The 112877-nt window shown below is 65.1% G+C and carries 107 protein-coding genes and 1 tRNA gene (2 of these 108 running past the window's edge); 58 read left to right on the top strand and 50 right to left on the bottom strand.

Annotated elements, in window-relative coordinates:
• Both NX780_RS02320 and NX780_RS02315 read left to right on the top strand, forming a co-directional pair.
• Positions 1-313, top strand: partial view of a sulfate/molybdate ABC transporter ATP-binding protein gene (locus NX780_RS02320; RefSeq protein ID WP_258826255.1) — the final stretch only. 761 nt of this gene lie to the left of the window's left edge; only the last 313 of its 1074 coding nucleotides appear in the window; its start codon lies off the left edge, out of view; its stop codon occupies positions 311-313.
• Complete coding sequence (locus tag NX780_RS02315; protein WP_258826254.1) at positions 310-1239, top strand: CysB family HTH-type transcriptional regulator; 930 nt, start codon at positions 310-312, stop codon at positions 1237-1239. The genes NX780_RS02320 and NX780_RS02315 overlap by 4 nt, the downstream gene beginning before the upstream one ends.
• A gap of 9 nt (positions 1240-1248) precedes the next feature.
• Here NX780_RS02315 and NX780_RS02310 read toward each other — a convergent pair whose 3' ends face one another.
• The 5 genes from NX780_RS02310 to NX780_RS02290 all read right to left on the bottom strand — a co-directional run bounded on the left by NX780_RS02310 (position 1249) and on the right by NX780_RS02290 (position 5610).
• A complete protein-coding gene (locus tag NX780_RS02310; protein ID WP_258826253.1) occupies positions 1249-2295 on the bottom strand; it encodes an aldo/keto reductase in 1047 nt (348 codons plus the stop codon).
• Positions 2296-2314: 19 nt separating this feature from the next.
• On the bottom strand, positions 2315-3352 hold the full coding sequence (locus tag NX780_RS02305; protein ID WP_258826252.1) for a quinone-dependent dihydroorotate dehydrogenase: 1038 nt from the start codon (positions 3350-3352) through the stop codon (positions 2315-2317).
• A 149-nt stretch (positions 3353-3501) separates the two neighbouring features.
• Complete coding sequence (locus NX780_RS02300) at positions 3502-4230, bottom strand: arginyltransferase (protein WP_258826251.1); 729 nt, start codon at positions 4228-4230, stop codon at positions 3502-3504.
• Positions 4231-4290: 60 nt separating this feature from the next.
• Positions 4291-5013: a leucyl/phenylalanyl-tRNA--protein transferase gene (gene aat / locus NX780_RS02295; RefSeq protein WP_258826250.1), complete on the bottom strand. Its 723-nt coding sequence runs from the start codon at positions 5011-5013 to the stop codon at positions 4291-4293.
• Between the two features lie 15 nt (positions 5014-5028).
• Complete coding sequence (locus tag NX780_RS02290; protein WP_258826249.1) at positions 5029-5610, bottom strand: NUDIX hydrolase; 582 nt, start codon at positions 5608-5610, stop codon at positions 5029-5031.
• A gap of 183 nt (positions 5611-5793) precedes the next feature.
• Here NX780_RS02290 and NX780_RS02285 point away from each other — a divergent pair.
• Positions 5794-5870: transfer RNA gene (locus NX780_RS02285), tRNA-Met, on the top strand.
• Positions 5871-6150: 280 nt separating this feature from the next.
• Positions 6151-6564, top strand: coding sequence for a T6SS immunity protein Tdi1 domain-containing protein (locus NX780_RS02280; protein ID WP_258826248.1), 414 nt, complete (start codon positions 6151-6153; stop codon positions 6562-6564).
• Between the two features lie 18 nt (positions 6565-6582).
• Here NX780_RS02280 and NX780_RS02275 read toward each other — a convergent pair whose 3' ends face one another.
• Positions 6583-7029, bottom strand: coding sequence for a winged helix-turn-helix transcriptional regulator (locus NX780_RS02275; RefSeq protein WP_258826247.1), 447 nt, complete (start codon positions 7027-7029; stop codon positions 6583-6585).
• 98 nt (positions 7030-7127) lie between these two features.
• Between NX780_RS02275 and NX780_RS02270 the strand changes: the two genes are divergently transcribed.
• Positions 7128-8357 carry an MFS transporter gene (locus NX780_RS02270; RefSeq protein WP_370663571.1) on the top strand — a complete coding sequence of 410 codons (1230 nt, stop codon included), beginning with the start codon at positions 7128-7130 and terminating at the stop codon, positions 8355-8357.
• Here NX780_RS02270 and NX780_RS02265 read toward each other — a convergent pair.
• Entirely contained in the window at positions 8352-9341 is a 990-nt protein-coding gene (locus NX780_RS02265) for a zinc-dependent alcohol dehydrogenase family protein (protein WP_258826245.1), read from the bottom strand. The two genes, NX780_RS02270 and NX780_RS02265, sit on opposite strands and share 6 nt — an antisense overlap.
• Before the next feature lie 98 nt (positions 9342-9439).
• On the opposite strand from NX780_RS02265, the gene NX780_RS02260 reads away from it, so the two are divergent.
• Positions 9440-10339: a LysR family transcriptional regulator gene (locus NX780_RS02260; protein ID WP_258826244.1), complete on the top strand. Its 900-nt coding sequence runs from the start codon at positions 9440-9442 to the stop codon at positions 10337-10339.
• A 33-nt stretch (positions 10340-10372) separates the two neighbouring features.
• Here NX780_RS02260 and NX780_RS02255 read toward each other — a convergent pair whose 3' ends face one another.
• The 17 genes from NX780_RS02255 to NX780_RS02175 all read right to left on the bottom strand — a co-directional run bounded on the left by NX780_RS02255 (position 10373) and on the right by NX780_RS02175 (position 30947).
• Positions 10373-11260 (bottom strand): DNA-3-methyladenine glycosylase family protein, encoded by an 888-nt coding sequence (locus tag NX780_RS02255; protein WP_258826243.1) that lies wholly within the window; start codon positions 11258-11260, stop codon positions 10373-10375.
• Positions 11260-12168 carry a DMT family transporter gene (locus NX780_RS02250; RefSeq protein ID WP_258826242.1) on the bottom strand — a complete coding sequence of 303 codons (909 nt, stop codon included), beginning with the start codon at positions 12166-12168 and terminating at the stop codon, positions 11260-11262. Before NX780_RS02250 ends, NX780_RS02255 begins: the two co-directional genes overlap by 1 nt.
• 107 nt (positions 12169-12275) lie before the next feature.
• Positions 12276-13292 (bottom strand): XdhC family protein, encoded by a 1017-nt coding sequence (locus NX780_RS02245; protein WP_258826241.1) that lies wholly within the window; start codon positions 13290-13292, stop codon positions 12276-12278.
• A gap of 202 nt (positions 13293-13494) precedes the next feature.
• Positions 13495-14586: a M48 family metallopeptidase gene (locus tag NX780_RS02240; RefSeq protein WP_258826240.1), complete on the bottom strand. Its 1092-nt coding sequence runs from the start codon at positions 14584-14586 to the stop codon at positions 13495-13497.
• A 20-nt stretch (positions 14587-14606) separates the two neighbouring features.
• Positions 14607-15056: a dUTP diphosphatase gene (gene dut / locus NX780_RS02235; protein WP_258826239.1), complete on the bottom strand. Its 450-nt coding sequence runs from the start codon at positions 15054-15056 to the stop codon at positions 14607-14609.
• An 8-nt stretch (positions 15057-15064) separates the two neighbouring features.
• Entirely contained in the window at positions 15065-16285 is a 1221-nt protein-coding gene (gene coaBC / locus NX780_RS02230; RefSeq protein WP_258826238.1) for a bifunctional phosphopantothenoylcysteine decarboxylase/phosphopantothenate--cysteine ligase CoaBC, read from the bottom strand.
• Between the two features lie 22 nt (positions 16286-16307).
• The gene (gene lspA / locus NX780_RS02225) at positions 16308-16838 is read right to left on the bottom strand and encodes a signal peptidase II (protein ID WP_258826237.1); all 531 of its coding nucleotides are present in this window, start codon (positions 16836-16838) and stop codon (positions 16308-16310) included.
• Between the two features lie 68 nt (positions 16839-16906).
• Positions 16907-19798: an isoleucine--tRNA ligase gene (gene ileS / locus NX780_RS02220; protein WP_258826236.1), complete on the bottom strand. Its 2892-nt coding sequence runs from the start codon at positions 19796-19798 to the stop codon at positions 16907-16909.
• A 91-nt stretch (positions 19799-19889) separates the two neighbouring features.
• Entirely contained in the window at positions 19890-20861 is a 972-nt protein-coding gene (locus NX780_RS02215; protein ID WP_258826235.1) for a bifunctional riboflavin kinase/FAD synthetase, read from the bottom strand.
• 337 nt (positions 20862-21198) lie between these two features.
• Entirely contained in the window at positions 21199-22425 is a 1227-nt protein-coding gene (locus NX780_RS02210) for a tetratricopeptide repeat protein (protein ID WP_258826234.1), read from the bottom strand.
• 68 nt (positions 22426-22493) lie between these two features.
• Complete coding sequence (locus NX780_RS02205; protein WP_258826233.1) at positions 22494-22928, bottom strand: ExbD/TolR family protein; 435 nt, start codon at positions 22926-22928, stop codon at positions 22494-22496.
• Between the two features lie 81 nt (positions 22929-23009).
• Positions 23010-23438 (bottom strand): ExbD/TolR family protein, encoded by a 429-nt coding sequence (locus tag NX780_RS02200; protein WP_258826232.1) that lies wholly within the window; start codon positions 23436-23438, stop codon positions 23010-23012.
• Between the two features lie 2 nt (positions 23439-23440).
• Positions 23441-24373 carry a MotA/TolQ/ExbB proton channel family protein gene (locus NX780_RS02195; RefSeq protein WP_258826231.1) on the bottom strand — a complete coding sequence of 311 codons (933 nt, stop codon included), beginning with the start codon at positions 24371-24373 and terminating at the stop codon, positions 23441-23443.
• An 86-nt stretch (positions 24374-24459) separates the two neighbouring features.
• Positions 24460-25119, bottom strand: coding sequence for an energy transducer TonB (locus NX780_RS02190; RefSeq protein WP_258826230.1), 660 nt, complete (start codon positions 25117-25119; stop codon positions 24460-24462).
• An 830-nt stretch (positions 25120-25949) separates the two neighbouring features.
• A complete protein-coding gene (locus NX780_RS02185) occupies positions 25950-27473 on the bottom strand; it encodes a SpoVR family protein (protein ID WP_258826229.1) in 1524 nt (507 codons plus the stop codon).
• A gap of 27 nt (positions 27474-27500) precedes the next feature.
• Complete coding sequence (locus NX780_RS02180; RefSeq protein ID WP_258826228.1) at positions 27501-28772, bottom strand: YeaH/YhbH family protein; 1272 nt, start codon at positions 28770-28772, stop codon at positions 27501-27503.
• A gap of 252 nt (positions 28773-29024) precedes the next feature.
• Positions 29025-30947 (bottom strand): PrkA family serine protein kinase, encoded by a 1923-nt coding sequence (locus NX780_RS02175; RefSeq protein WP_258826227.1) that lies wholly within the window; start codon positions 30945-30947, stop codon positions 29025-29027.
• Positions 30948-31581: 634 nt separating this feature from the next.
• On the opposite strand from NX780_RS02175, the gene NX780_RS02170 reads away from it, so the two are divergent.
• Both NX780_RS02170 and NX780_RS02165 read left to right on the top strand, forming a co-directional pair.
• Positions 31582-32595: an adenosine deaminase gene (locus NX780_RS02170; RefSeq protein WP_258826226.1), complete on the top strand. Its 1014-nt coding sequence runs from the start codon at positions 31582-31584 to the stop codon at positions 32593-32595.
• A gap of 9 nt (positions 32596-32604) precedes the next feature.
• Positions 32605-35148 (top strand): ABC transporter permease, encoded by a 2544-nt coding sequence (locus tag NX780_RS02165; protein WP_258826225.1) that lies wholly within the window; start codon positions 32605-32607, stop codon positions 35146-35148.
• A gap of 13 nt (positions 35149-35161) precedes the next feature.
• Here the strand turns inward: NX780_RS02165 and NX780_RS02160 are convergent, their stop codons facing one another.
• Positions 35162-36580, bottom strand: a complete 1419-nt coding sequence (locus tag NX780_RS02160) for an FAD-binding oxidoreductase (RefSeq protein ID WP_258826224.1) — start codon at positions 36578-36580, stop codon at positions 35162-35164.
• A gap of 165 nt (positions 36581-36745) precedes the next feature.
• Here NX780_RS02160 and NX780_RS02155 point away from each other — a divergent pair, with 165 nt between their 5' ends.
• A complete protein-coding gene (locus tag NX780_RS02155) occupies positions 36746-37150 on the top strand; it encodes a group II truncated hemoglobin (RefSeq protein WP_258826223.1) in 405 nt (134 codons plus the stop codon).
• Positions 37151-37153: 3 nt separating this feature from the next.
• On the top strand, positions 37154-38473 hold the full coding sequence (locus tag NX780_RS02150) for a DNA recombination protein RmuC (protein WP_258826222.1): 1320 nt from the start codon (positions 37154-37156) through the stop codon (positions 38471-38473).
• Positions 38474-38501: 28 nt separating this feature from the next.
• Here the strand turns inward: NX780_RS02150 and NX780_RS02145 are convergent, their stop codons facing one another.
• The 5 genes from NX780_RS02145 to NX780_RS02125 form a co-directional block, all read right to left on the bottom strand.
• The gene (locus NX780_RS02145; protein ID WP_258826221.1) at positions 38502-39050 is read right to left on the bottom strand and encodes a demethoxyubiquinone hydroxylase family protein; all 549 of its coding nucleotides are present in this window, start codon (positions 39048-39050) and stop codon (positions 38502-38504) included.
• A gap of 25 nt (positions 39051-39075) precedes the next feature.
• On the bottom strand, positions 39076-40947 hold the full coding sequence (gene moeA, locus NX780_RS02140; protein ID WP_258826220.1) for a molybdopterin molybdotransferase MoeA: 1872 nt from the start codon (positions 40945-40947) through the stop codon (positions 39076-39078).
• Positions 40948-40951: 4 nt separating this feature from the next.
• Positions 40952-42061, bottom strand: coding sequence for a GTP 3',8-cyclase MoaA (moaA, locus tag NX780_RS02135; RefSeq protein WP_307732578.1), 1110 nt, complete (start codon positions 42059-42061; stop codon positions 40952-40954).
• Positions 42054-43364: a chromate efflux transporter gene (gene chrA, locus NX780_RS02130; RefSeq protein WP_258826219.1), complete on the bottom strand. Its 1311-nt coding sequence runs from the start codon at positions 43362-43364 to the stop codon at positions 42054-42056. Before chrA ends, moaA begins: the two co-directional genes overlap by 8 nt.
• Positions 43365-43460: 96 nt before the next feature.
• Positions 43461-46463 carry an Rne/Rng family ribonuclease gene (locus NX780_RS02125; protein WP_258826218.1) on the bottom strand — a complete coding sequence of 1001 codons (3003 nt, stop codon included), beginning with the start codon at positions 46461-46463 and terminating at the stop codon, positions 43461-43463.
• Between the two features lie 728 nt (positions 46464-47191).
• On the opposite strand from NX780_RS02125, the gene NX780_RS02120 reads away from it, so the two are divergent.
• The 4 genes from NX780_RS02120 (at position 47192) to NX780_RS02105 (ending at position 50383) form a co-directional block, all read left to right on the top strand.
• Positions 47192-48169 carry an RluA family pseudouridine synthase gene (locus NX780_RS02120; RefSeq protein WP_258826217.1) on the top strand — a complete coding sequence of 326 codons (978 nt, stop codon included), beginning with the start codon at positions 47192-47194 and terminating at the stop codon, positions 48167-48169.
• A gap of 119 nt (positions 48170-48288) precedes the next feature.
• Positions 48289-48948, top strand: a complete 660-nt coding sequence (locus NX780_RS02115; RefSeq protein WP_258826216.1) for an HAD-IA family hydrolase — start codon at positions 48289-48291, stop codon at positions 48946-48948.
• A 2-nt stretch (positions 48949-48950) separates the two neighbouring features.
• Positions 48951-49340: a Rieske (2Fe-2S) protein gene (locus tag NX780_RS02110; protein ID WP_258826215.1), complete on the top strand. Its 390-nt coding sequence runs from the start codon at positions 48951-48953 to the stop codon at positions 49338-49340.
• 14 nt (positions 49341-49354) lie between these two features.
• The gene (locus tag NX780_RS02105; protein WP_370663570.1) at positions 49355-50383 is read left to right on the top strand and encodes a S49 family peptidase; all 1029 of its coding nucleotides are present in this window, start codon (positions 49355-49357) and stop codon (positions 50381-50383) included.
• Positions 50384-50574: 191 nt separating this feature from the next.
• Here the strand turns inward: NX780_RS02105 and NX780_RS02100 are convergent, their stop codons facing one another.
• Positions 50575-50898 carry a hypothetical protein gene (locus NX780_RS02100; protein WP_258826214.1) on the bottom strand — a complete coding sequence of 108 codons (324 nt, stop codon included), beginning with the start codon at positions 50896-50898 and terminating at the stop codon, positions 50575-50577.
• Positions 50899-51123: 225 nt separating this feature from the next.
• On the opposite strand from NX780_RS02100, the gene NX780_RS02095 reads away from it, so the two are divergent.
• The 3 genes from NX780_RS02095 to NX780_RS02085 all read left to right on the top strand — a co-directional run bounded on the left by NX780_RS02095 (position 51124) and on the right by NX780_RS02085 (position 54235).
• Positions 51124-51837 carry a pseudouridine synthase gene (locus NX780_RS02095; protein WP_258826213.1) on the top strand — a complete coding sequence of 238 codons (714 nt, stop codon included), beginning with the start codon at positions 51124-51126 and terminating at the stop codon, positions 51835-51837.
• A 260-nt stretch (positions 51838-52097) separates the two neighbouring features.
• The gene (locus NX780_RS02090) at positions 52098-53195 is read left to right on the top strand and encodes a phospholipase A (RefSeq protein ID WP_258826212.1); all 1098 of its coding nucleotides are present in this window, start codon (positions 52098-52100) and stop codon (positions 53193-53195) included.
• 53 nt (positions 53196-53248) lie between these two features.
• A complete protein-coding gene (locus tag NX780_RS02085; RefSeq protein ID WP_258826211.1) occupies positions 53249-54235 on the top strand; it encodes a fumarylacetoacetate hydrolase family protein in 987 nt (328 codons plus the stop codon).
• A 60-nt stretch (positions 54236-54295) separates the two neighbouring features.
• On the opposite strand, the gene NX780_RS02080 is transcribed toward NX780_RS02085, so the two are convergent.
• On the bottom strand, positions 54296-55507 hold the full coding sequence (locus tag NX780_RS02080) for a hypothetical protein (protein ID WP_258826210.1): 1212 nt from the start codon (positions 55505-55507) through the stop codon (positions 54296-54298).
• A gap of 243 nt (positions 55508-55750) precedes the next feature.
• Here NX780_RS02080 and NX780_RS02075 point away from each other — a divergent pair, with 243 nt between their 5' ends.
• From NX780_RS02075 to NX780_RS02040, 8 genes are all read left to right on the top strand, one after another.
• A complete protein-coding gene (locus tag NX780_RS02075) occupies positions 55751-56902 on the top strand; it encodes an MraY family glycosyltransferase (protein WP_258826209.1) in 1152 nt (383 codons plus the stop codon).
• Positions 56903-56950: 48 nt separating this feature from the next.
• On the top strand, positions 56951-58009 hold the full coding sequence (gene rfbB, locus NX780_RS02070; protein WP_258826208.1) for a dTDP-glucose 4,6-dehydratase: 1059 nt from the start codon (positions 56951-56953) through the stop codon (positions 58007-58009).
• A gap of 2 nt (positions 58010-58011) precedes the next feature.
• The gene (rfbD, locus tag NX780_RS02065; protein WP_258826207.1) at positions 58012-58923 is read left to right on the top strand and encodes a dTDP-4-dehydrorhamnose reductase; all 912 of its coding nucleotides are present in this window, start codon (positions 58012-58014) and stop codon (positions 58921-58923) included.
• On the top strand, positions 58920-59813 hold the full coding sequence (gene rfbA, locus NX780_RS02060; protein ID WP_258826206.1) for a glucose-1-phosphate thymidylyltransferase RfbA: 894 nt from the start codon (positions 58920-58922) through the stop codon (positions 59811-59813). Before rfbD ends, rfbA begins: the two co-directional genes overlap by 4 nt.
• Positions 59810-60355: a dTDP-4-dehydrorhamnose 3,5-epimerase gene (gene rfbC / locus NX780_RS02055; RefSeq protein ID WP_258826205.1), complete on the top strand. Its 546-nt coding sequence runs from the start codon at positions 59810-59812 to the stop codon at positions 60353-60355. The genes rfbA and rfbC overlap by 4 nt, the downstream gene beginning before the upstream one ends.
• An 18-nt stretch (positions 60356-60373) precedes the next feature.
• Positions 60374-60697 carry a hypothetical protein gene (locus NX780_RS02050; protein WP_258826204.1) on the top strand — a complete coding sequence of 108 codons (324 nt, stop codon included), beginning with the start codon at positions 60374-60376 and terminating at the stop codon, positions 60695-60697.
• A gap of 68 nt (positions 60698-60765) precedes the next feature.
• Complete coding sequence (locus NX780_RS02045; RefSeq protein ID WP_258826203.1) at positions 60766-61311, top strand: hypothetical protein; 546 nt, start codon at positions 60766-60768, stop codon at positions 61309-61311.
• 29 nt (positions 61312-61340) lie between these two features.
• Positions 61341-61703, top strand: a complete 363-nt coding sequence (locus NX780_RS02040) for a hypothetical protein (protein WP_258826202.1) — start codon at positions 61341-61343, stop codon at positions 61701-61703.
• Position 61704: 1 nt separating this feature from the next.
• Here the strand turns inward: NX780_RS02040 and fabF are convergent, their stop codons facing one another.
• A complete protein-coding gene (fabF, locus tag NX780_RS02035; protein ID WP_258826201.1) occupies positions 61705-62973 on the bottom strand; it encodes a beta-ketoacyl-ACP synthase II in 1269 nt (422 codons plus the stop codon).
• A 154-nt stretch (positions 62974-63127) separates the two neighbouring features.
• On the opposite strand from fabF, the gene NX780_RS02030 reads away from it, so the two are divergent.
• The 3 genes from NX780_RS02030 (at position 63128) to NX780_RS02020 (ending at position 67051) form a co-directional block, all read left to right on the top strand.
• Positions 63128-64159 (top strand): AraC family transcriptional regulator, encoded by a 1032-nt coding sequence (locus NX780_RS02030; protein WP_258826200.1) that lies wholly within the window; start codon positions 63128-63130, stop codon positions 64157-64159.
• A gap of 118 nt (positions 64160-64277) precedes the next feature.
• Positions 64278-65138, top strand: coding sequence for an endonuclease/exonuclease/phosphatase family protein (locus tag NX780_RS02025; RefSeq protein WP_258826199.1), 861 nt, complete (start codon positions 64278-64280; stop codon positions 65136-65138).
• A gap of 98 nt (positions 65139-65236) precedes the next feature.
• The gene (locus NX780_RS02020) at positions 65237-67051 is read left to right on the top strand and encodes an ABC transporter ATP-binding protein/permease (protein WP_258826198.1); all 1815 of its coding nucleotides are present in this window, start codon (positions 65237-65239) and stop codon (positions 67049-67051) included.
• Positions 67052-67144: 93 nt separating this feature from the next.
• Here NX780_RS02020 and NX780_RS02015 read toward each other — a convergent pair whose 3' ends face one another.
• Positions 67145-68191, bottom strand: a complete 1047-nt coding sequence (locus tag NX780_RS02015) for a glycoside hydrolase family 43 protein (protein ID WP_258826197.1) — start codon at positions 68189-68191, stop codon at positions 67145-67147.
• A 237-nt stretch (positions 68192-68428) separates the two neighbouring features.
• On the opposite strand from NX780_RS02015, the gene NX780_RS02010 reads away from it, so the two are divergent.
• From NX780_RS02010 to flhA, 3 genes are all read left to right on the top strand, one after another.
• Entirely contained in the window at positions 68429-68761 is a 333-nt protein-coding gene (locus tag NX780_RS02010) for a DUF805 domain-containing protein (protein WP_258826196.1), read from the top strand.
• A gap of 174 nt (positions 68762-68935) precedes the next feature.
• Positions 68936-70111: a flagellar biosynthesis protein FlhB gene (gene flhB / locus NX780_RS02005; protein WP_258826195.1), complete on the top strand. Its 1176-nt coding sequence runs from the start codon at positions 68936-68938 to the stop codon at positions 70109-70111.
• Entirely contained in the window at positions 70111-72246 is a 2136-nt protein-coding gene (flhA, locus tag NX780_RS02000; RefSeq protein WP_258826194.1) for a flagellar biosynthesis protein FlhA, read from the top strand. The genes flhB and flhA overlap by 1 nt, the downstream gene beginning before the upstream one ends.
• A gap of 308 nt (positions 72247-72554) precedes the next feature.
• On the opposite strand, the gene NX780_RS01995 is transcribed toward flhA, so the two are convergent.
• Entirely contained in the window at positions 72555-73013 is a 459-nt protein-coding gene (locus NX780_RS01995; protein WP_258826193.1) for a DUF2778 domain-containing protein, read from the bottom strand.
• A 242-nt stretch (positions 73014-73255) separates the two neighbouring features.
• Between NX780_RS01995 and flhF the strand changes: the two genes are divergently transcribed.
• The 6 genes from flhF (at position 73256) to NX780_RS01965 (ending at position 78431) form a co-directional block, all read left to right on the top strand.
• The gene (gene flhF, locus NX780_RS01990) at positions 73256-74710 is read left to right on the top strand and encodes a flagellar biosynthesis GTPase FlhF (RefSeq protein WP_258826192.1); all 1455 of its coding nucleotides are present in this window, start codon (positions 73256-73258) and stop codon (positions 74708-74710) included.
• Positions 74703-75488, top strand: a complete 786-nt coding sequence (locus NX780_RS01985; RefSeq protein WP_258826191.1) for a MinD/ParA family ATP-binding protein — start codon at positions 74703-74705, stop codon at positions 75486-75488. Before flhF ends, NX780_RS01985 begins: the two co-directional genes overlap by 8 nt.
• A 172-nt stretch (positions 75489-75660) precedes the next feature.
• A complete protein-coding gene (locus tag NX780_RS01980; protein ID WP_258826190.1) occupies positions 75661-76392 on the top strand; it encodes an RNA polymerase sigma factor FliA in 732 nt (243 codons plus the stop codon).
• Positions 76374-77117 (top strand): flagellar motor protein, encoded by a 744-nt coding sequence (locus NX780_RS01975; protein ID WP_258826189.1) that lies wholly within the window; start codon positions 76374-76376, stop codon positions 77115-77117. Before NX780_RS01980 ends, NX780_RS01975 begins: the two co-directional genes overlap by 19 nt.
• A 7-nt stretch (positions 77118-77124) precedes the next feature.
• Positions 77125-77877, top strand: a complete 753-nt coding sequence (gene motD / locus NX780_RS01970; protein ID WP_258826188.1) for a flagellar motor protein MotD — start codon at positions 77125-77127, stop codon at positions 77875-77877.
• 53 nt (positions 77878-77930) lie between these two features.
• Positions 77931-78431, top strand: a complete 501-nt coding sequence (locus NX780_RS01965) for a hypothetical protein (protein WP_258826187.1) — start codon at positions 77931-77933, stop codon at positions 78429-78431.
• 110 nt (positions 78432-78541) lie between these two features.
• On the opposite strand, the gene NX780_RS01960 is transcribed toward NX780_RS01965, so the two are convergent.
• The 3 genes from NX780_RS01960 to NX780_RS01950 form a co-directional block, all read right to left on the bottom strand.
• Positions 78542-79078, bottom strand: coding sequence for a PEP-CTERM sorting domain-containing protein (locus tag NX780_RS01960; RefSeq protein WP_258826186.1), 537 nt, complete (start codon positions 79076-79078; stop codon positions 78542-78544).
• A gap of 278 nt (positions 79079-79356) precedes the next feature.
• Entirely contained in the window at positions 79357-80487 is a 1131-nt protein-coding gene (locus NX780_RS01955) for a M35 family metalloendopeptidase (RefSeq protein WP_258826185.1), read from the bottom strand.
• A gap of 217 nt (positions 80488-80704) precedes the next feature.
• Positions 80705-81748 (bottom strand): M35 family metalloendopeptidase, encoded by a 1044-nt coding sequence (locus NX780_RS01950; protein WP_258826184.1) that lies wholly within the window; start codon positions 81746-81748, stop codon positions 80705-80707.
• Between the two features lie 228 nt (positions 81749-81976).
• On the opposite strand from NX780_RS01950, the gene NX780_RS01945 reads away from it, so the two are divergent.
• The 5 genes from NX780_RS01945 to NX780_RS01925 all read left to right on the top strand — a co-directional run bounded on the left by NX780_RS01945 (position 81977) and on the right by NX780_RS01925 (position 87119).
• Positions 81977-84604, top strand: coding sequence for an EAL domain-containing protein (locus NX780_RS01945; RefSeq protein ID WP_258826183.1), 2628 nt, complete (start codon positions 81977-81979; stop codon positions 84602-84604).
• Positions 84605-84649: 45 nt separating this feature from the next.
• Positions 84650-84820, top strand: a complete 171-nt coding sequence (locus tag NX780_RS01940; RefSeq protein WP_258826182.1) for a hypothetical protein — start codon at positions 84650-84652, stop codon at positions 84818-84820.
• Between the two features lie 251 nt (positions 84821-85071).
• Positions 85072-85230 (top strand): hypothetical protein, encoded by a 159-nt coding sequence (locus NX780_RS01935; protein WP_258826181.1) that lies wholly within the window; start codon positions 85072-85074, stop codon positions 85228-85230.
• Between the two features lie 156 nt (positions 85231-85386).
• On the top strand, positions 85387-85818 hold the full coding sequence (locus NX780_RS01930) for a DUF2231 domain-containing protein (RefSeq protein WP_258826180.1): 432 nt from the start codon (positions 85387-85389) through the stop codon (positions 85816-85818).
• 41 nt (positions 85819-85859) lie between these two features.
• A complete protein-coding gene (locus NX780_RS01925) occupies positions 85860-87119 on the top strand; it encodes a PQQ-dependent sugar dehydrogenase (protein WP_258826390.1) in 1260 nt (419 codons plus the stop codon).
• Between the two features lie 9 nt (positions 87120-87128).
• On the opposite strand, the gene NX780_RS01920 is transcribed toward NX780_RS01925, so the two are convergent.
• The 4 genes from NX780_RS01920 to NX780_RS01905 all read right to left on the bottom strand — a co-directional run bounded on the left by NX780_RS01920 (position 87129) and on the right by NX780_RS01905 (position 92491).
• Positions 87129-87500 carry a cupin domain-containing protein gene (locus NX780_RS01920; RefSeq protein WP_258826179.1) on the bottom strand — a complete coding sequence of 124 codons (372 nt, stop codon included), beginning with the start codon at positions 87498-87500 and terminating at the stop codon, positions 87129-87131.
• Positions 87501-87714: 214 nt separating this feature from the next.
• On the bottom strand, positions 87715-91269 hold the full coding sequence (locus NX780_RS01915) for a pectinesterase family protein (RefSeq protein WP_258826178.1): 3555 nt from the start codon (positions 91267-91269) through the stop codon (positions 87715-87717).
• A 30-nt stretch (positions 91270-91299) separates the two neighbouring features.
• Complete coding sequence (locus tag NX780_RS01910) at positions 91300-91887, bottom strand: PEP-CTERM sorting domain-containing protein (RefSeq protein WP_258826177.1); 588 nt, start codon at positions 91885-91887, stop codon at positions 91300-91302.
• Positions 91888-92116: 229 nt separating this feature from the next.
• Positions 92117-92491 carry a GFA family protein gene (locus tag NX780_RS01905; RefSeq protein WP_307732574.1) on the bottom strand — a complete coding sequence of 125 codons (375 nt, stop codon included), beginning with the start codon at positions 92489-92491 and terminating at the stop codon, positions 92117-92119.
• Positions 92492-92614: 123 nt separating this feature from the next.
• Here NX780_RS01905 and NX780_RS01900 point away from each other — a divergent pair, with 123 nt between their 5' ends.
• The 4 genes from NX780_RS01900 to NX780_RS01885 are packed head-to-tail and all read left to right on the top strand — an operon-like array spanning position 92615 to position 94535.
• Positions 92615-92755, top strand: a complete 141-nt coding sequence (locus NX780_RS01900) for a hypothetical protein (protein ID WP_258826176.1) — start codon at positions 92615-92617, stop codon at positions 92753-92755.
• A gap of 42 nt (positions 92756-92797) precedes the next feature.
• A complete protein-coding gene (locus NX780_RS01895) occupies positions 92798-93382 on the top strand; it encodes a helix-turn-helix domain-containing protein (protein ID WP_258826175.1) in 585 nt (194 codons plus the stop codon).
• A complete protein-coding gene (locus NX780_RS01890) occupies positions 93379-93915 on the top strand; it encodes a GNAT family N-acetyltransferase (protein ID WP_258826174.1) in 537 nt (178 codons plus the stop codon). Before NX780_RS01895 ends, NX780_RS01890 begins: the two co-directional genes overlap by 4 nt.
• Complete coding sequence (locus NX780_RS01885; protein ID WP_258826173.1) at positions 93912-94535, top strand: GNAT family N-acetyltransferase; 624 nt, start codon at positions 93912-93914, stop codon at positions 94533-94535. Before NX780_RS01890 ends, NX780_RS01885 begins: the two co-directional genes overlap by 4 nt.
• Here NX780_RS01885 and NX780_RS01880 read toward each other — a convergent pair.
• The 3 genes from NX780_RS01880 to flgA all read right to left on the bottom strand — a co-directional run bounded on the left by NX780_RS01880 (position 94532) and on the right by flgA (position 96136).
• Complete coding sequence (locus tag NX780_RS01880; protein ID WP_258826172.1) at positions 94532-95002, bottom strand: flagella synthesis protein FlgN; 471 nt, start codon at positions 95000-95002, stop codon at positions 94532-94534. The genes NX780_RS01885 and NX780_RS01880 overlap by 4 nt on opposite strands.
• A 6-nt stretch (positions 95003-95008) precedes the next feature.
• Entirely contained in the window at positions 95009-95323 is a 315-nt protein-coding gene (gene flgM / locus NX780_RS01875) for a flagellar biosynthesis anti-sigma factor FlgM (protein ID WP_258826171.1), read from the bottom strand.
• Between the two features lie 114 nt (positions 95324-95437).
• Positions 95438-96136, bottom strand: coding sequence for a flagellar basal body P-ring formation chaperone FlgA (gene flgA, locus NX780_RS01870; RefSeq protein WP_258826170.1), 699 nt, complete (start codon positions 96134-96136; stop codon positions 95438-95440).
• Between the two features lie 161 nt (positions 96137-96297).
• Between flgA and flgB the strand changes: the two genes are divergently transcribed.
• The 12 genes from flgB (at position 96298) to NX780_RS01810 (ending at position 110322) form a co-directional block, all read left to right on the top strand.
• On the top strand, positions 96298-96714 hold the full coding sequence (gene flgB / locus NX780_RS01865; RefSeq protein WP_258826169.1) for a flagellar basal body rod protein FlgB: 417 nt from the start codon (positions 96298-96300) through the stop codon (positions 96712-96714).
• 13 nt (positions 96715-96727) lie between these two features.
• Entirely contained in the window at positions 96728-97129 is a 402-nt protein-coding gene (gene flgC / locus NX780_RS01860) for a flagellar basal body rod protein FlgC (RefSeq protein WP_258826168.1), read from the top strand.
• Positions 97130-97147: 18 nt separating this feature from the next.
• Entirely contained in the window at positions 97148-97858 is a 711-nt protein-coding gene (locus NX780_RS01855; protein ID WP_258826167.1) for a flagellar hook assembly protein FlgD, read from the top strand.
• Positions 97859-97899: 41 nt separating this feature from the next.
• Positions 97900-99435, top strand: a complete 1536-nt coding sequence (locus NX780_RS01850) for a flagellar hook protein FlgE (RefSeq protein WP_258826166.1) — start codon at positions 97900-97902, stop codon at positions 99433-99435.
• 76 nt (positions 99436-99511) lie between these two features.
• On the top strand, positions 99512-100252 hold the full coding sequence (gene flgF, locus NX780_RS01845; RefSeq protein WP_258826165.1) for a flagellar basal-body rod protein FlgF: 741 nt from the start codon (positions 99512-99514) through the stop codon (positions 100250-100252).
• 64 nt (positions 100253-100316) lie between these two features.
• Positions 100317-101099, top strand: a complete 783-nt coding sequence (flgG, locus tag NX780_RS01840; protein ID WP_258826164.1) for a flagellar basal-body rod protein FlgG — start codon at positions 100317-100319, stop codon at positions 101097-101099.
• 11 nt (positions 101100-101110) lie between these two features.
• A complete protein-coding gene (locus NX780_RS01835; RefSeq protein WP_258826163.1) occupies positions 101111-101761 on the top strand; it encodes a flagellar basal body L-ring protein FlgH in 651 nt (216 codons plus the stop codon).
• A gap of 9 nt (positions 101762-101770) precedes the next feature.
• The gene (locus NX780_RS01830) at positions 101771-102877 is read left to right on the top strand and encodes a flagellar basal body P-ring protein FlgI (RefSeq protein ID WP_258826162.1); all 1107 of its coding nucleotides are present in this window, start codon (positions 101771-101773) and stop codon (positions 102875-102877) included.
• 18 nt (positions 102878-102895) lie between these two features.
• A complete protein-coding gene (gene flgJ, locus NX780_RS01825; RefSeq protein WP_258826161.1) occupies positions 102896-103855 on the top strand; it encodes a flagellar assembly peptidoglycan hydrolase FlgJ in 960 nt (319 codons plus the stop codon).
• A gap of 70 nt (positions 103856-103925) precedes the next feature.
• Positions 103926-105884, top strand: coding sequence for a flagellar hook-associated protein FlgK (flgK, locus tag NX780_RS01820; protein ID WP_258826160.1), 1959 nt, complete (start codon positions 103926-103928; stop codon positions 105882-105884).
• Between the two features lie 21 nt (positions 105885-105905).
• A complete protein-coding gene (flgL, locus tag NX780_RS01815; RefSeq protein WP_258826159.1) occupies positions 105906-107129 on the top strand; it encodes a flagellar hook-associated protein FlgL in 1224 nt (407 codons plus the stop codon).
• A gap of 436 nt (positions 107130-107565) precedes the next feature.
• Positions 107566-110322, top strand: a complete 2757-nt coding sequence (locus NX780_RS01810) for a TonB-dependent receptor plug domain-containing protein (RefSeq protein ID WP_258826158.1) — start codon at positions 107566-107568, stop codon at positions 110320-110322.
• Positions 110323-110375: 53 nt separating this feature from the next.
• On the opposite strand, the gene NX780_RS01805 is transcribed toward NX780_RS01810, so the two are convergent.
• The 5 genes in view from NX780_RS01805 to fliO are tightly spaced (at most 43 nt apart) and all read right to left on the bottom strand, a layout consistent with a single transcriptional unit that may run on beyond the window.
• Positions 110376-110756, bottom strand: a complete 381-nt coding sequence (locus NX780_RS01805) for a YfeK family protein (protein WP_258826157.1) — start codon at positions 110754-110756, stop codon at positions 110376-110378.
• A gap of 43 nt (positions 110757-110799) precedes the next feature.
• Complete coding sequence (gene fliR, locus NX780_RS01800) at positions 110800-111633, bottom strand: flagellar biosynthetic protein FliR (RefSeq protein WP_258826156.1); 834 nt, start codon at positions 111631-111633, stop codon at positions 110800-110802.
• Positions 111634-111646: 13 nt separating this feature from the next.
• Positions 111647-111916, bottom strand: a complete 270-nt coding sequence (gene fliQ / locus NX780_RS01795) for a flagellar biosynthesis protein FliQ (protein ID WP_258826155.1) — start codon at positions 111914-111916, stop codon at positions 111647-111649.
• A gap of 10 nt (positions 111917-111926) precedes the next feature.
• Positions 111927-112676, bottom strand: a complete 750-nt coding sequence (gene fliP / locus NX780_RS01790; RefSeq protein ID WP_258826154.1) for a flagellar type III secretion system pore protein FliP — start codon at positions 112674-112676, stop codon at positions 111927-111929.
• Positions 112666-112877: the final stretch of a flagellar biosynthetic protein FliO gene (gene fliO / locus NX780_RS25305; RefSeq protein WP_258826153.1), read on the bottom strand. 424 nt of this gene lie beyond the right edge of the window; the window shows 212 of its 636 coding nt (coding positions 425-636); its start codon lies off the right edge, out of view; the stop codon is at positions 112666-112668. Before fliO ends, fliP begins: the two co-directional genes overlap by 11 nt.

Below are 112877 nucleotides of genomic sequence, written 5' to 3'. Positions count from 1 at the left end.
CGGCGACGTGCAGTTCAAGGCGCCCGAACATTCCGGCGTGCGCAACGGCCAGGGCATCGGCTACGTGCGTCCGCACGACCTCGACGTCGAGCGCTACACACCAGGTGCGGAAGGCGTCGTCGCCAAGCTGCGCCGCGCCCATGCGATCGGTCCGCTGGCCCAGCTCGACCTGGAGCGCGCCGACAACCAGCAGCTGATCGAGGCGGTGATGCCGAGCGAACTGTTCGCCCGCCATGGTTTCGTCGAGGGCGACACCCTGGTCGTCAAGCCGCGCCGGATCGAGGTCTTCGTGGATGCGGGAGAGGGAATATGAATTTTCAGCAGCTGCGCTCCGTGCGCGAAGCGGCACGGCGCGACTTCAACCTGACCGAGGTGGCCAATGCGCTGTTCACCTCGCAGCCGGGCGTCTCGCGCCAGATCCGCGAGCTCGAGGACGAGCTCGGGGTCGTGATCTTCGAGCGCAACGGCAAGCGCCTGACCGGCCTGACGCCGCCGGGCAAGGGCATCCTCAAGATCGTCGAGCGCCTGCTGGTCGAGGCCGAGAACCTGCAGCAGGCCAGCGCCGAATTCGCGGCCCAGGACAGCGGCACCCTGACGGTGGCCGTCACCCACACCCAGGCCCGCTATGCGCTGCCGCAGGTGGTGCAATCGTTCCGCAACGCCTACCCCGAGGTGCGCATCGCCCTGCAGCAGAGCGCACCGGAACACATCGCGGAGTGGGTCCTGTCGGGCAAGGCCGATATCGGCATCGCCACCGAGGGCCTGTCGGCCTTCCCGGACCTGGTTTCCTTCCCCTGCTATCGCTGGAGCCACCTGGTGGTCGCGCCCGAAGGCCACCCGATCATGTCGAGCGGCACCCCGCTGCGCCTGGAAGACCTGGCCGAGTACCCGCTCATCACCTATGACGTCGGCTTCACGGGCCGCAGCCACATCGACGCCGCCTTCCGCGAAGCCGGCCTGGCGCCGGACATCGTGCTGACCGCGATGGATTCGGACGTCATCAAGCAGTACGTGGCGCTGGGGATGGGCGTGGGGATCGTGGCCTCGATGGCCTTCGACCATGGCCGCGACAAGGGAATGCGGGCGATCGAGGCCTCGCACCTGTTCGCCCCGAACGTGACGCGCCTCGCGGTGCGCAAGGGGTCCTACCTGCGGGCCTATGCCTACCACTTCATCGAGCGCTTCGCCCAGGGCTACACGCGCTCGGATATCGAGAAGGCCTTGCAGGCGGTGGAGTAAGCTCCGCCTCTACTGGCCGGGGTTGGTGTATTTCGCGTGAATCGCATCGATGCCGGCCATGACCTCACTTGAGAGTGCGATGTCGGCCGCATCGATGTTTTCCTTCAGCTGCTCCAGGTTCGTGGCCCCGATGATGGTCGAGCCCACGAACCAGCGCGAGTAGCACCACGCCAGCGCCATCTGCGCCGGGCTCATTCCATTTTCCCGCGCCAGCGCCGCATATTCCGCAGTGGCCGCCAGCACGCTCGGGCGCACATAGCGTGGACTCCAGTTCTGCGGGAAGATCGTCAGCCGCCCGCGCGCCTGCGGATTGTCCAGGTACTTTGCCGTGAGCTGCCCGAAGGCGAGGGGGCTGTAGGCCAGCAGGCTCACGCCTTCGCGGTAGCAGGCCTCGTCCATCAGGCTCGTTTCAAAAGCCCGGGCCGTCAGGTTGTACAGGTTCTGCACCGTAGCGATGCGCGGCAGGCCGTGCATCTCCGCCTGCTTGATGTACTCGCACACGCCCCAGGCGCTTTCGTTCGACACGCCGACGTAGCGGATGGTCCCGGTCTGCACCATCTCGCTGAGCGCACCCAGGGTTTCCTCGATCGGCACCGCCGGGCGCTCGGCCTGCGGATTGAAGCTGTTGGCGCCGAAGATCGGCAGGTTGCGGCTCGGCCAGTGGATCTGGTAGAGGTCGATGTAGTCGGTGTGCAGGCGGCGCAGGCTGTCCTCGACGGCGGCGCGGACATTGGTCGCATCGAGGCAGTGGTTGGCGCCGCGGATCCAGGGCATGTTCACGTTCGGGCCGGCGATCTTGGTGGCCAGGATCACGTCGCGGCGCCGCCCGGTCTTCTTGAGCCAGCTGCCGATGAAGCGCTCGGTCGAGCCCTGCGTCTCGGCGCGCGCCATCACCGGGTACATCTCGGCGGTGTCGATGAAGTTGATGCCGCGCTCGACAGCGTAGTCGAGCTGGCTGTGCGCCTCCGCTTCCGTATTCTGCTCGCCGAAGGTCATGGTGCCGAGGCAGACCTTCGACACCACCAGATCGGTCAATCCAAGCTGCTTGCGTTCCATGCGCATCCTCCTGCCGCCATTATCGGCGCAAGGCCGCGGCGCAGTCGCGCACCAGGGCCGGGCCGGCGTAGATGAAGCCCGTGTAGAGCTGCACCAGCTGGGCGCCGGCCTCGATCTTGGCGCGCGCATCCTCGCCGCGCATGATGCCGCCTACGCCGATGATCGGCAGCGCGTCGCCCAGCTCCGCCTTGAGCAGGCGGATCACCGTGTTCGACAGCTCGAACACCGGCGCGCCCGACAGGCCGCCCGCTTCCTCGCCATGCTCCATGCCCTGCACGGCAGTGCGGCTGAGCGTGGTGTTGGTGGCGATCACGCCGTCGATCTTGTGGCGCAGCAGGGCGCCGGCGATATTGCGCACCTGGTCGCCGTCGATGTCCGGGGCGATCTTCAGCGCCACCGGCACGTAGCGCTTGTGCTGGTCCGCGAGGCGCAGCTGCTCTTGCTTGAGTTGCGACAGCAGGGCGTCAAGCTCCGATTCGCCCTGCAGCTGGCGCAGGTTCTTGGTATTCGGCGAGGAGATGTTGACGGTGACGTAGCTCGCGTAGGGATAGACCTTGCGCAGGCAAGCCAGGTAATCGTCGGCCGCGCGCTCGATCGGGGTGTCGGCATTCTTGCCGATGTTCAGGCCGAGCACGCCCTGCTTGTCCTGGTAGAAGCGCGAGGCCTGCACATTGGCCACGAAGGCGTCGACGCCGCCGTTGTTGAAACCCATGCGGTTGATGATGCCCTGGGCCTGCGGGAGGCGGAAGATGCGCGGTTTCGGGTTGCCGCCTTGCGGACGCGGGGTCACGGTGCCGATCTCGATCGAGCCGAAGCCGAGCGAAGCCAGGCCGTCGATGTAGGCGCCATCCTTGTCCAGGCCGGCGGCCAGGCCGACCGGGTTCGGGAAGGTGATGCCCATGACGGTGCGCGGGTCCGGCGCCGGTTTCGGGGCCAGGCCAGTCAGGCCGAGCGCGGCGGCGCGGCGCAGCATCGGCAGGGCGAGATTGTGGGCTTTCTCGGCGTCGAGCGAGAACAGGATCGGGCGGGCGAGGGAGTACAGTAGCTTGTCGGACATGGGGGACTCATAAGAATGACTCCCGCCATTTTACGAGCATGCGAAAAATTCCTCCATGGCGGCGTTGCATCGTCTCGCCGTACTAGCGTACTGTCTTCGACGATGCGCCTTGCCATGAAGGCTTTTTCACATGCTCTGAAAGCCGGTTCTCAGCGTTCCAGCACGCCCCAGCGGCCGCCGATGCGCGCTTCCAGCGGACGGAAGTTGATCTTGTAGGCCATCTTCGGACTCTGCTCGATCCAGTATCCCAGATAGACGTACTGGAGGCCCAGTTCGCGCGCCTGGTTCACCTGCCACATCACGTTGTAGGTGCCGAAGGAGGCGCCCTCGACGTCCGGGTCGAAGAAGGTGTAGACCGAGGACAGGCCGTCCGACAGCACGTCGATGATGGAGACCATGCGCAAGGTACCGTCGGGCTCGCGGAACTCGACCAGGCGGGTGTTCACGCGGCTCTGCAGCAGGAACTGGGCGTACTGGTCGCGGCTGTCCTGGTCCATGCCGCCGCCGACGTGGCGGGTGGTCTGGTAGCGCAGGTAGAGGGCGTAGTGTTCGTCCGAGAAAGCAAGGTTGGCCACCATGGCGACGAGGTTGCCGTGGCGCTTCCAGGCGCGGCGCTGGGTGCGGTTGGGCGTGAAGTCCTCGCATTTGACGCGCACCGGGATGCAGGCCTGGCAGCCGTCGCAGTAGGGGCGGTAGGTGAAGATGCCGCTGCGGCGAAAGCCATTGCGCACCAGTTCGGAATACACGTCGGCATTGATGAGGTGCGAGGGCGTCGCCACCTGCGAGCGGGCCTGGCGTGCGTCGAGGTAGCTGCACGGGTAGGGCGCGGTGGTATAGAACTGCAGCGTGGCGAAGGGCAGGTCATTAAGGTGCGTCATGCAAAGAGCTCTCGAGACGACGTGATGGACCTATTTTAGCGAAATCGTACCTTCGCACTGTTAGCCGTTCAACGGTGGCGCGACTTCCCAGCGGGTGATGGCGGGCTCGCGGATGGCTTCCCGCAGGTGGGCAAGAAAAGCGCTGCGCGGGATCGGGGCGGCTCCCAGCGATGCCAGGTGGCCGGTCTCCTGCTGGCAGTCGATCATCCTGACGCCATTCCGGCGCAGGAAGGACACCAGGTAGGCCAGCGCCACCTTGGATGCGTCCGTCGCGCGCGCGAACATCGATTCGCCATAGAACATGCGGCCGATGCAGACGCCATAGGCGCCGCCGACCAGTTCGCCGTCCAGCCAGACCTCGGCCGAGTGGGCATAGCCCATGGCGAAGAGGCCCGTGTAGCCGTCGATGATGTCTTCCGAGATCCAGGTGCCGGGGCCGTCCTTGCGCGGCGCGGCGCAGGCGCGCATCACCTGTTCAAAAGCGCTGTCGAAGCGGACGTCCCATGGGCCGCCCTCGATCCTGCTGCGCTCGACCTTGCGCAGCGTCTTCTTGAGGCTGTCGCTGACCTTGAAGCGGCTGGTCTCCAGCACCATGCGCGGGTCGGTGCTCCACCAGAGGATGGGCTGGCCTTCGGAAAACCAGGGGAAGATGCCGTTCTGGTAGGCGAGCAGCAGGCGCTGCGGCGAGAGGTCGGCGCCGGCGGCGAGCAGGCCCGGCGCATCCATCGTCAGCGCTTCGGACACGTCGGGGAAGGGCGACGTCGGCTCGAGCCAGGGGATCATGCGGCCCTCGCTGGATCAGTCGGGTTCGCGCGGCGCCTGCATCGTGCGCACGATGTCACGGCTGTGGAAACCATAGCTGCCGCCTTCGCGCACTTTGACGCGGTCCTGGAAAAAGAGTTCCAGCGTGGTGCGCACGGTTGGAAAGGCGAGCTCGTCCCAAGGAATCTTGTCCTGCGTGTAGAGCGCGACTTCCAGGCTTTCCTCGCCCGGGGCGAAGTCCAGGTCGCGCAGGCGCGCGAGGTAGAACAGGTGGACCTGGTGCACGTGGGCGACGTTCAGCAGGGTGAAGAGATTGCCCAGTTCGACATTGGCGCCGGCTTCCTCCTCGGTCTCGCGCACCGCCGCCTGCTCGGTGGTTTCTTCGTTCTCCATGAAGCCTGCCGGCAAGGTCCAGTATCCGTAGCGCGGTTCGATCGCGCGCTTGCACAGCAGCACCTGCAGCTTGCCGTCCTGTTCCCAGACGGGAATCGAACCGATCACCAGCTTCGGATTCTGGTAATGGATGGTGTGGCAGTGCGGGCAGACGTAGCGCGGCCGGTTGTCGCCTTCGGGAATCGCCAGGGCGACGGGATGGGCGCACTCGGAACAGAATTTCATAGGTCAGCGGCAGGTTGAGATTGTGCTTACTTTACACTGAATCGGCCGCACCATGCCGTTGGCACGGCGTGGTCCCCGTGCCGCGTCCTGTTATTGATGAGCCATGTTGTGCTGCAATCGCACACCAGGAGAGCATTGCATTTGCCTAATGCACTGGTTCGGCGTATAATTCATTCCATCAGACGCGGGGTGGAGCAGTCTGGCAGCTCGTCGGGCTCATAACCCGAAGGTCACAGGTTCAAATCCTGTCCCCGCAACCAAATTCGAAGCCGTTGATGTCGATGACATCAGCGGCTTTTTCATTCCCCCCATATTTCTTGCAAACCCGGGTGTCAGGTCTGACATCTGGACACGAGCACAGCAGTGGTGTGTTGTTACGGTTGAGCTTGTGTCCGAATGTCAGACCTGACCCCAAGGGGTTTTTGCGACGCAGCGCAAGCCTGATGCGTCTGCCTGAAATCTTGCTTCCCTAGTCTGGTCCAACACGCGAGGGCCGGCGCGTGGGCTTTCCTTGCCGCCGGCAGTGCAAAGGGACAAGACATGATCAACGTAGACGACATCAACGAGGCTTGGGGCTGGTCCGGTTTGAACGCGGTCGAAGTCCTCGGGGCCAATGCATTCGGCAATCTCATCATCCGTGACGACGAAGGCCGCTTCTGGCGCCTGCGTCCGCAAGACCTGTGCTGCGAGCCGGTGGCCAACAGCCGGGATGCCTTCGACGCGCTGGCCTACAACCAGGATTTCCTGAACGACTGGTATATGCCGGAAGTCGTGAAGCTGGCCGAGCTGACGCTGGGCCCGCTCACGGATGATCGCAAGTATTGCCTCAAGATTCCGAGTGCGCTGGGTGGGCATTACGGCCGCGATAATCTTGCTACGGTGCCCTTGCCTGAGCTGATAAGGTTTTCAGGCGAGGGGGCGCAACAGTTCGACGACCTGCCGAGGTGGAATTGATGATCGCCCGGTATGCCTTCAGGGCAGTTTGCGCACCCTGGTGTCGTGAGGCATGAGAACGCTGCCATCCTGGCGCCTGGGCAGCATCGCGGCGACCGGCTTTCCGCTTGCCGTCTCGATGAGTTCAGAGTGCGCTTCACCCGGCGAGAACAGTTGCCGCTCACCCCACTGACGCAATGCCAATACAAGGGGAAACAGGTCGTTCCCGGCCTCCGTCAGGACGTATTCCTGATAAGCGCTGCCTTCCCTGGATGCCTGGCAGGCAAGGATGCCCGCGTCGACCAGCTTGCGCAGCCGGTCCGACAGGATGTTTTTGGCTACGCCGAGGCTGCGCTGGAAATCGCTGAACCGGCGCACGCCGTCAAAGGCGTCGCGCACGATCAGCAGTGACCAGCGGTCACCGATGAGGCTGGTCGCCCGGGCTACCGGACAGGGTTCATTGCTGGTGGGTGCCGGCTTCGTCATCGGGTGCTCGATATGGGGGAAGATTGTGGTTGCATTTTAAAACCAGCTCACCTATCCCTCAACTGGTTTCAATTTGAAACCAGTTGAGGGAGGAGTGCATGCGGTCCGCCAGTCCAGTCGATTTGCCCGGCAAAGCCGATATTCCGCCAGCCTTGTCGCGCGGCGCCACCTTCCTGTTTGCGCTCGCGGCGGGGATGAGCGTTGCAAACGTCTACTATGCCCAGGCCTTGCTCGACCGCCTGGCCTCGGACTTCTCGATCTCCCATGCCGCAATCGGCGGTGTGCTGACGGCCACCCAGCTCGGTTGCGCCCTGGCGCTCCTGCTGCTGGTGCCGCTGGGGGACCTGGTCGAACGCCGCAAGCTCATGCTGGTGCAGATGGTGCTGCTGGTCGGGGCCCTGGTGCTCGTGGGTGTCGCACAATCGGCCGCCATGCTGATGGCGGCCATGCTCCTGACTGGACTGCTCGGCACGGCCATGACACAGGGCCTGATCGCGTATGCCGCCAGCGCGTCGGCGCCAGGCGAGCGCGGACAGGCGGTCGGCGCCACCCAGGGAGGGGTCTTCCTCGGTCTGCTCCTGGCCCGCGTGGTAGCGGGCACGATCTCGGATGTGTCCGGCTGGCGCAGCGTCTACCTCTGCTCCGCGGCAGCGATGATCCTGCTCGCATTCCCGATAGCGAAGCGCCTGCCGCGGCTTCCTCTTGCCCAGCCCTACATGCCTTACCCAAGCCTGCTGGCGTCGATGTTCGTGCTCTTGCGCCGGCACCGCACACTCCAGATCCGCGGCACCCTTGCCTTGCTGATGTTTGCCGCATTCAATGTTTTCTGGAGTGCCCTGGTCCTGGTTCTCAGCGCACCTCCCTACCGGTATTCCCATTCCATGATCGGCGCCTTCGGCCTGGTCGGCGCCCTGGGGGCCCTGGTGGCGACGGATGCAGGGCGCCTCGCCGACCGGGGGCTCGAGCGGCAGACCAGCCTGCTGGCCTTGCTGCTGCTCCTGCTGGCCTGGCTGCCGCTGTCGATGATGACGCTGTCGCTCTGGATGCTGGTCGCCGGCATCGTGCTGCTCGACGCGGGAGGGCAGGCCATCCATGTGACGAACCAGGGCATGATCTTCCGTTCCAACCCGGATGCCCATGGCCGCCTTGTCGGCGCCTACATGCTCTTCTATGCGGTCGGCAGCGGCGCCGGCGCCATCGGCGCGACCATGGTCCATGCGCGCGCAGGATGGATCGGCGTGTGCGGCCTCGGTGCGGCCATCAGCCTCCTGGCCTTGCTGTTCTGGGCGGCCACCTATCGCTGCATACCGGGAAAGGCGGCGTCATAAGGAGACCACCACCTTGCCGAACTGCGCATTCGATTCCAGGAAGCGGTGCGCCTCCACAATCTGCTCGAAAGGAAACACCTTGGCGATCACCGGCCGCAGGGCGCCGGCCATCACGCCATCGACGATGAAGCGCGTGGCCGCGGCAAGGCGTTCCGGATCGGTGAGGATCTCGTGGACGAGATAGCCGCGCAGGGTGAGGTGCTTGCTCAAAACGGTGAACAGGGGGAAGGGTGTCGGCTCCCGGCTCAGGCCGCCGTACTCCAGGAGGATGCCGCCCGGCGACATGGCGTCCGTGAGCGGCACGAAGAGCGGCCCGCCGACCGGATCGAGGACGACGCGCACGCCGCCGGGTCCGGCCAGCGCCTGCAATGCTGATCCGACATCCTCTTCGCTGGTGGCGATCGCGTGCGCGGCGCCCGCTTCCAGCAGGCTTTCCTTCTTGTCGGACGTGCGGGTCAGCGCGATGGTGCGCGCGCCGACGAGGCGGGCGACCTGGATCGCAGCCAGGCCGACGCTGCTCGAGGCTGCCGTGATCGCGACGGTGTCTCCCCGACCGAGCCCTGCGATATCGATGAGCGCCCCGTAAGCAGTCAGGTAGGCCATCCACAAGGCAGCCGCCCCCGCCCAGCCCAGCACCGGGGGATGCTTGACGACCAGGGCGGCGGGGAAGTTCGCCAGCTCGGCATACGCCGGCCACCGGCTCATGGACACGGGCGGCACGATGCTCACCGCGTCCCCCTTTGCCACCGAGGTGACGCCGGCGCCTACCTGGTCGACGATGCCCGCCGCCTCCAGGCCCAGGCTTGAAGGCAGGGAGGGCGTTTCGATATAGCTGCCGCTGCGCATCAGGGCTTCGGCCCGGTTCAGGCCCAGGGCCTTGATCGCGATGCGCACTTCCCCCGGCCCGGGCGGCGCTACCTCCACGTCTTCGATGCGCAGAACTTCCGGACCGCCATGCTGATAGAAACGAACGATGCGTGCCATTGTCGACTCCTGAATGTGAGAGAGGAATCCACTATATTGGCGGCGGTTCGGCGGATAAACTCTGCATTATGATTGTCAGAAAAAACCAGGAGTGTTGAATGGATCGCCTGCATAGTATGGCGGTATTCGTCCGCGTGGCTGAGCTGGGCTCTTTCGCCGCCGCTGCTGAAGAGCTAGGCATGTCGCCGACCATGGTGGGAAAGCACATCCGCTTCCTCGAGGAGCGGCTGCGCGTGCAACTGATCAATCGTACGACCCGCCGCCAGGCGCTGACGGAGTTCGGACGCAGCTATTACGAGCGCTGCCGGACAATCCTGGCGGAAGCCGATGCCGCGGACGCCCTGGCGGCAGACCAGCTGCACGCCCTGCATGGCCGCTTGCGCGTGACGGCGCCGGTCCATTTCGGCCGCCATTGCGTCCTGCCCGTGATCCTCGAGCTGGCCCGCGAGTACCCTGGCCTGGAAATGGACCTGTCCTTCAGCGACCGCCTCATCGACCTGGCCGAGGATGGCTACGACCTGGCCATCCGTACCGGTACGCCGGCGCCAATCCAGGGCGTCGTCGCGCGCCACCTCGCCAGCCAGGCCATGGCCGTGTGCGCGGCGCCAGCCTACCTGGCCAAGAAGGGCCGGCCGGCCTCGCTGGCCGAACTGGAAGCGCATGCGGGGCTCGCCTACCGGCGTACCGGGCCTGCGCCGCCCTGGCTGTTCCCGGTCGACGGCGGCGGGCCGCTCGAGGTGCGCCCCGCGCATCGTCTCAGCTTCGACGACCTGGACGCCATCGCGGACGCGGCCACCGCGGGTGCAGGCATTGCGTGGGTGCCGCGCTGGCTCGTGCGCGAGCGCATTCGCAGCGGCCAGCTGGTGGAGCTCTTCGCCGAGCATTCGGCTTACCCCTACGACGTCCACGCACTGTGGTTGCAGACGCCGCACGTCGCGCGCCGGCTGCGCGTGCTGGTGGATGCGCTGGCATCGGCGCTGCCGGACATGATGCGCTGAGCCGGCAGTGACAATCTCGTGCAGAGGGAACGGCTAGGACGGGCTATCCGCGAGACTGGCCCACAGGTAGGCCGCCGCCATCGTGCGATGCGGCGCAAAGCGCGCCAGCAGCTTCTCCGTCGCCGCGATGCCGGGACGTTCGTCTCCGCCAAGCAGGCGGTGGAAGGCGGTGCGGATCGCCACGTCTCCCTGCAGCGAGCAGTCCGGGTAACCGTAGCCGCGCAGCAGGGCGTAGTTGACGGTCCAGGGACCGATACCCTTGATGGCCAGCAGTTCCTCTACAACTTCATCCACCGGGCGATCGCGGTCGAGCGCGACCTTGCCGTCGGCGACCAGTCCGGCGAAGCGCAGCAGGGTCTCGGCTTTTGCTCGCGAAAATTTACGGGTCGTCAGGTCTTCCAGCGTGAGCCGCGCCACGTCTTGCGCTTCCGGATAGCACCACAGGCCGCTCGTATGCGGGCGTCCCGCCAGCCCGATGAAGGTGCGGCGCAGGGAGATGGCGAAGGGCAGGTTGATCTGCTGGCCGATGATGGCCCAGGTCAGCGCTTCGAAGATCGTCGCCGATTGCACGATGCGCAGGCCGGGCTGGCGCGCCACCACGGGGCCGAGCACCGGGTCGTCGCACACGGAGGCGGCGAAGGCCGCCGGGTCGATGCGCAGGCCCAGAATATTGAGCAAGGCCTCGTGCGCCTGTTTGAGCAGCGCTTCGGTAAGCCCGCCGTCGGCATCGACCGTGCAGCGCGCTGCATCCGCTTCGAATGCCACCTCGAGCACGACCGGCACGCCATCGAGCAATATGCCTTTGCGCAGCCCGGCGGGGCTCACCTGTTCCGCCAGCCCTTCGGTATCGCGGCTGTGGAAAGCCAGCACGTCCTGGGTGCGGTAGCCGGCGGGCAGGTCCAGGCGCAGTTCGGTGCGCATCACTTGCCCTGCGCGGCGGGGGAGGGGCGCAGGAAGGACGGCACGAAGCCCGTCACCAGGGCCGTGCCGACCAGCACGATCGCCGAGCCGAGCAGCGTATGCCAGCCGATCACCTCATGCAGGAAGATCGCGCCCCACAGGATGCCGAACATCGGATTGAGAAAAGTGACCGTCAGCGCCGAGGTGGTGCCGACTTCCTCGATCAGCTTGAAGTAGAGGATGTAGGCAATGCCGCTGCACAGCACGCCGAGCGCGAGCACGGCGGCCATGATGCCCACGGTCGGTTCGCCGGGCGAGGGGAAGAAGGCCAGGGCCGGGATGGTGCAGATGGTCGCGGCCCACATCGAGCCGTGCGCGTTGGCGAAGGGCGCCACGGCCCTGGCGGATTTCGCGTACTGGCTGGCGATGCTGTAGCAGAAGGCCGCCACCAGGGCGGCCGCGATCGCGATGGCCGCGCCGGGCCGCTCGGAGACGTGGTCGAAGCCCACCAGCAGGCTCACGCCCACGGTGCCCAGCACCAGGCCCAGGGCCGCGCGGCCGGAGACTTTCTGGCGCGCCCACACGGCCCCCACCAGCGCGCCAAACATGGGCGCGGTCGCGTTCAGCACCGACAGCACGGACGCGGACAGGGTCCGCGCGGCAAAGGCGAACAGCAGGAAGGGCAGGGCCGAATTGAAGAAGCCCAGCATCAGGTAGTGCTTCCAGTTGTTGCGCAGGTCGAGCGGCGCGCCTTTTCCGCGGCGCTGCATGATCCAGGCCACGCCCGCCAGGAACAGGGCCGCGAACAGCACCCGGTATTCGATCAGCACGGCCGGCCCGAGCACCGGTGCGGCGATGCGCATGAAGAGGAAGGAGCCGCCCCAGATGGCGGCCAGCGCCACCAGGCGCAACATATTAACGGTATTCATGCGCGGTGTTCACGGAACAGGCAAAGACAAAAAGACAATCATGATAGCGCGGCTTGGGCTACGCCATCCGAATCTTGCTTTGGAATTGCTCGGAATTGCTCGGGAACTCAGGCCGCGAGGATGGAGCAGGCTTCGCTGGTGGCCGGCTGCGGAGCCGCCGCATGCGGCACCAGCAGGTTCGCCGGCACGCCATTCTTCACGGCCGTCATCTCGGCCATGATCGAGATCGCGATCTCGGCGGGCGTCTTGCTGCCGATGTAGATGCCGATCGGACCATGCAGGCGCGCCAGCTGTGCTTCGCCGAGGTCGAACAGTTTCAGGCGCTCGCGCCGCTTCTCGTTGTTCAGGCGCGAGCCGATCGCGCCGACATAGAAGGCATCGGATTTCAGCGCTTCCATCAGCGCCAGGTCATCCAGTTTCGGATCGTGGGTGAGGGCCACCACGGCGCTGCGCGCATCCAGGCGCGCCTCGATCACGAGGTCGTCCGGCATCGCGTGCACCAGTTCCACGCCTTCCAGGTTCCAGCCGCTGCGGTATTCCTCGCGCGGGTCGCAGACGACGACGCGGTAGTCCATGCCGCTCGCCACCTGGGCCAGGAAGCGCGACAGGGGGCCGGCGCCGATGATGAACAGGCGCCAGCGCGGTCCGTGGAGGGTGGTGAGGACGCCGTCCTCGACTTGCACGAGGGCGCCCGCGCCGGCGCGGTTCAGCGCGACCGCGCCGGTGCTCAGGGCGACGCGGCGCTCGACCAGTTCGCCGGCGGCGAGGCGGTCCAGCAGTTCGCGGATGCGGCTGTCCTGCGTGAGCGGCTCGATGGCGAGTTCGATGGTGCCGCCGCAGGGCAGGCCGAAGCGGTGCGCCTCGTCGGCGCTGATGCCGTAGCTGACGATCTCGGGCCGCGCCAGGGCGACGCCGCCCGCACGCACGCGCGCGATCAGGTCATCCTCGATGCAGCCGCCCGACACCGAGCCGACCACGCTGCCGTCTTCGCAGACGCCGAGCGTGGCGCCGATCGGGCGCGGGCTGGAGCCCCAGGTCTTGATGACCGTGACCAGCTGGCAGCGCCGCCCGGCGGCGAGCCAGGCGTCACAGGTCTTCAATACGTCGAGGTCGATGCTGTCCATGGGGAGTTACGCAGGTGGGAGATGGACAATGATACAAAAAACGCGGCCGAAGCGTCGGACCGTAGGGGTAGATCGGTCCAGTGGACCGATCTACGGCTTCGCCGTCCGCGCGTTCAACTCCCCCGCGAATGGATGCGCTGCTTGCAATCCCCCGCTGTTTGAACGCGCGGACGGGAAACCCGGCTGCGCGCCCCGGTCCACCCTACGGTGTCAGCGGTTTATTTGCGGACTTCTTGGACTTCACTTCGGCCACCGCCTTGTCGATGGCGGCCGTGCGCTGCGCGAGCGCGGGGTGGTTCGCCGTATGCCCGTTGAGCACCGTCGCCGGATAGGTGGCGGCGAAGCGCTTCCAGAAGGCGCCGGCGTTCTCGATGCGGTAGTCGGCGCGCGCCAGCAGGTAGATGGCCAGGCGGTCGGCCGCGACGTCCAGCGACTGCGGCATGGCCTTGATGCCGCTGCTGCCGATCAGCATCGAGGTGTCCGGCGTGATGCGGGTCAGGTTGTCGATGACGCTGCCGATGGTGGCCGCGTTGCGCTGGTTGGCGGCGTGGCCGAGCATGTTATGCGCCATCGTGTGGGCGACCACATAGGCCAGCTCGTCGTCGTTCTGCACGAAGCCCATCATGCCGCGCGTGACCATGATGCGCGAGCCGTCGGCATAGGCATTCACGTTGTCGGCGTTGCCCAGCTCGATCGCGAAGGCGCAGGCGCGGGTGACCGGCACGGTCAGGTCGCGTTCGCGGCCATTGCGGGCGATGGTCAGCGGCAGCGAAGCCTGCTTGGTGACGATGGGCCCGAACACGGCGCCGACCTTGGACAGCGCGTCAGGACCGGTGGGCAGGGGCGTGCCGGCGGCCGCGACCAGTTCGTCGCCCTGGCGCAGGCCGGCCTTGGCGGCGCCGCTGCCATTCAACACATTGGTCACCTGCAGGCGCTCGCCCATGCCGAGCACGGCGTGGGCGGCCTCGTTGTACTGGCCCGGATAGGTGTAGCGGTTCTTGGCGGTGAAGCCGAGCAGGTTGCGCGCGTGGCGCGTGCACAGTTCCGCATTGTCGATCAGGAGGGGGGCGGAGACCTTGTACAGGCGGTCCTGCAGGGTCGCCATGCGGGTGAGGGTCTCGGCTGCCGCCGTCATCTCCGGCGTCACTTGCGGTACTTCCGGCGCCACCTGCCCCGGCGGGAGCGGCTGGCCTGGTCGCATGGGGCCTTGCGTGGCGCAGGCCGACAGCAGGACCGCTGCGGCAATGCCCACCGCAAGGTGTTGAAAATGCGGACGCAAATGCATACGGCTCATGTTCCTCCTTGATCGCTTTGTTATTGCTTGCCGGTGCTGCCGAATCCTCCGGCGCCCCGTTCGCTCGATGCGAACTCCTCCACCACGTTGAAGCCCACCTGCAGCACCGGCACGATCACGAGCTGGGCGAGCCGGTCCATCGGCTGCAGCGTGAAGGTCGTGTGGCCGCGGTTCCAGGTCGAGACCATGAGCTGGCCCTGGTAGTCGGAGTCGATCAAGCCTACCAGATTGCCGAGAACGATGCCGTTCTTATGGCCGAGCCCACTGCGCGGCAGGATCATGGCCGCATAGCCCGGGTCGCCGATGTGGATGGCCAGGCCGGTCGGCACCAGCACGGTCTGGCCCGGTTCGATGGTGAGGGGCGCGTCGATGCAGGCGCGCAGGTCGAGGCCCGCGCTGCCGGGCGTGCCGTAGGCGGGCAGCAGCTCCTTCATGCGCGGGTCGAGGATTTTCAGGTCGATCTGTTTCATTGTTTTTCTTACGTCAGAAGCGAGCGCCGTTCCAGGCGCTTCGCGATTTCGGAAACCAGCTGGCGGGCCAGCGTCAGCTTGTCGGCGCGGGGGAGCAGGGTAGGGCCGGTCTCGTCGAAGAGGATGATGGTGTTCTCATCCTGCCCGAAGGTCTGCGGGCCGATATTGCCCACCAACAGAGGGATGCCTTTTTTCTCGCGCTTGGCGGCGCCGTAGGCCATCAGGTTCTCGGATTCCGCGGCGAAGCCCACGCAATAGGGCCAGCCCGACAGCGTGGTGGTGGCGGCGACGGTGGCCAGGATGTCGGCGTTCTGCACGAACTCCAGCTGCGGCGCGCCCCCTCCCTCGGCCTTCTTGATTTTCTGGTCGGAGGCATTGGCCACGCGCCAATCGGCCACGGCCGCCACGCCGATGAAGACGTGCTGGCCCTCGATGCCGGCCATGACCACGTCGTGCATCTGCTGGGCGGTCAGCACGTCGATGCGGCGCACGCCGTGCGGGGTCGGCAGGGCGGTGGGGCCGGACACCAGGGTGACGTCCGCGCCGGCTTCGCGCGCGGCGCGCGCCACCGCGTAGCCCATCTTGCCCGATGAAAGATTGGTGATGCCGCGCACCGGATCGATCGGCTCGAAGGTCGGGCCGGCCGTGATCAGGACGCGGCGGCCGGCCAGCACCTTGTGCTGGAACGACGCCACCAGTTCCTCGACCAGCTCGTCCGCTTCCAGCATGCGGCCCAGGCCCGTCTCGCCGCAGGCCTGCGAGCCCGCCGCGGGACCGAACAGGCAAATGCCGTCTTCGATCAGCTGCTTCACGTTGCGCTGGGTGGCCGGGTTCTCCCACATCTCGACGTTCATCGCCGGGGCCACGTGCAGCGGCACGCGGCGCGGGCGCGCCACGCACAGGGTCGAGAGCAGGTCGTCGGCCGCGCCGTGGGCGAGCTTGCGCATGAAGTCGGCCGAGCAGGGCGCGACCAGGATGGCGTCGGCGTCGCGCGTCAGGTCGATGTGGGCCATGTTGTTGGCCATGCGGGCGTCCCACTGGTCCGTGAAGACCGGCTGGCCGGACAGTGCCTGCATGGTGACCGTGCCGATGAAGTGGGTGGCGGCTTCGCTCATCACGACCTGCACTTTCGCGCCCTGCTTGACCAGGGCGCGGCACAGTTCCGCCGCCTTGTAGCAGGCCACGCCCCCGGTCAGGCCGAGGACGATCTTCTTGTCCTTGAGATCCATGCTCATCATCCCTTCAGCGTGTTCAGGACTTGTTCACGCGCCGCAGCTCGTCGACGATGAACAGGAAGGCGCCGACCGAGATGCCGATGTCGGCGATGTTAAAGGCCGGGAAGTGGCCGACGCCGGCTAAGTAAAAATCGAGGAAGTCGATCACGTGGCCGTAGGCCAGGCGGTCGATCACGTTGCCGATGGCGCCGCCCATGATGAGGGCCAGGGCGAAGCAGAACAGGCGCTGGCTGGCGTGCTTCTTCATCAGGTAGAGGATGAAGCCGACGGCAGCGATCGCGATGCCGGTGAAGAAGTAGCGCTGCCAGCCGCCGGCGTCGCCCAGGAAGCTGAAGGCCGCGCCCGGGTTGTAGACCTTGATCAGGTTGAAGAAGCTGGTCAGCGGCACCGTCTCGCCATAGGCGAAGGTGCGCTCGACGGTGAGCTTGGTGACCTGGTCGAGCAGGATCACCACCAGGGCGATGCCGAACCACGGCATCAGGCTGGCGGAAGAACTTTTGTAGACGGGCTTGGCGCCCGGCGAAGCTTTTTTGGTTTTGGTGGCCATGGTCAGGTTGGTAGTGGCCGCCCCGCCGTGCTGTCACATCGCACGGTGGGGCGTGGTGCCGGGAAGGCTTAAGCGAAGCGGCGCGCTTCGCCGCTGCCGAACAGGTTGCTGGTGCAGCGGCCGCACAGGCCCGGATGCGCGGAATCGTGGCCGACGTCGCGGCGGTAGTGCCAGCAGCGCTCGCACTTTTCCGCTTCCGACGGGGTCACGGCCACCGCTTCGTTCGCCGCGTCGCCGACCTGCTCGACGCTGGCCTGCGAGGTGATGAAGACGAACTTCAGGTCGTCGTCCAGGCTGGCCAGGAGGTCGTACTTGTCGCCGGCCGCCTTGATCGCCAGCTCCGCCTGCAGCGAGGAGCCGATGGCGCCCGAGGCGCGCACTTCTTCCAGCTGCTTGGTGACGCTCGCTCGCACTTCGCGCAGGGCCGCGTACTTGGCCAGCAGGGCATCGCTGTCCGCGATCGCCGGGAAGGTCCACAGCGTCTGGGTGAAGATGGTCTCGTCGGACTCGAGCAAGGCTTGCTGGCCCGCGAACACGGCCCAGGCTTCCTCGGCGGTGAAGGAGAGGATCGGCGCCATCACGCGCAGCAGGCTGTGCGCGATGTGCCACAGCGCGGTCTGGGCCGAGCGGCGGGCTTGCGAATCGACGCCGGTGGTGTACAGGCGGTCCTTCAGGATGTCGAGGTAGAAGCCGCCCAGGTCTTCCGAGCAGAAGTTCTGCAGGCGGGCGACCACCGGGTGGAACTCGTAGCGCTCGAAGTGCGCGGCGATGTCCTGCTGCAGCCTGGCCGTCTCGGCCAGGGCGTAGCGGTCGATCTCGAACAGCTCTTCCACCTTCACCGCATGCTTGGCCGGGTCGAAGTCCGAGGTGTTCGCCAGCAGGAAGCGCAGGGTGTTGCGGATGCGGCGATACGATTCGGTGACGCGCTTGAGGATCTCTTCGCCGATCGACAGCTCGCCCGTGTAGTCGGTCGAGGCCACCCACAGGCGCAGGATGTCGGCGCCCAGGGTGTCGGAGATCTTCTGCGGCGCCAGGGTGTTGCCGAGCGACTTAGACATCTTCTTGCCGTTCTCGTCGACGGTGAAGCCGTGGGTCAGCAGCGCCTTGTAGGGCGGACGGCCGTTGAGCATCGAGGAGGTCAGCAGCGAGGAGTGGAACCAGCCGCGGTGCTGGTCCGAACCCTCCAGGTACAGGTCGGCCGGGAAGGCCGACTGCTCGGCGTGCGAGCCGCGCAGCACGGTCTGGTGGGTCGAGCCGGAGTCGAACCACACGTCCAGCGTGTCCTTGTTCTTCTCGTAGCTGGCCGCATCCGCGCCCAGCAGTTCCGCCGGGTCGAGCTGCTGCCAGGCTTCGATGCCCCCGGCTTCGATCAGCTGGGCGACCTGCTCCAGCAGTTCCGGAGTGCGCGGGTGCAGCTCGCCGGTCTCCTTGTGGATGAAGAAGGCCATCGGCACGCCCCACTGGCGCTGGCGCGACAGGGTCCAGTCCGGACGGTTGGCGATCATGCCCTGCAGGCGCGCCTGGCCCCAGTCGGGGAAGAACCTGGTTTCGGCGATGCCGGCCAGTGCGGTTTCGCGCAGGGTGGCGCCGCCATCCTTCGGGGTGACGTCCATGCCGGCGAACCACTGGCTGGTCGCGCGGTAGACGATCGGGGTCTTGTGGCGCCAGCAGTGCATGTAGCTGTGGTCGAACATCTTCAGTTCGAACAGGGCGCCGGCGGCGCGCAGGGCTTCGCAGATCGGTTTGCTGGCTTCCCAGATGGTCAGGCCGCCGAACAGCGGCAGGGTCGAGGCGAAGCGGCCGTCGCCCATCACGGGTTTCAGGATCTCGTCGTCCTTCATGCCGTGCGCCTTGCAGGACTGGAAGTCTTCCAGGCCGTAGGCGGGCGCGGAGTGGACCACGCCGGTGCCGCTGTCGACCGTGACGTAGTCGGCCAGGTAGACCGGGGAGGTGCGGTCATAGAAGGGGTCCTGCGCGTGCAGCGGGTGCTTGAAACGGATGCCTTCCAACTTGGCGCCCGGGGCGGTGGCGATGATTGCGCCTTCCAGCTTGTAGCGCTGCAAGGTGGCTTCGACCAGGTCCTGGGCCAGGATCAGCAGGAGCGGCTGGCCGTCACGCTCGGCCTGGACCAACGCGTAAGTCACTTCCGGATTGGCGTTCAGCGCCTGGTTCGAGGGGATGGTCCACGGGGTGGTGGTCCAGATCACGATGAAGCCGAGGGTAGCAGGCAGGGAAGGCAGGCCGAAGGCCGCGGCGACCTTTTCCGGTTCGGCGAACGGGAAGCCGACGTCGATCGCGGGGTCGCGCTTGTCCTGGTATTCCACTTCCGCCTCGGCCAGGGCCGAACCGCAGTCGAAGCACCAGTTCACCGGCTTCAGGCCGCGGTAGACGTAGCCCTTCTCCAGCAGCTTGCCGAGGGCGCGCAGCTCGTCGGCCTCGTTACCGTAGGCCATGGTCATGTAGGGGTTTTCCCATTCGCCCAGCACGCCCAGGCGGATGAAGCCGGCGCGCTGGCGGTCGATCTGTTCGAGCGCGTAGGCGCGGGCCTTTTGCAGCACCTCGGCGGTCGGCAGGTTCTTGCCGTACAGTTTTTCGATCTGGATCTCGATCGGCATGCCATGGCAGTCCCAGCCCGGCACATAGGGCGCGTCGAAGCCTGCCATGGTGCGCGATTTGACGACCATGTCTTTCAGGATCTTGTTGACGGCATGGCCCAGGTGGATGTCGCCGTTCGCGTAGGGAGGACCGTCGTGCAGGATGAACTTCGGACGGCCGGCGGCGGCCTTGCGGATGCGCTGGTAGATCTTTTTCTCTTGCCATTGCTTGACCCAGCCCGGCTCGCGCTTGGCGAGGTCGCCGCGCATCGGGAAGGCGGTGTCGGTCATATTGACCGGGTATTTGCTCTCAGGCTTCTTCGCGCCCTTCTGGGTGTTGTTCTGGACTTGTTTGGTATCGGACATAGGGGATCTTCTCTCAATAATTCGGTTCGGCGCGGCATGTGCCGCAGTGCGCCGGAGCCTGTCGGCGCGTCAACTCAGCCTGGGACAGGGCTCAAATTCGGTCGGTGGCGGTCAGCGCGCCGTTGCGGTGCGCGAAGAAGGCGCGTGCCTGCAGGGCGTCGCCTTCGATCGCGGCGGTGAGGGTGGCGAGGTCGACGTATTTTTCCTCGTCGCGCAGCTTGGCGAGGAATTCGACCCGGACCAGCTTGCCGTAGGCGGGCTCGTTATAGTCGAAGACGTGGACCTCGAGCAGCATGCGGCCGGCGTCTTCGACGGTGGGACGCACGCCGAGGCTGGCCACCGCCGGCAAGGGCTGGTCGGCCAGACCATGCACCTGTACCACGAAAATGCCGCACAGGGCCGGTCGATGCGCAACGCGCAGGTTCAGGGTTGGGAAGCCCAGGGTGCGGCCCAGCTTCTGGCCGTGGATCACGTGGCCGGACATGGCGTAGGGATGGCCGAGCAGTTCCTGGGTGGCGCCGAAATCGGCTTCCCGCAGGGCCTCGCGCACGGCCGAGGAGGAGATGCGGCGCGCGCCGTGCATCACGGCGGAAAGGGTCTCGACCTGGAAACCGAATTCGCGGCCGGCCTGCTGCAGCATGGCGATGTCGCCGGCGCGTTTTGCGCCGAAACGGAAGTCGTCGCCCACCATCAGCCATTTGACGTGCAGGCCGTCGACCAGCACGCGCTCGATGAAATCCTGCGGCGACTGGGAGGCGAAGTGTTCGTTGAAGTGTTCGACGATGACGCGGTCGATGCCGGCGCGCTCGAGGTCGCCCAGCTTGTCGCGCAGGTTGGCGATGCGGGCCGGGGCCTTCGACAGGTCGCCCGTGCGCCGCGCGAAGTATTCGCGCGGATGCGGTTCGAAGGTCATGACGGCGGCTTCGATGCCCAGCTCGGCGGCAGCTGCGCGCACGTGCGCCAACAATGCCTGGTGGCCGCGGTGGACACCGTCAAAGTTGCCGATCGTGAGTGCGCAGGGCGCGCGCGCCCTGTCGTTGGGAAGTCCGCGAAATACCTTCATCAATGGTTCCTTGGCGCTGCCGGAGGCTCCGGCGCGAAATAAGGATTATACGGTAACTCGCATGTTGCACAGCAACGTGGGCCCAGGCGAGGGGAGGGCTGAGCCCAGGCGCGGCCCGGGGATGCGGTTGCGCGCAACACTGGGCTCCAACACCGGGGTCAGGTCTGACATTCGGACACGAGCTGAACTGTCGGCCGCGGACTGTAGGCCATCAATGCTGTGTTCGTGTCTAAATGTCAGACCTGACCCCCCGGGGGGATGACCCCCGGGGGAGAGGCGTGGTCGGCAAAAAAAACGCCGCCTCGAAAGGCGGCGTTCGCATGCTCGAACGAGGGAATCAGGCAATCGGACGATTGATCGCCATGATCCAGTAGCGCGCCAGGTCGGCCGAACCGTCCTTGCCGCCCACGGTCTTGAGGGTGTTGATCGCCTGCTGCTTGCGGCCGGCCGCGGCATAGGCTTCGCCCAGGCGCAGCTTGGCTTCGTCGGCGCGGCGAAGGCCGCCTGCCTTGATCGCGGCTTCCATCATCTTCAGGCCCTTGTCGGCCTGGCCCGATTGCACCAGTGCGTAGCCGAGGCCCACCAGGGCGTCGTTGTCCTTGGCGGCCGTGTATTCGGCTTCGAGGGCAGCGACGTTCTTGTTCTGGTCGGCCAGGTTCTTCTCTGCCAGATCCTTCAGGCGCTTGTGGCGTTCGGCATCGGCGCCGGTACCCAGCGCGCCGGCCTTGTAGCCCTTGTCGATCACCTTCAATGCTTCTGCCGGCGCCTTGTCCTGCAGCACGAGCTGGGCCATTTCCATGTACTCGCTCGGCTTCTTCATCAGGTTGTTCGCCAGCTTCAGGCGGTAGACGTCGACCGACAGGCGGCCCGAGAAGCCCGGCTTGCCCTGCACGCGGTTCAGCAGGTCGTTCCAGTACTGGGCCTTCGGATAGCCGGCGGCCAGTTTCTCGATGGTCTGGACGTAGCCGGCCTTGTCGTTCTTCTTGAGCTGGATGTTTGCCAGCATGCCGAGCTCGTCTTCGCTCAGGCGGCCGCTCTTCTCCGCATTGCGCAGCTCCTGCTCCAGCGCGGCGACATTACCTTGCTTGTAGTAGTTCTGCAGCAGGTAGGCGCGCAGCTTAGGGTCGTTGCCTTTTTGCAGCAGCTTCTGGATGGTGGCGTTCGCCTTGTTCAGGTCGCCGGCGCGCATGTAGATGCCGACCAGGCCTTCCGAGAACTGCGAACGTTCGCCGGCGCTCAGCTTGCCCGAGTCGAGCAGCTTTTCGAACGAGCTGGCGGCGGTGTTCCAGTCGCCGGCCGAGGACGCCGCCGAGGCGCGCACGCGCTCGATCAGGAAGCGTTCGTCGTCGGTTTTCGCAGCCTTATCCGCGTCGCGCAGGGCAGCCAGGGCGCCCTTGGCATTGCCCTGCTTGATCAGGTTCTGGGCCTGCTGCAGAGGTTTGCCGACTTCCGGACGCAGGGTGACCGCGGCGTGCACAGGGGCCAGGCCGGCGACCGGCAGGGCGGCGGTGAAACCGAGAGCGGCCATCGCGAGGCCAAGGTGTGCGAGACGGAATTTAATCATCTGAAAACATCCTTCTTCAAAATGGACACGGCAGGGAAACCCTGCCGTGTTGGTCAAACATGGATCGATTACTGGAACTGCTCGTTACCGACCATGCCGATCTTGGTGACGCCGAGACGCTGGGCGGTTGCCATGACACCGGCGACCACTTTGTACTCGACCAGCTTGTTCGGACGCAGGTGCACTTCCGGCTGGTTCGGCATTGCAGCAACGCCGTTCATCTTGGCTTCCAGTTCAGCGCGATTCGAGACAACCTGGCCATCCCAGAGGATGGTACCGTCGAAGTCCACGTCGATCGTCACGACCACCGGTTTCTCATTCGTCAGCGGTGGCGGGTTGCCGACCGGCATGTTCAGATTGACCGAGTGGTTTTGTTTCGGAATCGTGATAATCATCATGATGATGAGAACGAGCAGGACGTCGATCAGCGGCGTCATGTTCATTTCCATCATCGGTTCCGGATCAGCTCCTTTAGCGGAGCCCGAACCTACGTTCATGCCCATGGTGTTTCCTTTTCAAATGTTGGGGTCTCGGACGCGATATCAAGGTCTTCCTTGGAAAACCCCGATATCGCGGACAGGGTCTTAGCCCTTGTCAGGCGGTTCGATAACGAAACCGACCTTCTGAATCCCAGCACGCTGAGCCGTGTAAATCACCCGGCCGATCGATTCGTAGCGCGACTCCTGGTCGCCACGAACTTTCACAGCAGGCTGCGGCTGCTTCACCGACTGCTCCGCGAGGAACTTGAACAGCTCGTCCGTGTTCGCGATGCGCGTCTGGTTGTAGTACATCTCGCCATCTCTGTTGATGGTGATGTTGACGTCTTCCGGCTTGGTCTTGGTGACCTGGTTCGTTTCCGCAGGCAGGTTCACTTTCTGCAGGTTCAGAACCACCGGGCTGGTGATCAGGAAGATGATCAGAAGAACCAACATGATGTCGACTAGCGGCGTCGTGTTGATCTCTGACATCACGGCATCTTCATCTCCGGAATCGGAGCCGACACTCATCGACATGATTAACCAGCCTTCTTGGCACCAGCGGCAGCGTTCGAGGTCGACATGGCACCCGAGATCAGGACCGAGTGAACGTCAGCCGAGAACGAACGGATGTCTTCCATGACCGACTTGTTACGACGAACCAGCCAGTTGTAACCCAGAACCGCCGGGACTGCGACGAACAGACCGAATGCGGTCATGATCAGCGCTTCACCCACCGGGCCTGCCACTTTGTCAATCGATGCGTTACCCGACATACCGATGGCGGTCAGCGCGTTGTAGATGCCCCAGACGGTACCGAACAGACCGATGAACGGCGAGGTCGAACCGACGGTTGCCAGGAACGACAGACCATCCTGCAGACGCGACTGGACGCGGTCCACGGCGCGCTGGATCTGCATGGTCACCCAGGTCGACAGGTCGATCTGCTCGAGCAGGGCGCCGTCGTGGTGCTGGGTTGCCTTGGTGCCGGTTTCAGCGATGAAGCGGAACGGCGAACCTTCTTTCAGCTGGGCCGAGCCGGCGGCGATCGACGGAGCTTTCCAGAACTTGGCCGAAGCGTCCTTCGACTGGCGCATGATCTTCTGCTGGTCGATCAGCTTGGTGATGATGATGTACCACGAACCGATCGACATCAGCGACAGGATGATGATGGTGCCCTTGTTGACGAAGTCGCCTTCTTCCCACATGGCTTCGATGCCGTACGGGTTGTGCACTTCTTCGGTGGCTTCGGCAGCCGGAGCGGCGGCGTCGCCAGCCGGAGCGGCTGCGGCGTCGGCAGCCGGTGCAGCAGCAGCGTCAGCTGCCGGAGCTGCAGCCGCGTCAGCCGCCGGAGCGGTGGCGCCTGCGGCAGGAGCGTCAGCGAAGGCCGGTGCGGAAACCAGGGCCGATGCCGCCGTTACCGAGAACAGGACAGCCGCCAGCATAGCGGACAAACGGGTATTCTTAAACATGCTTCCTCCAAAAATATAAAAATAGACAGTTCGCTGAACTATTGACAACGAAAATCATAGAGTTGAGACGATGTTCTGTCTCGGTTTTATTCCAGCGTCCAGACGTACTGCACCGCTGTCCACGCCTGTTGCGGCTGACCATCGACCGTGGCCGGCTTGAATCGGCATTTGCTCAGGGCCGATTGCGCGGCCCGGTCCAGATCGCGGAAGCCAGACGACTTCTGCAGTTTGGATTCCATCACTCGACCATCGACACCGATCAGGAACTGCAGGGTCGTGGTACCGGTTTCTTCGTTACGCTGCGACGAACGCGGATATTCCGGACGTGCGCAAGTGTTAAAGTCTGCCACTGCCTCGGTGCGGCTCGGGCCGCGCGGTGCTGCCGGCGGAGCTGGCGGCGCCGGCGGGGCCGGAGGAGCCAGGTTGGTCGTCGGCGGCGGCGTATTGGTCGCGACCGAGATCGTGTTCTGCGGCGGCGGCGGCTGCTGCACCTGCACTTCGACCGGCGGGATGAACGGAGGCGGCGGGGCCTTCATTTCCGGCGGTGGCGGCGGTGGCGGCGTTTCCGGCGGTGGCGGCGGCTTCACCTCTTCGATCAGTTTCGTTTCCACAGCCTCGGTTACCTTGGTGACGATGCGGGTGCCCAGGCCATTGATGAATGCCCAAGCGACCACCACGTGCAGCAGGATAACAATGGCGAGACCGGTGTAATTCTTTCCCGGTTGCTTCCCATGCGTAAAATTCATGCCATCTTTCTCCAATACCAACTCTTTTTTGTTGCCACTAAACCCACTAAACACGACAAAAACCTAGGGCCGCATCCGGGACATCAAAGAATTATACCTACGAATTCTTTTTTGAGGAGACATTTTTACACCGTCGAAAGAGGCCTTAACTGCCTGTAATTGCAGGGAAAGAGGCTCATCTATACAACTGTGGCGCCGGGTTTTGCCTAGTCTAGAAAGCAATGGAAAATTGTAATTTTGTGTAGTGATTCCCCTCCATGTGTGGATCGTCAGGCATGGATGCCGGTTTTGCCAAATTTTTCATGCCAAAATCTACCAGCAGCAAATTTCATATGACGACATGCTGATCTTTTTGCAAACTATAGCCAGTTTCCGTAAGGTCGTGCGTACTGTTGAGCAGCCCAAAAACCTGCTTCGCCCCGTGCGAGCCGCATAGCCGAAGGTAATGGGAAAACCGCGTCTTGATATGCTTCAGTTGTGCTTCTTGCAATCGATTCGCGGATATCTGCTTCTCATGCATAGCAAAACTACATGGAAATCAGCGTTTTGAACAGTGTGTTTGCGCACCGACTCGCAAAAAAATTTCTGTGCACTGGTGATTTCCCGGGAAAAGGGTGGCAAAACGCACGGTCGGACGTGGAAGCGAAGGCTGGGTTAGGCGGGTAGGCCGCCATGACAGGCGCGGCACGCGAGTCTTCCCCGGGGGCTGGAGTCCGAAAGCCGATCCTCGACAGGGAAGACAAGCGGCATGGCGCGCGCTCGGGAGCCAGCGGACGCGGGGATAAGGAAAGGGCCGCCGAAAGGGCGGCCCTGAACGGTGGGTGATGGGCTCAGCGGCCGCGTTTCTCGCGGCGGCATTCCAGGAAGCTGACCACGTGCCCGCTCGGATCGACCGTCTCGAGGCGCACGTCGAAGCCCCACAGGCGCGCCACGTGCTTCAGCACCTCCTGGGCCTGCTGGTTCAGCGGACGCCGGTTGAACTGCGTATGGCGCAGCGTGAGGGCGCGGTCGTCGCGGGTATTGACCTGCCAGACCTGGATGTTCGGCTCGCGGCTGCCGATGTTGTACTGCTCGGCCAGCTTGTGCCGTACGTAGCGGTAGCCCTGTTCGTCGTGGATCGCCGAGATGGTCAGCTTGTCGCTGCGGTCGTCGTCGAGCACGGCGAAGAAGTGGAAGTCGCGGATCAGCTTGGGCGAGAGATACTGGGCGATGAAGCTCTCGTCCTTGAAGTTGCGCATCGCGAAGTCCAGGGTCTTGAGCCAGTCGCTGCCGGCCATGTCCGGGAACCAGGCGCGGTCTTCGTCGGTCGGATCTTCGCAAATGCGCCGAATGTCGGTCATCATCGCAAAACCGAGCGCATACGGATTGATGCCGCTGTAATAAGGGCTGGTCGCCGGCGGCTGGTAGACGACGTTGGTGTGGCTCTGCAGGAATTCCAGCATGAAGCCGTCGCCGACGATGCCTTCCTTGTACAGGTCTTGCAGGATCGTGTAGTGCCAGAAAGTGGCCCAGCCCTCGTTCATCACCTGGGTCTGGCGCTGCGGATAGAAGTACTGCGAGATCTTGCGCGTGATGCGGACCAGCTCGCGCTGCCAGGGCTCGAGCAGGGGCGCATACTTCTCGATGAAGTAGAGCAGGTTCTCCTCTGGCTCGGGCGGGAAGCGGTTCGGCGCCGCAGTCGCTACCTGCTCCTCGCGCAGCGGCAGGGTGCGCCAGATTTCATTGATCTGCGATTGGGCATATTCCTCGCGCTCTTTCTGGCGCGCCGTTTCTTGGGCCACCGAAAGCTTGGCCGGCCGCTTGTAGCGGTCCACCCCATAGTTCTGCAGCGCATGACAGGAATCGAGCAGCTCCTCGACCGCATCGATGCCGTAGCGCTGTTCGCACTCTGCAATATAGTTCTTCGCAAACACCATATAGTCGACGATGGCGTCGGCATCGGTCCAGGTGCGAAAAAGATAATTGCCCTTGAAGAAGGAATTGTGCCCGTAGGCAGCATGCGCGATGACCAGCGCCTGCATGGTCAAGCTGTTTTCCTCCATCAGGTAGGCGATGCAGGGATTCGAGTTGATGACGATCTCGTAGGCCAGGCCCATCTGGCCGCGCTTATAGCTCTTTTCCGTCGACAGGAAATGCTTGCCGAAAGACCAATGGTTGTAGGATACCGGCATGCCTACCGAGGTATAGGCATCCATCATCTGCTCGGCGGTGATGATCTCGAGCTGGTTCGGGTAGGTGTCCAGGCCGTAGCGCTTGGCCACCCGCTTGATTTCCTCGTGCGCCTGCTCAATCAGGTCGAAGGTCCATTCGGACTGTTCGGGCAGGGCGCGCGGGTTGTTGGGGTCTCTTGGCATGGTGGCCTCCCTTGGTTTTTCCCGGTCCTATTTCGGCTGTTTCTTGAACAGCTCGCGGAACACGGGATAGATGTCGGCCGGCGTCACGATCTTCTGCATGGCGAAATTCTTGTGGTGCTCGGCCACCTCGCAATATTGTTCCCACAGGTTCTGCGGCGGGCCGTCGGTGATCTCGACATAGGTGTAGTACTGGACCCGGGGCATGATGGCGTTGGTGAGGATCTGCTTGCACAGCACCGAGTCGTTGTCCCAGTTGTCGCCGTCCGAGGCCTGGGCCACGTAGGCGTTCCAGTCGGAGCTGCCATAGCGTTCGGCAATGACTTTCTGCAGCAGGTTCAGGGCCGAGGACACCACGGTGCCGCCCGATTCGCGCGAGTGGAAGAACTCGTTCTCGTCGACCTCGGCCGCGGCCGTATGGTGGCGGATGAAGACCACTTCGATCTTCTCGTAGACGCGTTTCAGGAACAGGTAGAGCAGGATGAAGAAGCGCTTGGCCGTGTCCTTGCGGGTCTCGTCCATCGAGCCCGATACGTCCATGATGCAGAACATCACGGCCTGGGTGCTGGGCTTCGGCACCTTGATGCGGTTCGAGTAGCGCAGGTCGAAAGGATCGATGAAGGGGATCGCGTTCAGGCGGATGTGCAGGTGGTGGATCTTGTCCTTCAGCTCGATCACCTGCTCGTCGTCCGAGGGGGCGCCTTCGTCGAACAGGGCCTGCAGGGCTGCTTCCGCTTCCTTGAGCTGGCGCTTGGCCGGGCCGCCGACGGCGATGCGGCGGCCGAGCGCGCCGCGCAGCGAGCGCAGCACGTGGATGTTCGAGGGCGTGCCGGACACGTTGTAGCCGGCGCGCTGGTTCTTGAATTCGACGGTCTGGGACAGCTGCGTCTTGACCATGTTCGGCAGCTCGAGGTCTTCGAAGAAATAGTTCATGAATTCTTCGCGCGAGAGCTCGAAGATGAAATCGTCTTCGCTGGTCTGGTCGCTGTTGCCGGCGCGCCCGCGCCCGGCGCCGCCGCCGCCGCTGCGCGGACGGTTGAACTGGTCGCCTTTCTGGTATTCGGTGTTGCCGGGATTGACGGTTTCCCAGACGCCGCCGTGGGCGTGGCCGAAATGGGGTTCGTTCACGTCCTTGACGGGGATCGTGACTTTTTCGCCGTTCTCGATGTCGGTGATCGAGCGGCCCTTGATTGCGCGGCCCACCGCGTCCTTGATCTGCGCTTTATAGCGGCGCAGGAAGCGTTCGCGGTTGACCGCAGACTTGTTCTTGCCCTGCAAGCGACGGTCGATGAGATAAGTCAAAACTGGCCTCCGGTGGTGGCGGCTCGAAGAACCTACTGCGCGTTGCATTTGCGGTCTGCGATGCTCACCGTACGTTTGTACGGTTGCGCTTCTCGACCGCAACTGCTGCCGCTCGCTACGGTTCTTCGAGCCGCCGATGCGTTGCGGGCGGGCGAAATCTTGATAGGTCTGTCTTGTAGGTCTATCTTAATACGCTCCGCAATCGCGTGTGCGGCGCACGCCTTTTTTTCGCGGCGCGCGCCGGTGCCCTTGTCAGGAGGACTTCCTCACGCGCAGATACCATTCGCACAGCAGCCGCACCTGCTTCGGCGTATAGCCCTTCTCGACCATGCGGGCGACGAAGTCGGCATGCTTGTTGGCATCCTCGGCGCTCGCCTTCGCATTGAAGGAGATGACCGGCAGGAGTTCTTCGGTGTTCGAGAACATCTTCTTCTCGATCACGCTACGGAATTTCTCGTAGCTGGTCCAGGCCGGGTTCTTGCCGGCATTGGTGGCCCGCGCACGCAGGCTGAAGTTGACGATTTCGTTTCGGAAATCCTTCGGATTCGAGATGCCGGCCGGCTTCTCGATCTTCTCGAGTTCGGCGTTCAGCGATTCGCGGTCGAAGCTCTCGCCGGTGTCCGGGTCGCGGAATTCCTGGTCCTGGATCCAGAAGTCCGCGAAGGTCACGTAACGGTCGAAGATGTTCTGGCCATACTCGGAATAGCTTTCCAGGTAGGCGGTCTGGATTTCCTTGCCGATGAAGTCGACGTAGCGCTGCGCCAGGTGTTCCTTGATATAGGACATGTAGCGCTGCTCGGTCTCCGGCGGGAACTGCTCGCGTTCGATCTGCTGTTCGAGCACGTAGAGCAGGTGGACCGGATTGGCCGCCACTTCGGTATTGTCGAAGTTGAAGACCTTGGACAGGATCTTGAAGGCGAAGCGGGTGGACAGGCCGTTCATGCCTTCGTCCACGCCGGCATAGTCGACGTATTCGTGCATCGACTTGGCCTTGGGGTCGGTGTCCTTCAGGTTCTCGCCGTCGTAGACCAGCATCTTCGAATAGATGCTGGAGTTCTCCGGGTCCTTCAGGCGCGACAGGATCGCGAACTGCGCCATCATGCGCAGGGTGCCCGGCGCGCAGGGCGCCTTGTCGAGCGAGGAGTTGTGCAGCAGCTTGTCGTAGATCTTGATCTCGTCCGACACGCGCAGGCAGTAGGGCACCTTGACGATGTAGATACGGTCGAGGAATGCCTCGTTGTTGCGGTTGTTGCGGAAGGTCTTCCACTCGGATTCGTTCGAGTGCGCCAGCACGATGCCCTCGAAGGGAATCGCGCCGAAGCCTTCGGTGCCCTTGTAGTTGCCTTCCTGCGTGGCCGTCAGCAGCGGGTGCAGCACCTTGATCGGCGCCTTGAACATCTCGACGAATTCCATCAGGCCCTGGTTCGCCAGGCACAGGCCGCCGGAGTAGCTGTAGGCGTCCGGATCGTCCTGGGCGTAGTCCTCGAGCTTGCGGATGTCGACCTTGCCGACCAGCGAGGAAATGTCCTGGTTGTTCTCGTCGCCCGGCTCGGTCTTGGCGATCGCGACCTGTTTCAGGATCGAGGGATAGCGCTTGACCACGCGGAACTTGTTGATGTCGCCACCGAACTCGTGCAGGCGCTTCACGGCCCAGGGGCTCGGGATGGTGCGCAGGTAGCGGCGCGGGATGCCGTAGTCTTCCTCGAGGATAGTGCCGTCCTCTTCCTCGTTGAACAGGCCAAGGGGAGATTCGTTCACGGGCGAACCCTTGATCGCATAAAAGGGCACCTGTTCCATCAGGCTCTTGAGCTTTTCGGCGATCGAGGACTTGCCGCCGCCCACAGGGCCCAGCAGGTAGAGGATCTGCTTGCGTTCTTCCAGGCCCTGGGCCGCATGGCGGAAGTAGGAGACGACCTGTTCGATCACTTCTTCCATGCCGTAGAACTCGCGGAAGGCCGGATAGATCTTGATCACCTTGTTGGCGAAGATCCGGGACAGGCGCGGGTCGAGGCGGGTGTCGACCAGGGTGGGGTCGCCGATGGCCGCCAGCATGCGCTCCGGCGCGCTGGCATAGGTCAGGGGATCTTTCTTGCAGAGCTGGAGGAACTCCGACATGGAGTATTCCTCTTCCCGGGTACGCTCATAGCGGGCTGCGTAGTTGTCAAAGATGCTCATTTCGAATGTCCTTTAGTGGGCGGAATCCCCAGCGGGCGAACCGCAGCGCATTCCGTGTGCGAACAATCACTGTCTCGGCAGTCCGTGAGATGGGCCTGCCTCAAGCCCCCCGGTCTTTGTCTGGCGTACTCCTTATCGGTCGCCCGCGTGCGGCGCCGGGATGGCCGGCGGCGGAAACGCGGTGCGATTTTTTTCTTCTAGTCCCGGATGTGCTGGTGGGCCCGGTCCGGTCTCCCGCAGCTTGGAGAGCGTCTTTTTTGCGTTTGTGAAATTTATTATGTGCCTATTGGTTCCCGAAGTCAAAGCAGTGTCGTGCGCACCTTTACTGTATATGCAAGTGCTTGAATCAGATAAGAAAAACGTCTTTTCAAAGCCCGCCCGCGAGGCCCGTAAACATGTCCCGGAAAGGGTGCCTGGAAGGGTCCCGCACGGACGGTTTTCGTGCCGCCCGAGGCTGCCTAAATATCAACTTTGTGATCCGATAGTGCACGATATGCTCAAGCAGTGGCGCACGCGTACGGTCAATACGGCGCCCCCTTTTCAGGCGCTTTTCCCTGTGAGCCGAGGCTTGGGCACCCATGCGTTACACTTGTCGGCCACGACAACCAAATCGTTTCACGGCCGGAGAAACATCATGCTGAACGAGCAGCTGCGCAGCGTCCTGCAAAACATGCCGAAGGCAGAATTACATATCCACATTGAAGGTTCGCTCGAGCCCGAGCTTATTTTTGCGCTGGCACAAAGAAACAGCGTATCGCTGCCCTATGCCTCGGTCGAGGCGTTGCGCGATGCCTACGCTTTCACGGACCTGCAATCCTTCCTCGACATCTATTACGCCGGCGCCAGTGTGCTGCTCACCGAGCAGGATTTCTACGACATGACCGCGGCTTACCTGCAGCGCGCCGCTGCCGACAATGTGCGCCACGCCGAGATCTTCTTCGACCCGCAGACGCATACCGCGCGCGGCGTGCCCTTCGAGACCGTCATCAACGGCATCTGGCGCGCCTGCCAGGAAGGTCCGATCAGCGCGAGCCTGATCATGTGCTTCCTGCGCCACCTGTCCGAGGAAGAGGCGCTGGCCACGCTCGAAGAATCGCTCCCATTCCGTGACAAATTCATTGGCGTCGGGCTGGATTCCTCCGAAGTCGGCCACCCGCCCGAAAAATTCGCGCGCGTGTTCGAGCGCGCCCGCCAGCTCGGCCTGCGCCTGGTGGCGCATGCCGGGGAGGAGGGGCCGCCCGCCTACATCGAGAGCGCCCTCGACGTGCTCGAGGTCGAACGCATCGACCATGGCGTGCGCAGCCTCGAAAGCCCGGCCCTGGTGGAGCGCCTGGTGCGCGAACAGATGGCGCTGACCGTATGCCCGCTGTCGAACATCAAGCTGCGCGTCTTCGATGTGATGGGCAAGCACAACCTGCGCGAGCTGCTCGACAAGGGCCTGGTCGCCACCGTGAATTCGGACGACCCGGCCTATTTCGGCGGCTACATGAACGACAACTTCATCGCCGCCTTCGAGGCGCTGCCGCTGGACGTGAACCACGCGCGCCAGCTGGCGCGCAACAGCTTCGCCGCTTCCTTCCTCGACCCGGAGCGCAAGCGCGCGTTCATCGCCGAAGTCGACGATTTCTTTGCCCACGCCAACGCCTAAGGACGTCCCATGTTCCTCCAGTCCCTCCGCATGACCGCACGCGACTGGCGCGCCGGCGAGCTGCGCTTCCTGCTGGTGGCGCTGGTCGTCGCCGTGTCGGCCCTGTCCTCGGTCGGCTTCTTCATCGACCGCATGCGCACGGGCCTCGAGCGCGATGCGCACCAGCTGCTGGGCGCCGACCTGCTGGTCAATGCCGACGACCCGGTGCCCGAGCGCTGGCGCGAGGAGGCGCGGCGCCGCGGCCTGCTGGTGGCCGACTTCACGGCCTTCCAGAGCATGGCCCAGGCCGGGGAAGGCGAGGACACGCAGGCCAAGCTGGCCGCCGTCAAGGCGGTCTCGAAGGGCTACCCGCTGCGCGGCCAGCTCAGTATCAGTACCGACCCCGATGCCGCCAGCCGGGCGCTCGGCGCGAAGACCACGGGCATCCCGGAACCCGGGACGGTCTGGGTCGACGCCAACCTGCTGCCGGCCCTGCGAACAAGGGTGGGCGGCAGTATCCAGCTCGGCGAAAAGACCTTCCGCATCGCCCAGCTGATCGCGGCCGAACCGGACAAGGGCGCCTCGTTCGCCAACTTCGCGCCGCGCGTGATGCTCTCGCTGCAGGACCTGCCGGCCACGAAACTGGTCGATCCCTTCTCGCGCGTGGCCTACCGCCTGCAGGTGGCCTCGCCCTCGAAGAACGATCTGGCCCCCGTCCAGGCGTATGAAGCCTGGCTGCGCAGCGACATCAAGACCAACAATGTGCGCGGCGTGCGCATCGAAACCCTGGAGAACGGCCGCCCCGAGATGCGCGCCACGCTCGACCGCGCGGACAGCTTCCTGTCCCTGGTCGGCCTGCTCTCGGCCATGCTGGCCGCCGTGGCGGTGGCGATGGCGGCGCGCCGCTTCATGCAGCGCCACCTGGACGCCTGCGCCATGCTGCGCTGCCTCGGCATGACCCAGAACCAGGTCGGCGCCATGTACCTGATCGAATTCACCCTCGTCGGCCTGGCGGGCAGCCTGCTGGGCGTGCTGGTGGGCTTCGGCGCCCACTTCATCCTGATCGCACTGATCGGCGATCTGCTGCCGCCGGACCTGCCGCCGGTGTCGATCCTGCCGGCCCTGCAGGGTGTGGCGACCGGCATGCTGCTGCTGGTCGGCTTCGCGCTGCCGCCGGTGCTCCAGCTGCGCAACGTGCCGCACAACCGCGTGATCCGGCGCGAAGCGGCCGCGCCCCAGCCGCTGGCCCTGGCCACCTATGGCCTCGGGATCGGCGTCTTCCTCGCGCTGCTGCTGTGGCAGGCGGGGGACACCAGGATTGCCCTGATGACGGCCGGCGGTTTCCTCGGCGGCCTGGGCGTGTTCGCGCTGGTCGCCTGGCTCGGCCTGCGCGGCTTGCGCCACCTGCGCGGCCTCTTCAAGCACCAGGCCTGGCGCTTCGCCATCACCTCGCTGCAGCGCCGCCCCGGCGCCACCGTGGTGCAGGTGGTCTCGCTGTCGCTCGGCCTGATGGCGCTGCTGATTCTCACCGTCGTGCGCGGCGACCTGATGTCGGCCTGGCGCACCGCCACGCCGCCGGATGCGCCGAACCGCTTCATCATCAATATCCAGCCGGAGCAGGCGGCCGGGGTCGAGCAGCAGCTGCGCGGCGCCGGCGTGAAGAACGTCGTGCTCTACCCGATGATCCGCGGCCGCTTCACGGCCCTGAACGGCAAGCCGGTCACCCGCGACACCTACCAGGACGGCGACGCGCGCCGCATGGCCGAGCGCGAATTCAACCTGTCCACCATGAAGGACATGCCCGAGACGAACGAGATCGTCGCCGGCAGCTGGTACAAGGATGCGCCCGGCGTGGCCGAGGCCTCGGTCGAGCAGAGCCTGGCCACGCGCCTCAAGCTCAAGCTGGGCGACGTGATGCGCTTCGACATGGGCGGCATCCCGGTGGAAGCGAAGATCACGAGCCTGCGCAAGCTGGAATGGGGCTCGATGCGCGCCAACTTCTTCGTCATCATCAACCCGCAAGCCATGGTCAATGCGCCGAAGAGCTATATGACGGCCTTCCACCTGCCGGGCGGCGCGGCCAGCGGCGCGAATGAGCTGACCAACAGCCTGAGCCGCAACTACCCGAACCTGAGCGTGATCGACGTCTCCGGCATCATCCGCCAGCTGCAGGACGTGCTGGACCAGGTGGTGGTGGCGGTCGAGTTCCTGTTCACCTTCACCCTGGCCTCCGGCGTGCTGGTGCTGTACGCGGCCCTGATGGGGTCGCAGGCCGAGCGCACCCGCGAAGCCGGGCTGCTGCGGGCCCTCGGCGCGACGAAAGGCCAGCTGGCCCAGGCGCAGCGCATCGAGTTCGTGCTGGTCGGCGGCCTGTCCGGCGTGCTGGCGGCGACCGGAGCGGCGGCGATGGGCTGGGCGCTGGCCGAATACGCGTTCAAGTTCGCCTGGCGCTTCGAGCCGCAGGTGTGGCTGGCGGGCGTGGCGGTGGGCGCCGTGTGCGCCCTGATCGGCGGCTGGCTGGGCCTGCGCAGCGTGCTGCGCCAGCCGCCGCTGCAGACGCTGCGCGAGGCATAAGCGTTCATCGGCTTCAGGCCGCCAGGTCTGCCGGCGCGCCTTCCAGCAGTGCGCGGTAATGGCGGTACCAGTCGCTCTGGAAGCGCTGCTGCGGGTCGTAGCGGCGCTTCGCCTCGAAGAGCAGCGCAAGTCGCGGATGGCAGGCGCGCACCTGGTCTGCGCTGGCGGCGCGCGAGTAGGTGAGGTAGAAGCTGCCCTCGCGTGCGATGGCCAGGTCGATGAGGCGGCGAAAGCTGCGTTCCGTCGCGGCGATGCCTTCCGCCGTGTGCGGGGTATGCAGGTTGAAAATCACGCAGGCATAGTCCTGGCGCGCCCAGGGCAGGAAGCTCTCCGTGTCGCGTTCGATCAGGCGGATGGTTCCGTAGATGAGGTCCACGCCGTGCTGCCGGAAGTCGCTTGCCGCCGCGCGCATGAAGTCCACCAGCCGGGTACGCGGCACGTACAGCTCGCCGATCACCTCCGAGCCGCAATGCTGCAGCGCGCGGTCGATCTCGTGGTGGTAGCCGTCCAGGTAGACACTCTGCTGCAGGCGGTCGTTCCAGTAGGTTTGCCCGTCCGTCGCCAGGTAGTGGCGCGCATAGCATGCGAAGGCACGGCTCTTGTCGGTGTGCGCCAGATGCAGGAGAGCGCGCCAGTCCTGCCCGGACAGCTCCCTGCCTGCCTCGGGGGTGAGGTCGTCGACGGGCACATAGCAGGAGAACACGCCGCGATCCAGGAAGTCGGGCGATGCGGGATCGATGGCGAACTGGAAGTCGCCGAATACATGGCCGGCCGCGATGCGCTCTGCAAACGCGGGCATGAGTTCGTCCAGCTGGAGCAGGGTCACGTCGCGCCGCATCGCCTGGCGCGGCGCCAGGCGCAGGGTCAGGCTGGCGACGACGCCGAACAGGCCGTAGCCGCCGATCGCCAGGGCGAACAGTTCGCGGTTCCTGGCGCGGCTGCACTGCAGCACCTCACCATTCGCATCGACCAGCGTAAAGGCTTCGACGTCGTCGATGAAAGGGCGCATGCGCAGGCCGCGTCCATGGATGTTGGCGGCGAGGCAACCGCCGAGCGAGAGCCGGTCCGCGCCCGTCTGCTTCTGGCGAATGGCCCAGCGCCGGCCTTGCGGCGCCGGCGCCGTTTCCAGGTAGTCGATCAGTTCGGGCCACTGGATGCCGGCCTCGACCTCGATCAGGCCGGCGGCGGCGTCGAAGGCCAGCACGCGGCGCATCTGCCGCATGTCGAGCAGCACGTCGCCGCTGGCGAATTGCTGGCCGCCCATGGCATGCCGTCCGCCGCAGACGGAGAGCGCCAGCCCCTGCCGCGCAGCCTCCCTGATGCAGGCGCAGATGTCGAGCAGGGAGCGCGGCTGGTAGATGGCCGCAACGTGTGTCGGGTTGAGTGCCGAATGGATATCGTTGACGAGCGAGGAAACGCAGGATGGGCGCATGACATCACTCCAGAACAGGTTGTGGCGCCATTATTGGCAGGCGAATCCCCGCATGCCAGCGCTTCCCGCCGGGTAGCGCGACGCGGCACCCGGCGTATCGCAATTCGCCACGAATTCCACATCCTGGCCAACCCGGCAGGTCCCGGCTGCGCTATCATTGCCGGCATGTCTGAACCGAACACCCCCGAAGCACAAACGCTGTACGAAATCATGGGCGGCGAGGCGCGCCTGCGCGAACTGGTCGACCGCTTCTACGACCTGATGCAGCTCGAGCCCGAATTCGCCGAGATCCATGCGATGCACCCGGTCCCCAACGACAGCTCGCGCGAGAAGCTGTTCATGTTCCTGTCCGGCTGGATGGGCGGGCCCGACCTGTTCGTGGAGCGCTACGGCCACCCGCGCCTGCGCGCGCGCCACCTGCCTTTCGCCATCGGCACCAGGGAGCGCGACCAGTGGCTGCGCGCGATGGCCTGGGCCATGGAAGACCTGGGCTACGACGACGCGCTGCGCGTGCGGATGATGCAGTCCTTCTTCCACACCGCCGACTGGATGCGGAATAAAGCCGACTGAGTCATGAGCATCATCGAGATCGTTCTGCTGCTGGCCCTGGTCGTCGTGATCGTCCTGCAGCTCCTGTTGCTGGCGCGCGCCCGTTCCAATGGCGATGCCCGCCACATCGAGCGCCTGGAGCGCGAGCTGCGTCTGGAGATGCAATCCACCGCACAGGCCACGCGCCAGGAAGTGGCGGGCCACATGGGCCAGTACCACGCCGCGAGCGTGCAGCAGTTCGACAGCATGCGCCAGCAGATGCAGCTGCAGTCGGGGAGCAGCCGCGAAGAGCAGGCGCGTTCGCTGAAGCGCTTCGCCGACACCCTGCAGCTGACCCTGTCGAACCTGACCGAATCGAACGCCCAGCGCATGCTGGAGGTGCGCGGCACGCTGGAAAGCAAGATCCGCGATCTTCAAGCGGATAACGCGAAACGCCTGGAAGAAATGCGCCAGACGGTGGACGAGAAGCTGCACGCGACACTGGAAACGCGCCTGACGGAATCCTTCCGCCAGGTCAGCGAGCGCCTGGAAAAGGTGCACCAGGGACTGGGCGAGATGCAGGCCCTGGCCATCGGCGTGGGCGACCTGAAGCGCGTGCTCACCAACGTCAAGACCCGCGGCACCTGGGGCGAAGTGCAGCTCGAGATGCTGCTCGAGCAGGTGCTGACGGTCGACCAGTACGCCAAGAACGTCGAGACCGTGGCGGGTTCCAATGCGCGCGTGGAATTCGCGATCAAGCTGCCGGGCGTGGTCGATGGCGGCCCGCCGCTGTGGCTGCCGATCGACGCCAAGTTCCCGAAGGAGCAGTACGAACGCCTGCTGGAAGCGGCCGAGACGGCCGACGCCGACGGCGTCGCGCGCGCAGGCGCGGAACTCGAGCGTGCGGTGCGCGGCGAAGCCAAGACCATCTGCGAGAAATACGTGTCGCCGCCGCAGACCACCGACTTCGCCATCCTCTTCCTGCCGACCGAAGGCCTCTACGCGGAAGTCATGCGCCGCCCGGGCCTGGCCGACGACCTGCAGCGCTCGCTGCGCGTGACCATCGCCGGCCCCTCGACCCTCTCCGCGCTGCTCAACAGCCTGCAGATGGGCTTCCGCACGCTGGCGCTGGAAAAGCGCTCGTCCGAGGTGTGGCAGGTGCTGGGCGCGGTGAAGACCGAGTTCACCAAGTTCGGCGACGTGCTGGCCACCACCAAGGCGACGCTGGAAAAGGCGGCCAAGAACATCGAGAGTGCCGAGGTGCGCAGCCGGGTGATGGCGAAGAAACTGAAATCAGTGGAAGCGCTGCCGAGCGAGGCGGCGCAGCTGATGCTCGGCCCCGACCGTCTCGACACTGACGACTGACGAATATGGCGCCTGCCATCGCGGGCGCTTATACCCGCATGCCGATCCAGATAACGGCTTCGGTCGCGCCCGATACGGCGCGCTCGAGCGCTCGATACAGCAGTCCCGGTGCGTGGAGACGTATCGCCGATCGATCGTGATGGTGTTGTTCGTCGTCCAGGATCTGCAGGATGGCAGTAGTTGCCGCGGGATCGCTGGCGCCGAGCTCGGCCAGCTGCCCATGCAGATGACGCAGGACGACCCGCTCCACTGCAACGGTGGTGATGGCGATTGCCTGTTCGCCCATGAGACCGCTCAGGATACCCAGACCATAGCCTCCCACGGCACACATCCAGAAGCTACGGCATTTACGTAGCCCACGCCGTTCGAGTTCATGTCCAAAGATCGCGCGATGCTTCTCTTCGTGCGCTTTGAACTCCGCCAACTCGGCGGTTAGCCTGCTTGCTCTCAACCGTGCCGCCAGGATCTGACCGGCGTAAATGTGTACCGCGCCGTGCTCGCCAGCGTGGTTGACTTTCAGGATCCGGCCAGCGTCGACGCCAGCCGAAAGGGGCAGTGATTGGCGGGCGACCGTCATGAATTTCTCCAGTCGCCGCGGCGCATTACATCAAACCTTCGAACACGAGCACGTCGACCATGTCTCCCGCTGCGACATTGCCCTGCTCGTCATGCAGCACCACCATGCAATTCGCCTCCGACATCGAGCGCAGGATGCCCGAGCCCTGCGAGCCCGTGATGCGCACCTCCGGTTCGCCGTCCGCGCCGCGCGACAGGATGCCGCGCTGGTACTCCGTGCGGCCGGGCTTCTTGCGGATCGCGCCGCTCGAGCGCGCACGCAGCAGGGGCAGGGGCGCGTCGGCGCCCATCATGCGCAGCAGGGCCTCGCGGGCGAAGAAGTAGAAGGACACCATCACCGCCACCGGATTGCCCGGCAGGCCGAACAGAAAAGCGCTGCGGCCGTTGGAATGAATGCGGCCGAAGGCAAGCGGGCGTCCGGGCCGCATGCCGATCTTCCAGAAGGTGACGTCACCCAGCCTGGCCATGATCTGCTTGGTGTAGTCGGCCGCGCCGACCGACACGCCGCCCGAGGTGATGATGGCGTCGGCGTTCTCGCAGGCGCTCCGCAAGGCTTCTTCCAGCGCGTCCGGGTCGTCGCGCACCACGCCCATGTCGACGATGTCGCAGCCCAGGCGCTGCAGCATGCCGTAGATCGTGTAGCGGTTGCTGTCGTAGACGCAGCCTTCATCGAGTGCTTCGCCTACCGAACGCAGCTCGTCGCCGGTCGAGAAGAAGGCCACCCGCAGGCGGCGCTGGACCGCCACTTCGGGAACGCCGAGCGAGGCGAGCATGCCGAGGTCGGGCGGACGCACCACGCGGCCTTTGCTCAATGCTGGACTACCGGCTTTCAAGTCTTCGCCGGCGAAGCGGCGGTTGTCGCCAGGGCGGATCACGCCGGCCGGCAGGGTGATGGTGTCGCCATCCTGGCTGACGAATTCCTGCGGCACCACGCTGTCGCAGCCGTCCGGCATGACGCCGCCCGTCATGATGCGCACGCATTCGCCGGCCGCCGGGACCATGCCGGAGGCATTGCCGGCGAAGGTGGTGCCGATCACGCGCAGCGTGACAGGGGCGTCGGCACGCAGGTCGCTGCCGCGCAGCGCGAAGCCGTCCATGGCCGAGTTGTCGTGGGCCGGGACGTTGATCGGGGAGATGACGTCCGCCGCGAGCACGCGGCCGAGCGCAGAACGCAGCGCGACCTTCTCGACAGCGCGAACCGGTTGCACGAACTCGCGGATGATGCGCTGGGCGTCGCGTACCGGCAGGGCATCCGGATCATAGGAAGACAGGCAGCTGACCACGCTCGCCAGCGAGGGCGGCAGCGTATTGTCCAGGCCCTTCAGCTCGTCCAGCGTATTGATGTTGCGGAAGGCGTCCGCATCCTCGAACAGCACCTCGACCGCCTTCAGATCCTTGTACCAGCCGTCCACGCGCCGCCCGCCTTCGAGCAGGTATTGCGAGAGCTGCGGCAGCCGGCTCGCCTTCACCAGGCAAAACACCGGATGCGGCTGTGGGCGCATGCCCGGCTCTTGCGTCACGGCAAAGGCCAGGTCGGCATCCTCGGCTTCGACGGCGGCGGCCAGGCGCTCGGCCAGGTCGCCCGGCAGGAAGGGTGAGTCGCAGGGTGCGGCCAGCAGCCAGGGCGTGGCGCAGTGGCGCAAGCCTGCTTCCAGTCCGGCCAGCGGGCCTGCGAAATCCGGCGTCTCGTCCCGCCACACCGGCACGTTAAAGACGCGCCAGCTATCCAGGTTGCGGTTGGCGTTGATGATGACATTGCCGACCTGCGGCGCCAGGCGCTCCAGCACGTGCTGGGCCATCGTGGTGCCGCGAAAGGGCTGCAGGCCCTTGTCGACATTGCCCATGCGCGAGCCACGGCCGCCCGCCAGGATGAGTCCCGTGATGAGTTGCTTGTCCATGGTTTCAGCCGCCGATGTACGACATTTCGACTTTCCGTGCGCCGCCTGCCAGGCCGGACGTATCCGCCGTGCGGGTTTCCGAATACCGGTCGGTGCGGCCGCGCCAGAGCTGGGCCACGGCGCCCGAGAGTTCCTCGTCCGTGCGGCCGGCGCGCAGCAGGGCGCGCAGGTCGTGGCCGCGGGTGGCGAAAAGGCAGGTGTAGAGCTTGCCCTCGGTGGACAGGCGCAGGCGCGAGCAGTCGTGGCAGAAGGCCTGGGTGACGCTGGAGATGAAGCCGACTTCGCCGCCGCCGTCGAGATAGCGCCAGCGTGCGGCGGTCTCGCCGCTGTAGTTGGCGTCGACCGGGGCGAGCGGCAGTTCTGCGGAGATGCGGCGCACCAGTTCGGCCGAGGGAATGACTTCTTCCATGTTCCAGCCGTTCGAGGCGCCCACGTCCATGTATTCGATGAAGCGCAGGATGAAGGGCGAGCCCTTGAAGTGGCGCGCCATCGGCAGGACCTGGTCCTCGTTGGTGCCGCGCTTGACCACCATGTTCACCTTGATCGGGCCCAGCCCGGCCGTATGCGCCGCGTCCAGGCCGTGCAGCACGTCGGCGACAGCGAAGTCGACATCGTTCATGCGCCGGAACACGGCGTCGTCCAGCGCGTCGAGCGAGACGGTGACGCGGTCCAGGCCCGCATCCTTCAGAACATGCGCCTTGCGCGCCAGCAGCGAGCCGTTGGTGGTGAGCGTGATGTCGAGCGGGCGACCGCTCGGCGTATCCAGGGTGCGCAGCATGCCGACCAGGCGCTCCAGGTTCTTGCGCAGCAGCGGTTCGCCCCCGGTCAGGCGCAGCTTCTCGACGCCGTGGGCGATGAAGATGCGCGCCACCCGGGTGATCTCCTCGAAGGAGAGCAGCTCGCCGTGGGGCAGGTAGGCGTAGTCCTTGTCGAAGACTTCCTTCGGCATGCAATAGACGCAGCGGAAGTTGCAGCGGTCCGTGACCGAGATGCGCAGGTCGTGCAGCGGCCGGCCGAGGGCGTCGGCCAGCCGTCCGCTGGGTGCTTCGCTGATGGCCGGCACCGCCATTGCAGGGGAGCGCAGGTCATTGATTGGAATGATTTTCTCAGGCATGCCAATACGATAGCACGAGCCCAGCGAGCGCACAGGCGGCGATCAGCCGGATGGGCCCGACCTTGTAACGCAGCAGGGCCATGCTGGCCACCGCGCCGATGGCGATCGCCCCCGGCTGGAGCTGTCCGCCGGCGAAGAACACGTGCTGGCCGAAGAACACCGCCAGGCTGGCGACCACGCCGACCACGGCCGCCGAGATCGCGGTCAGGGGCGCCGTCAGGCGCACGTTTCCGCGTCCGGACTCGACCAGCGGCCCGCCGGCCAGGATGAACACAAACGAGGGCAGGAAGGTGAACAGCGCCGCCACGAGCGCGCCGGCGAGCCCGGCCAGGGGCAGGGCGGCCGGGCCGAACAGGGCATGGGTCCAGCCGCCCACGAAGCCGACGAAGGCCACGATCATGATGAGCGGGCCCGGCGTGGTCTCGCCCAGCGCCAGCCCGTCGATCATCTGGGTCGCGCTCAGCCAGCCATATTTCTCGACCGCGCCCTGCACCACATAGGGCAGCACTGCGTAGGCCCCGCCGAAGGTCATCAAGGCAGCCTTGGTGAAGAACCAGCCCATGCGCGCCAGGGTGCCGTCGACGCCGTAGACGGCGGCCAGCAGGAGCCAGGCGCCCAAGGCCAGCCCGATGCCGATGGCGCAGGCCTTGACGAGGCCGCGCAGCGAGAAACGGGCGTGGCCAGGGGTGGGTGTGTCGTCGTCGATCAGGGCCGGGCCGTCATGCTTGCGATTGCTTGGGTTCCCGCCGCCCGGCTGGAAGCGCTGCGGCGCCAGCCGGCCGCCCACGATACCGAGCAGGGCCGCGCCGAGCACGATCAGCGGAAACGGCACGTCCAGCAGGATGGCCAGGAAGGCGGCAGCGGCGATCGCGGCCAGCAGGCCGTTCTTCAAGGTGCGGGTGCCGATGCGCCAGGCCGCCGCGATCACGATCGCGACGACCGCCGGCTTGATCCCGGCCATGATGCCGGCCACCACGGGCAGGTGGCCCCAGGCAAGGTAGATCCAGGACAGGCCGATCAGGAGCAGCAGCGAAGGCAGGATGAACAGCAGGCCCGCCAGGATTCCGCCCCAGGCGCGGTGCAGCAGCCAGCCGATATAGATCGCCAGCTGGGTGGCTTCCGGGCCGGGCAGCAGCATGCAGTAGTTGAGGGCGTGCAGGAAGCGCTGCTCCGAAATCCAGCGGCGGCGCTCGACCAGTTCGCCGTGCATCAGGGCGATCTGGCCGGCGGGGCCGCCGAAACTGATGAAGCCGAGCTTGAACCAGTAGAGGAGGGCTTCGCGAAAAGAGATGGTTGTGGGCATCCGCGTATCCTAACCCGGCAATATGTCGGCTTTGTTCAATCAATAAAAAGGGGGGAGCCGCAGCTCCCCCCTCTCGCCGTTCAATACGGAACAGGCTTACTGGCGCGTATCCACCTGCACCAGCGGCTCGTCCACCGGGACCTCCACCTTCTTGCGGGCGCGGCCCATGCGCGGTGCGGTGGCAGCCTGGGCGGCGGCTTCCTGTGCGGCGCGCAGTTTTTCCGGATCGGTCGCAGCCAGCTGCAGGCCGGCCTTGGCCAGCACGTCGTTCATGTCCACCGGCGCTGCCGCAGGGGCGGGAGCGGGGGCAAGCGGTGCGGGCGCTTCCACGGCAGGCGCTGGAGCAACAGGTGCTTGCGCGCTTGGCGCCGGAGCAGGTGCGGCTTCGACGACCGGCGCCGGCGCCGGCGCCGGAGCAGCCTTGGCAGCCATCAGTGCTGCGGTCGGGAAGGGCCACGGGCCCGGTTCGGCCACGGCAGCCGGAGCAGGCGCCGGAGCGGCCGCAGGTGCCGGTGCCGGTGCCGGTGCAGCGACCGGAGCCTCGGCGGCAGCCTTGGCATCCGCCTCGGCCTTCGCCTTGGCAGCCACGGAAGCGGCGGTCGGGAAGGGCCATGGGCCAGGCTCGGCTTGTGCAGCCTGGCGCTTGGCTTTCGGCGCCTTGGCTTCGGCAGCGACCTTGGCGGCTTCCTCGTCGGCGACCGGGGTGAAGGCCGGCGCGCCGTCGACGCCGTCGACGGACTCGATGCCCTCGGCCTGGTCACGGTCGCGGCGGTTGCGGTTGCGGCCACCACGGCGGCGGCGGCGGCGCGGCTCGTCGCCGCCCTCGGTTTCCAGTTCCTCGCCGACCGGGCCGGTCGCGGCGACCTTCACTGCGTGCTCCAGCACGTCGCCGTGCGGGGTGCTGGTGGACAGCTCGCTTTCCGGAACGGTGGCTTTGACTTCGTCCAGCTTGGCTTCGATCGCCTGCTGGGTGCGTTCAGTGCGCTCGCCACGCTCACGCGGCTGGCGCGGTGCGCGTTCCTTGCGTTCGCCGCCTTCGCCACGTTCTGCGCGCGGCGCTGCTGCTGCGCCCTCGGCCTGTTCGCGTGCTTCGCGCGGCTGGCGCGGTTCACGCGGCGGACGCGGTTCGCGCGGCGGACGGGCCGGCTTGCCTTCCACGCCCTCGACGGCCTTGACGGTCTCGTCCGACTTGGCAGTCAGGTCGCGTTCGTCGCGGTCACGGCCGCCCTTGGCGCCACGGCCATTGCGGCTACGCTGGCCGCCACGGCCGTTGCGCTCGCCGCGTTCGCCGCCTGGTGCCGCCGGTTTTTCGGTGACGACCGGGGCCGGGGCGCTAGGTGCAGGCGCCACGACCGGGGTGCCCATGAAGAAGTTGCGGATGCGGGCGAAGAAGCCGACTTCGGCCGGCGGTGCGCTTGGTGCCGGGGCGGCAGCCACCGGCGCGGCGGCTTTGGCCGGCTTGGCGGCTTCGCTGCGGTCCACCATCGGGGCCGGCTGGGCCGGGGTGATGGTCTTGACCACGGCTTCCTGGCGCGGCTTGGCTTCTTCCTTCTGGCGCTTGGAGAAGCTCATGTCGGTCTCGGCCGATTCCGCCATGGTGTAGCTGGCGGCCACGTCTTCCAGGCGCGGGTCGTCGTGCTTGATGCGCTCGAGCTTGTAATGCGGGGTGTCCAGATGCTTGTTCGGGATCAGGATCACGGTGATGCGGTGGCGGTTCTCGATCTTGAGCACTTCGCCGCGCTTTTCGTTCAGCAGGAAGGCGGCGACGTCGACCGGCACCTGCACGTGGATCGCGGCCGAGTTCTCCTTCATCGCCTCTTCCTGGATGATGCGCAGGACTTGCAGGGCCGAGGATTCGGTATCGCGGATGTGGCCGGTGCCCGAGCAGCGCGGGCATGTCACGTGGGAGCCTTCCGACAGCGACGGACGCAGGCGCTGGCGCGACAGTTCCATCAGGCCGAAGCGCGAGATCTTGCCCATCTGGACCCGTGCACGGTCATGGTGCAGGGCGTCCTTCAGGCGGGTTTCCACCTCGCGCTGGTTCTTGGCCACTTCCATGTCGATGAAGTCGATCACGATCAGGCCGCCCAGGTCGCGCAGGCGCAGCTGGCGGGCGACTTCGTCGGCCGCTTCGCAGTTGGTGTTGAAGGCGGTGGTCTCGATGTCGGAGCCGCGGGTGGCGCGCGCCGAGTTGACGTCGATGGAGACCAGGGCTTCGGTGTGGTCGATGACGATCGCGCCGCCCGACGGCAGCGGCACGGTGCGCGCGTAGGCGGTCTCGATCTGGTGTTCGATCTGGAAGCGCGAGAACAGGGGCACGTCGTCGCTGTAGCGCTTCACGCGGTGCGCCATGTCCGGCATCACGTGCGACATGAACTGCTGCGCCTGTTCGAAGATCTCGTCGGTGTCGATCAGGACTTCGCCGATGTCCGGCTGGAAGTAGTCGCGGATCGCGCGGATCACGAGCGACGATTCCTGGTAGATCAGGAAGGGGCCCGGCGCCGACTTGCCGGCGCCTTCGATCGCACGCCACAGCTGCATCAGGTAGTTCAGGTCCCACTGCAGCTCTTCGACGGTGCGGCCGATGCCGGCGGTGCGGGCGATGACCGACATGCCCTGCGGCAGGTCGAGCTTGTCCATGGTTTCGCGCAGTTCCTGGCGCTCTTCGCCTTCGACGCGGCGCGACACGCCGCCGCCGCGCGGGTTGTTCGGCATCAGGACCAGGTAGCGGCCGGCCAGCGAGATGAAGGAGGTCAGCGCCGCGCCCTTGTTGCCGCGCTCTTCCTTCTCGACCTGGACCATGATTTCCTGGCCTTCCTTGAGGGCTTCCTTGATCGTGCAGTTACGCACGTCGACGCCATCGCGGAAATAGGAACGGGCAACTTCTTTGAAGGGGAGGAAACCGTGGCGGTCTTCGCCGTAGGAGACGAAGCAGGCTTCGAGGGAGGGTTCGATGCGGGTGATGACACCCTTGTAGATATTGGACTTGCGTTGCTCGCGACCGGCGGTCTCGATATCGATGTCGATCAGCTTCTGGCCGTCGACAATCGCTACGCGCAGCTCCTCTTGCTGCGTAGCGTTAAACAACATTCGTTTCATTTTTATAAACTCCGCGGCCCGAAAGCCGTGTCATGCCGCGTTTGTAAGACGCGGCGAAGTACAGGGAATGTACGCGGAGACGGGATGTTGGAGGGGGGAATGCCCATAGCGTGGGCACGACGACGCAAAGCATCGCTGCCGCACAGGGCGCAGATGGGAGTCGAACGTCATTGTCTACGCACGCCGCGACCAGCGACCGGGACCTGCCTGCCACCACGTTGGGGTAAGCACGACAGGACTCGGCGGGGCGGTGTGCAACAACGTACCAGACCGACGCCAGCGAACAACCAAGGCTTCGGAGGCGATCGATCGTGTCGATCAGCCTTGCTCTCAAGCCCTCAGGTGAGCAGCACGAAGTCCATAAAATTCCCATAGGGAATTTTTACAACCTCGTCGGTCGGGCGAAAACGACAAGCGTTATCGACACCATCAACCTGCGAGCCGCTTGAAGTGGCTTGCAGGTACTTGTCCTTGTAAATCCAAACAATCCAATCCTGCATTCACACGCGCAACCCGATTAACAACTGCAGGTGCAACCCTGATTCGCGCCTGAATGTGCGTACACGTTTTTTCCATCGAATTTGCCACTGGCGGGGCCGATGGAGCGCGCCCCTGTGTAAAATATCGTTTTAATTCTTACACCAGCAGAGGTTTGACCGCCGCCTGTCGATTATATATTCAAAATGAAGGACTTAGAGAGAATTTCTGGGAAGACAATGCGAACCACGATGCAAAACGATGTTGTTCCCCCTTCATCACAGCAAGCACTACAGGCGCAGTTCCTCACCATCGGCGAAGAAGAAGCCGGCCAGCGCATCGATAATTTCCTGTTGCGCATCTGCAAAGGCGTCCCCAAGAGCCACGTCTACCGCATCCTGCGTTCCGGCGAAGTCCGGGTCAACAAGGGCCGCATCGACCAGATGTACCGCCTCAACGAAGGCGACGTGGTGCGCGTGCCGCCGATCCGGATCGCCGAAAAAAGCAGCACCCAACAGGCACCGGGCGCCGAATTCGCCGTCGTGTTCGAAGATACCCACCTGCTCGTCATCGACAAGCCGGCCGGGGTCGCCGTGCATGGCGGCTCGGGCGTGTCCTATGGCGTGATCGAACAATTGCGCGCGGCGCGGCCGCAAGCCAAGTTCCTGGAGCTGGTGCACCGGCTCGACCGCGAGACCTCGGGCCTGCTGCTGATCGCAAAGAAGCGTTCCGCGCTGACGAACCTGCACGACCAGATGCGCGACGGCGTGACCGACAAGCGCTACCTGGCGGCGGTGGCCGGCGACTGGGTGAACAAGCGCCAGCATGTCAAGCTCCCTTTGCATAAATTCACGACGCCGGACGGCGAGCGCCGCGTGGTGGTGCAGGCCGGCGGCCAGGAAGCGCACACGGTGTTCAACCTGAAACGCAAGTGGCAGGACTTCGCCCTGCTGGAAGCCGAGCTCAAGACGGGCCGCACCCACCAGATCCGCGTGCATCTGGCGTCCTCCGGCTTCCCCATCCTCGGGGACGAGAAATACGGCGATTTTGCGCTGAACAAGCAGCTTCAGAAGGCAAACGACACGCGCGGAGCGCTCAAGCGCATGTTTCTGCACGCCTGCCAGATCACCTTCACCCACCCCGACACGGGCAAGCCGCTGACCCTGCGCGCGCCCCTGCCGGCCGAGTGCGACCGATTCTTGGTAAGCTTGGGGCAACCATTAACATGAATTCGTAGGGTGGTCGGCTTCGCCGACCGCGCGTTCAACTCACGGATGAGCTGCAACAGCGTATGCCGGAGCTGGACGCGCGGTCGGCAGAGCCGACCACCCTACACGACAAAAACAACATGCCAAGAAAGCAATTTGACCTGATCGTCTTCGACTGGGACGGCACGCTGATGGACAGCACGGCGACGATCGTCAAGTGCATCCAGTCGGCGGCGCGCGACCTGGGCCTGCCGGTGCCGAGCGATGCCTCGGCCGCCCACGTCATCGGCCTCGGCCTGTCCGAGGCCATGCAGGCCGTGATGCCCGATATCGATCCGGCGCTCTACCCGCGCATGGTCGAGCGCTACCGCTACCATTTCCTGACCAAGGACCACGAACTCGTGCTGTTCAAGGGCGTTCGCGACATGTTGAGCGATCTTGCAGGGGAGGGCTACTTCCTGGCCGTGGCCACGGGCAAGAGCCGCGTGGGCCTGAACCGGGCCTTGAATGCGGCCGGCCTGCTGTCGACGTTCGACGCCACCCGCTGTGCAGACGAAACCTTCTCGAAGCCGCACCCGGCCATGCTGCAGGAACTGACCCGCGAACTGGGCCAGGATCTCAAGCGCACCGTCATGATCGGCGACACCACCCACGACCTGATGATGGCCAGCAATGCCGGCGCCAGCGGCATCGCGGTCGAGTTCGGCGCCCATCCGGTACACCAGCTGCAAGCCTGCCACCCGGTCTTCTCGGCCAGGTCGATTCCCGAGCTGCACGCCTGGTTGCTGGAGAACGCATAAGGATGACGGTGGAAGACGGCTATTTCGTGTGCGAAGCCGGCGCCCTGCTCGATGGCGGCAAGGGTGTGCGCTTTCCGGTGATTGCGTTTGGGCAACCAGCTACCGGCTTTGTGGTACGGTATGACGGTAAACCATTTGCCTATCTGAACCGTTGTGCACACGTACCGATCGAACTGGACTGGAAACAGGGCGACTTTTTCGAATCCAGCGGGCTGTACCTGATGTGCGCAACCCATGGCGCGGTCTATGAACCGGATACCGGCAAGTGCGCCGGGGGCCCCTGCCGCGGCGGGAAGCTGCGGCCGATCCCGGTCGTCGAACGTGATGGCGGCATCTGGTGGCAGCCGGACGACATGGTCCGGGCACCAAGGGACAACACGGCAATTCAATAACCACACTGCACAGTATGAGCGACCAGACTCCCCACGAGAAGTACCCAGGCGAACAGCGTATGGAGGATCGCGGCGAACAGCGCTTCGCCGCCGACCCGACCGTGGGCAACTGGGAGCGCGCGACGCTCGAGAAGCTGGTGTTCGCCACCGTGCAGGAACGCCGCGCGGCGCGCCGCTGGGGTATCTTCTTCAAGCTGAGCTTCCTGCTGGTGGCCATTCTCGCCCTGCTGACCTATTACGACTCGACCTTCGGCCTGGGCGGCGACGAAAACCTGGGGCGTCACACGGCGTTAATCGAAATTAACGGCGAGATCGAAGCAGAAGGCAGCGGCGCGGCCGATACCGTCATTCCGTCGCTGAACAAGGCCTTCGCCGACGCCGGCTCGGCCGCGGTGGTGCTGCGCATCGACAGCCCCGGCGGCAGCCCGGTGCAGGCCGGCATCATCGTCGACGAGATCCAGCGCCTCAAGCGCGGCTACCCGGACAAGCCCCTGTATGTGGTGGTGGACGAGATGTGCGCCTCGGGCGGCTACTACATCGCCTCGGCGGCCGACCGCATCTACGTGAACAAGGCCTCGATCGTCGGCTCGGTCGGCGTGCTGATGGACAGCTTCGGCTTCGTGGGCACCATGGACAAGCTGGGCGTCGAGCGGCGCCTGCTGACGGCGGGCGAGAACAAGGGCTTCCTCGACCCCTTCAGCCCGCAGTCGGACAAGCACAAGGCGCACGCCCAGGCCATGCTCAACGAAATCCACCAGCAATTCATCGCGGTGGTGCGCGCCGGACGCGGCAAGCGCCTGAAGGAAACCCCGGAAACCTTCTCGGGCCTTTACTGGACCGGTGCGAAAGCCGTCGAGATGGGCCTGGCCGACGGTTTCGGCACGGTCGACACGGTGGCGCGCGACATCGTCAAGGCCGAGGACATCGTCGACTACACCGCCCACGAAGGCCTGCCGGAGCGCGTGCTGAAGAAATTCGGCGCGGCGGTCGGCGAGAGCGCGATCAAGGCGGTGGCCAAGGGGGCGGTGCCGCAAGTGCGATGATGTTTTCCTTGCATCCCGCGTGGCATGTTCTATATTGTGTGTAGCGCCTGGCGGGAAGGACCATAAGCAAGGCGCTCCCCACTGCACCGCGGGTGCAGCTTCGAGAGAATTCAATTCCTCACAGTGGTGTTCCTTCTCAGGAAGTGGAAACGACGGCTCCGGCCGTCGTTTTCATTTCCTGGGTAGCAGTCTCAGCAGGTGCCGAGATGTTGGGTATCACTGTCGGGAACGGGTGAGTCGTCGGGGCAGGGCGCCGGCACAGTCGCGTCCTCGTGCTGGGTGAAGCCGCCGCGGTCGAGCCAGGCCTGGAAATCGCGCCGCGCGGCAGCGAACCAGGCGGCGCGCAAGGCGGGTTCGCCGCCATGCAAATGGGGCAAGTGGCCGCCGTGCTGCCAGCGCGCGATCGCGAGCCGGGTGGGAAACAGGGCAGCGTGGGTTCTAGCCAGTTGGCGGCGCTCGGCGGGGGTAGGCGCGGGCGGGAACAGTCCATCGGTCGGTTGCGCTTCGGTGTGCACGGTCGTGTCCTATCGGTCAGGGCGAGCAGATTCTGCTGTAAAGAACTCCTCGCGGCGTTAGGCGGATTCCTAACGCGTTGAAGTCTATCAATAGGAAATTTCCGAAGCTTGACGCTCGTCAAATGAACGAGCGCATCCGGGGATGTCATGGAAACCTTACCCCAGCAGTAGGGGAGCGCTTTCCTGCCTGCCCCTTCCGCGCCGCTTCTGTTACAGTGGCGCCCCATGAGCAAACTTTCCCTGGACCGTATCCTGCAATCGCAGGGATTCGGCACCCGCAAATACTGCCGCGCCCTGATCGAGGACGGCGACGTCGCCGTCAACGGCGAGGTAGTCGACAACTTCAAGGCCACGTTCGATACCAGCGACCTGATTCTCACCGTCTTCGACGAGGAGTGGCGCTACCGCGAGCACGTCTACATCGCCCTGTACAAGCCGGCCGACTACGAATGCTCGCGCAAGCCCAGCCACCACCCCGGCGTGCTGACCCTGCTGCCCGAGCAGTTCGAGTGGCGCGACGTGCAGCCGGTCGGACGCCTCGACCACGATACCACCGGCCTGCTCCTGATGTCGGACGACGGCCCCTTCATCCACGCCCAGTCCTCGCCCAAGCGCCACGTGCCCAAGGTCTACCAGGCCACCACCGCCGAGCCCGTGACGCAGGCGCTGGTCGAGCAGATGCTCTCCGGCGTGCAGCTGCACGACGAACCGGCGCCCCTGAAGGCGGTCTCCTGCGTCCAGCGCGGCGAGCACCTGCTCGAGATCGTGCTGGAGCAGGGCAAGTACCACCAGGTCAAGCGCATGCTGGCGGCCGCCGGCAACCACTGCAGCGCGCTGCACCGATCGCAGATCGGCGGCCTGACCCTGGAATCGCTCGGCCTGGAAGAGGGGGAATGGTGCTTCCTCGAACCCGAGCAGTTGGCGCTGCTGGTGCCCTGAGCTGCTTCATGTAGGGTGGTCGGCTTCGCCGACCGCGCGTTCAACCAGCGTGTCAATGGACGATGCGCCGCATTTCACCGTGTATTTGAACGCGCGGTCGGCAGAGCGTGATCTGGTCCACTGGACCAGATCACCCCTACGAGCGACCTTAACAATGCCGTAAAGCATCGCGTGCGACATCGATCGGGCTTTTCCGCGACACTCGCGTTGACAATCCGCCATGTCCTGGCGTCCCCTCAGCCGTTTTCGCAGAAAAGCCCATGCATTTGAAGAAGATCCCCGCAGCCCTGCTGCCGTTCCTGTTCGCCCTTCCAGCCGCGGCCCAGCAGGCCCCGCAACTGTCCCGGCAGCTCGGCGAATGCGCCCAGCTCACCGACACCACCCAGCGCCTGGCCTGCTTCGACCGCCTGGCATCGGCCAATGGCGTGACGCCCGCCGCGCCCGCAGTTGCTCCGACGACCGCGCCGGCTGTAGCGACCATCACCCCCGGCCAGCAGCCGAGCGCCTTCCCCGTCAAGCCGCAGCCTGACCCGGCCGCTTCCGTCGACCCGCTGGTCGAGGCCGCGAGCGAATACACGATGGCCAGCCACTGGGAGCTCGATGACAAACACCGCCGCGGGATCTTCGTGTTCCGTCCGCACAACCCGAACTACCTGATCGGCGCCCGGACCTACCGCCCCAACGAGGCGCCCTACGAACCCTTCCGCGCCGCGGACTTCACGGGCAAGCTCTCGCATGCGGAATTGCAGTTCCAGCTCGGCTTCAAGATGAAGGCGGTCGAGACGGCCTTCGAGCTGCCGGTCGACGTGTGGTTCGGCTATACCCAGAACAGCTTCTGGCAGGCCGGCAACCGCGAAGCGTCCAGCCCTTTCCGCGAAACCAATTACCAGCCTGAGGTCATGCTGGTGACCCCGCTGAACTTCAGCGTGCTCGGGGCCAACCTGAAATTCCTGAACGTGGGCTTCAACCACCAGTCGAACGGCCAGTCCTCGACCCTGTCGCGCAGCTGGAACCGCATCTATGCCCAGGTCGGCCTGGAACGTGGCCGCTTCGCCATGACCGCCAAGGTCTGGAAGCGCATCAATGAGTCGCTGGAAGACGACAACAACCCGGACATCGTCGACTACCTGGGACGCGGCGAGCTGGCCGGCACCTACCGCATCGACGGGCACGAGTTCTCGGCCCTGCTGCGCCATAACTTCCACACCAATAAGAGCGCCACCCAGCTGGGCTGGGCCTTCCCGCTGGCCGGGCCGCTCAAGGGCTATGTGCACTGGTTCTCGGGCTACGGACAGAGCCTGATCGACTACAACTACTTCCAGCGCACCATCGGCGCCGGCGTCGTCGTTCAATACTAGGAAGCTATCCCAGGCGTTCTACAATAGCGGTTTGCCAAACAAACCGCTCACCGATGAAACTTGCCACGCTCAATGACGGCACCCGCGACGGCCAGCTGCTGGTCGTCGCGCGCGACCTGAAAACCGCCCACGTCGCCGACGGCATCGCGCCGACCCTGCAGGCCGCGCTCGACGACTGGGCCTTCATCGCGCCCCAGCTGGCGGACCTGTCCCTGCTGCTGAACGAAGGCCGCGCACGCCGCCCCTTCGATTTCGACCCGGGCAAATGCATGGCGCCCCTGCCGCGCGCCTACCAGTGGGCCGACGGCTCCGCCTACGTCAACCACGTCGAGCTGGTGCGCCGCGCGCGCAATGCCGAGATGCCGGCCTCCTTCTGGGAAGACCCCCTGATGTACCAGGGCGGCAGCGACGATTTTCTCGGGCCAATGCAGGACATCGTGCTGGCGCACGAGGAATGGGGCATCGATTTCGAGGCCGAGGTGGCGGTGGTCACGGGGGATGTGCCGATGGGCGCGACGCCGGACGAAGCGCATGCCCAGATCCGGCTGCTCATGCTGGCCAACGACGTCTCGCTGCGCAACCTCATTCCCGACGAACTGGCCAAGGGCTTCGGCTTCCTGCAGTCGAAGCCGGCCACCAGTTTCGCGCCGGTGGCGGTGACGCCGGACGAGCTGGGCGAGGCCTGGCGCGACGGCAAGGTGCACCTGCCGCTGCGCTCGGTATGGAATGGGCACCTGGTCGGCCAGCCGCATGCGGGTACCGACATGGTGTTCAATTTCCCGCAGCTGGTGGCCCACCTGGCCAAGAGCCGCAATGTGCGCGCCGGCAGCATCGTCGGCTCGGGAACGGTGTCGAACAAGGATTCCTCGAAGGGATACTCCTGCATCGCCGAGCAGCGCTGCCTGGAAATGATCGCGGATGGCCAGGCCAGCACGCCCTTCATGCGTTTCGGCGACACGATCCGCATCGAGATGCTGGACGAGAAGGGCAAGTCGATTTTTGGGGCCATCGACCAGGCGGTAAAGCGTTTGGAAAAGTAGGGTGGTCGGCTGTGCCGACCGCGCGTTCAACCAGCGGATGAATGGACGATGCGCGTCTGGTCACCGTGTGGTTGAACGCGCGGACGGCGAAGCCGCCTTTCGTGGCCCGGTCCACCCTACCCAAAAATCGTCGTCCGCGGCGGTACCGCGCAGGTCCACCTCGACCGGCCGGCTGATGCGGCGCAGCACCCCGGCCCCCAGCAGGCGCCCGTCCGGCTCGTGCAGCCGGTACCACAGGAAGGCCACGCCCGAGAGGCGCAGCTGCTGGCCGCTGAACAGGTTTTCCTTCACGATGGACAAGCCTTCCAGGCGCAGTTCCACGTCCAGCAGCAGGGCGCCGGCCGTGCGCTCGCTGTAGCCGAGGTAGCGCGCGGCATTGAACAGCGGGCTCTTTTCGCTGGCTTCGCCGGCCTTGAGCGACTCCACGAAGGCATCGACCACCTTCAGCTGGGCCAGCGCCGCCTGGGCAACTGCCGTCATTTCCTTCTTCTGCTCGCCCTTGGCGCCTTCCAGCAGGCCCTGCAGCTCGGCGATGCGCTGGGCGTAGGCGGCGCGATGGCCGGCCAGGGACGCCACCCGGCCGAGCAGCTTCTCGTAGCGAGCCCAGTCGAGTTCGCCGAGATAGCCGGCGCCCAGGCCCAGGATGCGCTCCGGGCAAGCCTGGGCCAGGGCGGTGGCGAACAGAAGCCGCGTTCCCTCGCCGAAGTTGCTGCTGGAGAGCGTCACGTCGCTGCGCAGCAGGGCGGCGATGTCGGCGCCGGCGCGCACCGTGCTCGGTATGGCAGCCAGCACGCCGAGGGGCAGGGCGGCGATGCCGGAGCCGGGTGGACGCTGCAGGTCGAGGTAGCGCTGCAGCTCCTTGTTCTTGTCGGCCATGTCGCCGGACAAGCGGGCGAGGGCGCTGTCCACGGTGCGCGCCGCCACCATGCCCTGGCTGGCTGCCGGCTCGTAGAGCGCGGCGGCACGTCCGCGTGGGATCCGTGTGCATACTTCCCCAGCCAGCTCGCGCGCCAGGTCCACCGCGCGCACCAGGCCGGCGGCGCCGAACTGGCGGGTGTCGATGGCGCCCGCCAGCGCCTTCGACTGGGCCGGCGGCAGCCGCGCCATCAGCTCCGCCCGTTCCGCCTCCGCGATCGCCTGGCGCGCCTCGGCCTCGGCCTCCCGTGCGCGCAGCTCCGCCAGCTCAGCCGTAGACTGTGCATATGCATATACCGGCAGGCCGGCCAGGACGAGCAGGGCCAGGACAGAGCGAAGGAGACGGAGCAGGGCCATGCGGGCACCTCCGGAAACGGCAGCGAAAGGGTGAAAACTTGCCGTAAGAAAAGTGTAATAAATTGTCGAGAATATTAGGAGAAGTTTCAGGGAGGTTGATTGCGATTTCTTAAGGTTCCAGAATCGCCAAATTGTGCTTTGACAATCAAAGACTTGCGGTGGGTGCGTGTTACGCCCTGTAACACGTTTGGACGTTGGTTAAAAAGAAATGCGCTAGAATTGACGAGTTAACAAAGTGGTTCTATGAGTATTATTAATTTGCCATTTGCCGGCCTCGAGCTTGGTTTTGCCGTATCGCTCGCCTGTTCGCTGCTGCTCGTCATGACGACGCGCTGGCATGGGCGCTACTCGCTCGACGCAACGCAAGGCGTACAAAAATTCCACATCACGCCGACGCCCCGCATCGGCGGCGCGGCCATCATGCTCGGCCTGTGGCTCGCCCTCGGGGTCATGCCGGGCGACCAGCAGGAACTGCTGCTGCCGGTGCTGGTGGCGGCCATGCCTGCTTTTGTCTTCGGCCTGGCAGAAGATCTCACCCGTAATGTTTCGGTGCGGGCGCGCCTGCTCGCGACCATGGCCAGCGGCGTCTGCTGCTGGGCCTTGACCGGCGTCAGCCTGATGCACAGCGGCATCGCCTCGCTCGACATGCTGCTCGCCTGGCTGCCTTTCTCGGTGCTGTTCACCGCTTTCGCGGTGGGCGGGGTGGCGAATGCGGTCAACATCATCGACGGTTTCAACGGCCTGGCCAGCGGCACCGTGCTCATCGGCATGGCCGCGCTCGGCCTGATCGCCCAGGATGCCGGCGACGCCACCCTGGCCGAATTGTGCTTCGTGGTCTGCGCCGTCACTGCCGGCTTCTTCGTCATCAATTTCCCGTTCGGCAAGCTGTTCCTCGGCGACGGCGGCGCCTACCTGCTTGGTTTCCTGCTGTCCTGGCTGTCCGTGATGCTGGTCTACCGCAACCCGGACGTCTCGCCCTGGGCGCCGCTGCTGGCCTGCGGCTATCCGATCTTCGAGACCGTGTTCACCATCGTGCGCCGCCTCTGGTGCCGCCGTCATCCGGGCCACCCGGACAGCTGGCACCTGCACAGCCTGGTCAAGACCGCGATCGCGGCGCGCTACTTCCGCGCGCTGCCGGCGCCGCTGCGCAATGCCTGCGTCTCGCCCTTCTCCTGGGCGGTCGCCACCGTCCCGGCGCTGCTGGCGGTGCGCTTCGCCGACGCGCCGGACGCCCTGATGCAGGGCGTGCTGGCCAGCTTCCTGCTCTACCTTTCCGTGTATTCCTTCGTGGTCTCGGCCTGGTGGGCGCGCCGCCGCCGCACGCAGCGCAGCAGCCCGCTGACCGACATCGCGCTCGAGCCCACCAACTCCTCCTTCATCCAGCGCGGTCTCTGAGCGATAATCGGGTTGCGCGCAACCTGATATCAACCAAGCGGAGACCGTATGACCATCCTTGTAACCGGCGGCGCCGGCTTCATCGGCGCAAACTTCGTGCGCGACTGGCTGTCGCAGAGCGAAGAGCCGGTTGTCAACCTCGACAAGCTGAGCTATGCCGGCAACCTGGACAACCTGGCCGGGCTTAGGGATGACGCGCGCCATATCTTTGTCCACGGTGACATCGGCGACACCGCCTTGCTGGCGCGGCTGCTGCGCGAGCACCGGGTGCGGGCGGTACTGAACTTCGCGGCCGAGACCCACGTCGACCGCTCGATCGACAGCCCTGCCGCCTTTGTCGATACCAATGTCATGGCGACCTTCGGGCTGCTGGAAGCGGCGCGCGCATACTGGAACACGCTCGAAGGCGCGGCGCGCGCGGACTTCCGCTTCCTGCACGTGTCCACCGACGAGGTCTACGGATCGCTGGCGCCCGACGCCCCGGCCTTCGCCGAGACCCACCGCTACCAGCCGAACAGCCCCTACGCGGCCAGCAAGGCGGCGGCCGACCACCTGGTGCGGGCATGGCACCATACCTACGGCCTGCCGGTGTTGACCACCAACTGTTCCAACAACTACGGTCCCTACCAGTTCCCCGAGAAGCTGATTCCACTGGTGATCCACAAGGCCCTGCAAGGCGAGCCGTTGCCGGTCTACGGCGACGGCCGCCAGGTGCGCGACTGGCTGTTCGTCGGGGACCACTGCGCCGCGCTGCGCCGCGTTCTCGAGGCGGCCGCACCGGGCGAGACGTACAATGTGGGCGGCAATCAGGAGATGGCGAACATCGACGTGGTGCGCCTGCTGTGCAGCATCCTCGACGAACTGCGCCCGCGTGCGGACGGCGCCTCCTACGCCACCCAGATCGCTTTTGTCACCGACCGCCCCGGGCACGACCGCCGCTATGCGATCGACGCCACCAGACTCGAACGTGAGCTCGGCTGGCGGCCCCAGGAAACCTTCGGCACCGGCATCCGCCAGACCGTGGCCTGGTACCTCGAACATGGCGACTGGGTCGACCGCGTAACGAGCGGCGCCTACCGCGACTGGATCGCGCGCCAGTACGGCTAGCCATGAAGATCCTCCTGCTCGGCAAGGATGGCCAGGTCGGCTGGGAACTGCAGCGCGCCCTGGCGCCGCTCGGCGAACTGCATGCGCTCGGACGCATGGACCTGGGCCTGTGTGACACGGACGGACTGCGCGCCCGCGTGCGCGCCATCGCACCCGACGTGATCGTCAACGCGGCCGCCTGGACGGCGGTCGACCGCGCCGAAAGCGAGGAAGCGGCGGCGCAGGCGGTCAATGCGCGCGCCCCCACCGTGCTGGCCGAGGAAGCCGCGCGCATGAACGCCTGGCTGGTGCACTACTCAACCGACTATGTCTTCGACGGCCGCAAGGACGGCGCCTATAACGAGCAGGATGCGGTGAACCCCCTGTCCGCCTATGGCCGCAGCAAGGCGGCTGGCGAGGAGGGCATCCGTGCCAGCGGCGTGCGCCACCTGATCCTGCGGACCGGCTGGGTCTTCGGACGCGGGCAGAACTTCGCGCACACCATCCTGTCGCTGGCGCGCGAACGCGAGCGGATCAAGGTGGTGGCCGACCAGTTCGGGGCGCCGACCGCGGCCGAGCTGCTGGCCGACGTCACCGCGCTGGCCCTGTACCGCATTGCGGCCATGGGCGCAGGGGCGGACGCCTTGTCCGGCACCTACCATGTGGCAGCCGGCGGACGCACCAGCTGGCACGCCTACGCGCGCCATCTCGTTGCCGAGGCGACGGCAGCGGGCGCCCCGTTACGCGCCACGCCAGAGGGCATCCTGCCCATCGCCACCGCAGACTGGCCGACGCCCGCCGCGCGGCCGGCCAACGGCGCCCTCGACTGCAGCAAGTTCCGCGCCGCCTTCGGCCTGGTGCTGCCGGACTGGCGCCATCACCTCAACCGTTTCGTCGCCACCCTGGTGGCCGACAGCAAGGTATCCCGTTCATGAAGAACACGAAACGCAAGGGCATCATCCTCGCAGGGGGCAGCGGCACCCGTCTCTATCCGGCCACGCTGGCCGTCTCGAAGCAGCTCATGCCGGTGTTCGACAAGCCGATGATCTACTATGGGCTCAGCACCCTGATGCTGGCCGGGATCCGCGACATCCTCGTCATCTCCACGCCCCAGGACACGCCGCGCTTCGCACAGCTGCTGGGCGACGGCGCGCGCTTCGGCCTCGACATCTCCTACGCCGTGCAGGCTTCACCGGACGGCATCGCCCAGGCCTACCTGATCGGGGCCGACTTCCTGGACGGCAGCCCGTCGGCGCTGGTCCTGGGCGACAACATCTTCTACGGCCACGACCTGTTCCAGCTGCTGGGCCGCGCCAGCGCCAGCGAGGACGCCACCATCTTCGCCTACCACGTGCAGGATCCGGAGCGCTACGGCGTGGTCGAATTCGACGATGACGGGCGCATCGTCGGCCTGGAAGAAAAGCCGCGCGCTCCGCGCTCGAACTATGCGGTGACCGGCCTGTATTTCTACGACGGCGAGGCGGTCGAGATCGCGCGCACGCTGCGGCCTTCGGCGCGCGGCGAACTCGAGATCACGGACATGAGCCGGCACTACATGCAGCGCGGCCGCCTGCAGGTCGAGATCCTGCGCCGCGGCTACGCCTGGCTCGACACCGGCACCCACGAGTCGCTGCTGGACGCCAGCCAGTTCATCGCCACGCTGGAACGGCGCCAGGGCCTGAAGGTGGCCTGCCCCGAGGAGATCGCCTTCCGCATGGGCTGGATCGGCGCCACCGAACTGGCCGCGCTCGCGGAACCGATGCGCAACAACGGCTATGGCCAGTACCTGCTGCGCGTGCTGAGCGAGAGAGGCGTCAAGCGGTGAAGGCGACCCCACAATCGATTCCCGACGTCCTGCTGATCGAACCCGAGGTCTTCGGCGACGAGCGCGGCTTCTTTTACGAGAGCTTCAATGCACGCCGTTTCGCGCAAACGCTCGGCTGGCCGGTCGACTTCGTGCAGGACAGCCATTCGCGCTCGGGCGCCGGCGTGCTGCGCGGGCTGCACTACCAGATCCAGCATCCACAGGGCAAGCTGGTGCGCGTGATCGCCGGCAGCGTCTACGACGTGGCGGTGGACCTGCGCCGCGGCTCGCCGACCTTCGGCCAGTGGGTCGGCCACGTGCTCAGTAGCGAGAACCGTCACCAGATGTGGATTCCGCCGGGCTTCGCGCACGGCTTCCTGGCCTTGTCGGACAGCGCGGAATTCGTCTACAAGTCGACCGATTACTACCACCCCGAGCACGAGCGCTGCATCGCCTGGGACGATCCGCAACTGGCGATCGCGTGGCCCCTGGCCGGTGCGCCGATCCTGTCGGCACGCGACCGGCAGGGTACGCCCTTTTCCAGGGCCGAGGTCTATGCCTGAGGGCGCGACGAGGACAATATGGACGAGCTGACGAGAGCCGGCATCATCAAGAGCGGCTGGCAGATACATGCGGTGATTGAGGAGGCGGCTCTGCGCCACACGGCCGTCAAGGGAGAGGGCCAACCTTCGCCGGAGTGGTTTGAGAAGCAGCGCCTGCTGCTGGCCGACATGGCGATCCACCTGCTGCAGACCGCGCTCAAGCCCGGAGAGATCGAGCTGGACAAGCTGAGGGACAACCTGCACGCGATCATGACGATCTCGGATGGCTTCCTGCCGCATGCGGGGCTCAAGGACGCGACCGGGAAAATCTACGAGGGCGTGGAAGTGCGGGGTCGGCAATAATCGTTGAGATTCCGGCAAGTAGCGCTCACTATAATGGGTCCATGGCGTCGTCAATTCGGAGGATTCACATGAACAGCATCTCTCGTCTCGCGTTTCTGCTTCTCTGCACGGCCGGCGCCGCGCAAGCCGCCGAACCGATGAAGGAGTTGGGTATGCCGCTGGGTAAGAAGATGCAGACGCCCATCGCGCTGTGCCCGAGCGAGGGGCCGGCCAGGGATGCGACCTCGCCATGCTGGGTCAAGGCGCCGAAGATCCTCAAGGGCGGCATCCAGTCCGGTTCCCTGGTGGTGCCGCCGTCTGCCAACAAACACGAATGGACGGCTCCCGGCACCTATGGCGCAACGGTCGACAGGCACGGCGTCCTGCTCTCGGTGACCGTTCATTCCGCGCGCGCCGACGAGTTTGCGAAGATCAGGGGTTCCCTCACCGCGCGTCTCGGGAAGAACCTGCGCGCATTCCATACCGACGAACAGCGCCGCACGGCCCAGTGGGAGTGGAAGGATGCCGTGATCAACCTGGATTGCAGCGCTGAGCTCGGCTGCGCGACGCGTTTCGCGTTCGAGGATCGCGAAGAGAAGCGCCTGCAGTTCGCGACGGCCATGTGGAAGAGGTAAGCCCGGCCATTCCAACCATATGTGCCGCCATGAAGAAGCGCCTGGCCAAACCGGGTCTCGTATGCCTCGTCTTCATCGCGGCAATCGCGCTGGCGCTGCTGTCGTCAAATGTCGAGCGCATTGGCCCCGAACTGGTCCAAAGCGGCAATCTGTGTGGACCAGTCGGTAACGATCCCTGCTACAAGCCGGCGCTGAAGGGAGGCTTTCCCTTCGCCTACCTGTTCGATCAGCCGGGAATATCGGTCGAGGGAAGGCTCTCCTTCTTCGAAGACACGCTCTACGTAGGGCCGCTTGTCCTCGACATTGCCATGTATTACGCCGCCATCCTGCTCGTCTTCCGGCTCCTCTCGCGTTTGCGCCCGGCTTCTCCAGGCGCCGAAGCGCAAGACTGAATCAAAGCCGGCCGAACACCAGGCTCGCATTCACGCCCCCGAAACCGAAACCGTTCGAGATCGCATGGTTCGTTGCGATGCTGCGCGCCGAGCCGCTGACGACGTCGACGCCTTCCGCCGCCGGATCGAGCTGCTCCACGTTCAGGGTCGCCGGCGCGACCTGGTCGCGCAGCGCCAGCACCGTGAAGATCGCCTCCACGCCGCCGGCCGCGCCCAGCAGGTGCCCCGTCGAGGATTTTGTGGCCGACACGGCCGGCCCGCGTCCCGCGCCAAAGATGGTCCGGATGGCGGCCAGCTCGCTGATGTCGCCCACCGGCGTGGACGTCGCATGCGCATTCAGGTGTCCGATCTGCTCCGGCGCCAGCTTCGCCTGGCGGATCGCCAGTTCCATCGCGCGCCGTCCGCCGGCGCCGTCGTCGGGCGGGGAGGTCATGTGGTAGGCATCGGCGCTGGTGCCGTAGCCGAGCAGTTCCATGATCGGCGTGGCGCCGCGGCGCAGGGCATGTTCCAGTTCCTCGATTACCAGCATGCCGGCGCCTTCGCCCATGACGAAGCCGTCGCGGGCGACGTCGAAGGGACGCGAGGCGCGGGCCGGCTCCTCGTTGAAGCTGGTGGACATGGTGCGCGCGGCGGCGAAGGCGCCGAAGCTGACGCGGTCGATGCAGGCCTCGGCGCCGCCGCAGACGGCGACATCGGCTTCGCCGGCGCGGATCAGGCGCATCGCGTCGCCGATGGCTTGCGCGCTGGCCGCGCAGGCCGTCACGGGCGCGCCCAGCGGGCCGCGAAAGCCGTGGCGGATCGAGATGTGGCCGGCCGCCATATTCGCCAGGAAGCTCGGCACCGTGAAGGGCGACAGCCGCTTCGGCCCGCGTCCATCCGTCGTCCTGACGGCATCGACGATGGCGCCGAAGCCACCCACGCCGGAGCCGACGATGGTGGCCGTCCGTTCGCGCGCCTCCTCGCTGTCCGGCTGCCAGCCGGCCTGCTGCAGGGCTTCCTGGGCCGCGGCCAGGGCGAACATGGTGAAGCGGTCCATCTTCTTCTGGTCCTTGGGCTCGACCGCGCGGTCGGGATCGAAGCCCCACGGGCAATCCGCACTCAACACCGGCACCGCGCCGCCGACCTTGGCCGCGATGCCGTCCGTGACGTCGATCGGCAGGGCGACCAGGCCGGACTGGCCGTCCAGCAGGCGCCGCCAGGCGGCCTCGACGCCGACGCCCAGGGGCGACACCATTCCCATGCCGGTCACGACAATACGCTTTGTACTCACACCATGCTCCTGTCTAATTTGCAAAATACGCCATCCGCCGGTCCCCGCGAGGGAAGGGATGCGGTAGCATTCATGCGCCAGTATAGGGAGGCGTGATCGGAATAGTTGGCTGATCGCGCCAATCAATGTGCAAAGTGCGCCATAATACGGACCTATGGACCAGTCCTGGCAACGCTCCCTCACGGTCTCGGCGCACTTCCTTCACGGAATGCTCGACGCCCTGCGCACCCGTCACGGCGACGAGGCGGCGCTGCTCGCACTCGGCAGTGCGGCGATTCCCCAGTCCCTGCTGGTGCAGCCTGACGCGCGTCTCACGCGCCAGCAGTACGCGGCGCTGTACCGGACGGTGGCGGCGACGCTCGACGACGAGATGCTGGGGCTGTGGTCCAGGCCGATCCGTAGCGGCACCCTGAAGTACCTGATGCTCAGCCTGCTGGATGCGCCGACCGTGCTGGTGGCCCTGAACCGCTTCGTGCGCTTCTGGAACCTGCTGCTGGACGACTTCCGGCTGCAGATCTCGACGAAGAACCGGCTGGTGAGCATCAAGCTGGTCGAGCGCGCGCCCGGCGCCCGGGTCACGCCGCTGGCGCACGAGCTCATGATGAAGCTGGTCCACGGCATCGCCTCCTGGCTGCTGGGCCGGGAGATCAACCTGCACCAGGTCTGTTTCGGCTTCGCGAGGCCGCGGCATGCGGAGGACTACGCCTTCCTCTTTCCCGGCGAGCTGCGCTTCGATGCGGCGGCAACAAGCGTCGATTTCCACTACCAGGATTGCGCCGAGCAGTTCAGGCGCGAAAAGCACGAGCTGTGGGCCTTCCTGAAGCGGGCGCCCGAGGACTGGACCTTCAGCGCCTTCCACCGCGCCTCGCTCACCGCGAAGACGCGCGACTACCTCGAGCAGCACATCGCGCAGCCGGTCACGATCCAGGATCTCGCGCAGGCCCTGCACACCTCCGTGCGCACGCTCAACCGCCGTTTCGCGCAAGAGGGCACGCATTTCCAGTCGGTGAAGGACGGGCTGCGCCGGGATATCGCGGTCCACCGGCTGGCCAATTCGAACACCGGCGTGGAAGCGCTGGCCTTCGACCTGGGCTTCTCGAACGCCACCGGCTTTTGCCGCGCATTCAGGCACTGGACCGGCAGCAGCCCGAGCGACTATCGCAAGGGCACCCGCCAGGGCGAATGACGGTCGCCGCCGTTTTAGTAAAAGACCTAAAACGGTGCGGCTTCTCCTTCATTTGCGCAACACATTCCTTCGAATGTGGTTAACTCTTCGGGGTGCATTTCATCCCGGGACCATTCACATGAACACACGTTCTCTCTCTCGTTTTCTCGCCTGCGCCGCGCTGATCCTGCTGGCCTGGACGCCCGCCGCGTCGGCTGCCGAGCCGCAGCCCTTCAACGTCGCCACCTACAACCTGCGCTACAACAACCCCGGCGACGGCCCCAATGCCTGGCCGGCCCGCAAGGACGCCGTCAAGGCCCTGATCCGCTACCACGAGTTCGATGTCTTCGGCACCCAGGAAGGGCTGGCCGGCCAGATCGCCGACCTGGCGCAGATGGAGGAGTTCGACCACGTCGGCGTGGGCCGCGACGACGGCAGGCAGGCCGGCGAGCATTCGGCGATCTTCTTCCGCAAGAGCCGCTTCGCCTTGCTGGGCAAGGGCGACTTCTGGCTCAGCGAAACGCCCGATCGTCCTTCCTTCGGCTGGGACGCCACATGCTGCCATCGGCTCGCCTCATGGGCGCGCCTGCGCGACCGCACGAGCAACCGCGTGTTCTACGTGTTCTCGGTCCACTTCGACCACGAGGGACAGCAGGCCCGGCGCGCCTCGGCCGACCTGGTGCTGCGCAAGATCGCCGAGATCAGCCGCGGCGAACCGGCCATCTGCGTGGGCGACTTCAACTCCACACCGGAGACGCCGCAGATCCAGGCGATGAGCAAGACGATGCGCGACGCACGCCAGGCCAGCCAATCGCCGCCCTATGGCCCGGTCGGCACCTTCAACGCCTTCCGCCTGGATGCCGCCATGCAGGACCGCATCGACTACATCTTCGTCGACCGGCACGCCGAGGTGCTCAAGTATGCGGTGCTGAGCGATTCGTTCGAGCGGCGCTATCCGTCGGACCACCATCCGGTCGTCGCGCGGGTGGTACTCAAGTAGAGGGCTGGGCGCTATGTCCGCTTTCGCACGGAACAGCGGCCTGCCCAGCCGTATTCTGGAGGTGAACCAACACCCTGCCGGGTTACCGCATCACCGCCATGAGCACGCCACCTCTCGCTACCGCCGACGCCTCCAACGCACAGGGCGCGGCGGCGCCAGCAGCACCGCCCCGGGCAGCGCCCCTCTCGCTCGCCGCCTGGAAGCAGTTCCTCGGCGTGGCGAAACCCTACTGGCTGGGTGAAGAGAAGGGCAGGGCCTGGTCCCTGCTGCTGCTCCTGGTCGTGCTGATGCTGGTCGAGACCAAGCTGGCCGTCATGCTCAACGACCAGGCCGGCGAGATGACGTCGGCGCTGGCGGGCAGGAGCGCCGACCGCTTCTGGACCTCGGTGCACACCTGCCTGTTCATCCTGGCCTTCGCGGTGCCGGCCTACGCTTTCTATTACTACATGCGCGACCTGTTCGCGAACCAGTGGCGGCGCTGGCTGACGGGCCGCTTCCTCGACGGCTACCTCGGTGGACGAAAGTACTACGCGCTGGGCGGCGACGGGGAGATCGACAACCCGGACCAGCGCATCAGCGAAGACATCAACACCTTCACCGGCAGGTCGATCCACTTCCTGCTGATTTTCCTCGGCTCGCTGATGCAGCTGGTGGCCTTCAGCGCCGTGCTGTGGTCGATCTCGCACCTGCTGGTCGGTGTGCTGGTGACGTACGCGCTGGCCGGCACCGTGGTCGCGCTCTGCGTCTTCGGCAAGCCGCTGATCCACCTGAACTTCTGGCAGCTGCGGCGCGAGGCGGATTTCCGTTTCAGCCTGATGCGCCTGCGCGAGAATGCCGAATCCATCGCCTTCTACCGCGGCGAAGCGCAGGAGCGCGCCCACATCGACGGCGCCTTCGACAAGGTGTTCCGCAACTTCGCAGGCCTGATCAGGCGCCAGCGTTCGCTCAACCTGTTCCAGCGCAGCTTCAGCCAGCTGACCCTGGTGCTGCCCTTCGTGATCCTGGCGAAGGGCGTGCTGTCGGGCGAACTCGAGGTGGGCAAGGCAGTGCAGGCCGCCGGGGCGTTCACCGCCGTGCTGTCCGCCGTCGGCGTCATCGTCGACAACTTCGAGAGCCTGAGCCGCTTTGTCACCGGCATCGGCCGCCTGCATGCGCTGGCGCGGCTGGTGCTGCCGGATGCGACAGCCCAGGACCCGGCGAACGAGCCGCGCATCGCGATGCTCCCCGCGCAGCAGCTCGCGCTGGACAAGCTGACGCTGCATCCGCCGCAGTCGAGCCGGGTGCTGGTCAGGGACTTGAGCCTCTCCTTGACGCCGGGCGACGCGCTCCTGATCACGGGCGAAAGCGGCTGCGGCAAGAGTTCGCTGCTGCGGGCGATCGCGGGCCTGTGGTGCAGGGGGAGCGGCACCATCCACCATCCGCCCGCGCACGACTGCTTCTTCCTGCCGCAGCAGCCCTATCTGCAGCCGGGCACCCTGCGCAGCCAGCTGGTCTACCCCAGCAGCGCGTCACCGCTGGATGACGCGGCGTTGCTGCGCATCCTGCAGCAGGTGCAGCTGCCGCGCCTGGCCGAGCGCGCGGGCGGCCTGGATGCCGTGCAGGACTGGGACAAGCTGCTCTCGGTCGGCGAGCAGCAGCGCCTGGCTTTCGCCCGGGTGCTGGTGCACGCGCCGCGCATCGTCTTCCTCGACGAGGCGACCAGTGCCCTCGACGGCAGCAACGAGGCCGCGCTGTACGCGCTGCTGCGCGCGAAGGGCACGACCCTGGTCAGCATCGCCCACCGGCCCGCCGTGCTGCGCCACCATACCCACGTGCTGCGCCTGACGGGCGAGGGCGGATGGGAGCTGATGGAGGCCGGCGCCTTCCAGTTCGACGGCACCGTGGTGAGTTTTCCCGGTAGCAAAGCGGCGTAGGGTGGTCGGCTATGCCGACCGCGCGTTCAGCCAGATCATGCGAAGCCACACCGCATGCCGGAGTTGGACGCGCGGTCGGCGAAGCCGACCACCCTACAGCTGCCGTGGTTCTACGCCCTCGTTGGTCAGCACCACCGGCTTGATGGTGCCATCCGCATTGAAGAACATCGGCTCGATCGCCATCTCGCGGTGGCTGCCGTCGGTCTTGTCGAGCGGGCGGCGGTGGTAGGCGATGTACCAGTCGTCGGTGCCGGGGATGTTGACCACCGAGTGGTGCCCCGCGCCGCGCGCGATGCGGGCGTCCTGCTGCAGGATGGTGCCGATGCGCTTGAAGGGACCGAAGGGCGACGAACTCATGGCATAGGCGACCTTGTAGTCCGGCCCCGTCCAGCCGCCCTCTGACCACATCAGGTAATACACGCCCTTGCGCTTGGCCATGAAGGAGCCTTCCACATAGGCCGGATCGGGCGTGATCTCCTTGTAGGTGCTGCCGTCCGGGAAGGGCACGACGCTGAGCAGGTCGGGTGCGAGCTTGACCACGTTCGCGTGCTTCCAGCCGCCGTAGTACATATAGACCTGGCCGTCGTCGTCCTTGAACACCATCTGGTCGATCGGCTGGGCGCCGTTGACGATCTGGTCGATCAGCGGGCGTCCCAGCGCATCCTTGAACGGTCCCTCGGGGCGGTCGCTGACCGCGACGCCGATCCCGCCCAGCTGCCCGTTGCTCTTGATGTCGTTGGCGCCGAAGAAGAGGTAGTACTTGCCCTTGTGTTCGATGGCCGACGGCGCCCACAGGGCGTAGGCCGCCCACTTCACGTTCTCGACGTCGAGCGCGCGCGGATGCTTGGTCCAGTGCACCAGGTCGGTCGACGAGAAGACGTCCATATAGGTCTGGTGCAGGTAGGGCTCCCAGATCAGGTCCTTGCGCTCGCGCATGCGCTGCTGTTCCGGCGTGAAGCGCGATGCGGGGACGGGCGCGCCATAGGGGGCGGAGAAGGTCGGGTAGATCCAGTAGGTCTTGCCGAAGATGCGGATCTCGGGGTCGGCGTACCAGCCGGGGACGATCGGGTTGCCCGCGTGCGCGGACGCGGCGAGGGCGCCCGAGAGGGCAAGTGCGAGCAGGGCGGCTATTTTTTTCACTGTGGTCATCCTCCATCAAGGTTGCAGCCTGCACAACAATAATGAAGTTCGGGATGTTTGCCTACGCAAGGCCTGCCTCGGCCTGCGAGTTTAGTGGCGGCAGGCGGCGCTTTAGCGCCTTCGCCAGTGCAGCCGCTGCAGGCCGGATGATCGCGCGACGTGACAATCCGAGATATTTACGGACTGCATGGCGTGCTATGTTGCCCTCTTTCAACTTTTTTACGGAACGAGCGCAAGATGACCTTCACCGAATCGATCTCCACCTGCTTCAGCAAATACGCTACCTTCGACGGCACCGCTTCGCGTTCCGAGTACTGGTGGTTCTTTCTCTTCCTTGTACTGACGGGACTCGTGCTGAGCATGGCCAGCGATACGGTCGCAGCGATCTTCAACCTGGCCACCATCATTCCTTCGCTGGCCGCCGGCGCCCGCCGCCTGCACGACACCGACCGCAGCGGCTGGTGGCAGCTGCTTCTCCTGATCCCGATCATCGGTTGGATCGCTGTTATCGTCCTGCTCGCCCAGGAAAGCAAGCCGAATCGTTACGCCAGCGCGGCCGTTCCAGTTTGACCAGTGCTGTTGGCAAGCTGCCAGCAAAACAGCGGCTCGGCGTTCACTGCTGAGTCGCTTTCCTGCAAACAAGTGCAAATAGCGGGTATTTGCGAGCCTGTTTCGCTTCTAGCCGTACGGCAACACCTGAGATAATCCTGTTTTCGGTAGACGTACCCAACAGGAGCGCGGTGGATGGCAGGCGACAGCGACGCAGAAAAGACAGAACCAGCGTCACAACAAAGGCTCGATAAAGCCCGCGAAGAAGGCGACGTTCCCAGGTCGCGCGAACTTGCCACGTTTGCTGTCCTGATGGTCGCAGGCGCCGGCCTGTGGATGACCGGCGGCTCGCTCGTCGGCAAGCTCGAGCTTGCCCTCCAGTCGGGCCTGTCGCTGAATCGTGAACAGGTCTACAACCCCTCGATCCTGATCGAACGCATCACCACCGACCTGGTGGCGGTGCTGCTCGCCTGCCTGCCGCTGGCCGGCGCCATCATGCTGATCGCGCTCGCCTCGCCGCTCCTGATCGGCGGCTGGAACTTCTCCAGCAAGGCGTTCATGCCGAACTTCATGAAGCTGAACCCGATCACGGGCATCGGCAACATGGTCTCCACCAATTCCCTGGTCGAACTCCTGAAGGCCGTCGCCAAGACCCTGGTGATCGGCGCCGTGGCCTGGGTGGTCATCATGGGCGAGAAGGACGCGATGCTCGGCCTGGCGCTGGAGCCGCTCAATGTCGGCAGCACCCACGTGGGCGAGCTGATGGCCAAGGCCTTCCTCTTCATCGTCGGCGCCTATGGCGTGATCGCGCTGATCGACGCCCCGTGGCAGCTTTATCACTACCACGACAAGATGAAGATGACGCGCCAGGAAGTGATCCAGGAATCCAAGGAATCGGACGGCAATCCTCAGATTAAGGGCAAGATTCGCCAGATGCAGCGCGAAATGGCGCGCGGCCGCATGATGCAGAATGTCCCTACTGCGGATGTGATCGTCACCAACCCGACCCACTATGCGGTGGCGCTGAAGTACACCGACGGCCAGAAGGGCGCGCCGCGCGTGGTGGCCAAGGGCGTGGACGACGTGGCTGCCAAGATCCGCGAACTGGGCGCCGAGCATAAAGTGACCCTGCTGGAAGCTCCGGCCCTGGCCCGTGCGCTGTACAAGCACACCGACATCGACGAAGAGATCCCCGAAAAGCTGTTCTCGGCGGTGGCGGAAGTCCTGGCCTACGTCTACCAGCTGCGCGCCTACAAGAAAGGCGAGGGCATCTACCCGGATCGTCCGACGAAACTGGCGGTGCCGGCCGAGATGGACCCGAATGACCCGGCCTACAAGGGCCCTGGAAGCAATAACGGAGTGTTGCATTAATGAACAACAGCATCAAACTGCCGGCATGGGCGAACGGCCTTGCGGCCAAGGGCGCCAGCGCGCTCGCCGCCCCGATCTTCATCGTCGTCCTGCTGGCGATGATGATCCTGCCGCTGCCGGCCTTCGTGCTGGACGTGTTCTTCAGCTTTAACATCGCGCTGTCCGTCATCGTGCTCTTGACCGCCCTGTACACGGTCAAGCCGCTCGACTTCATGGCTTTCCCGGCCATCCTCCTGATCTCCACGATGTTGCGCCTGGCGCTCAACGTCGCTTCTACCCGCATCGTCCTCACCGAGGGCCACACCGGCGGCGCCGCCGCCGGCAAGGTGGTCGAAGCCTTCGGCCACTTCCTGATCGGCGGTAACTTCACCGTCGGTATCGTCGTCTTCATCATCCTGACGATCATTAACTTCTCGGTCGTGACCAAGGGCGCGGGCCGTATCGCGGAAGTCGGCGCGCGCTTCGCCCTGGACGCGATGCCGGGCAAGCAGATGGCGATCGACGCCGACCTGAACGCCGGCCTGATCGGCGAAGCCGACGCCCGCAAGCGCCGCAACGAAGTGGCGCAGGAAGCCGAATTCTATGGCGCGATGGACGGCGCCTCGAAATACGTCAAGGGCGACGCCGTCGCCGGCATCATGATCACCCTGATCAACGTGATCGGCGGCCTGATCGTCGGCATCGTGCAGCACGACCTGGCCGCAGGCCAGGCGGCGGAAACCTATACGCTGCTGGCCATCGGTGACGGCCTGGTGGCGCAGATCCCCTCGCTGATCATCTCGATCGCCGCCGGTATGGTGGTCTCGCGCGTGGCCAACGAAGACGACATCAGCAGCCAGGTGACCAACCAGCTGTTCGCCCGGCCGGAGGCCCTGTACATCACCGGCGGCATCATCTTCGCCCTGGGCATGATCCCGGGCATGCCGAACCTGGTCTTCCTGCTGCTGGGCAGCGTCCTGTGCGGCGGCGGCTACATGATCGCCAAGCGCAAGAAGGACCAGCCGGCCCGGGAAGCCGCGGAGGCCGAAGCGGCAGCCGCCGCAGGTGGCGCCGCGGGTGGCGCGGGTGGCGCAGGTGCGCCGGCCGAGTCGGAAGAGGCGACCTGGCAGGACGTCATGCCGGTCGACACCCTGGGCCTGGAAGTGGGCTACCGCCTGATTCCCCTGGTCGACAAGAACCAGGGCGGCGAGCTGCTCAAGCGCATCAAGGGCATCCGCAAGAAGTTCGCCCAGGAAGTCGGCTTCCTGGCGCCGCCGGTGCACATCCGCGACAACCTGGAGCTGAAACCCTCGGCCTACCGCATCACCCTGAAGGGCGTGGAAGTGGGCGCGGGCGAAGCGATGAACGGCCAGTTCCTGGCGATCAACCCGGGCATGGCCAGCGGCACGCTGCCGGGCCTGGTGACCACCGACCCCGCCTTTGGCCTGCCCGCCACCTGGATCGACGCCAGCCTGCGCGACGAAGCCCAGAGCCTGGGCTACACCGTGGTCGACGCCGGCACCGTGGTGGCGACCCACCTGAACCACCTGATCACCATGCACGCCTCGGAACTGCTGGGCCGCCTGGAAGTGCAGGCGCTGCTCGACCACCTGGGTAAGGAAACCCCGAAATTGGTCGACGAGCTGGTGCCGAAGGTCGTTTCCCTGTCGACCCTGCAGAAGGTCCTGCAAAACCTGCTGCAGGAAGGCGTGCACATCCGCGACATGCGCACCATCATCGAGGCGCTGTCGGAATACGCGGGCCAGACCCAGGATCCGAACGAGCTGACCGCCATGGTCCGCGTGGCCCTGGGCCGCGCCATCGTCCAGCAACTGTTCCCGGGCACCAACGAGCTGTCGGTCATGACCCTGGACAACCGCCTCGAGCGCCTGCTGATGCAGGCCATGGGGGCGGGCGGCGACGGTACCGGCATCGAGCCGGGCCTGGCCGACACGATCGCGCAACAGGCGGCGAATGCCGCCCAGCAGCAGGAGCAGATGGGCCACACCCCCGTGCTGCTGGTGCCGGCCCCGCTGCGCGTGTTGCTGTCGCGCTTCCTGCGCCGCGCGGTGCCGCAGCTGAAGGTGCTGTCGCACAATGAGGTTCCGGAGTCCAAGACGATCCGGGTGACCAGCCTGGTTGGCGTGCCGATGTAATAGGGGAGGGCAAGCGGCGAAGAATGTTTGGTGCTAGGAAGTTTTCGCGCCCTTTCCCAGTCGCCGCCAGAGGATCAGGCTCGAAGCGGTCAGGAGGAGCACGGCAAAGAATGAGCAAGCGAGCGCGACCAGGGTTTCGAGATCGCGCAGCTCCTCCCCGTTGCTTGAGCCATACAGTTCAAGTAGCCAGAGTGAAATAGCGGGAGGCATATGCGGTCCCAGGTCTGGACGAGCGATCCATAAGTGCGCCAGCGCTGCAGTGGCAACGAGGATCCAGACGAGAAGTGCGATGCGCGCGCTGGCCGTTTTCACTTGACCGTCACCCGCCCGTACGCTTTGAGCTCGCTGCCGGGGATGGCGATCTGGCCGCCGGCTTTGATGTGGGTACGCAGAGTATTGAAATCGGCGCGCTTGTCGATGGTGATGCAACCTTGGCTGATACCAAGGTTGCCCTTGGGGTGAAGTCGAAAACTTCCTCGTTTCACATTGTTGCAGAAGGTTTCGTCGTCAATTTTTTTGTCCATCGCGTAAAGAGCAAACCAGTCTGATTTGTCGCTAAAGAGATCACGGAAGACACCAAGCCGGCCCCCGGACTGGCGATCCACGATGTAGTACACCCCGGGAGGAATCGGCCCGACGCTGGCATGACAAGCGAACTCCCGCCGGTTCGCATGCGCGCCAAGGCCGGAAAACGCCGGAAATAGCATCTTGTTCAGTTTAACTGCGCTCATCGGCTTTCCGTTGAGATCGAACGAGCACTCTAGCATCGACTCCTCCTGGTAAAGGACTGCAAGCTTTAGATCGTAGTGAATCAGCTCAAGCGCTTGCTGAGCTCTCGCAAGACCCGGACATCTAGGGCTGGCTGAGCCCCGCGTGCGGTCCGCCTTTGGAAATAGGCCCATTTCCCCTTCTTTCTCCCACGATGGTTTCCTCACGGCATCGCCAATAATGCTGGCTATGGACGGGCGGTTTCGCCCGCGGCGAACATGATTGAAGTGCGGAGAACAAGATGAACGTGAAGAAATTTACTGCAGCGACTTCCAGGGATGCATTGCGCAAAGTGCGCGAAGCGCTGGGTCCTGACGCGGTCATCCTCTCGAATCGCCCGGTCGACGGCGTGGTCGAGATCCTGGCGCTGGACAACGACGACGTCGCCTCGCTGTCCGCCCCGGCCATCGAGGAGCCGCAGCCGGCCGCCTTCAGCGCCTTCGACAGCGATTTCGACCCGGAACCGACCTTCTCGCGCAGCGCCTTCGCCGCCGCTGCCCGCGATCCGCAGCCACAAGTGCGCCAGCAGCCGGCCGCGCGCGCCGCCGCACCGTCGATGACGGATCCGTTCGCCGGCCAACCCTATGTCGAGCGCCGTGCCGCTCCCGCCATCGAGCCGGAAATCCCGCCGACCTACGTCAACCGCCGCGCCCCGACCCCGGAGCCGGGCATCGACATGGCCGCCATGACCCAGATGATGAGCGCCGCCATCGCCCAGGCCAAGGAATCCGCTGCCGCCGAGATGAGCGGCATGATGAGCGAGATCCGCGCCATGCGCGGCCTGATGGAGACCCAGCTGGCCGAGCTGTCCTGGAACGCCACCGCCCAGCGCGAGCCGCAGAAGGCCGCCGTGCTGCGCGAGATGCTGGCCGCCGGCTTCTCGGCGACCCTGGCGCGCTACCTCATCGAAAAAATGCCGGCCACCAAGGACGCCGCCGACGCGCTGCGCTGGATCAAGACCGTCCTGGCCCGCAACCTGACCACCATCACCAACGAAGACGACCTCCTGAACCGTGGCGGCGTGTTCGCCCTGGTCGGCCCGACCGGCGTCGGCAAGACCACCACCACCGCCAAGCTGGCGGCCCGCTGCGTGATGCGCCACGGCCCGGACAAGCTGGCCCTGATCACCACCGATGCCTATCGTATCGGCGGCCACGAGCAGCTGCGCATCTACGGCAAGATCCTGGGCGTGATGGTGCACTCGGTGAAGGATGAGGCCGACCTGCGCATCGCCCTGAAAGAACTGAAAAACAAGCACACCGTGCTGATCGACACCATCGGCATGTCGCAGCGCGACCAGATGGTGACCGAGCAGGTCGCCATGCTGAGCGAGTCCGGCGCCGACGTAAAGCGCCTGCTGTGCCTGAACGCGACCTCGACCAACGAGACCCTGAATGAAGTGGTGCGCGCCTACCAGGGCAGCGGCCTGGCCGGCTGCATCATGACCAAGCTGGACGAAGCCGCCTCGATCGGCAATGTGCTGGACGTCGTGATCCGCCAGAAGCTGAACCTGCACTACATCTCGAACGGCCAGCGCGTGCCGGAAGACCTGCACCTGGCTGACCGCGCCATGCTGATCGACCGCGCCTTCCGCAATACCCGCAACGCCGCAAACCAGTTCGGCGACGCCGACCTGCCGATGATGATGTCCGCGGCCGCCGCAGACCGCAGCATGCGCGAGGTGCACCTTGGCTAGTTTCGATTTCGACCAGGCCGAAGGCCTGCGCCGGATGCTGCAGGGCCCGCGCCCGCGCATCGTGACTTTTCTGTCCGCCACCCCTGAAGACGACAAGGGCGCCATGCTGGTCAACCTGGGCGCCTCGCTGGCCCAGACCGGCAACGACGTCCTGATCGTCGACGCCTGCGAGCGCGACTACGGCGTGGCCCGCCGCCTCGGCCTGAACCGTTCGGCCACGCTGGCCAGCGTGGCGCGCCAGGAAGCGGCCCTGAACCAGGTGATGCACGCCGTGCCCCAGGGCTTTTCGGTGGCCACCCTCGGCACTCCCGTCGGCAACACGGACACCCGGCGCCTGGCCAAGACCTTCGACGTGCTGGTCAAGCAGGCCGGCATCGTGATGGTCGACGGCGAACTGGGCCCGGACGGCGAATTTCCGCTGCCGCTGATGGCCTCGTCCGAGATCGTGGTGCAGGTGGGAACCTCGGCCGCTTCGATCACGAATGCCTATGCCCTGATCAAGCGCCTGTCCCAGCAACTGGGCCGCCGCCCCTTCGGCATCCTGGTTACTGGCGCGACAGAGGCCGAGGCCAAGGTTGTATACGATAATATGTCTACCGCAGCAAGCCGTTACCTGGCGGTCAGCCTGAGCTCGATGGGCTCGGTGCCGGCCGACGAGTACCTGCACCGGGCTGCGCGCCTGGGGCGGGCCGTGGTCGATGCCTTCCCGCTGGCGGGTGCATCGGTTGCGTTCCGCCGCCTGGCCGGCAAGTTCGCGCTGCATGCAATGCGGGCATGAATTCAGGCAGTGGTAGGGTGGGCGGTCCTCCGCCCACGCGTTCAACTATGGCATGTGGAGTGGTAACGCCAGGTGTAGTTGAACGCGTGGGCAGTAATTCAGGCCAGTGGCCTGAATTACGAAATTGCCCACCCTACGACAAGCCAAACCAAGAGAAAAAGAACACTAACGCATGTACACGGTCAAAGGGAAAGCGGACAAGAACCATTTGCTGACGGAGCACATGCCGTTGGTGAAGCGCCTTGCCCACCACATGAAGGCCAAGCTGCCGCCTTCGGTGGAAGTCGATGACCTGGTCCAGGCGGGCATGATGGGCCTGCTCGACGCGATCAACCGCTACGAGGACAACCACGGGGCCCAGTTCGAGACCTATGCGGTGCTGCGCATCCGTGGCGCCATGCTCGACGAGCTGCGCAACAGCGACTGGATGCCGCGCAGCACGCGCCAGAACATGCGCAAGGTCGAGGCCGCGATGGAGGCGCTGCAGCAGCGCCTGGGCCGTCCGGCCAGCGAATCCGAGATCGCCAAGTCGCTCAAGATGTCGCTCGCCGACTACCAGGAAATGCTGGGCGACTCGGGCGGCCACCAGCTGGTCTACTACGAAGATTTCCACGACAGCGAGGACGGCAGCGACGGCTTCCTCGACCGCTATGCCGTGGACGACAGCGACCCGCTGCGCAGCCTGCTGGATACGGGCTTCCGCCAGGCGGTCATCGACGCCATCGACAATCTCCCGCCGCGCGAGAAGATGCTGATGGGCCTCTACTATGAGGAAGAACTGAATCTGAAGGAAATCGGCGCCGTCATGGGCGTCAGCGAGTCGCGGGTGTCGCAGCTGCACACCCAGGCGGTCTCGCGCCTGCGCGCCGCCCTCAAGGAGCAGTTGTGGACTGGGCAAGCGTAGCCGGGCTGGTGCTCGCGATCGCGGGCATCCTGGTCGGCCATACGCTCGATGGCGGCAAGTTCGCCTCGCTGGTCCAGCCGGCGGCCTTCGCCATCGTGGTGGTCGGCACCTTCGGAGCCGTGCTGCTGCAGAGCGACAAGCGCAGCTTCGCGCTGGGCATGCGCATGCTGCGCTGGGTGTTCTTCCCGCCCAAATCGGGACGCCAGAAACTGTCGCAGGAAATCGCGCTGTGGAGTCTCTCCGCGCGCCGCGACGGCCTGCTCTCGCTCGAGCAGTACATGGGCACGAAGGACAAGTTCGTCCAGAAGGGCCTGCGCCTGGTGGTCGACGGCATCAACCCCGACAAGATCCGCAGCTTGTTAGAGGGCGAGATCAATGCCTACGAATTCTCGCAGCGCCAGGCGGCGCGCATCTGGGAATCGGCGGCCGGGTATGCGCCGACCATCGGCATCCTGGGCGCCGTGCTGGGCCTGATCCACGTGATGGAAAACCTGTCCGATCCCTCGCGGCTCGGCTCGGGCATCGCCATCGCCTTCGTGTCCACCGTCTATGGCGTGGGCCTGGCCAACCTGTTCTTTTACCCGGTCGGGAATAAATTGAAGGCCATCGTCAGCGACAAGGTGGCCCAGTACGAGATCCTCGCCGAAGTCTTCCACGACCTGGCCACCGGCGACCATACCCGCGTGGTCGACGAGCGCGTGGCCAGCCTGCTGGCCCGTCACTAAGGCCGGTATGGCGCGCAAACGCTACGACGATATGGTAGCCGCCGGCGAACACCATGAGCGCTGGCTGATTTCCTACGCCGACTTCATCACCCTGCTGTTCGCCTTCTTCGTGGTGATGTACGCGATCTCCATCGTCAACGAGGGCAAGTACGCGGTGCTGTCCGAAGCGCTGGGCGACGCATTCGGCGGACGCGGCGCGGCGCCGCAGGTGAACACCAATGTCGAGCCGGTGCTGCCGCTCTCCCACATCGTCAACCGCAAGCGCCTGGAAGCGGCGCGGCGCGAGCGCGAACGCATGGAAGTGCTGGCCAAAGACTTGACGGCGACCCTGATGCCCCTCGTGAAATCGGGCCAGGTGAGGGTGACGCAGAATGCGCGCGGCGTCAGCGTGGAGCTCAACGCCAGCGTGCTCTTCGACCAGGGCCAGGCCGTGCTGCAGCCGGACGCGCGCGAAGTGCTGGGCGAAGTGGCGGGCTTGCTCAAGAACGATCCGCATGCGATCGAGGTCGAAGGGCATACCGACAACCTGCCGATCACGAACGAGCAGTATCCATCGAACTGGGAACTCTCGGCGGTGCGCGCCGCCAGCGTGGTGCGCCTCTTCATCGAGCAGGGCGTTGCGGACGCGCGCCTGTCGGCCATCGGCCATGGCGCCACGCGCCCGGTGGCGCCGAACGATACGCCGTTGAACCAGGCCAGGAACCGCCGCGTGGCGGTGATGATCCTCGCGACGACGCCGGAGCCGCTGCTGGTACAGTGAAATAAAATAACGTTTTGGCAGTCTGGGTGAAATATTCTTTCATAGGAGCACGCATGCATGTCAAACCGCATCTCATACGATTCCTGCCTGTGCTGGCCTTCGCCCTGGGTGGCCTGGTGAGCGCCGTCGGCGCGGTGGAGAAGGACACGCCGGTGCGCCACCAGCTCGAGGTCGAGACCGGCGCCGGCAAGGTGAAGGTGCGCCTGATGATCGAGAATCGCGGCGACACCCCCATCTGGGTGCCGCGCGAAGTGGCTGCCGGCGACGAGCTGACCGGGCGCCGCTTCGAGGTGCTGGATGCGCAGGGAAAGCCGGTCGACTACACCGGCATGATAGTCAAGCGCGGCGCGCTCACCGCGAGCGATTACCAGGAAGTGAAGCCGCACTCCATGCACATGAATACCATCGACATCACGCCGACCTATGCTTTCCGCAAGGGGAAGAACAGCTACGAGATCCGCTACGACGGTCCCTGGCTGGCCGACATCGGGCAGCTCGACGCAGTTCGGAGCAGCCCCGCGGCGCCGGTGAAGTTCAGCTTCACCGGGCGTTAGCGGGTCGCGTGGGTTGCCGTGACCGTTAGTGGCGCCGGCAGGGCGCCGGTTGCGGCGCCCGTGAAGCCGAGCACGTGAGCACGGCCCGGGGGCCAGTCAGGCCAGGCAGTTCAACGGCGCGAGCGGCGGCGTGCGAGACCGGCGCCGGCCAGGCCGGCAGCCAGCAGGGCAAACGATGCCGGTTCGGGAACATCGCTCGGCGCCACGCCCACATTCACGACAATCGACTTGCCATCGTAGTCTTTCCAGTTCAGGTCAACATAGGACGGCGCCCAGGTGAGCACGAGTCCTGCGCCGCCGAGGCTGGTGTTCACGGTGTCCAGGGCGGCAAAATCGATCGTCACACCGGCGAAGGTGATGCGCGGGCCGTTATGCTCGACGGTGTTGTTCCAGCCCAGGTCGTGGAGGACGCTGTATACGATGCGCTCGTCCTGGACGTCGATCGAATACATGCCCTCGACAACGAACTCGACGCCATTGCCGACCGTGGCGGTTTGCGGCGCCATTCCTTCGCCGGTGTAGATGTCGCCGACAGTCGGGAAGCGGTATTCGAAGGTGGCGGTGCTACCGAGCAGGCCGGCGTGGGCATGGCCAGCGCACAGTCCGGTGGCGAGCAGGAAGGCGGTCAGGAGTTGTTTGGTTTTCATCAGGGATCCCTCTGGTTATAGTTAGCCCTGACGTTTTAGCAACAATCATGCCACCTTGATAAGTTGCTGTATTTATTCATATTTACGTGGATGTCAATTTCCTATTGTAAAGTTTCCCGACAGCTATTGCATGAATAGCTGAGCAGGAAGCGCTGCCGTATGTGCGTACCACCCAAGGCTTGCCTGGGCAAGGCTGGGGCCGGAAATCGTGCTTGCATTGCAAAACATCCGAAGTCCGGCACGCCTTGCCCACCCCGAACAATGTCAAACGGGCTCGGTCAATTCAGCGCCGGCGTGTTCTCTGCGAAGTACTCGTGCGAGTCGGCGTTGTCGACCGCCTTGGCCGGGTCGCTGATCGCCAGGCTGGCGGCGCCCGACTGGCCGTACACGTGGTCGTCGGTGCCGGCCACCACGTTGAAGTGGCTCATCTCATGCACCAGGGTGCCGCCCTTCGAATCGGTGCCGGTCATCGGCGCGGCCCAGAAGGCCTTGCAGACGTAGATCTTGTAGGGCTGGGTCGGGTAGACGTAGGCGTAGTAGTTCTGCTTGCAGCCGCAGTCCACGGTCACGGGCTTGTTGGCGAAGGCGTCCTTGATGGCCGCGAAGTGCGACTTCACGGTGGCCACGCGGGTGGCGTTGTTGGCGCCGAACCACTTGGTGTAGCGGGTGCCGATCACGCCGTTCTGCATGTAGGCGTCGCTATTGCTGGCCATGTTGCTGCCGGCCGACATCGCCTGGGCGATGGTGGTCTGCTGCGAGGTCGTGCACTTGCTGAAGCTCAGGCTGGCGGCAGCCGGCTGCGCCGCGGCGCGCTTCATTTCCTCGATGTCGAGCATGAGCTGCGACTTCTGGCCACGCGCCACGCGGCCGTCGATCCAGACCGACACCGGGTTTGACGCGAGCGAGGCGTTGTCGACGCTGGCATTGTCGGCGTCGAAGGCGGCGGCCGCGCCGGCGCGGGCGTTGTCCTGGGGCTGGGCCAGGAAGAGCTGCGGCGACGAGGTCTTGTAGGCGATCTGGTAGTCGCCGCTCACGCTCATGTCGTACAGCGCGGACAGCTCGACCTTCATGCTGTGCGAGGCGCCCGGTTTCAGCACGAAGTAGTCGGACCTGGTCGGCGCCGCGCGCTTGATGTGGGCGCCCAGGTAGGGTACCGGCTGGCCGTCGCGCTTGATGTCGAACAGGGCTTCCTCGATGCCGTTGAAGGGCGTGCGGAACTTCAGGATGTACTGCGGCACGGACGAGGTATTGGTGAAGGTGACGCGCACCACCACATCGTCCGTCTGCCCCAGCGCCGTTTTTTCGGGAACGAGGGTGACCGCCACGCCCTTGGGCGCGGCGGCCGCGTTGCATGCTGCCGCGAGCGCAGCGATGCCGACTGCCGACTTCATGAAGCGATTGAAGCTCATGTTCATTCTCCGTATGAAAATAGTGTTATGTGGCCCTGTCGGGCCTTATTGAGTTGCTCCGATGATATGGAGACAACGCAAACAATATTTACGGAATGCTGAGCCGGTGTAAAGTCGATTCGCTCCGGGTGTTACAAAATTTGTGAAAAATCAACAGAACCTGAAAATGTAGAATCGTGCGCTGGTAATTTGTCTGTACAAGTGCTAAGCCGCCTGATCATTGTTGCGGCGGCGTGTTCTCCCCGAAGTATTCGTGCGAGTCGGCATTGTTGATGGCGCGCTCCGGACTGGTACGCGCCAGCTCGGCCGCGCCCTGCTGGCCGTAGACATGGTCGTCGGTGCCGGCCACCACGTCGAAATGGCTGAGTTCATGCAGGAGGGTGCCGCCGCGCGAATCCGTGCCCGTGAGCGGGGCGGTCCAGAAGCCCTTGCACACATAGATCGTATAGGGCTGGGCCGGATACACATAGGCGAAGTAGGGCTCGTTGCAGCCGCAGTCGACCTTGAGCGGCTTGTTCTCGAAGGCGTCGCGGATCGCCGCGAAATTGCCGGCCACCTTGGTCCCGCGCGTCGCATCGAGCGCCCCGAACCAGCCGGTATAGCGCGCCCCGTAGTTCGGCCCCGCGCCCAGGTAGGCATGGGCGTCGACCGTCATCGCGCGGCCCGCGTCGACGGCCAGCGCCAGCTGTTCCTGTTGGGCGTTCGAGCACTTGCTGAATTCCAGTCCCGCGCCGCTTGCCGCCACCTTGGCCGGCGGACGGGCGCCGCGCGGCAGGCGGCCCTCGATCCAGATCGAGACGGGGCTGGAGGCCAGGGTCCCGGCCAGCGGGCGCAGGGAAGGCGTCGCGAACAGGCCTGATGCGCTGGTGCGGTAGCGCAGGGTATAGGAACCCGTCACGTTCATCTCGTAGAGCGCCGACAGCTCGACGGTGCTGCTGAGCGTGGCGCCCGGCGCCAGCAGCAGGTAGTCGCCTGGCCCGGGCGCCGGGCGCTTGGCGTGGATGCCGAGGTAGCGCACCTGCTGGCCGTCGCGCTGCACCTCGAACAGGGGCGACGTCATCCCCTCGACCGGCGTATGCCACTTCAAGACGTATTGCGGGGCGGCGCTGTTGTTGGTGAAGGTGACGCGCACCTGCACTTCGTCGCTGCGGCCGTACTGCTGGCGCACCGGCGTGACGGTGACACCGAGGTCCTGGGCCGGACTCGGGGCGGCGGCGAGCAGCAGGAGCAGGGGAGAAAGGGAAAGGGGCAGGCGCTGCATGACGGTCTCCTCGGGTTGGGAATCGTCCTACTGTGCTGCCGGCTTCACGCCGAGGTGTTGCGCCATCCCAATGGTTTATTTGCGGTAGGCAATAAAACCACACCAACAGTATGGCTAATTAACAACAGCTCGTGAGTATTCGTGAATATTTACTCGATCTCATGTTAAGCGATTGCTATCATGCAATGACACTATCCCAGAGTAAATATTTCAGCTGCAGGTCCCAGCATGACATCCCCGCATCGAAGCAGCACGGAACAGCCTCCCGCATCGTCCTCCCATGAGCTGCGCACTTTCCACGACGTCATCGACGACATCGCGCGTGAAATCGGGCTCGATTCCGACGAGGTCGAGGCGCGCAAGGCCTTCCTCGAACTCGGCGAAGCCGATGTGGCGGCGCTGCGCGACATCCACGAGCTGCTGGACACGCAGCGCGACGCCTTTTCCGACCGCTTCTATGCCCATTTGCTGGCCTTCCCCCAGCTGAGCGCCCTGCTCGGCCCGGGCGCCGAAACGCGCCTGCGCCACGTGCAGGCGAGCTACTTCAGCAGCCTGACGAACGGCGACTACGGCCAGGACTACATCCGGGAGCGCCTGCGCGTCGGCGTGACCCACCAGCGCATCGGCCTGGATCCGAAGTGGTATATCGGCGCCTACCGCAAATACCTGTCCGAGCTGCACGACATCCTGTGGCGCCGCCTGCACGGCCAGCCCGAGCGCTTCCGGGCCGCCGTCGAGGCGATCCTCAAGATCGTCTGCTTCGACATGGGCCTAGCGCTCGACACCTATGCCCACGCCGACCAGCTCGCCAATCTGCAGAACCAGAACTACCTCGAACAGGTCATCGACGGCATGCCGGCCGGCCTGGTGGTGGTCGATAGCGAGCTGCGCGCCTGTTCGATGAACCGCATGATGGCCGACCTGCTGGGCGCCCCGGACGAGGCGCTGGCCGAGGAAAGGCTGCCGTTGATCGAACTGATTCCCTGTCCGGAACTGGCCGCCTGCGCCGCCGAGACCCTGCGCACCGGCGCGCCCCACGACAATGTGCTGGTCACGCTCGACGGCCGCGCCGACGGCGTGCGCTACGTCGACTTCAACATCCGGCGCGCCCGCAAGGACGGGGTCCACATCCTGCTATTGATCGGCCAGGACATCACCTTCCGCCGCAAGGCGCGCCTGCGCCTGCAGGAAAGCGAGGAATTCTTCCGCCTGACCTTCAACCAGGCCGCGGTCGGCATCGTGCTGCTGGGCGCCGACGGCCGCGTGCTGCGCACCAACAGCAAGATGTCGCAGATCCTCGGCTACAGCGAAATCGAGCTGCTGGCCCGCTTCTACCAGCAGTTCATGTGCGAGGAAGACCTGGTCGACGAACAGGCGCTGATCGGCGGCCTGAGGGCGGGCGAGATCAGCGAGTACCAGCGCGAGAAGCGCCTGCTGCGCCGCGACGGCGCCCGCGTCTGGGTCAGCGTGACCGTGTCGAGCATGCGCGACGCCAACGGCAACCAGCGTTTCATCTGCGTGGTCAAGGACATCCAGCGCCAGAAGCAGGCCGAGGAAGCCCTGCTGCGCATGGCCAACCACGACGCGCTGACCGGCCTGCCGAACCGGGTCCTGATGCAGGACCGCCTCGGCCAGGCCATCATGCACGCCCACCGCACGCGGCGCCAGGTGGCGGTGATGTTCATCGACCTTGACCGCTTCAAGCACGTCAACGACAGCCTGGGACACGATGCCGGCGACCAGCTGATCGTCGAGATCGCCCGCCGCCTGTCGAGCAGCCTGCGCGAGAGCGACACCGTGGCGCGCCAGGGCGGCGACGAATTCGTGGTGGTGCTGCCCGACCTGGCCGGCAAGGACGATGCCGCCAAGGTGGCGCGCAAGCTGCTCGACAACCTGTTCCAGCCATTGACGCTGCGCGGCCAGGAAGTCTTCCCTTCCGGCTCGATCGGCATCGCGATGTACCCGCGCGACGGCGAGGACAGCACCACCCTGCTCAAGTGCGCCGACAGCGCGATGTACGGCTCCAAGGGGCAGGGCGGCAACCACTATTCCTTCTATACGGCAGAGATGGGCGCCCAGGCCTACGAGCACCTGCGCATGGAAGGCGCGCTGCAGCGCGCCCTGCAGCGCCAGGAATTCCTGCTGCACTACCAGCCCGTGGTCGACATCGGCAGCGGCGTCGTGACCGGGGTCGAGGCCCTGCTGCGCTGGCAGCCGCTGGACCGCGAGATGGTGTCGCCCGCCGAGTTCATTCCGCTGGCCGAAGAGACCGGCCTGATCGTCCCGATCGGCGACTGGGTATTGGCGACCGCCATGCGCCAGCAGAAGGCCTGGGTCGATGCCGGCCTGCCGCCGGTGCGCGTCAGCGTGAACCTGTCGGCGCGCCAGTTCCTCGGCCAGGACGTGGCCCAGCGCGTGGGCGTCCTGCTGAAGGAAACGGGCTGCGATCCGGCCTTCCTGACCCTGGAGATCACCGAGAGCGTGCTGATGGAAAACCCGGTCGCCGCGACCGAGACCATGGGGCGCCTGGCCGCGATGGGCGTGCAGCTGGCGATCGACGACTTCGGCACCGGCTACTCGAGCCTGGCCAGCCTGAAGCGCTTCCCGATCCACAGCCTCAAGATCGACCGCTCCTTCGTGATGGACCTGACCCAGGATGCCGACGACGCCGCCATCGTCAACGCCGTGATCGCGCTGGCGCACTCGATGAAGCTGAACGTGATTGCCGAAGGGGTGGAGACCCAGGAGCAGCTGGCTTTCCTGCAGCAGCATGGCTGCGACCAGATGCAGGGGTATTGCTTCAGCAGGCCGGTAGCGCCGCAGGGGATCGAGGCGATGCTGCGCAGGGAGGCTTGAATTCTTGTAGCATCGTAGGATTGCGGATCGTCGGGGAACTGGGCAATGCAGAAAGAAAAAACCTGGCAAGTCGTAGTGAAAGAAACCTTCACCAAGACGCGTGATGAACGCTACGCTGAGTCGACCAAAGGGCAAAAAATCGTCTATTGGATATTCATGGCAATTGTCTGGGGCGTATTACTCTACACCTTTGTGAAAGCGTACTTGCTCCGTTAGTCAGGACATTTCCTCCGAAGCCAGTGATCCATTAGCTGAAGTCACCACTGCGACAGTGCCCAAGGCGGGGTGAGGTCTGACATCTGGACACGGTCTCAGCCCTAACGCGCGACAAATCGCGCTTTCACCAGTTCAGCAGCCGAGACTTGATGAGCCGGTGTCTGAATGTCAGACTTGAGGCAGTCTCGGTTCGCCCGTCCTTCCTTATACTAGATAGTGGGCGAGGAGGACTGGACAATCGAGAGGGGCAGATGCACAAGAAAAAGACTTGGCGCGTGTTGACAAAAGAAACCTTTACAAAGACGCGGGATGAGCGATATGCCGAGTCCACCAAAGGCGAGAAGACCGTCTATTGGATCTCCATCGCCCTCGCATGTGCGGGCATCTTCTATCTTCTCGTGCTCGCATAAACTAGCGGAAGGCGCACAGGACGCGCAGGGGATCGATGCTGAGCGGGGCCGTGTAGGCCTTTTCCGCTCGGTCTCGGGTCTCGTCTCAACAATGCGACAGCCGAATCCTGAAATCGATATGATTTAATTAACTTAAATCACGATGAGGGACACTCCATGTCTTCTGTCAACACAGCCGGCCCGGCCTACCGCAGCCCGCCCGGGCCGCTTCATGCGACCCTGCTCGCGGGAACCGTTCCCCTGTTCCTGGGCGCTCTGCTGAGCGATATCGTCTACTACCAGACCTACCAGATTCAGTGGAGTAACTTCGCTTCCTGGCTCATCGCCGGCGCCGAGCTCTTCTGCGGACTCGCGCTGCTGTGCGCCCTGGTGAACCTGATCCGCGCGCCGCGCAAGGCGGGGCGTCCCCTGCTGTACGTGATCCTGTTGCTGCTGACCTTCGTGGTCGGACTCGTCAACGCCTTCCAGCATGCGAAGGATGCCTGGGCCGCCATGCCTGCCGGCCTGGTCCTGTCGGTGATCGTGACCGTGCTGGCCTGTATCGCGACCTGGATCGGCTTGAGAACGTGGTCGGGAGGTGCGAAATGAGGACGCCGAACATGACACTGAAACCGCTCGCCCTGCTGGGCATGGCGCTGCTCCTGGGCGCATGCAGCAACGAAGGCAGCAAGACCCTTGCGCGCGGCCCGGACCCGAAACTGCCGGCGCCGGAACGCGGCTTGCTGCCCGATATGAAGATCGCCGAGCCGACGCCATGGGGCGACCAGAAGCCCACCGTGCCGCAAGGGTTCACCGTCACGGCGATCGCGACCGACCTGAAGATCCCGCGCCAGACCCTGGTGCTGCCGAACGGCGACATCCTGGTGGCGGAAGGCCGCGGCGGCAACGCCGCGAAACTGAAACCCAAGGACGTCATCGCCGGTTATATCAAGGCCAAGGGCAATACCAAGGTCAAGGGCGGCAACCGCCTGACCCTGCTGCGCGACGCCGACGGCGACGGCAAGTACGAACTCAACACCGTGTTCGCGGAAAACCTGAACGCGCCCTACGGCCTGGCCTTCGCCAACAACAAGATCTACGTCGCCAACCAGGACGAGCTGGTCAGCTTCGATTACCAGCAGGGCCAGACCAAGGCCGGCGGCGCGCCCACCAGCGTCGCCAAGCTGCCGTCGGAGATCAACCACCACTGGACCAAGGCGCTGACGATCAGCCCCGACGGGCGCTTCGCCTATGTCGGCATCGGCTCGAACAGCAATATCACCGAACGCGGCATGGAAGCGGAACGCGACCGCGCGATGGTGTGGCAGATCGACGTGAACACGGGCGCCTACAAACCGTATGCAACCGGCCTTCGCAATCCGACCGCGCTGGCGATCCAGCCCGGCACGGGGCAGCTGTGGGCGGTCGTCAACGAGCGCGACGAGATCGGGCCGGACCTGGTGCCGGACTACCTGACCTTGGTGCGCGAAGGCGGTTTCTACGGCTGGCCCTACAGTTACTGGGGGCAGAATGTCGATACGCGCGTGCAGCCGCCGGACCCGAAGAAGGTGGCCTCCGCCATCAAGCCGGACTACAGCCTGGGCCCGCACGTGGCCGCGCTCGGCCTGGCGTTTTCCCAGCCGGTCATGGGTGAGGCGTTCGCGGATGGCGTGTTCGTGGGCGAGCACGGCAGCTGGAACCGCAATCCGCCGTCGGGCTACAAAGTCATCTTCGTGCCCTTCAAGAACGGCCGGCCCGCCGGCGAGCCGGTCGATTTCGTCACGGGCTTCCGTGATGGCGAAGGCAAGACCCGTGGGCGGCCGGTGGGCGTGACGGTCGATCCGCGCGGCGCGCTGATCGTTGCGGACGACCTGGCCAATACCGTGTGGCGGGTGGCGAAGGCTCGCTGACGCCCCGCCTTACGCCGGCCGGTTCTGTGTACCCGCGCCGCGCGTGACGTGCAGCATGCGGCTCGGTTCCTTCACCTTGGCGGTGTGCCAGACGCCGCGCGGCACCACCACGGCGCCGCTGCCGCGCAAGGCGATGGCCTGGACGCCATCGCCTTGCTCCAGGTGCAGCTCGACCGCGCCCGACAGCAGGTAGACGAATTCGTCGCCTTCCGGGTGCATTTCCCAGGTTAGCCAGTCCTCGGTGAACGCGAATTCGCTGATCAGCCAGCCGTCGCCAGCCCTTTCCATATTGGCGGGCTGCCAGAAGGTGTCCGCCGAAAAGCACTGCGAGCTGCCGTCTTCGGCAAGGTAGACATAGGACTGCTGCGGGTTCAGGGACATATGCTCTCCAGTCGATTGAACGGGGAAACGCGGCAATGGTATCACCGCGGCTGCGCAGAATGGCCCGCCGGGGCAATGCATGAGTAACACCGGGGTCAGGTCTGACATTTAGACACGAGCTCAGCCGTGATTGCTTGCTAGCGTCGAGGCCGTGTCCGAATGTCAGACCTGACCCCGACGGTTCGTGACCCCGACGGTTCGACGGTTATTTAGATCATGGCTGCGGATTCCATCCCGCGCCATTGCCATATGCCGCGAACACCTTCTCGCGCGTGGCAAAGCGTGCCGCCACGTCGCTCTCGCTCAGGATGTAGCCGCCGACCCGCGCGCCGAGATTGAGCGGATTGCCTGCCATGTCAAGGCTGCCGTACTCGCGCCATCCGGCGTCCGCGCGGGCGACCGTCGGGTTCGGCGCCGGCTGGCCGTTGACGCCCAGGCCCGCCCAGCCGACCGGCGCAATGTGCGTGTCCATCTTGCAGTTGATGAAGGCGATGTTGTCCCAGGTGGCGGTGCCGCCCGGGCTGCGCGCCAGGTAGGTGGCGCCGTTCGGCACGTCGCCGCGCAGCGGGCCCGGGCCGGGGCCGTGGGTGAGCATGCTGTTGAGGAAGACGTAGCCGATGTCGCCGGCGGTGGGCACCCGCGCCTGCAGCACGTAGCCGCCACTGTTCGCGTTGGCGCTGTCGCCCACCGAGCGGATTTCGCTTTCCTCGAAGAGGGCGGCGCGGCTGCTGCCCCAGATGAAGTCGACGTTGCCCTCCACCAGGGTTCGGTAGAACCAGGACCAGCCCTTCAGGTTGAGGGTGTCCTGCTCGCTGTGGAAGCTGGCGTTCTTCGCGATCAGGCGGCCTTCGCCGTTGAAGTAGATGGTCTCGGCCTGGCCCGAGATGCTGCTCGAGCGGATGGTGCTGTTCTTCAGGCTCAGGGTGTCGAGCACCAGCATGTCGGAGGCCTCCACCAGCATCACCGAGCGGCCGCCGGAAGGCGTGCCGGATGCCGTACTCGACTGGCTGCTGCCCGTGCCCGGGTTCATGGTCTCGTGATTCAGGGAGGAGATCATCACGCCTGCACGGCTTTCGCCCTTGATCGTCACGTTGTCCTTGCCGTTCAGGTACAGCAGTTCTTCGTAGCTGCCGTTCCTGACCGTGATCGTGACGGGGTCGGACTTCGAGAAGCGCCCCATCGCGTAGTTCAGGGCGCCCTGCACGGTGCGGAAGTCGGCGTCGCCGTCGTCGTCCACGGTCACGCTGTTACCAAGCGGGAGGCTGTCGCGGGTACCGAAAGTCCAGCCGGCCGCGCGGCCCAGGCCGACGAAGGGCGTGCCGCCCAGGCTGGTGTTGGTGAAGACGCCGTCGGCGATCGCGACATAGTACTCGGTGCCGTAGGCCAGCTTGTTACTGTGCGGCTTGATCGTCACCGTGTTGCCGACGATCTTGATCGGCGTCGTGTTGACCTTGCGGACCAGTGCCTGTCCCTCATAGCCCAGCGCATCGGTTTCGCCGCTCAGGCGGATGACGTCGACGAGGGCGTCGTCAGCCTTGCGGAAGATGCGGATGCTGCCGCTGGTCCCGAGGGTCGGCGGCTTGTCGAAGACCAGTTTCAAGGTGGTGTCGACATGCACACTCCCTTCGAGCGGCGCCGGGAAGCTGGCGCCCTCCATCGCATACACCTGGGTCGGCTGCACGAACTGCGGCGCGATGGTGGCGGCGATCGAGCGGGTGAGCGAGGGTTCGGACCCGCTGCGGAACACGACGTTGGCGTGCCCCGCGCCGACCGCGCGCAGCAGGACGGTATTGCCACTGGTGCTCACGGCGACCACGGCCGGGTTGCTCGACTCGACACTGAAGCTGTCCGGCTGGTTGTCGCTGGCGATCGCCGTCACCGAGACCTGGTAGGGCGCGTCGCCGACTTCGGCGGACCAGCTGAGGCTGGCCGGGTCGACGTTCAGCTGCACCGGCTTCTGGCGTGGGTCGCCCACGCGCACGTCGTCGATCATGAAGGATTTATTGGCCGTGTAGAGGCCGATCAGCCCGCGCGCGGCAAAGGCCGTATCCGTCACCGAGCCCATATTCCTGCCGTCGAGGTAGACCGTCAGCGTGCTGCCGATCATCTCGAAGCGCACCGTGTAGAACTGCGCGTCCATGTTGACCGGCGTGCGCACCTGGCGCGGGCGGCTCAGCGAGTTGTTCAGCATTTTCGCGATCTCCACCTGGGTGCTGGTGGTGCTGTTTTGCACGTTCAGGCCGGCGCCGTACCAGTTGGCGGCGTCCACGTAGCGCGTGACGAGGTAGAGCAGCTTGTTGCCGGTAGTGCCGTTGGTCATCGGGCGAATGCGCGCCTCGACGTAGTAGTCGCCTGACGGTACGCCGCCGAACGCCTCCGGCTTGACCAGGGCCAGCACGCCGCCCGTGCTCGCGGCCGCGTATTGCAGCACCTTGTTCGTGCCGCCCGCGCTTTCTGCAACCACGCTGAAGCGGCCATTCGGTCCGCCGACGGGCAACAGGTTCCACTTGCCGCTCGTGCCATCCTGGAAATCGTCGCAGAAGTAGAGACCGGTGGCAGGGCAGGAGAGGGTGGGGTTCTCGTCGAGCGTGACCTTGCCGGTGCCGCTGATCGTCGTACTGATCTTGCCGACGCCGGACTGGGCCAGGGCATTGGCTTTCACCAGCGCCGCCGGGCGCGGCGTGAAGGCGTAGGGCACGATCCAGCCCACCGCATTCGAGACCGAGCAGGCGCCAAGGGCCGCGCCATTGAGCAGGGAGCCGCTGTCCTTGAAGTAGCCCGGGTTCGCGCTGCTCATATTGCTGACGACCTTGTCGCAGCCTTGGGCGCCGGCAATCTCGAACACATTGTTGTTCGAGAGGATCCTGGCGTTCTTGCCCGCGCCGACGCTGTAGCTGTGCGCGTACGGGGAAGCCGACTTGCTGCCGACGTAGTAGTTGTTAAACAGGTGCACCTGGCCGAAGCGCACGCGCGGCGCGCGCTGGACCACGTCGCGGTAGACGTTGTTGCTGAAGGTGACGCGCAGCTTGCCTTCGTCGGCAGTGGCGGAATCGCTGCCGCCTACCAGGCCCGTCTTGTCGTGCTGGCCGAAGACGTTGTACGACACCGTCACATAGTCCGAGGCATTGGTGATGTCGAGCGAACCGTCGTGGCATTGCTTCTTGCGGCCGTTCTCGATCGGCAGGAAGTTGTCGGTCATCGGCACGTCGGTGAAGGTGACGTGGTCGACCCAGACGTGGTGGGAGCCGGAGATGCCGATGGCGTCATAGGCCGAGTTCCAGTTGCCGGTGGATCCGTCGGTCGGGTCCCAGGCGGGTTCGACATCGCATGGGTTGACGATCTTGAGGTTGCGGATGATCACCTGGGATACGTTCTGCACCAGCACGGTGCCGTTGACGATGCCGGCATTCGCGTCGGCGCCGATCAGGGTGGTATTGCTTTTCAGGCGGATCGCGCCGCGTGCGGCCTGGTCGGTGGTGGAGGTGTAGGGCTGGCCCTCGCTCATGTCGATGGTAGCGGCCAGCTTGATGATCTTCGGATTGTCGCCGCCATTGGCCAGCGCTGCGAGCAGTTCCGAACGTTTGGTGACGGTGTAGATGTGGTTGCCGGCGGCGGTCGAGCCGCCGACCGTGCCGCCGGCCTGGCCGGCCCAGCCGTCGAGTGGCGCGGTCTGGCGCGCAGGGTCGGTCGCCGCCAGTGCGGGCACACCTGGCAGCCCGGCGAGCAGGGCGACGGCGCATAGCGATGCCTTGAAACGTGCTTGTTTCATGGGAGTCTCCTGGAACAGGATGGAAGGGTGTCAGGCTTGTGCGCTTGCCTTGCGGCGGCGCGCCAGCGCGAGTCCGGCGGTGCCGGCCAGGAGCAGGGCGATGCCGCCCGGCTCGGGCACCTGCGCCGTGCCGATCTGCGCAGAGAAGCTGCCGAATTCGCTGTTCCAGGTCACGTTGGAAAGGTCCAGGGCAATGGTGTGGTCGTCCAGGATCGACAGGAGCGGCAGCACGCCGATGCCGCTCGTGTCCAGCAGGGTGAAGCTGCCGATCTTCTGGCCGAGGGTCGATCCGAAGTCGAAGACCAGGCGGTAGTCCCCGGGCTCGATGGCCAGCTGGTTGAGCATCACGACCAGCTGACCGTCGGCGGTGAAGTCGATACCGAACAGGTAATCACCCGTGAGAAATTCCATGCCGGTATAGGGCGTCGGATCGAAGGCCGTGGTGTTGCTGCCCGGTTCCGCGGCGTAGCCGTGGTCCAGGCCCAGCATGCCCTCGGGCGCACCGTTGTAGCTGCTGGTGATGGTGCTGCCTTGCAGGGAAATCGGCGCGGCGCCTGCCTGGCTTGCCGTGAGTGCCGCCGCCAATACCAGTGTCTCCAATATGGTTTTAGTTTTCATTTCTTGGTCCTGTTCAAGCGAGTGATGGAACAGGCGAGTGCCGGCGCGCCGGGCTGGGGCCATGGCTGGCCCGGCATCCGGCGTGCGGACTTGCTTGTCGTGGGAAGAAGCAGCTTTCAGCCCAGCTGCCAGACTCGGCAGTGGTGCTGAAAGCTTAGCATGAATGCATGTGATTTGGTCGGACCATTAATAATTTTGGTCTGACCGATTGTGAATGTGGCGCGACAGCTCAGGCGGCGGGGCCGTGTGGCAGCCAGGATGGTCGCGTATCGGTATGCAGTTCGATCCCGACCGGATCGGTGAAGGGCGTGTCCAGGGTGCCGAGGGTCACGGCAATGCGGTCTGGCGTTTCCTCGCTGCGCCAGAACAGGGTCGAGCCGCAGCGCCGGCAGAAGGCGCGCCGGCCCTGTTCCGAGGAGGCGAATTCGGTGATGTTGTCCTCGCCGCGCTCGATGCGCAGGTCGGCGCGGGCGACGTTGGCGTAGGTGCCGGCGCCGGCGCCATGCTGTTTCTGGCACATGGTGCAGAAGCAGTGGCTGGCGCTCTCGACCGGACCGGCGACGGTGTAGGCGACCTCGCCGCAAAGGCAACTTCCTTTAAGCATGGCTGGCTCCTCGGTATCGGTATGCACGTATTGTAGGGCAGAGCGATCACACCACGCATGGGGCTCTACTCAAGAAGGACGGCGCCTTACACTCGGCGCCTGTCGAGAACACAGGGATCCACCATGAAGATCATGAACAGGCTGTTCGCCGCCGCCTTCGTCGCGCTGCTCCTCTGCGCATCCTACAGCCGCGCGGAGCACGAAGGAGGCACGGAAGCCGCACCCGTCTGCGAACTGGGCGAAGCCGAGGCCACCTGTCCATAAAATCCGGTATACAGGAATTTATTTTCCTATATACTGGATTGCATGGACATCAACCAACTCATCGCCAGCCGCCTGCGCGAACTGCGCGAAGCCCAGGGCCTGACCCTGGCGGCCCTGGCCGGACGTAGCGGTGTCAGCCGCTCCAACATCTCCTCGATCGAGCGCGGCGAAAGCAGCGCCACCGCCACCGTGCTGGACCGGCTCAGCGCCGCCCTCGGCGTCACGCTGGCCTCGCTGTTCGACAAGCCGACGGACGCGCCATCTCCCGTCGCGCGGCGCGACGCCCAGCCGGTGTGGACCGACCCGGTATCCGGCTATGTACGCCGCAACCTGTCGCCCTTGACCTGGTCGCCGATCCAGATGGTCGAGGTGAGCTTTCCCGCCGGCCAGCGCATCGCCTATGAAACGGCGGCGCGCAACACCGACGTCTACCAGCAGATCTGGATCATCGAAGGCGAGCTCGAGCTGACGCTGGGCGACACGCCCTGGCAGCTCGGCCCCGGCGACTGCCTCGCCATGAAGCTGGACCAGCCGGTCAGCTTCCACAATCCCGGTGACAGGCCGGTGCGCTATCTCGTCGCGCTCGTCACCCAGCCCCACAAGGCATCACGCAAGGAGGACGCATGAGCAGGGACATTACCGTACGCCGGCTCGACGCCGGGAAAGCGGCCGCCCTGAAGGAGCAACTGGCCGACGTGCTGCTCGACTGCGTCGAAGGCGGCGCCTCGGTCAGCTTCATGCTGCCGATGGCGCGCAGCACCGCACTGGGCTTCTGGGACAAGGTAGCGGACGGCGTCGCGCGTGGCGAGCGCACCCTGCTGGTGGCCGAGGACGAGGAGGGCGTGATCGGCACCGTGCAATTGATCACCGACTTGCCTGAAAACCAGCCGCACCGCGCCGACGTCGCCAAGCTGCTGGTGCACCGGCGCGCGCGCAATCGCGGCGTGGGGCAGCAGCTGATGCTGGCCGTGGAACAGGCCGCGCGCGAACTGGGCAAATGGGTGCTGGTGCTCGACACCGCGAGCGCGGCGGCCGAGCGGCTCTATGAGCGCCTGGGCTGGCAGCGCGTCGGCGTGGTGCCGGGCTATGCGCTGCTGCCGAATGGGGAATTGTGCGGCACGACCTTCTATTACAAACAACTCGACAGGCACAGCGCATGAATAGCGAGTTCATCACCTCAGTCCCCATCCTTCACACGGAACGGCTCATCCTTCGTGAATACCGGCGGGAGGACTTCGACGCATTCGCGGCGCATCTGGCCGACCCTGTCAGCGCGGCCCACCTGGTTCCCGCTGACCGCCAGGCCGCATGGCGCATCTTCTGCTCGCAAGCAGGACTGTGGCTCATCCATGGCGCCGGATGGTGGGCTGTCGAGGAAAGGGAGACTGGGCGGCTGGTCGGGAATGTCGGTGCGTTCTTCCGCGAGGATTGTACCGTGATGGAGCTTGGCTGGAATACCTACCGCGCCTTCTGGGGCCAGGGATTCGCGAACGAAGCGGCGGCGGCAGCCGTGCACCACGCCTTCGACACCCGCCGCGAACCGAAGATTCGGGCGCTTATCGCGTCAGGCAATGCATCGTCGCTGCGCGTTGCCAGGCGCCTTGGCCTGACTTATGAAGCGCAAACCCAGATCCACGGCAAGGCGGTCGGCATCTACGCGCGTGCACGGAAAGCCTGGAGAAGGTCGTTTGGCCCGAGCCCGGCAGCCAGGCGCCGCCGCCAAAACCGGTTCGGATGCAATGGGTCTGAAAGGTCAAGCCGGGATGGCGCTGTTGACTAGCCGATGACGTAGCGTTTCGACGGACCGCTGCCGAGCGTCTGCCCGCTGGATCCATACACGCCGCCGGCTTCCGCGCCGGCCGGCATGCGCAGGGCGTTGAGCACGCCCTGGTTGTGCGCCAGCTGCTTGTTGATCAGCATGCCGTTGACGCGGTTGAGTTCCTTGGCCTGGCGGGCCAGTTCGAGCAGGGCTTCCCATTGCGATCGGGCATCCGGATTGCCGCCGACCGCCAGCCAGGGTTCCATGCCCGCTTCCGATCCTTCGCAGCCGGCCGCAAGCAGGGCGGCGTGGCGCTGGGTCGACAGCGCGGCCAATTCCTGCAGCAGGGTGTTCTTGCGTGGAGTGAGTTCCGCCAGCCCGTCGGCGTCCGCTGCGACCAGCAGCGTCTGTTCCTGTTTCATCAGCGCGATGAGCGCGCTGACGTGTTGCTGTTCCTGGGAGACGGTCGAGATTGGGCTGGTAGGCATGAAAGGTTATCGCTTGCGGGAATGGAGCAAGTCGCGCACGGTATCGAGCAGGCCGTCGGCGACTTTCTCGGAGTTGACCTGGAACTGGCCATCGGCGATGGCCATCTTGATGCGCTCGACTTTCTTGGTGTCGAACACCTGGTTGTTGCTGCCCACGGCATTCGCCATCGCCTGGCCCTGGGACGACAGGCGCACGCTGTCGGTCTGCGCCTGGGTGGTCGCAGTCGTGGTGGCGGCCTTGTCCGCGGCGCGCGTGTTGTTGGCCGGGGTGTTGGCGGGTTGGAGGCCCGGGTTGCCCTTGAGGGTATCGTTGATTTTCACAGCATCATCCTTCTCTGTTCGGAGCCGGAAACTCCGGTATCTGCATCGTGTATCGGCGCGGATTTCACAAACTTTAGAGCAGAAAAGGCGTTTCTAAAAATATATTTACTGAGCTTAGATGGCGATCTCGATGATGCCCCCGGCGCGTGCCGTTCCGCTCACGACAATGCCCGACTGGGTGCGCGCCTGCGCCACCTGGCCTTCGCCCGCATTGTTGATCGCCCTCGCTTCGGCCGACACCGAGAAGTTCGATCCTTTCGAGACGAGGCGCACCGCCTGGCCCTGCTGCACCACGGGTTTGGCTTTCAGGGTGTCGAGGCGCAGCGGCGTGCCGGCCGGCAGCGAGGCCGTCGGCGTGCGGCCGATGGCCTGGGCCATGTCGGTGATGATGCCGTTCGGCATGGCGGCGATGTCGCCCTTCATCACGACGAGCTGGCTGGCGTCGACCGGCTGGCCCTGGGCCAGCGGCACCGCGGCGGCCACGTAGTCGGCGACCACGTTCACGGTGGCCTGAATATACACCGTCCACGGGGAAGGCAGCGTGCAGCGGACGCCGACCGTTGTTTTTCCCCACGCCCGCGCGCCCGGCTGCTGGAAGGCTTCCGGCGCCGGGCAGGCCGCCAGGCTGGTGCGCGGGTCGACGTTGCCGACCTTCACCGTCACCTTGCCGGGCAGGCCGGCGGTCTGGGTCTGCAGGTATTGCTCCACCACCGTGCGCAGGGCCGGCAGGTTCTGGCGTGCGGCAGTCTGTTGTCCGGAAGCGAAAGGCGCCGCGGCGAGGGCGGTGAATACAAACAGGGCAAAGCGTTTCATGATTCCCCGATGGGAAGAGTAGATGCTGCCATTTTAGGCAGTGCGATTCCATCACGAAACTTTGAATAGCCGGGTTTTGCCCGTCCTTCTCGTCCGATTGCATTTTGTTGCTCCTGCGTATTATCGGTCCTGTCCCAACAAGCATCCATCCAGGAGGCGGCATGATCGGCAAGATCGACCAGTACCTAGGTTTCCATGAAACGGCCCTGTCCCTGCGCGCCCAGCGCCAGGAATTGCTGGCGTCGAACATCGCCAATGCCGACACGCCGAACTACAAGGCGCGCGACATCGATTTCAACAGCGCGCTGCAGAGCGCCCTGGCAAGCAAGGGCAGCGCGGGCCCGCTGGCGACCACGAACAACGGCCATATGGGCCGCGGCGCGCCGACCGGCGACATGCTGGCCAATGGCACCCCGGTGCTCTACCGCGGCGTGGTGCAGGGCAGCGTCGACGGCAATACGGTCGACATGGATGTGGAACGCAACCAGTTTGCCGACAACGGCCTGCGCTATGAAGCCGGCATCACGATGATCAACCACCAGATCAAGGGCCTGCTCGCGGCCATCCAGGGTCAATAAGAGATAGATAGCCATGTCCCTATTCAATATCTTCAACGTCAGCGGTTCGGCCATGAGCGCCCAGGCCCAGCGCCTGAACACCACCGCCAGCAACCTCGCCAACGCCGACAGCGCGACCAGCCCGACCGGCGAAGCCTACCGCGCCAAGGCCGTCGTGTTCGAGGCCGTGCCCCAGCAGTCCGGCGCCACCGCGGTGCGGGTGCGTGAAGTGGTCGAGGACCCTTCGCCCCTGAAGCAGGTCTACGACCCCAAGCATCCGCTGGCCGACGAGAAGGGCTATGTGTCGATGCCGAACGTGAACGTGGTCGACGAAATGGTCAACATGATGTCGGCCTCGCGCTCCTACCAGACCAATGTCGAAACCATGAACGCGGCCAAGACCATGCTGCTCAAGACCCTGACCCTGGGCTCCTGATTCTAAGAAGATCCTGATATGACCACTGTAAACACCACGCCCGGCACCAATAACATCAGCGACGTGATGTCGGCCATGAACGCCAAGAAGGCCGAAGTCGACAGCGTCCAGGCCGACACCGACAAGTTCATGACGCTGCTCGTCACCCAGCTGAAGAACCAGGATCCGCTGAACCCGCTCGACAACGCCCAGGTCACCAGCCAGCTGGCCCAGCTGTCGACCGTCACTGGCGTGAACAAGCTCAATGCGACGCTGGAAACCCTGAAGAGCAGCTACCAGTCGACCGAGGCGCTGCAGGCGACCAACCTGATCGGCCACGGCGTGCTGGTCGAGGGCAACAAGCTGGGCCTGTTCGAAGGCCAGGCCATCCTCGGCGCGGAACTCGACAGCGACGTCGACAAGCTGCAAGTGGTCATCACCAGCGCCGCCACCGGCAAGGAAGTCGCCACCATCGAGCTGGGCCCGCAGAAGGCCGGCGTGGTGCCGATCGCCTGGGACGGCATTCCCGATCCGAACAAGCTGGGCGAAGACGGCAAGCCGGTCAAGCTGCCGGACGGCACCTATACCTACAAGGTCGTCGCGATGCGCGGCGGCGAAACCGTCACCGATGCCCGCGCACTGGCATTCGACAGCGTGGCCAGCGTGACCACCAATGCCAAGGATGGCGTCAAGCTGAACCTGCCGGTCAAGGGCGTCGTCACCATGGCCGATATCAAACAAGTCCTGTAAGCCGAGCCGCTTACTTCTTTCTCTTCATTCAGGAGTACACCATGTCTTTCCAGCAAGGCCTGAGCGGCTTGAACGGCGCAGCCAAATCCCTCGACGTCATCGGCAACAACATCGCCAACGCCAGCACGGTCGGCTTCAAGGGCTCGACCACCCAGTTCGCCGACGTCTACGCCAGCTCGCTCAACGGCGCCGGCGGCATCTCGGCCGGCATCGGCGTGAAGGTCGCGGCCATTTCCCAGCAGTTCACGCAGGGTAATATCGAAGCCTCGAACAACCCGCTCGACATCGCCATCAACGGCGCCGGCTTCTTCCGTACCGAAGCTTCGGGCATGGTGCAGTACAGCCGCAATGGCCAGTTCTCGCTGGACAAGAACGGTTTCCTGATCAATGCGCAGGGCGCCAAGTTGACCGGCTATGGCCTGAACCAGAACGGCCAGATTGTCGCCGGTGCGCCGACCCCGCTGCAGATCGACACTTCCGACCTGGCGCCGGTGACCACCACCAAGGTCAAGATGGAGCTGAACCTCGACTCGCGCACCATCGAGCCGGCCAACGCGCCTTTCGATGCGGACGATCCCACCACCTATAACAAGCAGACTCCGATGAGCGTGTACGACACGCTGGGTAATCCGCACGTGTTGTCGACCTACTATGTGAGGACCGACACGGGCTGGGATGTCTACGCCGCCAACGACGGTACAGAGGTGACCAACTTGGCCGTGGCTGCCGCCGCGACCGGTAATGCCGGGGTGGCGAGCGCACGCGCCGCGTGGGAGGCCGCGACAAAGGCCGTTCCGCAGGTGCCAGCCAATATTGCGGCAGCCTTGAATACCTATGCAACGGCGGCCTCAGCTGCAGTTGCCGCTGCTGCCAACGATGTTCGAAAAGACACCGTCAATGGACCGCAGATCACCACCGCCGCTGCCGATGCCGCGCTGGTGCCGGGCGCCACTCCGTCGGATATCGACGCTGCGATGGCTAAGGTAATCAACGTGCCTGCCCAGGCCGTAGGCAAACTTGTCTTCAATACAAACGGCGGCATGAACAAGGTGTCCACGGTCGATGCGGCCGGCAACGCGGGCGGCAAGTTTGCCATCACCCTGCCGATCTTCCCCTCGACCGGTTCCGAACCGACCATGCCGATCACGATCGACTACGACGGCACCACCCAGTACGGCACCGCGACCAGCGAGAAGCGCCTGACCCAGGACGGCTATGCGGCCGGCACCCTGCAGCGCTTCACCACCGGCACCGACGGCACCATCCTCGGCCAGTACAGCAACGGCCAGACCCGGCCGCTCGGCCAGGTGATCCTGGCCAACTTCACCAACCCGAACGGCCTCGAGCCGCTGGGCAACAATGCCTGGGCCGAATCGGCGAACTCGGGCGTCCCCCTGCTGGGCACCCCGAACTCGGGCAGCTTCGGCGTGCTGCAGCAGTCGGCCGTGGAAAGCTCGAACGTCGACCTGACGGCCGAGCTGGTCAACATGATCACGGCGCAGCGCGTCTACCAGGCGAATGCGCAGACCATCAAGACCCAGGACTCGGTGCTGCAAACCCTGGTGAACCTGCGTTAATAGAATGTCGTAGGGTGGTCGGCTTTGCCGACCGCGCGTTCAACCAGCTGTCGCGTCATCGCAACTCGGAAAAAATATGGACCGCCTGATCTACACCGCCGCTTCCGGCGCCAAGCACATCCTCGAAAAGCAGGCCACGACTTCGAACAACCTGGCCAATGTGAACACCACGGGCTTCCGCGCCCAGCTGGACGTGTTCCGTTCCGCGCCGGTGCAGGGCGAAGGCTTGCCGACGCGCGCCTTCGTGGTCGATTCGACCGCGGGCTCGAATTTCCAGTCGGGGGCGCTGCAGGTCACCGGGCGCGACCTGGACGTGGCGATCAAGGGCGAAGGCTGGTTCGCCGTGCAGATGCCGGACGGTACCGAAGCCTATACCCGCAACGGTTCCCTGCAGACCAGCCCCAACGGCCTGCTCACCACCGCCGGCGGCATGACCGTGGCAGGGGAGGGTGGTCCGATCACGATTCCGCCGGACGTCACCGTGACGGTCGGCGGCGACGGCACCATTTCGACCATTTCCACCACCGACCAGCCGGCAGCCAGCAACATCCTTGGCCGCCTCAAGCTGGTCAATCCCCCCACGGAAAACCTGGTGCGCGGCGATGACGGCCTGTTCCGCCTGAAGGATGGTGGCGCCGCCCAGGCCGACCCCACGGTGAGCGTGGCCGGCGGCGCGCTCGAGGGCAGCAACGTCAGCGCAATCGAATCGATGGTTGAAATGATCAGTTTGGCACGTTCCTTCGAGACACAAATGAGTTTGCTGAAGAGCGCGGAGAATAACGCCGCGAAAGCCACCCAGATCCTCGCTTTGAATTGATAGTTGCCGCTGCATAATTCTCCTGTACGTGGCAGACCTCGTCTGTCACCTTTAGGAGAATTCCATGATCCGTTCGCTGTTTATCGCCAAGACCGGCCTCGAAGCGCAGCAAACCAACCTCGACGTCATCTCGAACAACCTCGCCAACGTGAGCACGAACGGCTTCAAACGTTCGCGCGCCGTGTTCGAGGACCTGCTGTACCAGAACGTGCGCCAGCCCGGCGCCCAGTCCTCCCAGCAAAGCAACCTGCCTTCGGGCCTGCAGATCGGTACCGGTGTGCGCACCGTCGCCACCGAGCGCATCCACACCCAGGGCAATCCCCAGCTGACCGGCAACTCCAAGGACGTGATGGTCAACGGCTCGGGCTTCTTCCCGGTGCTGCTGCCCGACGGCACCCAGGCGTATACCCGCGACGGCTCCTTCCAGACCGACCAGAACGGCCAGCTGGTCACCTCCAGCGGTTTCGTGATCCAGCCCGCCATCACCATCCCCGCGAATGCCGAAGCCATCACGGTCGGCCGCGACGGCGTGGTCTCGGTGAAGCTCCCGAACACCACCGCCCCGACCCAGGTCGGCTCGCTGCAGCTGGCCACCTTCATCAACCCGGCCGGCCTCGAGTCGCGCGGCGAGAACCTGTACGTCGAGACGGGCGCCTCGGGCAACCCGAACCTGAACGTGCCGGGCACCAACGGCGCGGGCATCCTCATGCAGGGTTACGTCGAATCGTCGAACGTGAACGTGGTCGAGGAAATGGTTAACATGATCCAGACCCAGCGCGCCTACGAGATCAACAGCAAGGCGATCACGACCTCCGACCAGATGCTGCAAAAACTGTCCCAGCTCTAATTTTCATCGCCATGAAATCCTCTTTCGCTCTCGTTGTCGCCGTGCTGGCTCTTGCCGGCTGCTCGACCACCCCAAGCTCCATCGTCCAGGGCCCGACCTCGGCCCGCCCGATGCTGGTGCAGGCCGCGCCCGCCAACGACGGCGCCATCTACAACGCCAACAGCTACCGCCCGATGTTCGAAGACCGCCGCGCGCGCCACATCGGCGACCTGCTGACCGTGAACATCACCGAGCGCACCTCGGCCGGCAAGTCTGGCGCGAGTACCGGCAGCAAGTCGGGCAGCGCCAGCTTCTCGGTGCCGGGTCCGCTGCAAGCCAAGCTTGGCGCGGGCGTGGGCCTGGAAGGCGCGAACAAGTTTGCCGACGCGGACACCCAGAGCGCCTCGAACAATTTCACGGGCACGATAGGCGTGACGGTCACCGAAGTGCTCCCGAACGGCAACCTGATCGTGGCCGGCGAGAAGCAGGTCGCCATGAACAAGGGCGTCGAGTACATCCGCTTCTCGGGCATGGTGGCGCCCGACACCATCCAGCCGGGCAACGTCGTCGCCTCGACCGTGGTCGCCGACGCACGGGTCGAGTACCGCACCAACAGCCGTGTCGACAAAGCCGAGCTGAGCAATATGTTCTCGCGCTTCTTCCAGTCGATGCTGCCGTTCTGAGGATTCGTTATGCGTAAGTTGACCACCGTCTTCATGCTCTGCACCGCGCTGCTGGGCGCCGCTCCGCTGGCCCAGGCCGAGCGCCTGAAGGACCTCGCCAGCATCGCCGGCGTGCGCGAGAACCAGCTGTCGGGCTACGGCATCGTCGTGGGCCTGGACGGCACCGGCGACCAGACCAGCCAGACCCCGTTCACCGTGCAGTCGATCCAGGCCATGCTGCAGCAGAAGGGCATCAACCTGCCGCCGGGCACCCAGCTGCAGCTGAAGAACGTGGCGGCCGTGATGGTCACCACCTCGCTGCCGGCCTTCGCCCAGCCGGGCCAGACCATCGACATCACCGTGTCCTCGATCGGCAATGCGAAGAGCCTGCGCGGCGGCACCCTGCTCATGACCCCGCTGCACGGCGCTGATGGCCAGGTCTACGCCATGGGCCAGGGCAATGTGCTGGTCGGCGGCGTCGGCGCCCAGGCCGGCGGCGCCCAGGTGCAGGTGAACCACCTGTCGGTCGGCAAGATATCGAATGGCGCCACCGTCGAGCGCGCCGTCGCCTCGAACCTCGGCGCCGACAACCAGATCCGCCTGGAACTCAAGCAAACCGACTTCTCGACCGCCGCCAAGGTGGTGGAAGCCATCAACGACCAGTTCGGCGCCGGCATCGCCACCGCCCTGGACGGCCGCGTGATCCGCGTGCGCACCCCGTCCTCGAGCGACCAGCGGGTGGCCTTCATCGGCCAGCTGGAAAGCATCGACGTCTCGCGCAGCAGGGACGCCGCCAAGGTGATCATGAATGCGCGCACCGGTTCGGTCGTGATGAACCAGGCCGTGATGCTGGAAAACTGCGCGATCTCGCACGGCAACCTGACCGTGACGGTCGGCGCCGATCTCGAGGTGAGCCAGCCGAATCCGGGCTCGCGCGGCCAGACCGCCGTGGTGCAGAAGAATTCGGTCGACATCAAGAAAGACCCGGGCCGCGTGCTCATGGTCAAGGGCGGCGCCTCGCTGGCCGAAGTGGTGAAAGCCATGAATTCGATCGGCACCACGCCGCAAGACCTGCTGGCCATCCTGCAGGCGCTGAAGGCCGCCGGTTCGCTGCGCGCCGAGCTCGAGATCATCTAACAGGCAACTAGGCACATCATGATCGGTTCCCCGTCCACTGACCTCACCAGCAAGTTCGCCCTCGACACCAAGGGCCTGGGCGAACTCAAGCAAGGCGCGAAGAACGGCTCGCCCGCCGCGCTGAAGGAGGCCGCCACGCAGTTCGAAGCCATGTTCATCAATATGATGATGAAGAGCATGCGCGACGCGACGCCGGCGGACGGGCTGATGGACAATAACCAGACCAAGATGTTCACCGGCATGCTGGACCAGCAGATGAGCCAGAACCTGGCCAAGCGCGGCATGGGCCTGGCCGACGTGCTGACCCGCCAGCTGACCGCCAACCAGACCGGCGCCGCCGCGCTGGCGATCGGCGCCGACGGCGTCGCGGCAGGCAAGGCGGCAGCCGCGGCTTCGGCACTGGCGCCGCTGGACGGCAGCATGCGTCCGGGCATGGACGCGGCCACCATGATCAAGACCGGCGCGAAACAGCCGGGTGCGCCGGCGCTGCCGCTCACCACCGAGTCCGGCCGGGTCCAGGCGCCGCACGTGCGCGCCTTCCAGGAAAAGCTGCATGCGCACGCGGCCGAAGCCGAGCGCGCCACCGGCGTGCCGGCCAAGTTCATGCTCGGCCAGGCGGCGCTGGAAAGCGGCTGGGGCAAGCGCATGATCCGGAATGCGGACGGAACCAACAGCAACAACCTGTTCGGCATCAAGGCCGGTCCGGGCTGGAAAGGGAAGGTCGCCACCGCCGTGACCACCGAGTACGTCAATGGCGTGGCGCACCGCAAGGTCGAGAAGTTCCGCGCCTACGACACCCCGGCCGACTCCTTCAAGGACTACGCCAATATGCTCGCGAAGAACCCGCGCTACGAGAAGGTGCTGGGCAGCGGCGGCGACGCCGCGGCCTTCGCCCACGGCCTGCAGCGCGCGGGCTATGCCACCGATCCGCTGTACGCGGCCAAGCTGACTCGCATTATCAAGAATTCATTGGCCTGATCTTGTCTGGACGACAAATCAAGTTTTCCGTTTTGCTGCCGTAGATAGAACCGTTAAGAAGGAAAAATAAATGTCCGGTAACCTCCTCAGCATTGGCAAAAGCGGCCTGTTCGCGGCGCAGGCGGGCCTGGCCACGACCGGCCACAACATCACCAACGCCAACGTCGCCGGCTACAACCGCCAGGTGGTGGTGCAGGCCACCGCGCCCATGCTCGACACCGGCGTCGGCTTCCAGGGCACCGGCACCCAGATCGCACAGATCAAGCGCTACAGCGACGAATTCCTGAACTCCCAGGTGCGCAACGCCCAGGCCAGCAAGAGCGGCCTGGATTCCTACTATGCCCAGATCAGCCAGATCGACAATATGCTGGCCGACCAGACCGCCGGCCTGTCGCCTTCGCTGCAGGGCTTCTTCAAGGGCGTGCAGGACATGGCCGCCAACCGCGCCTCGGTGCCCTCGCGCCAGGCCATGCTGTCCGCCGCCGACACCCTGGCGACGCGCTTCCAGGCGCTCGACGCCCGCTTCGGCGAGATCCGCGAGGGCGTCAACAGCACCATCGAGACCAGCGTCACGATGATCAACTCCTACGCCAACCAGATCGCCCAGCTGAACGAGCAGATCGGCAACTTCGCCTCGGCCAACCAGAGCGTGCCGAACGACCTGCTCGACAAGCGCGACCAGCTGGTGATGGAGCTGAACACCCACGTCAAGGCGAATGTCATGCCGGGCGATAACAACAGCCTGACGGTGTCGATCGGCAACGGCCAGCCCCTGGTGGTGGGCCAGCGCGCCTTCCAGCTGGCGGGCGTCAAATCGCCGACGGACCCGGGCCGTATCGACGTGGGCTACGTCACCGGCAACAAGGTCTCGACCTTGGCCGACAGCGCCCTGAGCGGCGGCACCCTCGGCGGCGCGCTCGAGTTCCGCAGCAAGACGCTGGATCCGGCCCAGAGCGCCTTGGGCAAGGTGGCGATCGGCATGGCGATCGAGTTCAATGCCCAGCACAAGCTGGGCCTGGACCAGGGAGGCAAGCCAGGTCAGGACTTCTTCCAGGTTGCGAAAGCCGTGGTTGGCAGGAACGAGAAGAATGCTTCGACCAGCGACGTTGCGGTCGAGGCCATCGTGCGCGATCCGGCTGACCTGAAGGACAGCGACTACAAGGTCGAATTCAGCAGCACCGGCTACAACGTCTACCGCCTGTCCGACAATGAACGTGTGATCAAGGACTATATCCCGGACGGCAATCCCGTCAAGGCCGACGGGATCGACTTCATGATCTCGACCGGCACGGTCGCCGTTGGCGACAGTTTCCTGGTGCGTCCGACAGTGGCCGGCGCCGCCAACTTCAATGTGCTGGTCAAGGATGTGGCCGGCATTGCCGCGGCGGCGCCGATCGTCACCGAAACCCCGGTGGGCAATACGGGCAATGTGAAGATCAGCCCGGGCACGGTGGACAAGGATTTTCTGACGGGTGCGCCGGGTTTGCCTGTCGAGCTGATCTATGACAAGGATACCGGAATGCTGGATGGCTTTCCGGCCGGAATGCAGGTCCGTATCGTCGACAGCAAAGGTGTGGAGAGCGGTCCCTTCACCAATCCCGTCGCATTCGAGGATGGCGCCACCTATACCTTCGGCGGCGTCAGCATCACCCTGAGCGGCACGCCAGGCGATGGCGACAAGTTCGACATCAAGGACAACAGCGGCGGCGTGGGCGACACCCGCAACATCGGCCTGCTCGGCGACCTGCAGACCAAGAACATCTTTAACGGCGGCACCGCCACCCTGCAGTCCTCCTACGCCCAGCTGGTCAGCACGGTGGGCAACAAGACCCGCGAAGTGCAGGTCAACGGCCAGGCCGCCGAAGCCCTGCTGGCCCAGACCAGGACCGCGGCCCAGGACGTCTCAGGAGTGAACCTGGACGAGGAAGCGACTAACCTGATCAAGTACCAGCAGGCCTACCAGGCTGCGGGCAAGGTCATGCAGATCGCCGGCACCATTTTCGACACCCTGCTGTCGATCGGCCGTTAATCCAAGTAATACGGAGCAGTCATGCGCATCAGTACCCTGTCGATCTACGGCAATGCCACCAACCAGCTGAACACGCTGCAGAGCGCGCTGGCGCGAACCCAGATGCAGCTGTCGACCAACCGCCGCATCCTGACCCCGGCGGACGACCCGGTGGCGTCGGCACGCGCGCTGGAGGTAAGCCAGTCGCGTGAGATGAACAGCCAGTTCGCCACCAACCGCGCCAGTGCGCGTTCCTCCCTGTCCGCAGTGGAAGGTGCGCTGCAGAACGCTGGCGACCTGCTGCAGGACATCCAGCGGCTGACCGTGAATGCCGGTAACGGGAGCATGCTGCCGAGCGACCGGAAGGCCCTTGCGACTGAGCTGGAAGGGCGTCTCGCAGACCTGCTGGGCGTGGCCAATAGCACCGATGGCGCAGGCGGCTACCTGTTCTCCGGCTATATGGCCACGACCCAGCCTTTCACCCGCACCCCGGAAGGGGCCGGTTACAACGGTGACCAGGGCCAGCGCCAGTTGCAGGTCGGCGCATCGCGCAAGATTCCACTGTCGGCCTCGGGCAGCGCCGTATTCGAGAACAACCTGACCGGCAACGGCACCTTCCAGACCCAAGCCGCCGACGACAATGCCGGGGGCGCCATCATCTCGCCGGGTTCGGTGGTCAACCGCGGCCTGGCCGAGGGGAGGAAGTCGTACACGCTGACCTTCGCGACCGATGCCAGCACCCCCCCCGTGACTACCTATACCGTGGTCGACGAAGCGGGCGATCCGGTTCCCGGCCACGATGCCGCGGTGTACGAGGCGGGCAAGGCGATTTCCTTTGGCGGCATCACCTTCGATATCAAGGGCGAACCCGCTGCCGGCGATGAGTTCACGATCGCACCCAGTACCAAGCAGTCGATATTTACCACGGTCACCGACCTCATTGCTGCCCTGAAAGCGCCAGCCGACGGCACGGCTGGCAAGGCGGCGCTGACGAACCGGCTAAACACGGCGCTTGACAACCTCAGTCAGGCCCACGACAACGTGTTGACCGTACAGGCCTCGGTCGGCGCCCACATGAAAGAGCTCGACTACCTCGACAGTGCGGGGGACGACCTCGACATCCAGTACGCCGCGACCCTGGGCGACCTGCAGGACCTGGACGCGGTTAAGGCCATTTCGGAATTCTCGCAGCAGCAAACGACCCTGCAGGCGGCCCAGATGTCGTTCAAGACCATGTCAGGATTGTCCCTGTTCAACTACCTGTGATCTGTTCGTTAACAAAACAAGCCGGCGCAAGCCGGCTTTTTTTATGCGTAAAAGCAAAACGCAATATTCGATGTATTTTGCAAACCACCGAATAATATTTGCACGGTTTGGAAAAACTTCACTACAAAAGTGGATAACTTTATGACAAAAGCATATGGTTGTATTGACGTCCGTGTAACAACTATGTTGTCTGTGAGTAACAAAACGTATCTTCTACGCGACGGATGTATCGTTTATCAAAATTTCCTAACAAAAACTCACTTTGCTGCTTTGCGGAAAAGCAATGTTATGTAAGAGTATTTCTGCGTGCAGTTACATGAAGTTCAAACAATATTCAGGTAGCAGTGCGAGAAAGTTAGAAAAAATTCACTATCCAGGAGTCGTTGTGAAGCACAAGAGTACTTTTAACAAGAGCGCAATTGCAGTCGCTCTGAGCATGGCCTTCCCGGCATTCGTCGGCGCACAAGAAGTTCCGGCAGCTGAACCGCTGAAGATGCAGCGCGTCGAAGTCACCGGTTCGAGCATCAAGCGTACCGAAATTGAAGCAGCTGCTGCAGTCCAGGTCCTGAACCGCGACGACATCGAAAAGACCGGCCAGACGACGGCCCTGGGCATCCTGACCTCCACCGCCTCGGTCTATGCCGGCAGCGACTCGGCAACCGCCAGCGGCGGCAGCTTCGCCACCGGCTCGTCGTCGGCATCCAGCCGCGGCCTGTCCAAGGTTGCAACCCTGGTGCTGGTCAACGGCCGCCGCATGCCGCAGTATGGCCTGTCGGATAACGCACGGGAAGCCTTCACCAACCTCGACGCGATCCCGAGCGATGCGATCGAACGCGTCGAGATCTTCAAGGACGGCGCATCGGCAATTTACGGCTCCGACGCGATTGCAGGCGTCATCAACTTCGTCCTGCGCAAGGAATTCACCGGCTTCCGCGTCCGCAGCAGCTACAAGGAATCGCAGCATTTCCACGATGACCGCAACCGCAACGTGTCCATCATGGCAGGCTGGGGCGACATCGAAACCAACGGTTTCAACACCTACATCAACGCCGAAGTCTACAAGCGCGACGGCTACACCGCGGGCGACCTGCGCGAACACTATCCGTCGTGGCACCGCCTGACCCCGGGCCGTTCGACCTGGGATGCCAAGAGCGTCTACTCGCCGACCGGTAACTACTTCACCGACGCCAAGAACTACGTTCCGGCGCCTGGCTGCCCGACCGGCAACATCGATCCGTCCGACGGTCTGTGCAAGCTGGACATCCTGCCGTACAGCGGCCAGACCACCGATAACAAGCGTCACCAGATCACCAGCATCACCAGCTTCCGCATCGGCCAGGACATCGACGCCAGCTTCGAAGTCATGCATTCCGGCGCCGAGAACGGCTACATCATCACGCCGTTCAACGTGAGCGACGGCTATACCACCACCACCCCGCGCACCTGGTACAACGTGTACGGCGGCAAGATGGCCGGTCCGTTCTACTATCCGAAGCTGCCGGTCGGCCATCCGATGAACCCGTACAACTATCCGGTCGAATACCGCGCCCGCATGATGGACACCGGTGACGGCTTCAACTTCAACGACACGGACAGCAAGCAGACCCGCGTGATGCTGACCCTGAACGGCACCTATGCCGGCTGGGACTGGAAATCGGCAGCTGGCTGGGCCAAGTCGACCGCCACCAAGGCCACCCGCGCCCTGGCCGGCGAGGCCTACACCAACGCGATCGTCAACGGCACCTACAAGTTCGGCCAGCAAAACGATCCGGCCCTGCTGAACGCGATGTTCCCGGTCCGTACCACTGATGGCGAAGCGGTCGTGAAGTTCTTCGACGCCACCATCACCAAGGAGCTGATGCAGCTGCCGGCAGGCGCGCTGAGCGTTGCCTTCGGTACCGACATCCGCAACAACGCTTACTGGATGAAGAGCTCGGACAACGTCCTGGACGGCACGCTGGTCGGCATCGCCGGCCTGCAGGTTGACGACGACGTCAACCAGTACGCAGTCTTCGCCGAAGCATCGGTGCCGTTGACCAAGAAGCTCAAGCTGGAAGCCGCTGCCCGCCTGGACAAGACCGACAACCAGGACGCGCACGTGTCGCCGAAGCTGGGCCTGACCTACAACGCAACCGACAGCCTGCTGCTGCGCGCGACGGCATCGGGCGGCTTCCGCGCACCGAACATCGTCGAATCGGGTAACGGCCTGGGCCGCTCCTCGTTCTCGTCCAGCACCAACGACCTGAAGCGCTGCCCGACCGCCAACGAGCTGAACGCCATCGTGCAGAATGCACCGAACGCCACCACCGCGGACAAGCAGCAAGCCAACAGCTTCCGCAACTCGGAGTGCTCGGGCGGCGTGCCGGCTTTCGTGAAGTCGAACCCGGACCTGAAGCCGGAAACCTCGCGTTCTCTGACCGCCGGCATGGTGTTCGAGCCGGTCAAGAACTGGAGCGTGGGCCTGGACTACTACTTCATCGAGCGTCGTAATGAAATCGGCAGCCGCTCGGTCCCCGACATGCTGCGTGGCGAAGACGGCCTGCCGGCTGGCCAGGTGATCCGTATCGACAGCAGCGCCTACGACGCCCAGTTCATCGCACTGGCGAAGAAGTATGCTCCTGACACGCAGGTCGCCTACAAGGTCGGCCAGCTGGGCATGATCTACAGCCCGTACGTCAACAGCGGCCGCACCCGCGTGCAGGGCTTCGACTTCGACGGCAAGGGCCGCTTCAACGTGCTGGGCCAGACCGTGCGCCTGCAGTTCGAGGGTAGCTACGTCTGGAAGCTGCAGACCTTCAGCGTGACCGACAACGCCTACACCCAGAACGAAGCCGGAACCTACGACTACGGTCCGCGCCTGAACGTGGTTGCCAAGGCCTACCTGAAGCAGGGTGACTTCGACCACGCCGTCACCGCCAACTTCGCGAGCAGCTACAGCACCAACAGCATCGACCAGCCGACCTACTGCGTGACCCAGAAGGTTGCAGCCCAGTACATGGACACCTGCGGCCGTGTCGGCAGCAACACCACCTGGAACTACGCGCTGACCTACACGGGCATCCCGCACGTGCGTCTGAGCGGCTATGTCGACAACGTCTTCGCCCGCGAGCGTCCGATCAACTGGCGCGGTGGCTGGAGCACCACGTCGCCGCAGTTCCGTCGCTTCGGCTTCGCTGCGAGCTACAGCTACTAATCGTCTGAAGGTCTAGATGATTGCAAAAGACCAGGCTTCGGCCTGGTCTTTTTTTATGGTTTCGCCGAACGCAGCGTCTGCAGTTCCCGCATCAGCCAGGCACGGCTTTCGACCGGCTCGCCATTGCCGCACCTGACGCGATACGGGCGGCCCGTGAAGCTGCTCTTCGAGGCGGCGTGCTCGATGAACTGTTCCGTGCGGGTGATGGTCTCGGTGCGCTTCTCGATGTACGTGAGCTTGCGCAGCAGGTGGGCGCGCGCGTCTGCGGCATTGTGCCAGCTGCGGTTGCGTTCGAACTGGCAGTTCGAGGCCGCAATCCTGCCCAGCAGGGCGTCGATCTCGGCGCGCACTGGGGCGGGCGTGGGGCCGGCGAAGGAGCAGGTAGAAGCGCTGGCCAGCAGGCCTGCGGCAAGGAGTCGTGAAATGGTCGGCATGGCGCCAACTCTAGCGCAAACGCCGGTCAGCCGGCGCTCGGCTTCAACCCGGCGCCGGCTGCAGCGGCCTGGCGGGCGCCGGCTGGGCGGGCCGCGCCGCCCCGGCGCGCGGCACCGCGCGTCCGGCCTCGATGCCCTCGTTGAACAGCTTCACGATCGGCATGCCGAGGTAGGGCATGGCCAGGCTCAGGGTCAGGAAGCCCACGCCCAGCGTCACCGGGAAGCCGATACCGAAGATGTTTAGCTGGGGCGCCGCGCGCGTCAGGATGCCCAGCGCCACGTTGGTGATGAGCAAGGCCGCGACGATCGGCAGCGACAGCTGCAGGCCGCTGGTGAAGATCTTCGCGCCCCAGCGCGCCAGCTCCAGCGGCGCGTTGCCGGAGAAGGGCGTCTCCGAGATCGGCAGGGCGACAAAACTTTCCGCCAGCGCCGCCAGCAGCACCAGGTGGGCGTTCACGGCAAGGAAGGCCATGGTCGCGACCAGGGCCATGAACTGGCTGACCGCCGAGGAGCGGCCGCGGGAGCTCGGATCGAAGAAGACGGCGAAGCCCAGGCCCATGGTCATGCTGGCCACCTCGCCCGCATACTCGATGGCGGCGAACACGATGCGCATCGCGAAGCCCATTGCCACGCCGATCAGGAGTTCCTTCACCAGGATCAAGAGGCCCGCCCAGCCGGTCGGGTCGAGCGCCGGCACGCTCGGAACGGTAGGGGCGATGACGGAGGCGAGCAGCACGCCCAGCGCCAGCTTGATCGACATCGGCACGCCGGCATTGCCGAACAGCGGGGCGGAGGCGACGAGGCCGAGGATGCGCGTGAGCGGCCACAGCAGCCCCGCGATCCAGGCATTCATCTCGCCCGTGGTCAGGCTCAGCATGCGGGCTGCGCCTTCAGCCGATCATGCCGGGAATGCCGGTGAAGACCTGGCGCATGTAGTCGAGCATGGTCGACAGCATCCAGGGCCCGGCCACCACGAGGGCGATGAAGATGCCGACCAGCTTGGGGATGAAGGACAGGGTCGCTTCGTTGATCTGGGTGGCGGCCTGGAAGATGCTGATGACCAGGCCGATGATGAGCGCCACCAGCAGCAGCGGAGCGGAGACCATCAGGGTCACCTCCATCGCCGTGCGGCCCATCGTCATGACGGTTTCGGGAGTCATGCGCGCACCTCTAATAGAAACTCTGGGCCAGGGAGCCCAGCAGCAGTTGCCAGCCATCGACCAGCACGAACAGCATCAGCTTGAAAGGCAGGGAGATCACCGCCGGCGACATCATCATCATACCCATCGCCATCAGCACGGACGCCACCACCATGTCGATGATGAGGAAGGGGATGAAGATCGCGAAGCCGATCTGGAAAGCCGTCTTCAGTTCGCTCGTGACGAAAGCCGGGATCAGGACCCGCAGCGGGATGTCCTCGGGGCCCTGCAGGGCCGGCGAGCGCGAAATCTTGACGAACAGGGCGAGATCGGACTGGCGGGTCTGCTTGATCATGAATTCCTTCAGCGGCACCACCCCGCGCTCGAGCGCCTGGCCCATCTGCATCTTGTTTTCCTGCAGCGGCAAATAAGCCTCGGTGTAGATGCGATCGAACGTCGGCCCCATCACGAAGAAGGTCAGGAACAGCGCCAGGCCCACCATCACCTGGTTTGGCGGCGCGGTCTGGGTGCCGATGGCCTGGCGCAGCAGGGAGAGCACGATGATGATGCGGGTGAAGGCCGTCATCATCAGGAGCGCCGCCGGCAGGAAGGTGAGCGCCGTCAGCAGGATCAGGGTCTGGACCGGCAGCGAGTAGGCCGTGCCGCCGCCCGGGGCCGGGCTGGTGGTGAAGGCCGGGATGCCGGGTTGCGCGAGGGCCAGCAGCGGCAGCAGCCCCAGGGCGGCCAGTCCCGCGCCCAGCAGGAATCGTTTAGTTCGCATTACGTTTGTCTATCGTTTTCTTGAGCCAGTCGCCAAAGCTGGCGGCCGGCGCCGCATGTCCGGCCAGCTGGGCATGCTCCTGCGCGCCTTCCTGGCGCGGCATGGTGGCCAGGGCATTGACCCGTCCCGGCGAGGCGCCGACGACGATCCACTGGTCGCCGACCTCCACCACCATGATACGCTCGCGCCCGCCGATATTGA

The organism is Massilia agri (genome assembly GCF_024753255.1).
GTDB lineage: Bacteria > Pseudomonadota > Gammaproteobacteria > Burkholderiales > Burkholderiaceae_D > Telluria > Telluria agri.
This window is presented reverse-complemented; position numbering and strand designations above follow the sequence as displayed.

Excerpts from the sequence above, each read along its gene's own strand:
- NX780_RS02315 (WP_258826254.1), top strand. The coding sequence starts at position 310 with ATGAATTTTCAGCAGCTGCGCTCCGTGCGCGAAGCGGCACGGCGCGAC.
- NX780_RS02310 (WP_258826253.1), bottom strand. The coding sequence starts at position 2,295 with ATGGAACGCAAGCAGCTTGGATTGACCGATCTGGTGGTGTCGAAGGTC.
- NX780_RS02305 (WP_258826252.1), bottom strand. The coding sequence starts at position 3,352 with ATGTCCGACAAGCTACTGTACTCCCTCGCCCGCCCGATCCTGTTCTCG.
- NX780_RS02300 (WP_258826251.1), bottom strand. The coding sequence starts at position 4,230 with ATGACGCACCTTAATGACCTGCCCTTCGCCACGCTGCAGTTCTATACC.
- aat (WP_258826250.1), bottom strand. The coding sequence starts at position 5,013 with ATGATCCCCTGGCTCGAGCCGACGTCGCCCTTCCCCGACGTGTCCGAA.
- NX780_RS02290 (WP_258826249.1), bottom strand. The coding sequence starts at position 5,610 with ATGAAATTCTGTTCCGAGTGCGCCCATCCCGTCGCCCTGGCGATTCCC.
- NX780_RS02280 (WP_258826248.1), top strand. The coding sequence starts at position 6,151 with ATGATCAACGTAGACGACATCAACGAGGCTTGGGGCTGGTCCGGTTTG.
- NX780_RS02275 (WP_258826247.1), bottom strand. The coding sequence starts at position 7,029 with ATGACGAAGCCGGCACCCACCAGCAATGAACCCTGTCCGGTAGCCCGG.
- NX780_RS02270 (WP_370663571.1), top strand. The coding sequence starts at position 7,128 with ATGCGGTCCGCCAGTCCAGTCGATTTGCCCGGCAAAGCCGATATTCCG.
- NX780_RS02265 (WP_258826245.1), bottom strand. The coding sequence starts at position 9,341 with ATGGCACGCATCGTTCGTTTCTATCAGCATGGCGGTCCGGAAGTTCTG.
- NX780_RS02260 (WP_258826244.1), top strand. The coding sequence starts at position 9,440 with ATGGATCGCCTGCATAGTATGGCGGTATTCGTCCGCGTGGCTGAGCTG.
- NX780_RS02255 (WP_258826243.1), bottom strand. The coding sequence starts at position 11,260 with ATGCGCACCGAACTGCGCCTGGACCTGCCCGCCGGCTACCGCACCCAG.
- NX780_RS02250 (WP_258826242.1), bottom strand. The coding sequence starts at position 12,168 with ATGAATACCGTTAATATGTTGCGCCTGGTGGCGCTGGCCGCCATCTGG.
- NX780_RS02245 (WP_258826241.1), bottom strand. The coding sequence starts at position 13,292 with ATGGACAGCATCGACCTCGACGTATTGAAGACCTGTGACGCCTGGCTC.
- NX780_RS02240 (WP_258826240.1), bottom strand. The coding sequence starts at position 14,586 with ATGAGCCGTATGCATTTGCGTCCGCATTTTCAACACCTTGCGGTGGGC.
- dut (WP_258826239.1), bottom strand. The coding sequence starts at position 15,056 with ATGAAACAGATCGACCTGAAAATCCTCGACCCGCGCATGAAGGAGCTG.
- coaBC (WP_258826238.1), bottom strand. The coding sequence starts at position 16,285 with ATGGATCTCAAGGACAAGAAGATCGTCCTCGGCCTGACCGGGGGCGTG.
- lspA (WP_258826237.1), bottom strand. The coding sequence starts at position 16,838 with ATGGCCACCAAAACCAAAAAAGCTTCGCCGGGCGCCAAGCCCGTCTAC.
- ileS (WP_258826236.1), bottom strand. The coding sequence starts at position 19,798 with ATGTCCGATACCAAACAAGTCCAGAACAACACCCAGAAGGGCGCGAAG.
- NX780_RS02215 (WP_258826235.1), bottom strand. The coding sequence starts at position 20,861 with ATGAAGGTATTTCGCGGACTTCCCAACGACAGGGCGCGCGCGCCCTGC.
- NX780_RS02210 (WP_258826234.1), bottom strand. The coding sequence starts at position 22,425 with ATGATTAAATTCCGTCTCGCACACCTTGGCCTCGCGATGGCCGCTCTC.
- NX780_RS02205 (WP_258826233.1), bottom strand. The coding sequence starts at position 22,928 with ATGGGCATGAACGTAGGTTCGGGCTCCGCTAAAGGAGCTGATCCGGAA.
- NX780_RS02200 (WP_258826232.1), bottom strand. The coding sequence starts at position 23,438 with ATGTCGATGAGTGTCGGCTCCGATTCCGGAGATGAAGATGCCGTGATG.
- NX780_RS02195 (WP_258826231.1), bottom strand. The coding sequence starts at position 24,373 with ATGTTTAAGAATACCCGTTTGTCCGCTATGCTGGCGGCTGTCCTGTTC.
- NX780_RS02190 (WP_258826230.1), bottom strand. The coding sequence starts at position 25,119 with ATGAATTTTACGCATGGGAAGCAACCGGGAAAGAATTACACCGGTCTC.
- NX780_RS02185 (WP_258826229.1), bottom strand. The coding sequence starts at position 27,473 with ATGCCAAGAGACCCCAACAACCCGCGCGCCCTGCCCGAACAGTCCGAA.
- NX780_RS02175 (WP_258826227.1), bottom strand. The coding sequence starts at position 30,947 with ATGAGCATCTTTGACAACTACGCAGCCCGCTATGAGCGTACCCGGGAA.
- NX780_RS02170 (WP_258826226.1), top strand. The coding sequence starts at position 31,582 with ATGCTGAACGAGCAGCTGCGCAGCGTCCTGCAAAACATGCCGAAGGCA.
- NX780_RS02165 (WP_258826225.1), top strand. The coding sequence starts at position 32,605 with ATGTTCCTCCAGTCCCTCCGCATGACCGCACGCGACTGGCGCGCCGGC.
- NX780_RS02160 (WP_258826224.1), bottom strand. The coding sequence starts at position 36,580 with ATGCGCCCATCCTGCGTTTCCTCGCTCGTCAACGATATCCATTCGGCA.
- NX780_RS02155 (WP_258826223.1), top strand. The coding sequence starts at position 36,746 with ATGTCTGAACCGAACACCCCCGAAGCACAAACGCTGTACGAAATCATG.
- NX780_RS02150 (WP_258826222.1), top strand. The coding sequence starts at position 37,154 with ATGAGCATCATCGAGATCGTTCTGCTGCTGGCCCTGGTCGTCGTGATC.
- NX780_RS02145 (WP_258826221.1), bottom strand. The coding sequence starts at position 39,050 with ATGACGGTCGCCCGCCAATCACTGCCCCTTTCGGCTGGCGTCGACGCT.
- moeA (WP_258826220.1), bottom strand. The coding sequence starts at position 40,947 with ATGGACAAGCAACTCATCACGGGACTCATCCTGGCGGGCGGCCGTGGC.
- moaA (WP_307732578.1), bottom strand. The coding sequence starts at position 42,061 with ATGCCTGAGAAAATCATTCCAATCAATGACCTGCGCTCCCCTGCAATG.
- chrA (WP_258826219.1), bottom strand. The coding sequence starts at position 43,364 with ATGCCCACAACCATCTCTTTTCGCGAAGCCCTCCTCTACTGGTTCAAG.
- NX780_RS02125 (WP_258826218.1), bottom strand. The coding sequence starts at position 46,463 with ATGAAACGAATGTTGTTTAACGCTACGCAGCAAGAGGAGCTGCGCGTA.
- NX780_RS02120 (WP_258826217.1), top strand. The coding sequence starts at position 47,192 with ATGCAAAACGATGTTGTTCCCCCTTCATCACAGCAAGCACTACAGGCG.
- NX780_RS02115 (WP_258826216.1), top strand. The coding sequence starts at position 48,289 with ATGCCAAGAAAGCAATTTGACCTGATCGTCTTCGACTGGGACGGCACG.
- NX780_RS02110 (WP_258826215.1), top strand. The coding sequence starts at position 48,951 with ATGACGGTGGAAGACGGCTATTTCGTGTGCGAAGCCGGCGCCCTGCTC.
- NX780_RS02105 (WP_370663570.1), top strand. The coding sequence starts at position 49,355 with ATGAGCGACCAGACTCCCCACGAGAAGTACCCAGGCGAACAGCGTATG.
- NX780_RS02095 (WP_258826213.1), top strand. The coding sequence starts at position 51,124 with ATGAGCAAACTTTCCCTGGACCGTATCCTGCAATCGCAGGGATTCGGC.
- NX780_RS02090 (WP_258826212.1), top strand. The coding sequence starts at position 52,098 with ATGCATTTGAAGAAGATCCCCGCAGCCCTGCTGCCGTTCCTGTTCGCC.
- NX780_RS02085 (WP_258826211.1), top strand. The coding sequence starts at position 53,249 with ATGAAACTTGCCACGCTCAATGACGGCACCCGCGACGGCCAGCTGCTG.
- NX780_RS02080 (WP_258826210.1), bottom strand. The coding sequence starts at position 55,507 with ATGGCCCTGCTCCGTCTCCTTCGCTCTGTCCTGGCCCTGCTCGTCCTG.
- NX780_RS02075 (WP_258826209.1), top strand. The coding sequence starts at position 55,751 with ATGAGTATTATTAATTTGCCATTTGCCGGCCTCGAGCTTGGTTTTGCC.
- rfbB (WP_258826208.1), top strand. The coding sequence starts at position 56,951 with ATGACCATCCTTGTAACCGGCGGCGCCGGCTTCATCGGCGCAAACTTC.
- rfbD (WP_258826207.1), top strand. The coding sequence starts at position 58,012 with ATGAAGATCCTCCTGCTCGGCAAGGATGGCCAGGTCGGCTGGGAACTG.
- rfbA (WP_258826206.1), top strand. The coding sequence starts at position 58,920 with ATGAAGAACACGAAACGCAAGGGCATCATCCTCGCAGGGGGCAGCGGC.
- NX780_RS02050 (WP_258826204.1), top strand. The coding sequence starts at position 60,374 with ATGGACGAGCTGACGAGAGCCGGCATCATCAAGAGCGGCTGGCAGATA.
- NX780_RS02045 (WP_258826203.1), top strand. The coding sequence starts at position 60,766 with ATGAACAGCATCTCTCGTCTCGCGTTTCTGCTTCTCTGCACGGCCGGC.
- NX780_RS02040 (WP_258826202.1), top strand. The coding sequence starts at position 61,341 with ATGAAGAAGCGCCTGGCCAAACCGGGTCTCGTATGCCTCGTCTTCATC.
- NX780_RS02030 (WP_258826200.1), top strand. The coding sequence starts at position 63,128 with ATGGACCAGTCCTGGCAACGCTCCCTCACGGTCTCGGCGCACTTCCTT.
- NX780_RS02025 (WP_258826199.1), top strand. The coding sequence starts at position 64,278 with ATGAACACACGTTCTCTCTCTCGTTTTCTCGCCTGCGCCGCGCTGATC.
- NX780_RS02020 (WP_258826198.1), top strand. The coding sequence starts at position 65,237 with ATGAGCACGCCACCTCTCGCTACCGCCGACGCCTCCAACGCACAGGGC.
- NX780_RS02010 (WP_258826196.1), top strand. The coding sequence starts at position 68,429 with ATGACCTTCACCGAATCGATCTCCACCTGCTTCAGCAAATACGCTACC.
- flhB (WP_258826195.1), top strand. The coding sequence starts at position 68,936 with ATGGCAGGCGACAGCGACGCAGAAAAGACAGAACCAGCGTCACAACAA.
- flhA (WP_258826194.1), top strand. The coding sequence starts at position 70,111 with ATGAACAACAGCATCAAACTGCCGGCATGGGCGAACGGCCTTGCGGCC.
- NX780_RS01995 (WP_258826193.1), bottom strand. The coding sequence starts at position 73,013 with ATGCTAGAGTGCTCGTTCGATCTCAACGGAAAGCCGATGAGCGCAGTT.
- flhF (WP_258826192.1), top strand. The coding sequence starts at position 73,256 with ATGAACGTGAAGAAATTTACTGCAGCGACTTCCAGGGATGCATTGCGC.
- NX780_RS01980 (WP_258826190.1), top strand. The coding sequence starts at position 75,661 with ATGTACACGGTCAAAGGGAAAGCGGACAAGAACCATTTGCTGACGGAG.
- motD (WP_258826188.1), top strand. The coding sequence starts at position 77,125 with ATGGCGCGCAAACGCTACGACGATATGGTAGCCGCCGGCGAACACCAT.
- NX780_RS01965 (WP_258826187.1), top strand. The coding sequence starts at position 77,931 with ATGCATGTCAAACCGCATCTCATACGATTCCTGCCTGTGCTGGCCTTC.
- NX780_RS01960 (WP_258826186.1), bottom strand. The coding sequence starts at position 79,078 with ATGAAAACCAAACAACTCCTGACCGCCTTCCTGCTCGCCACCGGACTG.
- NX780_RS01955 (WP_258826185.1), bottom strand. The coding sequence starts at position 80,487 with ATGAGCTTCAATCGCTTCATGAAGTCGGCAGTCGGCATCGCTGCGCTC.
- NX780_RS01950 (WP_258826184.1), bottom strand. The coding sequence starts at position 81,748 with ATGCAGCGCCTGCCCCTTTCCCTTTCTCCCCTGCTCCTGCTGCTCGCC.
- NX780_RS01945 (WP_258826183.1), top strand. The coding sequence starts at position 81,977 with ATGACATCCCCGCATCGAAGCAGCACGGAACAGCCTCCCGCATCGTCC.
- NX780_RS01940 (WP_258826182.1), top strand. The coding sequence starts at position 84,650 with ATGCAGAAAGAAAAAACCTGGCAAGTCGTAGTGAAAGAAACCTTCACC.
- NX780_RS01935 (WP_258826181.1), top strand. The coding sequence starts at position 85,072 with ATGCACAAGAAAAAGACTTGGCGCGTGTTGACAAAAGAAACCTTTACA.
- NX780_RS01930 (WP_258826180.1), top strand. The coding sequence starts at position 85,387 with ATGTCTTCTGTCAACACAGCCGGCCCGGCCTACCGCAGCCCGCCCGGG.
- NX780_RS01925 (WP_258826390.1), top strand. The coding sequence starts at position 85,860 with ATGGCGCTGCTCCTGGGCGCATGCAGCAACGAAGGCAGCAAGACCCTT.
- NX780_RS01920 (WP_258826179.1), bottom strand. The coding sequence starts at position 87,500 with ATGTCCCTGAACCCGCAGCAGTCCTATGTCTACCTTGCCGAAGACGGC.
- NX780_RS01915 (WP_258826178.1), bottom strand. The coding sequence starts at position 91,269 with ATGAAACAAGCACGTTTCAAGGCATCGCTATGCGCCGTCGCCCTGCTC.
- NX780_RS01910 (WP_258826177.1), bottom strand. The coding sequence starts at position 91,887 with ATGAAAACTAAAACCATATTGGAGACACTGGTATTGGCGGCGGCACTC.
- NX780_RS01905 (WP_307732574.1), bottom strand. The coding sequence starts at position 92,491 with ATGCTTAAAGGAAGTTGCCTTTGCGGCGAGGTCGCCTACACCGTCGCC.
- NX780_RS01900 (WP_258826176.1), top strand. The coding sequence starts at position 92,615 with ATGAAGATCATGAACAGGCTGTTCGCCGCCGCCTTCGTCGCGCTGCTC.
- NX780_RS01895 (WP_258826175.1), top strand. The coding sequence starts at position 92,798 with ATGGACATCAACCAACTCATCGCCAGCCGCCTGCGCGAACTGCGCGAA.
- NX780_RS01890 (WP_258826174.1), top strand. The coding sequence starts at position 93,379 with ATGAGCAGGGACATTACCGTACGCCGGCTCGACGCCGGGAAAGCGGCC.
- NX780_RS01885 (WP_258826173.1), top strand. The coding sequence starts at position 93,912 with ATGAATAGCGAGTTCATCACCTCAGTCCCCATCCTTCACACGGAACGG.
- NX780_RS01880 (WP_258826172.1), bottom strand. The coding sequence starts at position 95,002 with ATGCCTACCAGCCCAATCTCGACCGTCTCCCAGGAACAGCAACACGTC.
- flgA (WP_258826170.1), bottom strand. The coding sequence starts at position 96,136 with ATGAAACGCTTTGCCCTGTTTGTATTCACCGCCCTCGCCGCGGCGCCT.
- flgB (WP_258826169.1), top strand. The coding sequence starts at position 96,298 with ATGATCGGCAAGATCGACCAGTACCTAGGTTTCCATGAAACGGCCCTG.
- flgC (WP_258826168.1), top strand. The coding sequence starts at position 96,728 with ATGTCCCTATTCAATATCTTCAACGTCAGCGGTTCGGCCATGAGCGCC.
- NX780_RS01855 (WP_258826167.1), top strand. The coding sequence starts at position 97,148 with ATGACCACTGTAAACACCACGCCCGGCACCAATAACATCAGCGACGTG.
- NX780_RS01850 (WP_258826166.1), top strand. The coding sequence starts at position 97,900 with ATGTCTTTCCAGCAAGGCCTGAGCGGCTTGAACGGCGCAGCCAAATCC.
- flgF (WP_258826165.1), top strand. The coding sequence starts at position 99,512 with ATGGACCGCCTGATCTACACCGCCGCTTCCGGCGCCAAGCACATCCTC.
- flgG (WP_258826164.1), top strand. The coding sequence starts at position 100,317 with ATGATCCGTTCGCTGTTTATCGCCAAGACCGGCCTCGAAGCGCAGCAA.
- NX780_RS01835 (WP_258826163.1), top strand. The coding sequence starts at position 101,111 with ATGAAATCCTCTTTCGCTCTCGTTGTCGCCGTGCTGGCTCTTGCCGGC.
- NX780_RS01830 (WP_258826162.1), top strand. The coding sequence starts at position 101,771 with ATGCGTAAGTTGACCACCGTCTTCATGCTCTGCACCGCGCTGCTGGGC.
- flgJ (WP_258826161.1), top strand. The coding sequence starts at position 102,896 with ATGATCGGTTCCCCGTCCACTGACCTCACCAGCAAGTTCGCCCTCGAC.
- flgK (WP_258826160.1), top strand. The coding sequence starts at position 103,926 with ATGTCCGGTAACCTCCTCAGCATTGGCAAAAGCGGCCTGTTCGCGGCG.
- flgL (WP_258826159.1), top strand. The coding sequence starts at position 105,906 with ATGCGCATCAGTACCCTGTCGATCTACGGCAATGCCACCAACCAGCTG.
- NX780_RS01810 (WP_258826158.1), top strand. The coding sequence starts at position 107,566 with ATGGCCTTCCCGGCATTCGTCGGCGCACAAGAAGTTCCGGCAGCTGAA.
- NX780_RS01805 (WP_258826157.1), bottom strand. The coding sequence starts at position 110,756 with ATGCCGACCATTTCACGACTCCTTGCCGCAGGCCTGCTGGCCAGCGCT.
- fliR (WP_258826156.1), bottom strand. The coding sequence starts at position 111,633 with ATGCTGAGCCTGACCACGGGCGAGATGAATGCCTGGATCGCGGGGCTG.
- fliQ (WP_258826155.1), bottom strand. The coding sequence starts at position 111,916 with ATGACTCCCGAAACCGTCATGACGATGGGCCGCACGGCGATGGAGGTG.
- fliP (WP_258826154.1), bottom strand. The coding sequence starts at position 112,676 with ATGCGAACTAAACGATTCCTGCTGGGCGCGGGACTGGCCGCCCTGGGG.